Origin of the sequence: Pseudomonas sp. MIS38, assembly GCF_019891575.1 — a bacterium.
GTDB lineage: Bacteria > Pseudomonadota > Gammaproteobacteria > Pseudomonadales > Pseudomonadaceae > Aquipseudomonas > Aquipseudomonas putida_A.
In genome coordinates, this window is the sequence record NZ_JAFLXF010000007.1 from 111,493 (window position 1) to 220,293 (window position 108,801).

At 60.0% G+C, this 108,801-nt stretch carries 117 protein-coding genes and 2 tRNA genes (2 of these 119 cut by a window edge); 67 read left to right on the plus strand and 52 right to left on the minus strand.

Annotation, left to right across the window (positions count from 1 at the left end):
• Both J1G18_RS10635 and J1G18_RS10640 read left to right on the plus strand, forming a co-directional pair.
• Positions 1–319 carry the 3' portion of a hypothetical protein gene (locus tag J1G18_RS10635; RefSeq protein ID WP_098967624.1) on the plus strand. It extends 326 nt beyond the left edge of the window, so only the last 319 of its 645 coding nucleotides appear in the window; the start codon falls outside the window, past its left edge; it ends in the stop codon at positions 317–319.
• Positions 319–840, plus strand: a complete 522-nt coding sequence (locus tag J1G18_RS10640) for a hypothetical protein (RefSeq protein ID WP_098967625.1) — start codon at positions 319–321, stop codon at positions 838–840. Before J1G18_RS10635 ends, J1G18_RS10640 begins: the two co-directional genes overlap by 1 nt.
• A gap of 52 nt (positions 841–892) precedes the next feature.
• Here J1G18_RS10640 and J1G18_RS10645 read toward each other — a convergent pair whose 3' ends face one another.
• Together J1G18_RS10645 and J1G18_RS10650 are read right to left on the minus strand one after the other, a co-directional pair.
• Positions 893–1,777 carry a dihydrodipicolinate synthase family protein gene (locus J1G18_RS10645; RefSeq protein ID WP_223007656.1) on the minus strand — a complete coding sequence of 295 codons (885 nt, stop codon included), beginning with the start codon at positions 1,775–1,777 and terminating at the stop codon, positions 893–895.
• Positions 1,778–1,799: 22 nt separating this feature from the next.
• Positions 1,800–2,582 carry an aldolase gene (locus J1G18_RS10650; RefSeq protein WP_135295124.1) on the minus strand — a complete coding sequence of 261 codons (783 nt, stop codon included), beginning with the start codon at positions 2,580–2,582 and terminating at the stop codon, positions 1,800–1,802.
• 106 nt (positions 2,583–2,688) lie between these two features.
• Between J1G18_RS10650 and J1G18_RS10655 the strand changes: the two genes are divergently transcribed.
• Entirely contained in the window at positions 2,689–3,231 is a 543-nt protein-coding gene (locus J1G18_RS10655; RefSeq protein ID WP_027614428.1) for a helix-turn-helix domain-containing protein, read from the plus strand.
• 99 nt (positions 3,232–3,330) lie between these two features.
• Here the strand turns inward: J1G18_RS10655 and J1G18_RS10660 are convergent, their stop codons facing one another.
• On the minus strand, positions 3,331–4,350 hold the full coding sequence (locus J1G18_RS10660; RefSeq protein WP_223007625.1) for a DUF4917 family protein: 1,020 nt from the start codon (positions 4,348–4,350) through the stop codon (positions 3,331–3,333).
• Positions 4,351–4,503: 153 nt separating this feature from the next.
• Here J1G18_RS10660 and yiaY point away from each other — a divergent pair, with 153 nt between their 5' ends.
• On the plus strand, positions 4,504–5,652 hold the full coding sequence (gene yiaY / locus J1G18_RS10665; RefSeq protein ID WP_098967632.1) for an L-threonine dehydrogenase: 1,149 nt from the start codon (positions 4,504–4,506) through the stop codon (positions 5,650–5,652).
• On the opposite strand, the gene J1G18_RS10670 is transcribed toward yiaY, so the two are convergent.
• From J1G18_RS10670 to J1G18_RS10680, 3 genes are all read right to left on the minus strand, one after another.
• Complete coding sequence (locus J1G18_RS10670) at positions 5,649–6,815, minus strand: MFS transporter (protein ID WP_098967633.1); 1,167 nt, start codon at positions 6,813–6,815, stop codon at positions 5,649–5,651. The two genes, yiaY and J1G18_RS10670, sit on opposite strands and share 4 nt — an antisense overlap.
• Before the next feature lie 14 nt (positions 6,816–6,829).
• On the minus strand, positions 6,830–8,065 hold the full coding sequence (locus tag J1G18_RS10675; protein WP_223007658.1) for an aminotransferase class I/II-fold pyridoxal phosphate-dependent enzyme: 1,236 nt from the start codon (positions 8,063–8,065) through the stop codon (positions 6,830–6,832).
• 171 nt (positions 8,066–8,236) lie between these two features.
• Positions 8,237–8,725 (minus strand): DMT family transporter, encoded by a 489-nt coding sequence (locus tag J1G18_RS10680; RefSeq protein WP_098967636.1) that lies wholly within the window; start codon positions 8,723–8,725, stop codon positions 8,237–8,239.
• Positions 8,726–8,802: 77 nt separating this feature from the next.
• Here J1G18_RS10680 and J1G18_RS10685 point away from each other — a divergent pair, with 77 nt between their 5' ends.
• The 8 genes from J1G18_RS10685 (at position 8,803) to J1G18_RS10720 (ending at position 14,629) form a co-directional block, all read left to right on the plus strand.
• Complete coding sequence (locus J1G18_RS10685) at positions 8,803–9,714, plus strand: LysR family transcriptional regulator (RefSeq protein WP_171061893.1); 912 nt, start codon at positions 8,803–8,805, stop codon at positions 9,712–9,714.
• Positions 9,715–9,736: 22 nt separating this feature from the next.
• The gene (locus J1G18_RS10690; RefSeq protein ID WP_135295128.1) at positions 9,737–10,471 is read left to right on the plus strand and encodes a hypothetical protein; all 735 of its coding nucleotides are present in this window, start codon (positions 9,737–9,739) and stop codon (positions 10,469–10,471) included.
• A 37-nt stretch (positions 10,472–10,508) separates the two neighbouring features.
• Positions 10,509–11,225 carry a hypothetical protein gene (locus J1G18_RS10695; RefSeq protein ID WP_098967641.1) on the plus strand — a complete coding sequence of 239 codons (717 nt, stop codon included), beginning with the start codon at positions 10,509–10,511 and terminating at the stop codon, positions 11,223–11,225.
• 3 nt (positions 11,226–11,228) lie between these two features.
• Positions 11,229–11,645 (plus strand): fosfomycin resistance glutathione transferase, encoded by a 417-nt coding sequence (gene fos / locus J1G18_RS10700; protein WP_223007626.1) that lies wholly within the window; start codon positions 11,229–11,231, stop codon positions 11,643–11,645.
• A gap of 60 nt (positions 11,646–11,705) precedes the next feature.
• Positions 11,706–12,344: a LysE family translocator gene (locus J1G18_RS10705; protein WP_223007627.1), complete on the plus strand. Its 639-nt coding sequence runs from the start codon at positions 11,706–11,708 to the stop codon at positions 12,342–12,344.
• Positions 12,345–12,423: 79 nt separating this feature from the next.
• The gene (locus J1G18_RS10710) at positions 12,424–13,773 is read left to right on the plus strand and encodes a bifunctional diguanylate cyclase/phosphodiesterase (protein WP_223007628.1); all 1,350 of its coding nucleotides are present in this window, start codon (positions 12,424–12,426) and stop codon (positions 13,771–13,773) included.
• Between the two features lie 118 nt (positions 13,774–13,891).
• Entirely contained in the window at positions 13,892–14,050 is a 159-nt protein-coding gene (locus J1G18_RS10715; RefSeq protein ID WP_003222499.1) for a KGG domain-containing protein, read from the plus strand.
• Between the two features lie 75 nt (positions 14,051–14,125).
• Positions 14,126–14,629, plus strand: a complete 504-nt coding sequence (locus tag J1G18_RS10720) for a DUF4142 domain-containing protein (protein ID WP_027614439.1) — start codon at positions 14,126–14,128, stop codon at positions 14,627–14,629.
• Positions 14,630–14,729: 100 nt separating this feature from the next.
• Here J1G18_RS10720 and J1G18_RS10725 read toward each other — a convergent pair whose 3' ends face one another.
• A complete protein-coding gene (locus tag J1G18_RS10725) occupies positions 14,730–15,140 on the minus strand; it encodes a low affinity iron permease family protein (RefSeq protein WP_047598058.1) in 411 nt (136 codons plus the stop codon).
• Positions 15,141–15,327: 187 nt separating this feature from the next.
• Here J1G18_RS10725 and tam point away from each other — a divergent pair, with 187 nt between their 5' ends.
• Positions 15,328–16,098 carry a trans-aconitate 2-methyltransferase gene (gene tam, locus J1G18_RS10730; RefSeq protein ID WP_135295130.1) on the plus strand — a complete coding sequence of 257 codons (771 nt, stop codon included), beginning with the start codon at positions 15,328–15,330 and terminating at the stop codon, positions 16,096–16,098.
• Positions 16,099–16,226: 128 nt separating this feature from the next.
• Here tam and J1G18_RS10735 read toward each other — a convergent pair whose 3' ends face one another.
• From J1G18_RS10735 to J1G18_RS10765, 7 genes are all read right to left on the minus strand, one after another.
• Positions 16,227–16,955 (minus strand): class I SAM-dependent methyltransferase, encoded by a 729-nt coding sequence (locus tag J1G18_RS10735; RefSeq protein WP_135295131.1) that lies wholly within the window; start codon positions 16,953–16,955, stop codon positions 16,227–16,229.
• Positions 16,956–17,198: 243 nt separating this feature from the next.
• Positions 17,199–17,357, minus strand: a complete 159-nt coding sequence (locus J1G18_RS10740) for a hypothetical protein (protein WP_167734096.1) — start codon at positions 17,355–17,357, stop codon at positions 17,199–17,201.
• Positions 17,354–18,079 (minus strand): zeta toxin family protein, encoded by a 726-nt coding sequence (locus J1G18_RS10745; protein WP_098967650.1) that lies wholly within the window; start codon positions 18,077–18,079, stop codon positions 17,354–17,356. Before J1G18_RS10745 ends, J1G18_RS10740 begins: the two co-directional genes overlap by 4 nt.
• Positions 18,080–18,445: 366 nt before the next feature.
• Positions 18,446–18,519: transfer RNA gene (locus J1G18_RS10750), tRNA-Gly, on the minus strand.
• 158 nt (positions 18,520–18,677) lie between these two features.
• Complete coding sequence (locus tag J1G18_RS10755; RefSeq protein ID WP_095138524.1) at positions 18,678–19,562, minus strand: alpha/beta fold hydrolase; 885 nt, start codon at positions 19,560–19,562, stop codon at positions 18,678–18,680.
• Positions 19,563–19,878: 316 nt separating this feature from the next.
• Complete coding sequence (locus tag J1G18_RS10760) at positions 19,879–20,571, minus strand: pseudouridine synthase (protein ID WP_210557906.1); 693 nt, start codon at positions 20,569–20,571, stop codon at positions 19,879–19,881.
• A gap of 33 nt (positions 20,572–20,604) precedes the next feature.
• Positions 20,605–20,835, minus strand: a complete 231-nt coding sequence (locus J1G18_RS10765; RefSeq protein WP_134785617.1) for a cysteine-rich CWC family protein — start codon at positions 20,833–20,835, stop codon at positions 20,605–20,607.
• A gap of 373 nt (positions 20,836–21,208) precedes the next feature.
• Between J1G18_RS10765 and J1G18_RS10770 the strand changes: the two genes are divergently transcribed.
• Both J1G18_RS10770 and J1G18_RS10775 read left to right on the plus strand, forming a co-directional pair.
• Entirely contained in the window at positions 21,209–21,472 is a 264-nt protein-coding gene (locus J1G18_RS10770; RefSeq protein ID WP_134785618.1) for a hypothetical protein, read from the plus strand.
• Positions 21,473–21,651: 179 nt separating this feature from the next.
• Complete coding sequence (locus J1G18_RS10775; protein ID WP_134785619.1) at positions 21,652–22,050, plus strand: hypothetical protein; 399 nt, start codon at positions 21,652–21,654, stop codon at positions 22,048–22,050.
• A gap of 66 nt (positions 22,051–22,116) precedes the next feature.
• On the opposite strand, the gene J1G18_RS10780 is transcribed toward J1G18_RS10775, so the two are convergent.
• A complete protein-coding gene (locus J1G18_RS10780; protein WP_223007629.1) occupies positions 22,117–23,229 on the minus strand; it encodes an enoyl-CoA hydratase/isomerase family protein in 1,113 nt (370 codons plus the stop codon).
• Between the two features lie 132 nt (positions 23,230–23,361).
• Here J1G18_RS10780 and ung point away from each other — a divergent pair, with 132 nt between their 5' ends.
• Entirely contained in the window at positions 23,362–24,054 is a 693-nt protein-coding gene (gene ung, locus J1G18_RS10785) for a uracil-DNA glycosylase (RefSeq protein WP_223007630.1), read from the plus strand.
• Between the two features lie 119 nt (positions 24,055–24,173).
• Here ung and J1G18_RS10790 read toward each other — a convergent pair whose 3' ends face one another.
• The 5 genes from J1G18_RS10790 to J1G18_RS10810 are packed head-to-tail and all read right to left on the minus strand — an operon-like array spanning position 24,174 to position 29,543.
• Complete coding sequence (locus J1G18_RS10790) at positions 24,174–25,208, minus strand: AbrB family transcriptional regulator (protein WP_027614451.1); 1,035 nt, start codon at positions 25,206–25,208, stop codon at positions 24,174–24,176.
• Complete coding sequence (locus tag J1G18_RS10795; RefSeq protein ID WP_183781620.1) at positions 25,201–26,715, minus strand: tripartite tricarboxylate transporter permease; 1,515 nt, start codon at positions 26,713–26,715, stop codon at positions 25,201–25,203. Before J1G18_RS10795 ends, J1G18_RS10790 begins: the two co-directional genes overlap by 8 nt.
• A 1-nt stretch (position 26,716) precedes the next feature.
• A complete protein-coding gene (locus J1G18_RS10800) occupies positions 26,717–27,175 on the minus strand; it encodes a tripartite tricarboxylate transporter TctB family protein (RefSeq protein WP_027614453.1) in 459 nt (152 codons plus the stop codon).
• A gap of 58 nt (positions 27,176–27,233) precedes the next feature.
• Entirely contained in the window at positions 27,234–28,211 is a 978-nt protein-coding gene (locus J1G18_RS10805; RefSeq protein WP_007963261.1) for a Bug family tripartite tricarboxylate transporter substrate binding protein, read from the minus strand.
• A gap of 39 nt (positions 28,212–28,250) precedes the next feature.
• Positions 28,251–29,543: an OprD family porin gene (locus J1G18_RS10810; RefSeq protein ID WP_135295135.1), complete on the minus strand. Its 1,293-nt coding sequence runs from the start codon at positions 29,541–29,543 to the stop codon at positions 28,251–28,253.
• Between the two features lie 235 nt (positions 29,544–29,778).
• Between J1G18_RS10810 and J1G18_RS10815 the strand changes: the two genes are divergently transcribed.
• Together J1G18_RS10815 and J1G18_RS10820 are read left to right on the plus strand one after the other, a co-directional pair.
• On the plus strand, positions 29,779–30,450 hold the full coding sequence (locus tag J1G18_RS10815) for a response regulator (RefSeq protein ID WP_003222545.1): 672 nt from the start codon (positions 29,779–29,781) through the stop codon (positions 30,448–30,450).
• A complete protein-coding gene (locus tag J1G18_RS10820; protein WP_027614456.1) occupies positions 30,443–31,828 on the plus strand; it encodes a sensor histidine kinase in 1,386 nt (461 codons plus the stop codon). Before J1G18_RS10815 ends, J1G18_RS10820 begins: the two co-directional genes overlap by 8 nt.
• 117 nt (positions 31,829–31,945) lie before the next feature.
• Here J1G18_RS10820 and J1G18_RS10825 read toward each other — a convergent pair whose 3' ends face one another.
• The gene (locus tag J1G18_RS10825; RefSeq protein ID WP_027614457.1) at positions 31,946–32,767 is read right to left on the minus strand and encodes an HDOD domain-containing protein; all 822 of its coding nucleotides are present in this window, start codon (positions 32,765–32,767) and stop codon (positions 31,946–31,948) included.
• 35 nt (positions 32,768–32,802) lie between these two features.
• The gene (locus J1G18_RS10830) at positions 32,803–33,744 is read right to left on the minus strand and encodes a YgfZ/GcvT domain-containing protein (protein ID WP_134785623.1); all 942 of its coding nucleotides are present in this window, start codon (positions 33,742–33,744) and stop codon (positions 32,803–32,805) included.
• A gap of 150 nt (positions 33,745–33,894) precedes the next feature.
• Between J1G18_RS10830 and J1G18_RS10835 the strand changes: the two genes are divergently transcribed.
• Both J1G18_RS10835 and J1G18_RS10840 read left to right on the plus strand, forming a co-directional pair.
• Positions 33,895–34,149, plus strand: coding sequence for a succinate dehydrogenase assembly factor 2 (locus J1G18_RS10835; protein WP_003222550.1), 255 nt, complete (start codon positions 33,895–33,897; stop codon positions 34,147–34,149).
• Positions 34,133–34,585, plus strand: coding sequence for a protein YgfX (locus J1G18_RS10840; protein ID WP_097086670.1), 453 nt, complete (start codon positions 34,133–34,135; stop codon positions 34,583–34,585). Before J1G18_RS10835 ends, J1G18_RS10840 begins: the two co-directional genes overlap by 17 nt.
• Here J1G18_RS10840 and nadB read toward each other — a convergent pair.
• On the minus strand, positions 34,554–36,170 hold the full coding sequence (nadB, locus tag J1G18_RS10845) for an L-aspartate oxidase (RefSeq protein ID WP_098967664.1): 1,617 nt from the start codon (positions 36,168–36,170) through the stop codon (positions 34,554–34,556). The genes J1G18_RS10840 and nadB overlap by 32 nt on opposite strands.
• A 558-nt stretch (positions 36,171–36,728) precedes the next feature.
• Between nadB and rpoE the strand changes: the two genes are divergently transcribed.
• The 4 genes from rpoE (at position 36,729) to J1G18_RS10865 (ending at position 40,540) form a co-directional block, all read left to right on the plus strand.
• The gene (rpoE, locus tag J1G18_RS10850; protein ID WP_003172477.1) at positions 36,729–37,310 is read left to right on the plus strand and encodes an RNA polymerase sigma factor RpoE; all 582 of its coding nucleotides are present in this window, start codon (positions 36,729–36,731) and stop codon (positions 37,308–37,310) included.
• Between the two features lie 30 nt (positions 37,311–37,340).
• The gene (locus tag J1G18_RS10855) at positions 37,341–37,928 is read left to right on the plus strand and encodes a sigma-E factor negative regulatory protein (protein WP_135295139.1); all 588 of its coding nucleotides are present in this window, start codon (positions 37,341–37,343) and stop codon (positions 37,926–37,928) included.
• 8 nt (positions 37,929–37,936) lie between these two features.
• Positions 37,937–38,899 carry a MucB/RseB C-terminal domain-containing protein gene (locus J1G18_RS10860; RefSeq protein WP_223007631.1) on the plus strand — a complete coding sequence of 321 codons (963 nt, stop codon included), beginning with the start codon at positions 37,937–37,939 and terminating at the stop codon, positions 38,897–38,899.
• Positions 38,900–39,109: 210 nt separating this feature from the next.
• On the plus strand, positions 39,110–40,540 hold the full coding sequence (locus tag J1G18_RS10865; protein WP_223007632.1) for a DegQ family serine endoprotease: 1,431 nt from the start codon (positions 39,110–39,112) through the stop codon (positions 40,538–40,540).
• Between the two features lie 79 nt (positions 40,541–40,619).
• Here the strand turns inward: J1G18_RS10865 and J1G18_RS10870 are convergent, their stop codons facing one another.
• Positions 40,620–42,053 (minus strand): M48 family metalloprotease, encoded by a 1,434-nt coding sequence (locus J1G18_RS10870; protein WP_007963277.1) that lies wholly within the window; start codon positions 42,051–42,053, stop codon positions 40,620–40,622.
• A 98-nt stretch (positions 42,054–42,151) separates the two neighbouring features.
• Here J1G18_RS10870 and J1G18_RS10875 point away from each other — a divergent pair, with 98 nt between their 5' ends.
• Positions 42,152–42,391 carry a sulfurtransferase TusA family protein gene (locus J1G18_RS10875; RefSeq protein ID WP_098967669.1) on the plus strand — a complete coding sequence of 80 codons (240 nt, stop codon included), beginning with the start codon at positions 42,152–42,154 and terminating at the stop codon, positions 42,389–42,391.
• A 32-nt stretch (positions 42,392–42,423) separates the two neighbouring features.
• Positions 42,424–43,494 carry an AI-2E family transporter gene (locus J1G18_RS10880; RefSeq protein WP_003222568.1) on the plus strand — a complete coding sequence of 357 codons (1,071 nt, stop codon included), beginning with the start codon at positions 42,424–42,426 and terminating at the stop codon, positions 43,492–43,494.
• Positions 43,495–43,619: 125 nt separating this feature from the next.
• On the opposite strand, the gene J1G18_RS10885 is transcribed toward J1G18_RS10880, so the two are convergent.
• Together J1G18_RS10885 and J1G18_RS10890 are read right to left on the minus strand one after the other, a co-directional pair.
• Complete coding sequence (locus tag J1G18_RS10885) at positions 43,620–44,093, minus strand: peroxiredoxin (protein WP_003222570.1); 474 nt, start codon at positions 44,091–44,093, stop codon at positions 43,620–43,622.
• Positions 44,094–44,103: 10 nt separating this feature from the next.
• Complete coding sequence (locus tag J1G18_RS10890; RefSeq protein WP_007963284.1) at positions 44,104–44,664, minus strand: glycine cleavage system protein R; 561 nt, start codon at positions 44,662–44,664, stop codon at positions 44,104–44,106.
• A 325-nt stretch (positions 44,665–44,989) separates the two neighbouring features.
• Between J1G18_RS10890 and dapA the strand changes: the two genes are divergently transcribed.
• From dapA to J1G18_RS10925, 7 genes are all read left to right on the plus strand, one after another.
• Positions 44,990–45,868, plus strand: coding sequence for a 4-hydroxy-tetrahydrodipicolinate synthase (gene dapA, locus J1G18_RS10895; RefSeq protein WP_098967670.1), 879 nt, complete (start codon positions 44,990–44,992; stop codon positions 45,866–45,868).
• 17 nt (positions 45,869–45,885) lie between these two features.
• Positions 45,886–47,001 carry an outer membrane protein assembly factor BamC gene (bamC, locus tag J1G18_RS10900; protein WP_223007633.1) on the plus strand — a complete coding sequence of 372 codons (1,116 nt, stop codon included), beginning with the start codon at positions 45,886–45,888 and terminating at the stop codon, positions 46,999–47,001.
• 4 nt (positions 47,002–47,005) lie between these two features.
• Entirely contained in the window at positions 47,006–47,767 is a 762-nt protein-coding gene (locus J1G18_RS10905) for an MBL fold metallo-hydrolase (protein ID WP_047598088.1), read from the plus strand.
• A 28-nt stretch (positions 47,768–47,795) separates the two neighbouring features.
• The gene (gene purC / locus J1G18_RS10910; RefSeq protein ID WP_007963288.1) at positions 47,796–48,509 is read left to right on the plus strand and encodes a phosphoribosylaminoimidazolesuccinocarboxamide synthase; all 714 of its coding nucleotides are present in this window, start codon (positions 47,796–47,798) and stop codon (positions 48,507–48,509) included.
• 84 nt (positions 48,510–48,593) lie between these two features.
• Positions 48,594–48,683 (plus strand) — tRNA-Ser (locus J1G18_RS10915).
• Between the two features lie 346 nt (positions 48,684–49,029).
• The gene (locus J1G18_RS10920) at positions 49,030–49,284 is read left to right on the plus strand and encodes a type II toxin-antitoxin system HicA family toxin (protein ID WP_081730304.1); all 255 of its coding nucleotides are present in this window, start codon (positions 49,030–49,032) and stop codon (positions 49,282–49,284) included.
• A complete protein-coding gene (locus J1G18_RS10925; protein ID WP_047598089.1) occupies positions 49,281–49,613 on the plus strand; it encodes a type II toxin-antitoxin system HicB family antitoxin in 333 nt (110 codons plus the stop codon). Before J1G18_RS10920 ends, J1G18_RS10925 begins: the two co-directional genes overlap by 4 nt.
• Positions 49,614–49,730: 117 nt before the next feature.
• Here J1G18_RS10925 and J1G18_RS10930 read toward each other — a convergent pair whose 3' ends face one another.
• On the minus strand, positions 49,731–49,937 hold the full coding sequence (locus J1G18_RS10930) for a hypothetical protein (RefSeq protein ID WP_027614505.1): 207 nt from the start codon (positions 49,935–49,937) through the stop codon (positions 49,731–49,733).
• Positions 49,938–50,075: 138 nt separating this feature from the next.
• Positions 50,076–50,267 carry a YegP family protein gene (locus J1G18_RS10935; protein WP_007963291.1) on the minus strand — a complete coding sequence of 64 codons (192 nt, stop codon included), beginning with the start codon at positions 50,265–50,267 and terminating at the stop codon, positions 50,076–50,078.
• A 276-nt stretch (positions 50,268–50,543) separates the two neighbouring features.
• On the opposite strand from J1G18_RS10935, the gene J1G18_RS10940 reads away from it, so the two are divergent.
• The 7 genes from J1G18_RS10940 (at position 50,544) to J1G18_RS10970 (ending at position 57,513) form a co-directional block, all read left to right on the plus strand.
• Complete coding sequence (locus J1G18_RS10940; RefSeq protein WP_027614506.1) at positions 50,544–51,509, plus strand: glycosyltransferase family 2 protein; 966 nt, start codon at positions 50,544–50,546, stop codon at positions 51,507–51,509.
• A gap of 3 nt (positions 51,510–51,512) precedes the next feature.
• Entirely contained in the window at positions 51,513–52,223 is a 711-nt protein-coding gene (locus J1G18_RS10945; RefSeq protein ID WP_027614507.1) for a class I SAM-dependent methyltransferase, read from the plus strand.
• On the plus strand, positions 52,220–52,606 hold the full coding sequence (locus J1G18_RS10950) for a GtrA family protein (RefSeq protein WP_139055261.1): 387 nt from the start codon (positions 52,220–52,222) through the stop codon (positions 52,604–52,606). Before J1G18_RS10945 ends, J1G18_RS10950 begins: the two co-directional genes overlap by 4 nt.
• Complete coding sequence (locus J1G18_RS10955) at positions 52,603–54,708, plus strand: DUF6311 domain-containing protein (RefSeq protein WP_210557895.1); 2,106 nt, start codon at positions 52,603–52,605, stop codon at positions 54,706–54,708. The genes J1G18_RS10950 and J1G18_RS10955 overlap by 4 nt, the downstream gene beginning before the upstream one ends.
• Before the next feature lie 81 nt (positions 54,709–54,789).
• Positions 54,790–55,710, plus strand: coding sequence for a LysR substrate-binding domain-containing protein (locus J1G18_RS10960; RefSeq protein WP_027614510.1), 921 nt, complete (start codon positions 54,790–54,792; stop codon positions 55,708–55,710).
• Between the two features lie 176 nt (positions 55,711–55,886).
• Positions 55,887–57,095, plus strand: coding sequence for a low temperature requirement protein A (locus tag J1G18_RS10965; RefSeq protein ID WP_098967677.1), 1,209 nt, complete (start codon positions 55,887–55,889; stop codon positions 57,093–57,095).
• A 52-nt stretch (positions 57,096–57,147) separates the two neighbouring features.
• Positions 57,148–57,513: a 5-carboxymethyl-2-hydroxymuconate Delta-isomerase gene (locus tag J1G18_RS10970; RefSeq protein ID WP_223007634.1), complete on the plus strand. Its 366-nt coding sequence runs from the start codon at positions 57,148–57,150 to the stop codon at positions 57,511–57,513.
• Positions 57,514–57,516: 3 nt separating this feature from the next.
• On the opposite strand, the gene J1G18_RS10975 is transcribed toward J1G18_RS10970, so the two are convergent.
• Both J1G18_RS10975 and J1G18_RS10980 read right to left on the minus strand, forming a co-directional pair.
• Entirely contained in the window at positions 57,517–58,452 is a 936-nt protein-coding gene (locus J1G18_RS10975; protein WP_027614513.1) for a LysR family transcriptional regulator, read from the minus strand.
• 200 nt (positions 58,453–58,652) lie between these two features.
• On the minus strand, positions 58,653–59,834 hold the full coding sequence (locus J1G18_RS10980) for a cyanate transporter (protein WP_098967680.1): 1,182 nt from the start codon (positions 59,832–59,834) through the stop codon (positions 58,653–58,655).
• A 254-nt stretch (positions 59,835–60,088) separates the two neighbouring features.
• Between J1G18_RS10980 and rnd the strand changes: the two genes are divergently transcribed.
• From rnd to J1G18_RS10995, 3 genes are all read left to right on the plus strand, one after another.
• Complete coding sequence (rnd, locus tag J1G18_RS10985; RefSeq protein WP_098967682.1) at positions 60,089–61,222, plus strand: ribonuclease D; 1,134 nt, start codon at positions 60,089–60,091, stop codon at positions 61,220–61,222.
• Positions 61,219–61,512, plus strand: a complete 294-nt coding sequence (locus J1G18_RS10990; RefSeq protein WP_047598109.1) for a YcgL domain-containing protein — start codon at positions 61,219–61,221, stop codon at positions 61,510–61,512. Before rnd ends, J1G18_RS10990 begins: the two co-directional genes overlap by 4 nt.
• Positions 61,513–61,630: 118 nt before the next feature.
• Positions 61,631–62,563, plus strand: a complete 933-nt coding sequence (locus J1G18_RS10995; RefSeq protein WP_098967683.1) for a D-2-hydroxyacid dehydrogenase — start codon at positions 61,631–61,633, stop codon at positions 62,561–62,563.
• Positions 62,564–62,687: 124 nt separating this feature from the next.
• Here the strand turns inward: J1G18_RS10995 and J1G18_RS11000 are convergent, their stop codons facing one another.
• Positions 62,688–63,281: a nitroreductase family protein gene (locus J1G18_RS11000; RefSeq protein ID WP_098967685.1), complete on the minus strand. Its 594-nt coding sequence runs from the start codon at positions 63,279–63,281 to the stop codon at positions 62,688–62,690.
• Between the two features lie 165 nt (positions 63,282–63,446).
• Between J1G18_RS11000 and J1G18_RS11005 the strand changes: the two genes are divergently transcribed.
• Positions 63,447–63,896, plus strand: a complete 450-nt coding sequence (locus tag J1G18_RS11005) for a YcgN family cysteine cluster protein (RefSeq protein WP_098967686.1) — start codon at positions 63,447–63,449, stop codon at positions 63,894–63,896.
• Between the two features lie 36 nt (positions 63,897–63,932).
• A complete protein-coding gene (locus J1G18_RS11010; protein ID WP_223007635.1) occupies positions 63,933–65,162 on the plus strand; it encodes a hypothetical protein in 1,230 nt (409 codons plus the stop codon).
• A 120-nt stretch (positions 65,163–65,282) separates the two neighbouring features.
• On the opposite strand, the gene J1G18_RS11015 is transcribed toward J1G18_RS11010, so the two are convergent.
• The 4 genes from J1G18_RS11015 to J1G18_RS11030 all read right to left on the minus strand — a co-directional run bounded on the left by J1G18_RS11015 (position 65,283) and on the right by J1G18_RS11030 (position 67,513).
• A complete protein-coding gene (locus tag J1G18_RS11015; RefSeq protein ID WP_096796610.1) occupies positions 65,283–65,660 on the minus strand; it encodes a DUF2892 domain-containing protein in 378 nt (125 codons plus the stop codon).
• Between the two features lie 82 nt (positions 65,661–65,742).
• On the minus strand, positions 65,743–66,213 hold the full coding sequence (locus tag J1G18_RS11020; RefSeq protein ID WP_007911337.1) for an RNA methyltransferase: 471 nt from the start codon (positions 66,211–66,213) through the stop codon (positions 65,743–65,745).
• A 192-nt stretch (positions 66,214–66,405) separates the two neighbouring features.
• Positions 66,406–66,777 (minus strand): YajD family HNH nuclease, encoded by a 372-nt coding sequence (locus tag J1G18_RS11025; RefSeq protein WP_003222612.1) that lies wholly within the window; start codon positions 66,775–66,777, stop codon positions 66,406–66,408.
• A gap of 49 nt (positions 66,778–66,826) precedes the next feature.
• A complete protein-coding gene (locus tag J1G18_RS11030) occupies positions 66,827–67,513 on the minus strand; it encodes a spermidine synthase (RefSeq protein ID WP_003222615.1) in 687 nt (228 codons plus the stop codon).
• 80 nt (positions 67,514–67,593) lie between these two features.
• On the opposite strand from J1G18_RS11030, the gene J1G18_RS11035 reads away from it, so the two are divergent.
• A complete protein-coding gene (locus tag J1G18_RS11035) occupies positions 67,594–67,878 on the plus strand; it encodes a hypothetical protein (RefSeq protein ID WP_134785679.1) in 285 nt (94 codons plus the stop codon).
• On the opposite strand, the gene J1G18_RS11040 is transcribed toward J1G18_RS11035, so the two are convergent.
• Both J1G18_RS11040 and J1G18_RS11045 read right to left on the minus strand, forming a co-directional pair.
• Positions 67,875–68,348, minus strand: a complete 474-nt coding sequence (locus J1G18_RS11040; RefSeq protein WP_041070525.1) for a cyclic nucleotide-binding domain-containing protein — start codon at positions 68,346–68,348, stop codon at positions 67,875–67,877. The genes J1G18_RS11035 and J1G18_RS11040 overlap by 4 nt on opposite strands.
• A gap of 206 nt (positions 68,349–68,554) precedes the next feature.
• On the minus strand, positions 68,555–70,609 hold the full coding sequence (locus tag J1G18_RS11045) for a S9 family peptidase (protein ID WP_223007636.1): 2,055 nt from the start codon (positions 70,607–70,609) through the stop codon (positions 68,555–68,557).
• 236 nt (positions 70,610–70,845) lie between these two features.
• Between J1G18_RS11045 and J1G18_RS11050 the strand changes: the two genes are divergently transcribed.
• Genes J1G18_RS11050 through J1G18_RS11060 form a run of 3 tightly spaced genes read left to right on the plus strand, consistent with a single transcriptional unit; the run spans position 70,846 to position 72,693 of the window.
• Positions 70,846–71,343, plus strand: coding sequence for an MFS transporter (locus tag J1G18_RS11050; RefSeq protein WP_086791999.1), 498 nt, complete (start codon positions 70,846–70,848; stop codon positions 71,341–71,343).
• Between the two features lie 16 nt (positions 71,344–71,359).
• Positions 71,360–72,136: a class II glutamine amidotransferase gene (locus J1G18_RS11055; RefSeq protein WP_025110635.1), complete on the plus strand. Its 777-nt coding sequence runs from the start codon at positions 71,360–71,362 to the stop codon at positions 72,134–72,136.
• Between the two features lie 14 nt (positions 72,137–72,150).
• Positions 72,151–72,693 carry a DUF2937 family protein gene (locus tag J1G18_RS11060; RefSeq protein WP_223007637.1) on the plus strand — a complete coding sequence of 181 codons (543 nt, stop codon included), beginning with the start codon at positions 72,151–72,153 and terminating at the stop codon, positions 72,691–72,693.
• A 144-nt stretch (positions 72,694–72,837) separates the two neighbouring features.
• On the opposite strand, the gene J1G18_RS11065 is transcribed toward J1G18_RS11060, so the two are convergent.
• On the minus strand, positions 72,838–73,752 hold the full coding sequence (locus J1G18_RS11065; RefSeq protein ID WP_098967696.1) for a LysR family transcriptional regulator: 915 nt from the start codon (positions 73,750–73,752) through the stop codon (positions 72,838–72,840).
• Positions 73,753–73,910: 158 nt separating this feature from the next.
• Here J1G18_RS11065 and J1G18_RS11070 point away from each other — a divergent pair, with 158 nt between their 5' ends.
• The 4 genes from J1G18_RS11070 (at position 73,911) to J1G18_RS11085 (ending at position 77,634) form a co-directional block, all read left to right on the plus strand.
• On the plus strand, positions 73,911–75,197 hold the full coding sequence (locus tag J1G18_RS11070) for an MFS transporter (protein WP_096796615.1): 1,287 nt from the start codon (positions 73,911–73,913) through the stop codon (positions 75,195–75,197).
• A 63-nt stretch (positions 75,198–75,260) separates the two neighbouring features.
• Complete coding sequence (locus J1G18_RS11075; protein ID WP_098967699.1) at positions 75,261–76,013, plus strand: 5-oxoprolinase subunit PxpA; 753 nt, start codon at positions 75,261–75,263, stop codon at positions 76,011–76,013.
• Positions 76,010–76,714 carry a 5-oxoprolinase subunit B family protein gene (locus J1G18_RS11080; protein WP_223007638.1) on the plus strand — a complete coding sequence of 235 codons (705 nt, stop codon included), beginning with the start codon at positions 76,010–76,012 and terminating at the stop codon, positions 76,712–76,714. Before J1G18_RS11075 ends, J1G18_RS11080 begins: the two co-directional genes overlap by 4 nt.
• On the plus strand, positions 76,711–77,634 hold the full coding sequence (locus tag J1G18_RS11085) for a biotin-dependent carboxyltransferase family protein (protein WP_223007639.1): 924 nt from the start codon (positions 76,711–76,713) through the stop codon (positions 77,632–77,634). The genes J1G18_RS11080 and J1G18_RS11085 overlap by 4 nt, the downstream gene beginning before the upstream one ends.
• Before the next feature lie 92 nt (positions 77,635–77,726).
• Here J1G18_RS11085 and J1G18_RS11090 read toward each other — a convergent pair whose 3' ends face one another.
• Both J1G18_RS11090 and J1G18_RS11095 read right to left on the minus strand, forming a co-directional pair.
• Complete coding sequence (locus J1G18_RS11090) at positions 77,727–78,905, minus strand: vWA domain-containing protein (protein ID WP_007969609.1); 1,179 nt, start codon at positions 78,903–78,905, stop codon at positions 77,727–77,729.
• Between the two features lie 12 nt (positions 78,906–78,917).
• The gene (locus J1G18_RS11095; protein ID WP_003222636.1) at positions 78,918–79,763 is read right to left on the minus strand and encodes an AAA family ATPase; all 846 of its coding nucleotides are present in this window, start codon (positions 79,761–79,763) and stop codon (positions 78,918–78,920) included.
• A 202-nt stretch (positions 79,764–79,965) separates the two neighbouring features.
• On the opposite strand from J1G18_RS11095, the gene J1G18_RS11100 reads away from it, so the two are divergent.
• Positions 79,966–80,196: a DUF4160 domain-containing protein gene (locus J1G18_RS11100; RefSeq protein ID WP_097086717.1), complete on the plus strand. Its 231-nt coding sequence runs from the start codon at positions 79,966–79,968 to the stop codon at positions 80,194–80,196.
• Complete coding sequence (locus tag J1G18_RS11105) at positions 80,184–80,681, plus strand: helix-turn-helix domain-containing protein (protein WP_223007640.1); 498 nt, start codon at positions 80,184–80,186, stop codon at positions 80,679–80,681. Before J1G18_RS11100 ends, J1G18_RS11105 begins: the two co-directional genes overlap by 13 nt.
• Here the strand turns inward: J1G18_RS11105 and J1G18_RS11110 are convergent.
• Positions 80,678–81,754: a DUF748 domain-containing protein gene (locus tag J1G18_RS11110; RefSeq protein WP_115988004.1), complete on the minus strand. Its 1,077-nt coding sequence runs from the start codon at positions 81,752–81,754 to the stop codon at positions 80,678–80,680. The two genes, J1G18_RS11105 and J1G18_RS11110, sit on opposite strands and share 4 nt — an antisense overlap.
• Before the next feature lie 127 nt (positions 81,755–81,881).
• Here J1G18_RS11110 and cysK point away from each other — a divergent pair, with 127 nt between their 5' ends.
• Both cysK and J1G18_RS11120 read left to right on the plus strand, forming a co-directional pair.
• Positions 81,882–82,856, plus strand: a complete 975-nt coding sequence (gene cysK, locus J1G18_RS11115) for a cysteine synthase A (RefSeq protein ID WP_041070300.1) — start codon at positions 81,882–81,884, stop codon at positions 82,854–82,856.
• 184 nt (positions 82,857–83,040) lie between these two features.
• The gene (locus J1G18_RS11120) at positions 83,041–83,979 is read left to right on the plus strand and encodes an aspartyl/asparaginyl beta-hydroxylase domain-containing protein (protein WP_027614536.1); all 939 of its coding nucleotides are present in this window, start codon (positions 83,041–83,043) and stop codon (positions 83,977–83,979) included.
• Between the two features lie 58 nt (positions 83,980–84,037).
• Here J1G18_RS11120 and J1G18_RS11125 read toward each other — a convergent pair whose 3' ends face one another.
• Both J1G18_RS11125 and J1G18_RS11130 read right to left on the minus strand, forming a co-directional pair.
• Positions 84,038–84,196 carry a hypothetical protein gene (locus J1G18_RS11125; RefSeq protein ID WP_167734099.1) on the minus strand — a complete coding sequence of 53 codons (159 nt, stop codon included), beginning with the start codon at positions 84,194–84,196 and terminating at the stop codon, positions 84,038–84,040.
• 35 nt (positions 84,197–84,231) lie between these two features.
• Positions 84,232–84,759: an N-acetyltransferase gene (locus J1G18_RS11130; protein WP_027614537.1), complete on the minus strand. Its 528-nt coding sequence runs from the start codon at positions 84,757–84,759 to the stop codon at positions 84,232–84,234.
• Positions 84,760–85,209: 450 nt separating this feature from the next.
• On the opposite strand from J1G18_RS11130, the gene J1G18_RS11135 reads away from it, so the two are divergent.
• A complete protein-coding gene (locus tag J1G18_RS11135; protein ID WP_223007641.1) occupies positions 85,210–86,073 on the plus strand; it encodes a DMT family transporter in 864 nt (287 codons plus the stop codon).
• A gap of 136 nt (positions 86,074–86,209) precedes the next feature.
• Here J1G18_RS11135 and J1G18_RS11140 read toward each other — a convergent pair whose 3' ends face one another.
• Both J1G18_RS11140 and J1G18_RS11145 read right to left on the minus strand, forming a co-directional pair.
• The gene (locus J1G18_RS11140; protein ID WP_115988002.1) at positions 86,210–87,118 is read right to left on the minus strand and encodes a DMT family transporter; all 909 of its coding nucleotides are present in this window, start codon (positions 87,116–87,118) and stop codon (positions 86,210–86,212) included.
• A gap of 85 nt (positions 87,119–87,203) precedes the next feature.
• Positions 87,204–88,829: a methyl-accepting chemotaxis protein gene (locus J1G18_RS11145; RefSeq protein WP_223007642.1), complete on the minus strand. Its 1,626-nt coding sequence runs from the start codon at positions 88,827–88,829 to the stop codon at positions 87,204–87,206.
• A 409-nt stretch (positions 88,830–89,238) separates the two neighbouring features.
• On the opposite strand from J1G18_RS11145, the gene aceK reads away from it, so the two are divergent.
• The 5 genes from aceK to J1G18_RS11170 all read left to right on the plus strand — a co-directional run bounded on the left by aceK (position 89,239) and on the right by J1G18_RS11170 (position 97,587).
• Positions 89,239–90,960 (plus strand): bifunctional isocitrate dehydrogenase kinase/phosphatase, encoded by a 1,722-nt coding sequence (gene aceK / locus J1G18_RS11150; protein ID WP_223007643.1) that lies wholly within the window; start codon positions 89,239–89,241, stop codon positions 90,958–90,960.
• Between the two features lie 234 nt (positions 90,961–91,194).
• Positions 91,195–95,106, plus strand: coding sequence for an ATP-dependent RNA helicase HrpA (gene hrpA / locus J1G18_RS11155; protein WP_223007645.1), 3,912 nt, complete (start codon positions 91,195–91,197; stop codon positions 95,104–95,106).
• 326 nt (positions 95,107–95,432) lie between these two features.
• Positions 95,433–96,554 carry a beta-ketoacyl-ACP synthase III gene (locus J1G18_RS11160; protein ID WP_223007646.1) on the plus strand — a complete coding sequence of 374 codons (1,122 nt, stop codon included), beginning with the start codon at positions 95,433–95,435 and terminating at the stop codon, positions 96,552–96,554.
• Positions 96,555–96,745: 191 nt separating this feature from the next.
• Positions 96,746–97,360, plus strand: a complete 615-nt coding sequence (locus tag J1G18_RS11165) for an RNA polymerase sigma factor (RefSeq protein ID WP_003222662.1) — start codon at positions 96,746–96,748, stop codon at positions 97,358–97,360.
• Positions 97,354–97,587 carry an anti-sigma factor family protein gene (locus tag J1G18_RS11170; protein WP_098967716.1) on the plus strand — a complete coding sequence of 78 codons (234 nt, stop codon included), beginning with the start codon at positions 97,354–97,356 and terminating at the stop codon, positions 97,585–97,587. Before J1G18_RS11165 ends, J1G18_RS11170 begins: the two co-directional genes overlap by 7 nt.
• A gap of 182 nt (positions 97,588–97,769) precedes the next feature.
• Here the strand turns inward: J1G18_RS11170 and J1G18_RS11175 are convergent, their stop codons facing one another.
• Positions 97,770–99,101, minus strand: a complete 1,332-nt coding sequence (locus tag J1G18_RS11175; RefSeq protein WP_223007647.1) for a putative porin — start codon at positions 99,099–99,101, stop codon at positions 97,770–97,772.
• A 278-nt stretch (positions 99,102–99,379) separates the two neighbouring features.
• On the opposite strand from J1G18_RS11175, the gene J1G18_RS11180 reads away from it, so the two are divergent.
• Positions 99,380–100,504, plus strand: a complete 1,125-nt coding sequence (locus J1G18_RS11180) for a GNAT family N-acetyltransferase (RefSeq protein WP_223007648.1) — start codon at positions 99,380–99,382, stop codon at positions 100,502–100,504.
• Positions 100,505–100,661: 157 nt separating this feature from the next.
• Here J1G18_RS11180 and aqpZ read toward each other — a convergent pair whose 3' ends face one another.
• The 5 genes from aqpZ to J1G18_RS11205 form a co-directional block, all read right to left on the minus strand.
• On the minus strand, positions 100,662–101,357 hold the full coding sequence (gene aqpZ / locus J1G18_RS11185; protein ID WP_098967720.1) for an aquaporin Z: 696 nt from the start codon (positions 101,355–101,357) through the stop codon (positions 100,662–100,664).
• 291 nt (positions 101,358–101,648) lie between these two features.
• Positions 101,649–103,481 carry an ABC transporter ATP-binding protein gene (locus J1G18_RS11190; RefSeq protein WP_223007649.1) on the minus strand — a complete coding sequence of 611 codons (1,833 nt, stop codon included), beginning with the start codon at positions 103,479–103,481 and terminating at the stop codon, positions 101,649–101,651.
• An 88-nt stretch (positions 103,482–103,569) separates the two neighbouring features.
• The gene (locus J1G18_RS11195) at positions 103,570–104,133 is read right to left on the minus strand and encodes a peptidylprolyl isomerase (protein WP_095138580.1); all 564 of its coding nucleotides are present in this window, start codon (positions 104,131–104,133) and stop codon (positions 103,570–103,572) included.
• A 3-nt stretch (positions 104,134–104,136) separates the two neighbouring features.
• Positions 104,137–104,940 carry an alpha/beta fold hydrolase gene (locus J1G18_RS11200; RefSeq protein WP_096796627.1) on the minus strand — a complete coding sequence of 268 codons (804 nt, stop codon included), beginning with the start codon at positions 104,938–104,940 and terminating at the stop codon, positions 104,137–104,139.
• A gap of 14 nt (positions 104,941–104,954) precedes the next feature.
• Positions 104,955–105,878 carry a LysR family transcriptional regulator gene (locus J1G18_RS11205; RefSeq protein WP_027614550.1) on the minus strand — a complete coding sequence of 308 codons (924 nt, stop codon included), beginning with the start codon at positions 105,876–105,878 and terminating at the stop codon, positions 104,955–104,957.
• A 49-nt stretch (positions 105,879–105,927) separates the two neighbouring features.
• Here J1G18_RS11205 and J1G18_RS11210 point away from each other — a divergent pair, with 49 nt between their 5' ends.
• The 3 genes from J1G18_RS11210 to J1G18_RS11220 all read left to right on the plus strand — a co-directional run bounded on the left by J1G18_RS11210 (position 105,928) and on the right by J1G18_RS11220 (position 108,282).
• Complete coding sequence (locus J1G18_RS11210; RefSeq protein ID WP_098967723.1) at positions 105,928–106,242, plus strand: 3-phosphoglycerate kinase; 315 nt, start codon at positions 105,928–105,930, stop codon at positions 106,240–106,242.
• Positions 106,243–106,472: 230 nt separating this feature from the next.
• Positions 106,473–107,072 carry an FMN-dependent NADH-azoreductase gene (locus J1G18_RS11215; protein WP_096796629.1) on the plus strand — a complete coding sequence of 200 codons (600 nt, stop codon included), beginning with the start codon at positions 106,473–106,475 and terminating at the stop codon, positions 107,070–107,072.
• A gap of 343 nt (positions 107,073–107,415) precedes the next feature.
• Positions 107,416–108,282, plus strand: a complete 867-nt coding sequence (locus J1G18_RS11220; RefSeq protein WP_098967727.1) for a carboxylate/amino acid/amine transporter — start codon at positions 107,416–107,418, stop codon at positions 108,280–108,282.
• 110 nt (positions 108,283–108,392) lie between these two features.
• On the opposite strand, the gene J1G18_RS11225 is transcribed toward J1G18_RS11220, so the two are convergent.
• Positions 108,393–108,801: the final stretch of a mechanosensitive ion channel family protein gene (locus J1G18_RS11225; RefSeq protein WP_098967728.1), read on the minus strand. The gene runs 890 nt beyond the window's last position; only the last 409 of its 1,299 coding nucleotides appear in the window; its start codon lies off the right edge, out of view; the stop codon is at positions 108,393–108,395.

Sequence of the window (108,801 nt, forward strand, 5' to 3'; positions counted from 1 at the left end):
CAACGTGCGTTTCGATCATGGGCAGTCGGTGACGTGGAGCCGTGAAGACTTCACCATCGGCATGCAACTCGAGGCGGGCAAGGCTTATTACATCGGCGATTTTCGCGCCGGGTGCCTGATCGGTCTTCAGCTGTCATGCCTGTTCCTGCACAGCGATCATCTTGAACGTGATGCGGCGCTGGTTCGTGCCAAATACCCGCAAGTACCAGGATTGCAGCGTCTGGACATGCCGAATCTGGACACCGCCACGCCGTTCATTCGCGAAGAAAACGGCCCCAGCGCCTCTGTCTATAAAGCCATGTTGTCAGGAAAACTCTAATGCGCCTCAAGCTTCTGTTTCTGGGATTGCTCATGTTGCTGGGTGGTTGTCAGGCGACCCACAGCCTCAAGGCCCCCGACGTCGACTACAGCCAGCAACTGCCGGCGATCAACGTCAATGTACTCGGTCTGCCGAGCTGGATGTTGCGAGACGAACTGCGTCGGCGCGGCACTTTCGACGAAGTTCGCGCCGGTCGAAGCGAGGATGGCTACAACGTTCTGGTAGTCGCCAACAGCGATGTCGGCGCGCTTCAGCCTCAGTTGTTCCTGAGTGCCTTCACGCTGTTCCTGGTGCCGGTACCGGTGAGCTTCGACAGCACAGTGGTGTTCAGTCTCAGCCATGGCAAGGAGATACTGGGTGTCTATGCCGTGCACAATCACACTGAATCCTGGCGGGGCGCCTTTAACGCCTCGGGCGGGCAGTTCGAACATGTGCGCTTGATCACTGACACGTTCATTGCGCAGGTCCTGAAGGATCAGCCCTTCCACCGCGAAGCGATGAAGCACGCCGCCAGTCTTTGACCGACAGGCAGGAAAAATCCCGCCCGGAGTGTTCCGGGCGGGATTTTTTTCATCAGCGCAAAACGTCGAGCAGCGCTTTGAGGTGATGTCTGCCGGTGTCACTCAACGGGAACACTGGCAAGCGCGGATCACCAACCTCCAGCCCCGTCTCGCGCAGTCCGGCCTTGATCGTCGCTGGCAAACCGCCTTTGAGAATGAAGTCCAGCAGCGGCAACTGGCGGTAGAACAACTCACGTGCCCGAACCAGATCACCGGCCAGCGCAGCCGCATACAGATCCAGATTCAGTTGCGGGATCAGGTTCGGCGCGGCGGTGCACCAACCCTTCGCCCCGGCGGCAAACGCTTCCAGTGCCAGCGGATTGCAGCCGTTGTAGAACGGCACCTGACCTTCACCGAGTAATTGCAGCTTGTGCATGCGCTGAATGTCGCCGGTGCTCTCCTTGACCATGGTCACGTTTTCCACGCCATTGACGATGCGCAGAATCAGCTCGACCGACATGTCGGTGCCGCTGGTGGCCGGGTTGTTGTATAGCATGATCGGCACGCCGATGCTGTCGCCGATGGCGCGGTAGTGCGCGAGGATTTCCGCTTCAGTCAGCTTCCAGTACGACGCTGGCAGCACCATCACCACGTCAGCGCCGTGGGCTTCAGCGAAGCGTGCGCGGCGCACGGCTTTGGCGGTGGTCAGATCGGAGACGCTGACGATGGTCGGCACCCGTTTGCCCACGTGTTTGATGCTGAATTCGGCGACCTGATCCCACTCGGCGTCGCTGAGGTAAGCGCCTTCGCCGGTGCTGCCGAGCGGGGCGATGGCATGGACGCCGCTGTCGATCAGACGATCGATCGATTGGCCGAGGGCCGGCAGATCGAGGCCTTCGCCGTGGGTGCCGAACGGGGTGATGGTGTAGCCGATGATGCCGTGAATGTTGGACATGATGAGTCTCCGGGAAAGGCTGAAATCAGTTCAGGCAATCGGCGTGTTGGCGCAGGTTCTGCCGGGCGTAGTAGTTGAAAGCGGCGGCGTGGCGCTTGGGTTTCGACACCCAGTCATGGGCCTCGCGCCCCAGCGCCGGAATGATCGGTTTGATCGTGCCGGCGGCCATCGCCAGCAGCTGCAGTTTGGCGGCGCGCTCGATCAGTTGGGCGATGACACACGCTTCTTCGATCGTGCTGCCGGTCGACAGTTGGCCGTGGTGCGACAGTAGAATCGCGCGCTTGTCGCCCAGTGCACCGGCAATCAGTTCGCCCTCTTCGTTACCCACCGGCACGCCCGGCCAGCCTTCGAGAAACGCGCAGTCGTCGTACAGCGGGCACAGATCCATGTGGGAAATCTGCAGCGGCACCTCCAGCATCGACAGCGCGGCAATGTGCGTCGGGTGCGTGTGGATGATGCAGTTCACGTCCGGCCGGGCGCGATAGACCCAGCTGTGGAAACGGTTGGCCGGGTTGGCCATGCCGTGGCCTTCGAGCACTTCCAGATCTTCGTTGACCAGCAGCAGATTGCTCGCGGTGATTTCATCGAAACCCAGGCCCAGTTGTTGAGTGTAATAGGTCCCCGGTTGTGGGCCGCGAGCGGTGATTTGTCCGGCCAGACCGGAGTCGTGACCGCTCTCGAACAGGATCCGGCAGGTCAGCGCCAGCTTTTGCCGGTCAGTCCACGTATTATCCGCCAGGGTGTTTTGCATCTGGGTCAGCGCTTGCTTGACCAGTTGCGCTTTGGGTAGTGCTAATGTCTTGGCCATGTCGGTGTCCTTTGGGTGATTGCAAATGACACTAAAGAGCCTATATGACACAAAGTGTCATAGGCAAGCATCAATCGTCGTTTCCTTGATGGAATAACTGCTGCGCATGTCTATCCGTTTGAAATTGTTGAGAAAAAAACTTGGCGTGACACTTGAGGCACTGGCCGAAAAATCCGGCATGACCAAGAGTTATCTGTCGAAGGTCGAGCGCGGGCTGAACACCCCGTCGATTGCGGCCGCGCTGAAACTGGCGAAGGCACTGAACGTGAAGGTCGAGGAATTGTTCTCCGAAGACAACGTCAGCCTCGACAGCTATAGCCTGGTACGCAGCCACGAACGCCAGTCACTGGCGGCCAACGATCAGAGCCCGGGGTATGCGGTGCTGGCGCATCAGGTCAGCGAGCGCAACCTGCTGCCATTCATCATCTACCCGCCGCGCGAATTCACCGACAAGACCTTCAAGGAGCATTTGGGCGAAGAGTTTCTGTTCGTCCACGAAGGGCAGGTGGAAGTGGATTTCATGAATGAACGGGTGCTGCTGGAGCGTGGCGATGCGCTGCACTTCAATGCGCAGAAGCCGCACCGGATCAGATCGGTGGGCGAGGTGCAGGCGCAGTTGCTGGTGGTGGTGCACAGCTCGGAAGAATGAGCCGCCAGAAAAAGCTTCGCGAGCAAGCCCGCTCCCACATTTGGAATGCATTCCAAGGTGGGAGCGGGCTTGCTCGCGAAGGCATCAGTACTGCTTACATCAAATCTCGACGGGAACCGAAAGCTTCGGACTCCCCAACGCATGCGTCTTCGCATCAAAAAACCGCAACGCAATCCCGGTGCCCTCGAACACCTTGGCGTAATGGCGTTTCTGATGCTGAATGAACGCCGCACTGCGCGGATAGATCGAGATGGCCACGCTCGCCGGTTTCGCCAGGCGCAGCGCCCTGACGATGTGAGCATCCTGCTCGCCCAGTGCATGACCGAAGATGCACAGGTTCTGCGCGTGGCCCAATAACTGCTCATAGCAGAACGACAGATAATCCGAGCTGCGAATGGTCTTGAGCTTGTCTGCGCTCGGCCCTTCGTTGACGAACAGCGGCACGTCGTCGAGGGTCTTGATTGTGTTGTTGATCGCGAAACTGCCGAGCAGGGTGCCCTCGGTCGAAGTCAGTTTGCGCGCGGTGCCGTCCTGATTGCGCACCAGGTGCAGACCGCCGTGCAGGTACAGCAGACGCGGTTTGGCGCTGGCGCTTGCGCTCAGATCGAAACTGGCGTCGGGGCCGTTGAACAGATCGTCGAGCGCCTCGCTGCGGTGCTGGATCGCCCAATAGTTGAGCAGGTCGTAATTGGTGGTGAACACCGTGCGATACCGCGCCAGTTCTTCATTGAGCGTGGCCAGCGTCGGGGCCTGCACCAGGCGCCAGGGAATGTGCACGGCGTGTACGGTGTTGATCAGCGCTTCCTTGATCGCGTAGTAGCGATTGCGCGGTGCGGCCGAACTGACGGCCAGGGCCTTGTTGACCCGGCTGGTGGTTTTCAGCGCACCGAGCACCTGCTCGAAGCTGCGCGTCTGCATCGCGTCGAACACGCTCAGTTCCGACGGGCTCAGCGGTTTCTCCTCCACGGTGCGCGCGTTTTCGAACAGCGAGTCGTAGCCGAAATCGTCCCACACCGCGCGACTGGCGCCATTGCCCACCAGCAGACCGTTGAAGTCGGCGGTGGCGCGCAGGGCGCTCCAGTCTTCGAGGGTGGCATCGACGTCCAGAAAATCGGTCATTGCGTGGGCAGTCTCAAAACAAAGGGCGGATGGACGGCGACTTTATCACGAGCGGGCATTGAGCCAGATCAACATCGGTGGTGACCGATCGGTCGATCCTGTGCACATCCGCCGTATCGGAGCAGTCGATTCGGCCCCAGTCAGGAGACGCGCATGAGCAGCACCTTTTTCATTCCGGCCGTAAACATCATGGGCAACGGATGCCTCGACGAGGCCATGGTTGCGATCCGCAACTATGGGTTTCGCAAGGCGCTGATCGTCACCGACGCGGGGCTGGCCAAGGCTGGCGTGGCGACCATGCTTGCCGAAAAACTGGCGATGCAGGACATCGATTCGGTGATCTTCGACGGCGCCAAACCGAATCCGAGCATTGCCAATGTCGAGGCCGGGTTGGCGCTGCTCAAGGACAGTCGCTGCGATTTCGTGGTGTCGCTGGGCGGCGGTTCGCCCCATGACTGCGCCAAGGGCATTGCTCTGTGTGCGACCAACGGCGGGCAGATCCGCGACTACGAAGGCGTTGATCAATCGAGCAAGCCGCAATTGCCGCTGATCGCCATCAACACCACCGCCGGCACCGCCAGCGAGATGACCCGTTTCTGCATCATCACCGACGAATCGCGCCACGTGAAAATGGCCATCGTCGACCGCAACGTCACGCCGCTGCTGTCGGTCAACGACCCGGCGCTGATGGTCGCCATGCCGAAAAGCCTGACGGCCGCCACCGGCATGGACGCGCTGACCCACGCCATCGAGGCCTACGTCTCGACCGCGGCCAACCCGATCACCGACGCCTGTGCGCTGAAGGCCATGACCCTGATCAGCAACAACCTGCGCCTGGCCGTGCGTGACGGCAGCGATCTCGCAGCGCGGGAAAACATGGCTTACGCGCAGTTCCTCGCCGGCATGGCGTTCAACAACGCATCGCTCGGCTACGTGCATGCGATGGCCCACCAGCTGGGCGGTTTCTACGACTTGCCCCATGGCGTGTGCAACGCCGTGCTGCTGCCGCATGTGCAGACCTTCAACGCGTTGATCTGTGCCGAACGCCTGACTGACGTCGCCCACGCCATGGGTGCGGACATCCGTGGTTTCAGCCAGGAAGAGGGCGCTCAGGCGGCGATCAACGCGATCCGTTGTCTGGCCAAGGACGTCGAGATCCCGGGTGGCCTGCGTGAACTAGGCGCCAAGCTCAGCGACATTCCAGTGCTTGCCACCAATGCGTTGAAAGATGCATGCGGCCTGACCAACCCACGGGCGGCGGATCAGCGGCAGATCGAGGAGATTTTCCGTAATGCGTTTTAAGGGCTGACGCGCGTCGGCGTGAATGTCACACAGAGCATCGCGCCGACTGCAAGCAAACTGCATAACAGTGCCAGCGGCCACGCCGAAGGGCTAGCGACAAGACTGGCAATCGCGCCGATCATTGCCGCCATCAGTTGATGAATAAATCCGCTCAACGCCATTGCGTAAGCACCCGCAATCGGTGCGCCATCGTTGGCACGGGACAGGCTGATCGGGTAGTTCAGCGATTGTCCGAACACCGCTACGCAATAGGGCAGCCACAGCATCAGCGCGATGGAACTGGCTGTCAGACTGCCCAGCAGCATTACTCCGCACCCCGCCATCACCAGCACCACGCCCAACGTCATCAACCGGTGTTGACCCGTGCGCAGAACGAAGCGATTGACCACCAGTGCCCCGAGAAAGTATGCCGCACTGATCGGCCAGCCGAGCAGACCGTAATCCACCGTAGACCAATTGAACGGTCCTTGCAGGATCAGTGGCGCAGCCGTGTTGAAGGCGATGATCACCCCGTAGCCGAGGCCTCCGGCCAGTGCCGGCAACAGGAACGCGCGATGGATCAGGATGCGCCGGTAAATCAGCCATGCCGAAGCATTGGTTTGCGCCTCCTCCAATGTCGCAAAATTGACCCGGAATACGATCATGGCCATCAGCAGGCACGTGATGCCGAGCAAGTAGAAGATTGCCTGCCAGCCCAGCGTGACCTGAATGATCGAACCCAGGTACTGGCCGATGCCTAGAGCCACCACGAACGAAATCGAAATCCATGACAATGCTTTGGCCAGCAGGTCGCCGCGAAAACTGTCGCGAATCAGCACCCGTGCCATCACCGAAATCCCGCTGGCGCCGACGCCCTGAATCAGGCGCAGTAACAGGAACGACTCCAGCGTCGAACCCAGCGGCAACGCCAGGTTCGCCGCGCCATACAGCCCCAATGCTGCGAGTAACACAGGTTTGCGCCCGATACGCTGGGCCAGTGATCCCCAAAGCAGCATTGGCAGCGCCATGCCGACCAGATAAATCGATAAACCCCACGCCACTTGCGCAGGCCCTGCATGCAGATGGCCGGCAATCTCCGGCAGCGCTGGCAGGTAAATACTCATGCCCAACTGTGCGAGGAACACAGTGCAGCAGGTGATAAGAAGGGTGGCGCTGGCGTTCATCGATCGTCCCTGGCTCAGATGTCGAAATCGACGCGGTGTGTGCGCAACAATTCGCTGACTACATCGCAGAAACGTCGGATCAGCGACGGCTCCATATCAGCACGCAAGGTTACCCGAATGGCCGCTTTACCTTGGGCAACTACCGGGAAAAATACTGCGCTGGTGAAAAAGCCTTGCTCGGCCAGCTCGCTGGCGATGCGATTGGCCAGATCCGCCTGGCCGCAGTCGATCAAGCGGATTGCCATCGCGCTGTGGCATTGCTCTGTACTGATCAAACTGTCGAAGAGGCGGATATTAGCCTGGAGGCAGGCCTGTAGAGCGGCGAATTCGGCGGTGTAATGTAGACGAATTGACGCTCGTCCGGCGCCGATTGCCGCACAGTTGAGACTTTGTGACCAATTGCTCGGGCCGCCATAACGCTGGATGATTTTTTTCTGGCGCTGGTTGCCAAGCATCACCAGTCCACCACTGGCGCCAAATGACTTGGCCAGCGACGCGACGATCACGCAGTCATCTTCCAGCGTCTGGATTCTCGGGCGTATCAGACCGACGCCGTTATGGCCCACGGCTGACAACGCGTGTGAATCATCCAGATAAAGAAACAGCCCGTAACGATCCTTGAGGTACAGCAGGCCTTCCATGTTGGACACACCGCCCATGCTGTAGGCGCCATCGCCAATATAGGCCACACGACCATATTGCTGGCAGATCTTTTCTAGAAAATTCATATCGTTGTGCGGACAGGTCATCACACGGGTTTCGTCGGCGCATGCAGCTTTCAAGTGATTCATCGAGTAATGCGCCTGACGGTCAAAGACCATCACTGGCGGGCGATTCTCGGTCAATACACCGCTGGCCAGCAGCGGCAAGATCCCCGCACTTGCAGTGCTGCAGGACAGGGTCGTCAGGCACACTGCATCGAACAACTGCGAAAGCTCGGTTTCGTATTTTTCGAGAATCCCCAGCTTGCAGCGATTTTTCGAGTTGGCGACGCGCAGGGTGCCAGTTTCCTGCAGTGCGGCGATTGCACCTTGGAGCAGGGCTGGGTGGTGATCAAGGCCAAGGTAGGACGTGGTACAGAAGTGTTGTAACTCCCGTCCGTATTGATCGAGCAGGTGGTTGGAACCCATGACCTCGACATTGAGCCCGGCGACTTTGCCGAGCTCGGCGTTTTCCCAGTCCTGGTTCGCCAGGGCGATGACTTTTCGATAATTGGAATAAAGGTTTGGTGCTTGCTGTATATGGTTCATCAGGGCATCCCTTAAGCGTGGCAATCCGTGGGTCGTTGCAATTTGTGTGTATTGCCAGACTTTACGGAACACGACTTCGGGCCTGAATCAGACACTTCCTGCAATACTGAGCGGAATTGGATATTTGCTTGTAGGGCGATGTTCTGATGCGGTGTCGGGCGCCTCCGAATCCTACCCGGCAGGTGCCAGATTCCTGCTCGCCGCCCCACCAAACTGAATCAACACCACCCCGCCAATCAGCAACAACGCGCCCAACACCCGCGACATCGACAGCTGTTTTTCCACCAGCCCGAACAACCCGAAGTGATCGAGCAGCATCGACGCAATCACCTGGCCGGCCAACGCCAGCGCAACAAACCCCGACGCGCCGAGCTTCGGCAGCAACATCACCGCCAGCGCCACAAAGCACACGCCGAACGCACCGCCAGCCCACATCCACAACGGCGCCTTGCTGATAAAACCCAGCGACGGCAGCGGCAGGCGCAACGCCAGAATCACCGGCAACAGCACCAAAACACTCACCAGCAATGAGGCCAACGTTGCCCATAGCGGATGGCCGAGGCCCCGCGCCAGGTTGCTGTTGATCGCACTCTGAAACGGCACCACCGCGCCGGCAAACGCGGCCAGCAGCAATAAACCGACCCACTGCAACGTACTCATGATCACTCTCCAACAGGTTTTTCTGGACTCTAGAGTATTCGTCGCGCAGATTTAAATTCCGTTTTATCATCCAGAACATGCACGAGATGAATGATCTACGCCGTATTGATTTGAACCTGCTGGTGGTCCTCGATGCCTTGCTCAGCGAGCAACACGTCACCCGCGCTGCTGAGCGGCTGCACCTGAGTCAACCGGCGGTCAGCCATGCGCTGGCGCGTCTGCGCGACTTGCTCGGCGATCCGCTGCTGGTGCGCGCCGGTTCGACGCTGGTGCCCACGGCGCGGGCGCTGGAACTGGTTGCGCCACTGGCCGAAGCGTTGGCCCAGGTGCAGTCGCTGCTGGCGCCGAACACGTTCGATCCGGCCACTGCGCGGCGAACCTTTCGTGTGGCGATGTCCGACTACGGCGCGGCCATCATCCTGCCCGGGCTGATCCGCACCTTGCGCCGCGAGGCCCCGGGCATCGACCTGCAAATCAGCCATGCCAGCCGCGAGGGCATGCTGGAGGGTGTGCTCAACGGTGACATCGACGTGGCCGCCGGGGTGTTCCCGGAAATGCCCAACGAATTGCGCAGCACTTTGCTGTTTGAAGAACGCTACGTCTGCCTGCTGGATCGCCGCAGCTTGCCGGCCGACGGCGTACTGGATTTGCCGACCTACCTGTCGCGCCCGCATGTTCTGCTGGAAATGCGCGGCAGCGGCACCCCGGAAATCGAGCGGGCGCTGACCTCATTGCGCGAACGCCGCCGCGTCGCCATCAGCCTGCCGCACTGGAACGTCGCGCCGCAGTTGATCAGCGGTACGGATCTGATTCTCACGGTGTCGTCACGCAGCGTGCGCGAGATTGATCAGCAGGAGCTGATTGTGCTGCCGCCACCGTTCGAGATTGCGCCGTTCACGTTTGTGCTGGCGTGGCATAAGCGCCGGGGTGGGGATCAGGCGTTGAACTGGTTGAATCGCCGGATTGAGGAGGGGATAGTGCGCGGCTGAAAACGTTATCAAGGAGTGGGATGTGACAGTGAAGTCTGGATGGATCGGCTGGGTGGCCCTGAGTGGGTGGTTGATGGCAGGTCAGGTATTGGCTGATTGCGTGCCAACACCGATGGCAGGAGATCTGGATCTTTCTGTCTGCAAGGAGTGGCCTGCATATCCAGGATTAACCATCAACGCCACTGCACAGTTTAAGCGCGGATCCCCATCTGATGACCCAGAAGCGCTGAGTACCTACGATTTCGACTTGTCCGTTCTGGACACCGCTCAATCGAAGCCCCTTGCGACTTATTACAAAGCGGCTGCATTTGTATTGGATGGCGTCAGTTTGCGAGAAATAACGCTCGATACGGCTCGCTACGCACTGACTGCCGAACTTCGTGCCTTTGGCGTACGTGCGTTATCCACTAATGGATCCCGGATCAATCCGATGGAAGAAAACCTGCTTTCGCTCTACGTGAAAGAGGGCGAAAAATTGCGCCCGGTATTGGATAAATTAGTGGTTTATCGGTATGGCGGCGAGTGGGATGGTGACTGCGAAGGCGAGCGATATGAGATTTCAAGAACGGTAGAAATCGCTAAAACGAGCTCTCACGGCTATGCAGATCTGATTGTCAAAACCTTGGAGAAAGACACAACAAGTGTGGGGACGGGAGACGCATGTAAAACTAAAACCACTGACAACAAACCCGTTTTGACAACATTGCACTACGACGGAAAATCCTACGTTTTGCCAAACGGTTTCCAAGGCCTGTAACCCGCTAGCCCAACACGACACTTATCAAGGAAGAACCATGCTTAACCCCACCAGACTCCTGATCGCCCTCGGTTTGCTGGCCATCACCCCCCACGCCCACGCCGCCTGCACCACCAAGAGTTTCGACGGCAAATCCATGTCGCGCTGCAATGTCTGGCCGGCGTTTCCGAGTCAGGCGATTTCGGTCAAGTCCACCTATCTGGCCGATTCTGGTGGTGACGATGCCGGGGCGTTCGATCTGGATCTGGCGCTGCTCAATGCGAGCAACGCTAAACCGATCGCCACCTACCGTAAACCGGGCGCTTACAACTCTGATGCCGTGCGCCTGGATGATGTACGCATCGATACGGCGCGCTACCGATTGACGCCGGATATCCGCGCTTTTGGTCTGCGCGCGAAGTTCGTCCACAGTTCCCATGCCATTCCCTACGAGAAAACCGATCTGGCGCTGTATGTTCGCGAGGGCGACGAGTTGCGTCCGGTGCTTGAAGGCCTGGTGGTCTTCAAGGACAACGGTGAGTTCGTGAATGACTGCGAGGGCTACAGCAAAAAAATCCGCCGGACCCTCGAGATCGCTCCAACGAGCCACAATGGTTTCGCCGATCTGATCGTCACCACCACCGGCAGCAAAATGAAAAACACCAAGTCCGGCAATCAGTGCGTTTCGACAAACACCGACCTGAAGAAAAAACAGATCACCCTGACGTACGATGGCCAGCAGTACAACGTCCCTGAAGATCTCAGAGGTTACTGAACCATGCTCACCGGCCTCAACCACCTGACCCTCGCCGTCAGTGATTTGCCCCGCAGCCTGGCGTTCTATCGCGATGTATTGGGTCTGCGCGTCGAAGCCTCGTGGGGCGCCGGTGCCTATCTGTCGCTGCCGGGGCTGTGGTTGTGTCTGTCGCTGGATGCGCAGCGCACCACCGAGCCGTCCGTCGACTACACCCATTACGCGTTCAGCCTCGCCGAGGCAGATTTTCCGTTGTTTGTGCAGACGCTAAAAGCGGCGAATGTGAAGGAATGGCGCGACAACCGCAGTGAAGGTGCGTCGTTCTACTTTCTTGACCCTGATGGTCACAAGCTTGAGGTTCACGTCGGTGATCTGGCTTCGCGACTGGCAGCCTGTCGGTTGAAACCGTACTCGGGCATGCGTTTTTACGACGCGTCGTGATCAGACACATTGGGCTGATATAGACTGGCCATCATTTGTACTGGCGCCAGCAGGTTTTTCATGACTCCATCGCTGCTAATGGCCGTTCTGGCCTCGGGTTTCATTTACGGCATCACGCCCGGGCCGGGCGTTCTGGCAGTGTTCGGCATTGGCGCGGCGCATGGGCGACGGGCCGGGGCCGGGTTTCTCTGTGGGCATTTGCTTGGCGATGTGGTCTGGTGCAGCACCGCGCTGATCGCCATCGTCGGTGCCCGCGAGATCGGCAGCACCGCATTCGATGTGCTGGGTGTGCTCAGCGGCTTGTACCTGTTCTGGCTTGGCTGGCGCGCAGTGCGAGCCCAGCGGCGCAGCGCTGATCAGCCGCAGGGCGCGGCGCGTCAGCCGTTCTGGCACGGCATCCTGTTCGGCCTGACCAATCCCAAGGCGTACCCGGTGGCGGTGGCGACGTTTACCGCGCTGCTGTCGAGCCGCGCCGAACTGCTCAACTGGTCGATGTTGCCGGCGCTGATCGCCCTGAGCTTTCTCGGCGGATTGCTGGCTTACGCTATCTTGATCGGCGTTGTCGGCGCCCGACGGGTGCGCACGCTGTATCAGCGCCACGAGCTGATGATCACGCGTGTGTGTGGCGTGATGTTCATCGGTTTTGCGATCAACGCACTGATGCACGCACTACCGGGATTGCTGCCGAACAAGGCTTGAAGTTGTGTGCAGGGATGCGTGAACAAAGGGTCAGGGATGGTTGAACAGTGCTGCATTGTCCGGACACCCACGCTGAACCATGGAAAGCCGAAATTCCGCGCCGTTGGCGAGTTATATGGACCTGTTGCTCGATGCCGTCTGCGCGGTGGACAGGCAGGGCCGTTTCGTTTTTGTCAGTGCTGCCTGCGAGCGTATTTTTGGTTATACGCCTGACGAGTTGATCGGCCGGTCGATGATCGAACTGGTGCATCCCGCAGACCGCCAGCGCACCTTGGCCGCCGCCCACGACATCATGAGCGGCGAACCCAAGCACAACTTTGAAAACCGTTACGTGCACAAGGATGGCCGCATCGTCAACATCCTCTGGTCGGCGCGCTGGTCGGAGGTCGATCAACTGCGCATCGCCGTGGCCCGCGACATCACCGAGCGCAAGCAGGCGGAATCGCGTCAGGCTGCGCTGTACGCGATTTCCGAGGCGGCGCATGTCGCCGAAGACTTGCTGGCGCTGTTCAAACGCATCCACCTGATCATCGGCGAATGGCTGCCGGCGCTGAATTTCTCCGTGGCGCTGTACGACGAGCACTGTGCGCAGCTGAATTTTCCCTATCACGTCGACGATCACGAATTGCAGCCCGAGCAACCTGGCACCGTTACCGGGCGTTTGTGTGCGGAGGTCATCCGCAGCGGTCAGCCGATTCTGCTGACGCCGGACAGCCCCGACGCCTCGCCCGACTTCGCCGCGCTGGTGGCGGGGCAGGACTCACCGTGCTGGCTCGGTGTGCCGCTGAATTCGAAGAACGGCACCATCGGTGCGCTGATCGTCAAAAGCCTGCCGGGCGGTGAGCGTTATACCGAGCAGGACAAGGAACTGCTGCAATACGTCTGCGCCCAAGTCGCCACCGCTATCGAGCGCCAGCAGCTGCACGCGCGGCTCAAGCGCATGGCGCAATACGATCAACTGACCCAGTTGCCCAATCGCGGGTTGCTCAAAGACCGCCTCAAGGCTGCGCTGGCCGGTGCCCGTGATACCTCGGGAAACATGGCGCTGCTGTACGTCGATCTGGATCGCTTCAAACAGGTCAACGACACCTTTGGCCATGCGGTCGGCGACATGCTGCTGCAAACGGTGGCGAGTCGGCTCAAGGGCTGCGTACGCGACACCGATACCGTGGCGCGCATCGGTGGCGACGAATTCGTGGTGCTGTTGCACAGCGTTCACGCCGCTGAAGACGCCGACATCGTGGCCGGAAAAATCCGCCAGGTGCTGGTGCAGCCGATGCGCCTGGACGGTCACAACCTGCATATCGAACCGAGCATTGGCGTGGCCCGTTATCCCGAACATGGCAGTGAGGAGCAACAATTGTTCCGGCATGCCGACCAAGCGATGTACGCCGCCAAACGCCTCAATCATCGGGCGGTGGATAGCTGAAACAGTGCGCGCCGTTCGTCGCGGCGCGGGCAACTTTTCTAAACCTTTGGCAGTCCGGCAATTCTCAATCTAGGCGGGCATCTGCTCGCCAACGATCAACACCAAGAGGAAGAGAATCATGCCTAATTCAAGAAACTCGAACTCGGGAAACTTCGCCAACGATCGAACCAAGGCCTCTGAAGCCGGTCGCAAAGGTGGGAAAACCACCACCACGACGGTCGACAAAGAGCCTGCGAAAACCGAAATGGGCCGCAAGCCAGCTCAGAAGTCGAAGTAGTCGGTGAGGTAGTTTTGATTGAGAGGCGGGGGCGCAAGCCCCCGCTTGAATTTGCAGAGATAGGAGGGCGCGACCATGAGCCGGATGGCCACCCAGATACGTCGTTTCAGTTTTGCCACGCTGTTGGGTTTGTTCGCGGGCACAGCATTCGCCCAGTCGCCTGCCGACTTCATCAACGATGCGTCCGCCAAAGGCATGGCCGACATTGAAGCCAGCCGGCTGGCGCACCAGAAATCCGAATCCAAAGAGGTCAAGGATTACACCATTGTCGTGATCAATGACCGCACCACGGCCAACCAGCATCTGGCGAAGATCGCGAAGAAACTCGATCTGCCGGTCGCTCCCCGTGAAGAAATTGCCGACAAGGCCAAGACCATGATCCCTCAGGTCAAAGACGGCGAAACCTTCGATCAGGCCTACGCCGCGAGCCAGGTGAAAGCGACCGAAGAGGCCATCCAGCAGATTCAGCAGGAAGCGCAGTCTACCGACGTGCCGGAAATCAAGGCATTTGCCGACGAGACGCTGCCAAAACTGCAAAGCCATCTGGAAATGGCGCGGGCGCTGCAAGCCAGTCGCTGACACCAACTGCCAATCAAAAGATCGCAGCCTGCGGCAGCTCCTACATAGAACGGTGTAGGAACTGCCGCAGGCTGCGATCTTTTGCTTTGTTCAACTTTACTTAGCAGTCATTCAAATCCTGCTTCGGCTTGCTCTTCTCCCCCAGCCCCTCAAGGTTGAACACCTCGCTTTCCCCCAGGCTGCGGTAATGCTTGCGCAGCGCCTCGAGTTGTTTGAGATCCAGCGATTCCAGGCCGAGCATTGCGTTCTGCGCTTCCTTGTTCACCCGCAACAACTCATCGAGTTTCAGATGCAGGATGTCGGTATCACGGTTCTGCGTGTTCTGAATCAGGAACACCATCAGAAAAGTGATGATCGTGGTCGAGGTGTTGATGATCAGTTGCCAGGTGTCATTGAAATCAAAAATCGGCCCACTCAAACCCCACAGAAAAATCAGGATCAATGCGCCCATGAAGGTTTTCGGGCTACCGGCCCAGAGGGCCAGGGTCTGGGAGATTTTCGCGAATTTCATTGCGGTGTTCCTTATTGGGAGAGCTTGAAATTCAGACATCCGGGGCGCGGTGAAAATTCTACTTACAAATGACGTCTGCCAATAATTGTGAGGGTGAAGACATCCCTTGCAATAAGCCTGTCTGGAACTGCGCGCAGCGCTGCCTGTATTGTGACGAACCGCACGAATGTCCCGACAGGAGAACGCAATGAGTTGGTCCGCCAGACAATACGTCGCTTTCGAAGATGAACGCACCCGCCCGGCACGTGATCTGCTGGCGGCGATTCCCACGGTTCAGGCGCGATCGGTGGTCGATATCGGTTGCGGTCCGGGTAACTCCACCGAGCTGCTGGTGCAGCGTTTTGAGCAGGCCCAGGTCAGGGGGCTCGACAGTTCGCCGGACATGGTCAACGCCGCGCGCAAGCGCCTGCCGCAGTTGCAGTTCGAGGTCGCAGAAATCGATAGTTGGGCGGATCAAGGGCCGTTCGATGTGATCTTCGCCAATGCAGTGCTGCAATGGGTGCCGGATCACGGGACATTGCTGCCGGCGTTGGCGGCTAAACTTTCGGACGGTGGCAGTCTGGCGATCCAGATGCCGGATAACCTCAACGAGCCTTCCCACCGACTGATGCGTGAAGTCGCCGCCAATGGCCCATGGGCCGCCAAACTGGCTGGCGCCGCCGGGCAGCGCACCGACATGGCGAGTGCCAGCGAATACTTCTCGATGTTGCGTCCGCACTGCTCGCGGGTCGATGTGTGGCGCACCACCTATCACCATCAGTTGTCAGGTGGAGCGGCGGGGGTGGTGGAGTGGTTCAAGGGCAGTGGCTTGATTCCGTTTTTGAACCCGCTGACTGAAGAGGAACGGGCGCAATATCTCACGCAGTATATGGCGGTGGTTGCCGAGGCTTATCCGGCGTTGCCGGATGGTTCGGTGCTGTTGCCGTTTCCGCGGCTGTTCATCGTCGCGACTCGGTGAAGCCAGCCTTCAGCCACCTGTAGTGAGGGGATTTATCCCCGATGGACTGCGCAGCAGGCCCTTTAAGCGGTTGCTACGCAACCATCGGGGATAAATCCCCTCACCACATATTGTTTGCTCAGCTCAGATTAGCGCTGCACCGCCACCAACAACATCATCGGCCGCTCCCGCTCTTCAGCCAGCGCTGGTTGCGCCGCCACCTCCGCATCGCTCGGCCCCCATTCATTGACATGGCGAATGGCAAAACCCGCCGCGATCAACGAATTCAACAGCGTGCCCATCGTGCGGTGCTGCTTGATCACCCCGTCGGCCAGCCAGTGGGTCACCCGCTCGCCCTCCATCTGATAGCTGTCCAGCGGCCAGCGCTTGTGGCCATCGCTGTCGACCAGCCAGCCTGGATTGCGCGGGGCCATGAAGATCGGGTGTTCGATGGAGAACACAAAATGCGAACCCGGTTTCAACGCCGCGTACAGATGAGCGAACAGTCCGGTCAGATCCTTGATGTAGTGCAGCGCCAGCGAACTGTAGGCCAGATCGAAACTGCAGGCCGGCAAGTCGAGATGTTCAAGGTCGGCACGTTCATAGCGGATGTTCGCCGCCTCAGTGGTTTCGCGCGCGCGCTCCAGCATCTTTTCCGAGACATCCAGCCCCAGCACATTGGCGGCGCCGTGCTCACTGGCCCAGCGGCTGAACCAGCCATAGCCGCAGCCGAGGTCGACCACGTTCAAGTCGTGCATCGATGGCAGCAACGCCTTGAGCTCCGGCCACTCCGGCGCGGCATCGAGGCCACCGATGGAGCGGTTCATCTGGCTGTAACCCTGGAAAAACTCCGGGTCGTCGTAAATATTTTGCGTCATGGGGGAAATACTCTTTTGAGTTCGGTCATCAGCGGCACAGAGGCCGCGCCATGGAGTCCCTCGAAAGTCAAAACGCGTATTCGTCGATGGCCGCGCAGGGGGAGGGTGGTGGGTGATGGGGGAAATGCTAGCGGGTCGTGGGGAAGGTGAGAATCGTCGGTGTGTTGTGGATCTGTAATGTCGGAACAGTGAGAATAAAAAAGCCCGGCAAAGGGCCGGGCTTTTTGAATATCAGTGATGTGATCAGGTCTGCTTTTCACGCGCCGCCAACATCAGATCATTCTGTTTTTTGGTGGCTTCGCTCAGCACTTCGCTGTAAACGCGCTTTTTTTCTTCCGATTTCGCATTGCGAATGAAATCTGCGAATGGACTCGTGGACTCCTTTGTGGATCCGAGTTTCATGCGGTTGCTCCGTAATTGATCCCAAGCATGGCCATCAGTTCGTGTCTCGTATGCTTCTCGGGGATATGGTAGTCAATCTTGTCGACACCAGCCTTGTAGAGGCGTCCAGAATTATCAATATGCTTCACAAGCAGATCGACATGCAGGTCTTTGCCAAACTCTAGCTTAAGCGTGTTTACCACGTCACGCGCTGCAAAGTATTGGTCGACGAAATGCTCCGGTCGAATCCTGCGTCCTTCAACTTCCTCGCGGGCTCTGACAAAGGACCAGGCCAGGCTAGGGTCTTGGTAGACGTAGAGAATTTGCACAAATCTCCCTTTGTGGAGGCACCGCTGCACATTTTTCCTTGCGATTTCGATATTCGAAAGTGTTCCATCCAACAGGAAGGATTGCTTTCGATCCAGAGCCAGATCAATCAGCTTTCCAACCAGAATCGAAACGGCGCCTTGGAAAAGCCAGGCATTGCCACCTTGATAGGCTTCAAATTCATATCTGAGTTCGTCTGGATCAATTCGCAAGATGGGCGTATCGGAGAAAAGGTTCAGCAGAGCTAATGACGCCTCCGTTTTGCCAGCGCCCGGCGACCCCGCCATGAAAACCGAAACAGGTTCTTCTTCGGGTGGATACTTGGTTTGCGCCGTGAGCCGCTTGCCAATCGCCTTCTTGTTTGATCGAGCAAACCTGATCGCATCATTCCAGATAGCCTGCTCTTCCCCCGTCATTCCAGATTTTTTGTTTTCCTGCACTGATGGAAACCCTCTTGAGTGAAAGGTGATTTACCGGCGGTGCTTCGGACTTACCGAACTGCCGCGCCTTCCAATCAGTCAAAGCCCAAGAGCGGCTCTGCTAATACCGATTGGGAAGCCCATGCATGGGGATCATCCCTTTGAGCAGGCAGCGCTTCGTCGTTAGTAACGATCAAAGCGTAAAGAGGGCTGGTGCATCTGCAATAAACGGTGTGTTGCATAATGGTTCGGTGCCGACCAAGTAGCCGACATCAAATCCCGGACACAAAAAAACCGGCCCTGTAGGCCGGTTTTTTCTGTTCCTGCATCCCCCGTCATAACACGACGTGGGACCTGATTGAGTGGAGCGGGTAGAGGGAATCGAACCCTCAACTAAAGCTTGGGAAGCTTTCGTTTTGCCACTAAACTATACCCGCTCAGAGCGGCTGACTTTGTACCAGAGTCGGGCGCAGATTTGAAGTTTTTCTTTTGCTCGCAGCGCGTTACAGCATTGAAAACGGTCATTCGCGGGCAAATCTGCGGGCAATCAATGCTGGTTTTTCAGCCCCACAGACTCGCTCGCGACGACGCTTTTTCAAATGGCCAATGCATGGTGATCCTGGACGAACGCGTAGCGCGTTCGGCTCGACTGCGGTGAGGGTTTCAGGAAACCCAGCAGGGCGTTCTGGCTATCGCGGCACGCAGCCTTGTGTTCCATGTCGAGGAAGTGGCCGGTGGCCTGCAGCGTGGTGAAGGTGCTGTGCGCCACATGGTTGCCGAATATCCGGGCGTCTTCGGCGGCGGTGTATTCATCCCATTCGCCGTTGAGGAACAGCACCGGCACGTTGATCTTTTTCGCCGCATTCAAATAGCACTGGCGATCGCTGTGCAGCACGTCACTGATGTGGAAGTGCATCTGCCCGTATTCGTGTTCGGCCAGGCTGCTGACGTGGCGATAGTTAAAGCGCTTGAACAGTGACGGCAGGTGTTTGCCGATAGTGCTGTTGACCAGGTGCCCGACGCGGTCGCCATCGCGCTGGCCGAGGTAATCGACACCGCGCTCAAGGTAATCAAGCATGTGTGCGTTGATCACCGGCGAGAACGAGCTGATCACGGCTTTCTCGATACGCCGCGGCTGGTGTGACAGGGCAACCAGGGTGGCTGCGCCGCCCCAGGAAAACGACAGCACGTGTTCGGCGCCGAAGTGGTCGATCAGCTCCAGCAGGATCTGCCCTTCGACTTCCTTGGTCAGATGTTTCTCGTGACGGTTGTGGATTTTCGACCTGCCCGCGTAGGGCTGGTCGTAGCAAACCACGTTGAATTGCGGGTGCAGGTTTTTCACAGTCTGTGCAAACGACGCAGTCGTGGCCATCGAGCCGTTGACCAGGATGATGGTCTTTTCTGCGGCGTCTGCGCGATAGAACTCCGTGTAAACCCGATACTGACCCTGTATATCCAGCACAGCGATTTCTGGCCTCATGTCATAAGACTCCTGGCAAGCAAGCGGGTATGCGCGCAAATAGAGATTGCACGAGCTTTGTGACAGGTAGGCATACGCCTGGAATTTGCTTGGCCCATGTCGATCCATGACTGCGGTCGACGGGTGTTGTTATTGGCGGGCAGTCTGCCGGCTGAGGCGCAACCCAAGGGGCTGACGACCGGCAAAAAGTTTCTTGGATGTATGGTGTGACTAATCGGTCACAATTTGGCCGACGTCCTGATTCAAGCAGTGAGAGAGGGATCGCGCAAGTGCCGTTGGTAAATTGTTCGACAACTTCTGCTGAGCGGTCGCCGGCTTAGAACAAATGAATCTCTTCGGTGCGCAAAGCGCGGTACTCGCCCGGTTTTAGCGCGTTATCCAGCGACAGCGGGCCCATGGATTCGCGGTGCAGGCGCAAGACTTTGTTGTTGAAGTGACCAAACATGCGCTTCACCTGATGGTAGCGACCCTCGACGATGCTCAGACGCGCCGCTCTTGGGCCGAGCACTTCGAGTTGCGCCGGTTGCGTGGTCAGGTTTTCGAAGGCGAAGTAGATGCCATCGGCAAACGTCAGCGCGTATTGCGGCCCGATCTCCTGTTCGGTCTCGACGTAATAGACCTTCGGCAGTTTGGTCTGCGGTTGGGTCAGGCGTCGCGACCAGCTGCCATCGTTGGTGATCAGCATCAGCCCGGTGGTGTTGAAGTCGAGGCGACCGGCGATGTGCAGGTCGTCCTTGTCCGGTTCATCGATCAGATCAAGCACGGTCGGGTGCTGCGGATCGCGGGTGGCGCTGACGCACCCCGGCGGTTTGTGCAGCATGAAGTAGCGTGCCTGTTTGCCGAGTTGCAGGATTTCTTCGTCGACTTCGACGCGGCTGAATTCCAGCACCTCGCTGTGCGGGTCGCTGACGACTTTTCCGTCGATCCGCACACGCTTTTCCACCAGCAACAGGCGAACCTGCTGACGGTTGTAGCGGGGCAGGTTGCTGAGGAAACGGTCGACGCGCATGGTCAGGAATCGGCGGATAAAGGGGCGCGTATCTTACGGGATCGGCCGCACCGCTGCTTGCAGTTGCGCTTCGACCTGAGCGCAGCGCGGGCATAGGCAGGATTGATTGCGCAGCGCTGCGGGCAAGGCTTCAAGCACTGCCGGATCGATGCTCACGGCATAGCACCAGCAAGCCTGGTCGGCGGTGCGCGGGTCAGCCAGGCTGCAGTCGTTGCGCGCGCCGCAGGCCGGGCAGAGGTCGGGTTTGATGTCGGAATCAGGCATAGGACGAGTAAGGCATTTCCACGCAATTGCGGTTACGGCCAGTTTGTCTGGCCTGCTACATCGCATGATCGGCCCGAGACAGCAGGGTATGCAAGGTGTCATCAGCATGTACGGTGGTGGCACCGATGTATTCCTGGGCATTACGCAGGTCAACAGTGGGAGCGGGCTTGCTCGCGAAGGCGTCCTGTCAGTCAGTGATTCATCACTGACCCACCGCTTTCGCGAGCAAGCCCGCTCCCACAGAGGATTTTCAGTGTGACTGACACCGCTGATCTGAAGCCTTTGCGCGCCCGGCACTTGCCCCGGACCTGACAGTCAAAACTGTGTCGGCTGCGCTGTCCTGCTGCGGCCGTGGGTCTTTCAGGAGGCCGTCATGGGTATTTCAAAACTGTTACGTCGAGTGCTGCTGGGAGCGGTGCTCGGTTCAGGCCTGTCCGGGTGTTATTACTATGCCGGTCCCTACGATGCTTATCCCGCCACGTCTTATTATCCCGGCTACTACTCGCCTTATTACTACGGCGGATATTACGGACCGCGTTACTACGGCGGTGCTCATTATTACTACGGCGGCTACGGCTATCGCGGCGGTTACGGACGCGGTTATCACGGCGGCGGCTATCACGGTGGGCACCACTGATCAGCGGCTGAATGACAGTGGTTTCCAAATGAACAGGATTTCATCAATCACATGTTTCAACTTGTTACGGAAGCGCACCAGATTCGGAAAACGCTGTCAGATGTTTCGTCAGTCACCGAATAAACGACTGATGCCTGCCAGCGTCGCTGGTGTGGCTACCCGCGGTCCAGGAGGCCGCCATGTATCGACGAATTCTTCTACTTGCTGCGATGATGTTTTCCGTTGCCGGTTGCGCTCCCTACTCCTACGCAGACAGTTATTACAGCTCGGAGGTCTACACCTCACCCGCTCCGGCGTACTACAACAATGGCGGCACCTATTACAGCGGCGGCAGCACCTATTACTCGGCCCCGCGCTACTACCAGGCGGCCCCGCGTTACTACCAACCGGCTCCGCGTTACTACTCGGCGCCGCGTTACTACCAGCCAGCGCCACGCTACTACGAGAGCCGCCGCTGGCACGACAACGATCGCGGGCGCTGGGACGGGCACCGTGGTGGGGGTTGGGATCGTGACCGGGGTGGCCGTGATCATCACGGTAACCGCGGTGATCACGGCGGGCGAGGCGGTCGCTGGTAATCATCCACAAACAAAAAAGCGGCGCATTGAGCGCCGCTTTTTTTGTGCCTGCGATTTACCGGGCGTTCAGTATTGCGTCAGATCCGCCAACGGATGCCGACCTTCCCAGACCTTGTGAAAATGCGCCTCGACCACCGCGTCCGGGACGTTATTGATGTCCGGCCAATGCCAGTGCGGTTTCTGATCCTTGTCGATCAATCGCGCCCGTACCCCTTCGCTGAATTCCGGGTGCCGACAGCAATTGAGGCTCAGTGTGTATTCCATCTGAAACACTTCGGCCAGCGACAGATACCGGGCGCGGAGGATTTGTTCCCAGACCAGATGCGCGGTCAGCGGTGAGCCTTCGCTCAGGGTTTTCGCGGCGCGGGCGATCAGCGGGTCGCTGCTGTCGCGTTGCAGGCTGATGGCTTTCCAGGCACAGGTGACGTCGCTGACGTCGAGCAGTTCATCGATCTGTTGGCGCCGCGGAAGCCATTGCGCCTCGGGCATCTGCCCGACGGCTTCCTGTTGCAGGGCCTTGAACAGACTGTTGAGCTGCATGTCGGTCTGTTCCTGCCAGTTGAGTTGCAGCAGGCCTTCGATCAGCTGCGGTTGCTGCTCTTCAAGCAGGAAACGGTCGGCCAGATCCAGATCGATGGCATCACGACCGTTCATGTGCGCGCCGGTCAGTCCAAGAAACAAGCCGAGCTTGCCCGGCAACCGTGAGAGAAACCAACTGGCGCCGACGTCCGGATACAGACCGATGGTGATCTCGGGCATCGCCAGGCGACTGCTCGGCGTGACGATCCGCGTGCTCGCGCCTTGCAACAGGCCCATGCCGCCGCCGAGCACGTAACCGTGGCCCCAGCAGACCAGCGGTTTGGGGTAGGTGTGCAAGCTGTAGTCCAGGCGATACTCGGCGGCGAAAAACTGCGCCGCCAGTGGCGGGACTTCACCGGGGTGGGCCCGGCAGGCCTCCACCAGGCTGCGCACTTCGCCGCCGGCGCAGAACGCCTTGGCGCCATTGCCGCGCAGCAGCACGCAGACGATTTGTGGGTCCTTGGCCCAGGCGTGCAGTTTGTCGCTCAGGGCGTTGATCATCGGCAAGGACAGTGCGTTGAGCGACTTTTCAGCATCCAGGCTGGCGATCCCGAGGCGGGCGCCGTCGGTGCCGGTGAGTTCTTCGAAGTGCAGATTCATCGTGACCTCGATCGGGAATTTGAACGATCAGTATGATCGCTGCGTGGGAAAGTGCCGGATCTGTGTCAGATCAATTGACAAGCGTGGTCGGCTTTCCTAGGGTTCGCCCCATTGTTTTTGCCGGGTATGACCATGACTGCTGACGACCGTATCAAACTCGAACCAAGCTGGAAGGAGGCACTGCGTGCTGAGTTCGACCAGCCTTACATGGCAGAGTTGCGCACTTTTCTGCAGCAGGAACGGGCGGCCGGCAAGGAAATCTATCCGCCGGGACCGCTGATTTTCAATGCGCTGAATTCGACACCGCTGGATAAAGTCAAAGTGGTGATCCTCGGCCAGGACCCGTACCACGGCCCGGGCCAGGCCCATGGCTTGTGCTTTTCGGTGCAGCCGGGCGTGCCGGCACCGCCGTCGCTGGTCAACATCTACAAAGAGTTGAAGCGCGACCTGAACATCGACATTCCCAACCACGGCTACCTGCAGAGCTGGGCCGATCAGGGCGTGTTGATGCTCAACACCACCATGACTGTCGAGCGCGCCAATGCCAACGCGCACAAGGACAAGGGCTGGCAGTTCTTCACCGACCGGATCATCGAACTGGTCAGCGAACGGCAGCCGCATGTGGTGTACATGCTGTGGGGTGCGCATGCGCAGAGCAAACAGAAGCTGATTGATGCGACCAAGCATTTGGTGCTGACGTCGGTGCATCCGTCGCCGTTGTCGGCTTATCGTGGCTTCCTCGGGTGCGGGCATTTCAGCCGGACCAACAAGTTTCTCGAGCAAAATGGCGAAGCGCCGATCGAGTGGCGGCTGCCGCCGATTTGATCGGCTGACCGGACCGGCCCCTTCGCGAGCAAGCCCGCTCCCACATTGGTTTTGCGGCATGCACATAACCAATGTGGGAGCGGGCTTGCTCGCGAAGAAGGCAACTCGGTCTATCGGTGTTACTCGGGATTACGGTTCCAGTACTTGAACAACGGCTCCGCCAGAAACAGCACAAACAGCAACCGCATTACCTGCATCGCCGTCACCAGCGGCACCGACAGTTGCAGGGTCTCCGCCGTCAGGCTCATCTCGGCAATCCCCCCGGGCATCATGCCCAACGTCAGCGAACGCAGATCCAGATGGGTCAGTGCACTCAAACCTAAAGCCGCCAAGGTCGCGATCAACATGGTCAGCGCCGTGCCGATCAGCGTACGGCCCATGAATGACGGTGCGCGGCGGAAGAACTGTCGATTGAAGTGACAGCCCAGACCGCTGCCGATCAGCCACTGGCCGATCTGACTGCCACCGTCCGGCAGGCCGATGTGCAAATCCCAGGCAATGCTCACCGTGGCACTGACCAGCAGCGGCCCGAACAGCCACGGATTGGGCTGACGCAAACGCTGCCAGAGCCAGGCGAGCAGGGCGCCCGTAGGAAACAGAATCGCCAGCCAGCGCCAATCGACGTTGCCGGCGTGGGAAATCGGCGTGCCGTCGCCCAGCAGATACTTGAACGCGGCCGGCACGCACAGCACCACCACCAGCACCCGCAGACTCTGCCCCGCCGCGACATGACTGAGCAGCGCGCCATTGCGTGCGCCGAGGTTAACCATCTCACCTGAGCCACCGGGCATGCTCGAGAAAAATGCCGTGGCACGATCCTCGCCGGTACGGCGCATCAACCACACGCCGACCACCGCCGACAGGCTGGTGACCAGGGCACCGAAGAAGATCAATCCGAAATGACTCAGCACCTGCTCCATCACCAACGGGGTGAAATGCAGGCCGATGCCGATGCCGACAATCCATTGGCCGCATTTACGCCCTCCGGGGATTTCCGTGAGTTGCCACGGGGTCAGGCAGCGCACGAGGATGATCGCCAGCAACGAGCCGACCATCCACGGCAGTGGCCAGCCGATCTGGCTGGCGATAAAACCGCCAAGCAGACCGACCAGCGGGGTGGCCCACCAGCTTCTGAGGGAGGAGCGATCAGACATCGGCGATGGCGCGTTGCGCCGCCGCACGTTTGCGCCAGATGCGCAGCAGCGGCATCAGCAACATGATCGCGGTCAGGATCCACACGCCGAAAGTGATCGGGCTCGACCAGAGGATTTCCAGCGCACCGTTGGAAATCGACAGCGCACGACGCAGGTTCTGCTCCATCAGCCCGCCGAGAATGAACCCCAGAAGCACCGGCGACAACGGGAAATCCAGTTTGCGCAGGATGTAACCGAAGATGCCGATGCCGACCATCAGGAACAGGTCGAAGGTGGTCGCATGCACCGCATACACACCGATTCCGGTGATGATCGCGATCACCGGCACCAGTGCCCAGTTCGGCACGGCGAGGATGCGGGTGAAGATGCGGATCATCGGGATGTTGAGGATCACCAGCATGATGTTGGCGATGAACAACGACGCGATCAGGCCCCAGACGATGTCCGGTTGCTGTTGGAACAGCAGCGGCCCCGGGGTGATGTTGTACAGCGACAGCGCGCCGATCATCACGGCGGTGGTGCCCGAACCGGGTACGCCGAGGGTCAGCATCGGCACCAGCGCGCCACAGGCCGAAGCGCCGATCGCGGTCTCAGGAGCGGCGAGGCCACGGGCGTCACCCTGACCGAATTTGCCGCCGGCACCGGCGATGCGTTTTTCGGTCATGTAGGCCACGGCACTGGCCAACGTCGCGCCGGCACCCGGCAACACGCCCATGATGAAACCCAGCAGGCCGCAACGGATGTTCACCACGAACACCGACGCCGCTTCCTTGAAGTTGAACATCATGCGTCCGGTGGCCTTCACCGCTTCCTGCCCACGATGGGTTTTTTCCAGCAGCAGGAGGATTTCACTGACCGAGAACAGACCCAGCACCAACACCACAAACTGGATGCCGTCGGTCAGGTGAATGTTGTCGCCGGTGAAGCGGTATACGCCGCTGTTGGCGTCGATGCCAACGGTCGACAGGAACAGCCCGATCAACGCCGCAATAAACGTCTTCAACGGACGATCGCCGGCCATGCCGCCGAGACAGACAATCGCGAACACCATCAACACGAAGTATTCCGCCGGGCCGAAGGCAATCGCCCATTTCGCCAGCAGTGGGGCGAACAGCACCATGCCGCAGGTGGCGATGAACGCACCGATGAACGAACTCCATGCCGACAGCGACAGGGCGACACCGGCCAGACCCTGGCGCGCCATCGGATAACCGTCGAGGGTGGTCATCACGGTGGAGGCTTCGCCCGGAATGTTCAGCAGGATCGAGCTGATCCGCCCGCCGTATTCGCAGCCCAGATACACCGCCGCCAGCAGAATCAGCGCCGACTCCGGTGGCAGGCCGAGGGCGAAGGCGATCGGGATCAGCAGGGCCACGCCATTGATCGGACCCAGGCCCGGCAACAGCCCGACCACGGTGCCGATCAGCGTGCCGGTCAAGGCCGTGACCAGGTTGTACGGGCTCAGCGCGACGCCGAAGCCCTGACCCAAATAACCGAGAGTATCCATATCAGTTCTCCAGAACGTCGAGCAGGCCCAGCGGCAGTGGAACGTCCATCAGACGGTCGAACAGCAGGTACAGACCGATGGCCATCAACGTTGTCACCACAATGCTCGGTAGCCAGCGACCGCCATACAGGCGCGCCATCGGGATGCCGATCAGGATGCTGCTGAGAATGAAGCCCAGTGGTTCGAACAGGCCGGCGAACACCAGCAGCAACAGCACGCAGATGCCGATCTTGGTCAGGGTTTCGCGATCCAGCGGTGGCTCGTCTTCGCTGTGTTTGATCGGTGCCGGGCGGAACACCATGTACAGCAGCGCCACGCCCATCAGGCCGAGCATCAGCAGAGGAAAGGCGCGCGGGCCGACCGGTTCATAAGAAAAAGCCGCTTGATACGGCCACGCCATCAGCGCCAGGCCAACGCAGGCCAGCAACAGCACCGAGGCGAAAATGCGTTGTAAGAGCATGGGAAACTCCTGTGCCGAGGCCTCGATGCGCGAGGCCGCAGCCGCTAGACAGAGACGATCACTGAATCAGGCCGAACTCTTTGGCCAGCACTTTGTAGTCCGCGACCTGCTTCTTCACGTAGGTGTCCAGCTCCGGGCCGGTCATGGCGAACGGGAACAGTTCACGCTGATCGCGCAGCTTGGCGAAATCGTCCGAGGCCAGCAGTTTGTCGAAGGCGTCTTTCCACCAGGCGTAGTCTTCGTCGCTGACCTTTGGCCCGAGGTAGAAACCGCGCACCACCGGCCAGACGATGTCGTAGCCCTGCTCGCGCGCGGTCGGGATGTCTTTCATTTCCGGTTCGTCGATGCGTTTATCGGCGAACACCGCGAGCAGCCGCATGTCACCGCTCTGGATATGCGGCATGGAGTCGGAGATGTCGGTACTACCCACCTGGATGTGACCGCCGAGCAGTGCAGTAGCGATTTCGCCGCCGCCTTCGAGGGCGACGTAACGCAGGTCACGCGGGTTGATCCCGGCAGCCTTGGCGATCAGTGCGGTCTGCATCCAGTCCTGGCTGCCGACGGTGCCGCCGGAACCGATGACCACGGAGCTCGGATCTTTCTTCAAGGCTTTGACCAGATCGTCGAGGGTCTTGTAGGGCGAATCGCTCTTCACCGCGATGGCGCCGTAACTGGTGCCGACGGCGGCCAGCCAGCGCACGTTGGTCTCGTCGAAACGACCGAACTTGCCTTGCGCCAGGTTCAGCAACGAACCGCTGGACCACGCCACCAGCGTGCCGGCATCGGCCGGGCGCTGGGCGACGACCGCGTTGTACGCCACCGCACCGACACCGCCGGGCATGTAGGTCACGCGCATCGGTTTGGTCAGCAGTTTTTCATTGACCAGCGCGCTTTGCGCCAGTTTGCAGGTCAGGTCGAAACCGCCGCCGGGGGAGGCCGGGGCGATGCATTCCGGACGTTTCGGTTCGGCCATCAATTGGCCGGCGAAGAGCATGACGCCAGCGGCCAGAGCAACTTTACGCAGTGATAAGTTCATCTATGTCTCCTTGGGAGTTGTTGTTATGGACGTACTGAATTACCAAAGGGCAACGCTATAGCTCACCAGCAGACGCACTTCATCGGCATCGCGAGCGGAGTAGTTGGAACGGTAGGTGGCATTACGCAGGCGTACGGCAACGTCCTTCAGGGCGCCGCTTTGTACTACATATTTGATCTCGGTGTTGCGCTCCCACTCTTTGCCTTCTTCGCCATTCTTGAGCTTGATGTTGTCACCGCTCAGGTAACGGCTCATGAACGACAAGCCAGGGATGCCGAGGCGGGCGAAGTCGAAATCGTAACGCGCCTGCCAGGAGCGTTCTTCGGCGCCGGCGAAGTCGTTGATCTGCACGAAGTTGACCAGGTACGGGTCGCTGCCATCGACATAGGGGAACGCGCTGTCGCCGGACATGTGCTGATAACCGGCGGTGAACTTGTGGCCGCTCAGGGCGTAGCTGACCAGACCGTTGAGCGAGCGGTTGTCGATCTCGCCACCACGGGCCGCGCCCTGATCGTCACTGACCGCAAAGCGCAGGTCAGTGGCGAAGGTGCCCGGGCCCATCGGCCGCGAGGCGACCAGACCGAAGAAGTGCTGGTTATAGACTTCGTCGAGCTGGGCGAAGTGGTAACTGCCGGTGATCTTGTCGGTGAACTTGTAGTCCACGCCGGCAAAATCGAAATGCTTGCCGGCCACGGTGCCAGCGAAGCGGCTGTTCTTGTTGTTGAGGGCGATGTCCTCGAAATCGGTGCTGTCGCGATCCTTGGCTTTCTCCAGACGCCCGCCGGTGAAGGTCAGGTTCTTGATCTCTTTGGAGGTCAGCAAACCACCTTCGAACGTCTGCGGCAGGATGCGCCCGTCATTCGGTTTGAGGATCGGCAGTTCGGGAATCAGGCTGCCGATTTTCAGTTCGGTGGCGGAGATTTTCACTTTGCCGGTCAGGCCGACTTTCGAGTATTCGTTCGCCGCGCGCCCGTCATCGTGGGTTGGCAACAGGCCGGTGCCGGTACGATCCGGGCTCGAATCAAGTTTGACCCCGAGCATGCCCAGCGCGTCGACACCGAAGCCCACGGTGCCGTCGGTGTAACCCGATTGCAGGTTGAGCATGAAACCCTGCGCCCATTCATCACGCTTGCTTTGCTGGGCACTGGTGCCGTCGCGAAAGTCGCGGTTGAAGTACATGTTGCGGGTTTCGAAGGTGGCGGAACTGTCTTTGATGAAGTCGGCGTAGCTCAACGGTGAGAAACCGGCGAGGGCAGCGGTGCTGGCGAGGGTGGCGTGGCGCAAACGAGAAGGACGAACAGGCGTAGAAGCCTTGGTCTGCAAGGACGGCATGCGGGTGTACTCCGTTATTGTTCTTATTGGTCGAAAACGCTTCGAGGCGTTTTTCGTATCGCTGTGTGGCAGCAGCGACGGCAGTCGAAACTGTCCGTGACCGGACTCTAACGGGCTAACCTTTCACTAACCTTTCAGCTGGATTTCGCGGGTTTCGGGCTTCACAGCGGCGGTTGCGGCTGTAAACTCCGCGGCAAAGAGTGGCGTCGGCCATCCCTGAATGAGGTAGAGATCCATGCGTGTTCTGCTCGTCGAAGACCATTTGCAACTGGCCGAAAGCGTCGCCCAGGCGCTCAAGAGCACCGGTCTGACCGTGGACGTGTTGCACGATGGCGTGGCCGCCGACCTGGCGCTGGGCAGCGAGGAATACGCGATGGCGATCCTCGATGTCGGCCTGCCGCGCATGGACGGTTTCGAGGTGCTGGCACGCCTGCGCGCACGCGGCAAGAACCTGCCGGTGTTGATGCTGACGGCGCGCAGCGATGTGAAGGACCGCGTACACGGCTTGAATCTCGGCGCTGACGATTACCTGGCCAAACCGTTCGAACTGACCGAGCTCGAAGCCCGGGTCAAAGCCCTGTTGCGGCGCAGTGTGCTCGGTGGCGAGCGTCAGCAGCGCTGCGGCGTGCTGGCCTACGATCTCGACACCCGGCGCTTCAGTCTCGGCGAAGAACTGCTGACTCTGACCTCCCGCGAACAAGCCGTGCTCGAAGCGTTGATCGCCCGCCCGGGCCGGGTGATGAGCAAGGAGCAACTCGCCGCACAGGTGTTCGGTCTCGACGAAGAAGCCAGCCCCGATGCCATCGAAATCTACGTGCATCGCCTGCGCAAGAAACTCGACGGCCAACCGGTGGCGATCGTGACCTTCCGTGGCCTCGGTTACCTGCTGGAAAGTCGCGATGCATAAGCCCAGCAGCCTGCGCTGGCGGTTGCTGTGGAACCTCGCATTGTTGCTGGTGGTGTTGATGCTCGCCAGTGGTCTGAGCGCGTACTGGAACGGGCGCGAAGCTGCCGACACGGCTTATGACCGAACCCTGTTGGCCTCGGCGCGAACCATTGCCGCCGGCCTGTCGCAGCGCGACGGCACGCTCAGCGCCGACGTGCCCTACGTGGCGCTGGACACCTTCGCTTACGACAGCGCCGGGCGGATTTACTACCAGGTCAACGACATCCATCAGAAGCTGATTTCCGGCTATGAAAACCTGCCCGGGCCACCACCCGGTACGCCGAGAACCGACGATTATCCAGCGCTCGCGCGCTTCTATAACGCGACCTATCGCGGGCAGAACGTGCGCGTGGTCAGCCTGCTCAAAGCGGTCACCGAACCGAACATGAACGGCATGGCGGAAATCCGCGTCGCCGAAACCGACGAGGCGCGAGTCAGCATGGCCCGCAGTCTGGCGGCCGATACGCTGCTGCGTCTGGGCATGCTCGCGATCGGCGCCCTGTTGCTGGTGTGGTTCGCGGTGAGTGCCGCGCTGCGCCCGCTGGAGCGATTGCGCACGGCGGTGGAGGAGCGTCAGCCCGATGATTTGCGGCCGCTGCCGCTGGTGGAAGTGCAACATGAATTGTGGCCGCTGGTGCGCGCGCTCAATCACTTCACCGAACGCTTGCGCGGGCAGTTCGAGCGGCAGGCGCAGTTCATCGCCGATGCCGCCCACGAACTGCGCACGCCACTGGCGGCGTTGAAGGCGCGGCTGGAACTGGGGCTGCGTTCGACTGAAGCGGAAACCTGGCGCACAACCCTGGAATCCTCTGCGCAAAGCACTGATCGCCTGACCCATCTGGCCAATCAACTGCTGTCGCTGGCGCGGGTGGAAAACGGTGCCCGGGCGATTGCCGAGGGCGGCGCGCAATTACTGGATCTGAGTCAGTTGGCCCGCGAACTGGGCATGGCCATGGCGCCGTTGGCTCATGCGCGCGGAGTCGCGCTGGCTCTGGAGGCGGATGAGCCGGTGTGGCTGCGCGGTGAACCGACGTTGCTCAATGAACTGCTGAGCAATCTGGTGGACAACGCACTGGCGCATACGCCACCGGGCGGCAACGTGATTCTGCGGGTCGCGGCGCCGGCGGTGCTTGAAGTTGAAGATGACGGGCCGGGCATTCCGCTGGAGGAGCGGGATCGGGTGTTTGAACGCTTCTATCGGCGCAATCAGCAGGTTGCGGGCTCAGGGTTGGGGCTGGCGATCGTCGGAGAGATCTGCCGGGCGCATCTGGCGCAGATCACCTTGCACGATGGTGAGCAGGCCGGTTTGAAGGTTCGGGTGAGTTTTATTGCCGGATAAATGTGGTGTTGGTGCGGGCCTCTTCGCGAGCAAGCCCGCTCCCACAGGGGGTCCACGCCGTACACAAATCCCCTGTGGGAGCGGGCTTGCTCGCGAAGGCCGCGCCGCGGTTCCGGATCAGTAAAACATCGTCCGCGATTCTTCCAGATCCGCGCACAACTCCTTGTTCTCCGGATCGATCCCAAGCTTCCTGAACGCCGGCACGCTGAGTGGGTCAATCCGCGCAATCGGATGATCGCTGTCCTTGTGACAATACAGACTCGCCACCTGCACCAGATCGACGTAATCGAGGTGCGCCGAGTCGCGTTTGAAATCCAGATACAGCCCCGGCAACGCCACCAGTTGCTCGGGAAATTCCCAGACCCGCAACAGCTTGTCGCCCAGCAGCGGGTGAATGTGGTCGATCACATGGTTGAGGCTGACCGGGTCTGACAGCAGTTCGTAGTGATCTTCGGCGTAGGTCAGGATCGGCAATACGCCTATCTGATGCACCAGCCCGCCCAACGCCGCCTGATCAGGTTTGAGTTGGGTGTGCCGACGGCACAGGGCGTAGCTGACGCCGGCGATCTCCAGGCTCTTGCGCCAGACTTCGCGCATCTTCTGTTCGACCACCTCGGAGCGGGCGTGGAAGATCTGTTCCATCACCAGGCCGATCGCCAGGTTGCTGCTGTAGTTCACTCCCAGTCGGGTGATCGCGGTGTGCAGGTCGGTGACTTCCTGGGTCGCGCGCAGCAACGGGCTGTTGACCACTTTGATCAGGCGTGCCGACAGCGCCGTGTCGCGGCCAATCACTTTGCTCAGGTCGCTGACACTGATCTCCGGGTCTTCGGCAGCCTTGCGAATTTGCAGGGCCACTTCCGGTAATGTTGGCAGAACCAGGTCATCGTTATCGATGGCCTCAACCAAATCCTGTTGGACCTTATCCGCCAGCTCGCTCATGTAGATTCTCTAGGGTGTTGCAACAAAAGCTGCGATCAGCGCTGGATTTCGCGGTCGCGATCCAGTTCGTAGGGCAGGTCGAGCAAATGCAGGGCTGGCCCTTCGAGGTCGCCCAGGTGCAGATCACCCGCTTCGGCAGCTTCGGCCTGCAACACCGCCAGCAGTTCAATCTTTTCTGCGGCGCGGGCGGCAATCACCACTTCGCCGATGGCGCTGCTGTGGCTTGGGGCGAACAGCGGGGTGCCCGGCTCTGGCAGTTCAGTCGCGTCAAGTTCTACGCGATAGAGGCGACGCTTGAGCTTGCCCAGGTACTGCATGCGCGCGACGATTTCCTGGCCGGTGTAGCAACCTTTCTTGAAACTCACGCCACCGACGGCCTGCAGGTTGAGCATCTGTGGGATGAACAACTCGCGGGTGGTCGGCATGACCTGACCGATACCGGCGCGAATCTGCCCCAGCAGCCATTGGTTCAATTCGCCTTCAGGCAGGGCGGTGGCCAACTTGGCTTTGATGGCGTCGGCTTGATCGGCCGGTACCCAGAGTTCGGCGCGATCCGGCGAGACGCGAATAGCGATCAGGCCTGCGCTGCGCACTACGCTGTCGGTTTCGCTTGGCAGGCTCAGACCCAGGCTGGCCAACGCGGCGTCGCCGTGCTCCAGGCCAAAACGCACCCAGGCGGCGCTTTCGTCGGTCAGTTTGGACTTGGAGAACACCGCGTACTTTTTCAGATCCGCCAGTTGCGGCTCCAGCAGTTCACTGGCCATTGCCAGCAGCACGCCGTCACCTTCGAGCAGAATGCGGAAGCTCGACTGCATCCGGCCTTTTTGCGTGCAGCGCGCGCCCAGGCTGGCCTGGCTGTCGCTGAGGTAATTGATGTTGCAGGTCAATTGGCCTTGCAGGAATTTGCCGGCATCCACGCCGCGAACCGCGAGTACGCCTTCATGAGACAGGGTGCAGAAAAAAGCAGAATCGGCCATGGGTCATCGCAGGGTAAAAAAGTCTGGGGCACATCATAAGGGCGCGTTGTTGAAATGGGTAGTTGATAAAGGATCGGTGGTGCCCGACCAAAGCCGACTGTGCGACCCGCGCCGGGGCTGTATACTGCGCGCCTATTTGAGGAGGGCTCCATGGTCGAACAAGTTGAACTCAATCGCCTCTTCTGGCACAGCCGCCGCGGCATGCTGGAACTTGACGTACTGCTGGTGCCGTTCGTGAAAGAGGTCTATCCGCACCTCAACCAGGTCGATCGCGACTTGTATGTCCGTCTGCTGACCTGTGAGGATCAGGACATGTTCGGCTGGTTCATGGAGCGCAGTGAGTCCGAAGACCCTGAGCTGCAGCGCATGGTCCGGATGATCCTGGACCGTGTTCAGCCCAAGTAATACGTTCGAATGCCGCTGGCATGCCTCTCGGCAGTTGCTGGCGGCGTATCTGTTGACCCAGGCGTTCGCGCTGGGTGTGTTGTTTCTCCTGTCGATTCCACTCTGGGCCTGTCTGCTCGGGGCCTTCGCCTGTCTGCTGCACGCCGTGTGGGTGTTGCCACGGCAGATTCTGCTGACGCATCCGCAGGCTTTTTGCCGATTGCGCCGCGATGCCGATGGCTGGCAATTGTGGAATCAGGCGGGCGGCTGGCAAGCAGTCCAGCTGCGCCCTGACAGCCTGGCGTTGCCGTTGATCGTGGTGCTGCGCTTTCGTTTGCGCGGGGAGCGGCGGGTGCGCTCGATCTGTGTACCGCGAGACTCGCAGGCAGCGGATGTGCACCGACGCCTGCGAGTGCGGCTCAAGTTCAGCCGGCGTAGGTGGGCGGCACCAGAATAGTGTCGAGCGCCTCGGGCAGCAGGTTCGGGTAGTCGAGGGTGTAATGCAGACCGCGACTTTCCTTGCGCTCCATGGCAGAGCAGATCATCAGTTCGGCGACTTGCGCCAGATTACGCAGCTCGATCAGGTCGCGGCTGACTTTATAGTTGCTGTAGAACTCGTCGATCTCGTCCAGCAACAGACGCACGCGGTGCTGCGCTCGTTGCAGGCGCTTATTGGTGCGCACGATCCCCACGTAGTCCCACATGAAGCGGCGCAGCTCGTCCCAGTTGTGGGCGATGATCACGTCCTCGTCGGAATCGGTGACCTGGCTGGCGTCCCACTCGGGCAGGGCGGTTGGCGCGGTGACGTCATCCAGTTGCGCAAGAATATCCGCAGCCGCCGAGCGGGCATAAACGAAGCATTCGAGCAGCGAGTTGCTGGCCATGCGGTTGGCCCCGTGCAGGCCGGTGAAGCTGGTTTCGCCGATGGCGTACAGCCCCGGCACGTCGGTACGACCGTGCTGGTCAACCATCACGCCACCACAGGTGTAGTGCGCTGCCGGTACGACCGGAATCGGCTGCTTGGTGATGTCGATGCCGAAACCCAGGCAACGTTCGTAGACGGTCGGGAAGTGGTTTTTGATGAAGGCTTCAGGCTTGTGGCTGATGTCGAGATAGACGCAGTCGACGCCCAGCCGCTTCATTTCATGGTCGATGGCGCGGGCGACGATGTCGCGTGGCGCCAGTTCGGCACGTTTGTCGAAGCGCGGCATGAACCGTTCGCCGTTGGGCAGCTTCAGGTGCGCGCCTTCGCCACGCAAGGCTTCAGTGATCAGGAAACTCTTGGCCTGCGGGTGATACAGGCACGTAGGGTGGAACTGGTTGAATTCCAGGTTCGCCACTCGGCAGCCCGAGCGCCAGGCCATGGCGATGCCGTCACCGCAAGCGCCGTCGGGGTTACTGGTATAGAGGTAGACCTTGGCGGCGCCGCCGGACGCGAGGATCACGAAGCGTGCGCCGTAGGTGTCGACTTCGCCGGTCGCGCGATTCAGCACATAGGCGCCGAGGCAGCGCTCGCCACTCATGCCCAGACGGCGTTCGGTGATCAGATCAACGGCAACTCGCTGCTCCAGCAGTTCGATGTTGCTGCGTTCTCTGGCTTGGGCGAGGAGGGTGGTGAAAATCGCTGCGCCGGTTGCGTCGGCGGCATGGATGATGCGTCGATGGCTGTGGCCGCCTTCGCGAGTCAGGTGGAATTCGAAACCGCCGTCTTCGGTGCCGGACTGTTCGTCGCGGGTGAACGGCACGCCCTGGTCGATCAGCCACTGGATGGCTTCGCGGCTGTGCTCGACGGTAAAACGCACCGCGTCTTCATGGCACAGACCGCCGCCGGCGTTCAGGGTGTCGTCGACGTGGGATTCGACAGTATCGGTATCGTCCAGCACGGCAGCGACGCCGCCCTGGGCCCAATAAGTCGAGCCGTTGGCCAGATCACCTTTGCTCAATACGGCAATGCGCAAATGACCCGGCAAGGTCAGCGCGAGACTCAAACCGGCAGCGCCGCTGCCAATCACCAGAACATCGTGTTGAAACTGTTGGCTCATTTCAGGATTCCGCTCAAAGCGACCCGGATCGGGGGTGGCGCAGGACAGCTGGATCGGCGAGTCAAGACAGCCACACAGCCCACTAGTATATAGAGGGGTGGAGCGGCACAATAGCCGAGCTCGTATGGCATTGTGAAACTACTGTGACGACAAAAGCTTGACGTTTCGTCGGACGTTTTTTTCTGTCGTTTTGGGAAAAGGCGACTGTATCGAGGATGAAACAGGCTTTTTCAGCACGCGGTTGCTCAATGTCGCTTCAGCACGGCTATAAATAATTGGAACTTTTGCCAGAGGCCCAAGATCAATAGTCAGTTGCCAGAAGCACGGGACAGTGTCGGCTTCAATGCAGAACCTGCGATTGGGTTTTTGCCGGCGAACCGATGACAAGATTATTCGCGCAGCCGGTTTATCCCGCGCTGCGTTTTTCGTGCGTGCCAAATCAGAGCCCGCAGGAAACTTGCCTGGAGGGGGAGAACTTTTGCGAAAAGCCCGAGTCTATGTTTGCAAGTCTGGTCGTTTAGTTATGCAAGCCTCCTCCATGCTTATCGAGGAGTGTTCATGCTAACCCAGGAAGAGGATCAGCAGCTGGTCGAGCGCGTTCAGCGTGGCGACAAGCGAGCTTTCGATCTGCTGGTGCTGAAATATCAGCACAAAATTCTCGGGTTGATCGTGCGTTTCGTGCACGACACCCATGAAGCCCAGGATGTGGCTCAGGAAGCCTTTATCAAGGCCTACCGAGCGCTAGGAAACTTTCGCGGAGACAGCGCGTTCTATACGTGGCTTTACCGCATTGCCATCAACACGGCAAAGAACTATCTGGTTTCACGCGGCCGCCGGCCGCCGGATAGCGATGTAAGTTCTGAAGACGCAGAGTTCTACGACGGCGATCACGGCCTGAAGGATCTCGAATCGCCGGAACGCGCTTTGCTGCGGGATGAGATCGAAGGCACCGTCCATCGAACCATTCAGCAACTGCCAGAGGATTTACGTACGGCTTTAACTTTACGTGAATTCGATGGTCTGAGTTACGAGGACATTGCGAGCGTCATGCAGTGTCCGGTGGGTACCGTGCGCTCCCGGATTTTCCGCGCCCGGGAGGCCATCGATAAAGCCCTGCAGCCGTTGTTGCAGGAAAACTGAGACAGCGGCGACAGCCAAGAGAGGAACGCCATGAGTCGTGAAGCCCTGCAGGAATCGCTGTCCGCAGTGATGGATAACGAAGCGGACGAACTGGAATTGCGTCGAGTGATCAATGCACTGGACGATGTTGAAACCCGTGAGACCTGGGCTCGTTATCAGATCGCTCGGGCAGCCATGCACAAGGATCTGCTGCTTCCGCGTCTGGACATTGCTGCGGCAGTTTCTGCTGCGCTGGAAGACGAAACGGCTCCAGCCAAAGTAGCCCGCGGCCCTTGGCGCAACCTGGGTCGTCTGGCCGTTGCAGCTTCGGTGACCGTTGCGGTACTGGCCGGTGTGCGCCTGTACAACCAGGACGAAATCGCTGGCGTCGAGCTGGCGCAGCAGTCCAATCAGCCTTCGCTGGTTGCGCCGCAGGTCAAAGGCCCGGCCGTCCTAGCTGGCTACAAGGAAAGCTCGGAAACTACGGGGCCGATGGCCAACGGCGTTCTGCAAGGTCAGCCAGGCTGGCACGATCAGCGTCTGCCAGGCTATCTGCGTCAGCATGCCCAGCAAGCTGCGTTGAAAGGTACTGAAAGCGCTCTGCCTTATGCGCGTGCAGCAAGCATGGAAAACCGTTAAGGAGGATCATGCGCGCCATACCTCTACTTTCGCTTCTGCTTAGCGGCTGGTTCATTGTTCCAGCCCATGCCGACGAGGCCCAGGACTGGCTGATTCGCCTGGGTCAGGCCGAGCAGCAGCAAAGCTTCCAAGGTACTTTCGTATACGAGCGTAACGGTAGTTTTTCTACCCACAATATCTGGCATCGTGTCCAGAACGGTCAGGTCCGCGAGCGTTTGCTTCAGCTCGACGGCTCGGCTCAGGAAGTCGTGCGTGTTGATGGGCATACTCAATGCGTCAGCGGCACCCTGATTGCGGGGTTGGGAGACTCTCCCAACTCGACCGCTCGTTCGCTTGATCCCCAAAAGCTGAAAAACTGGTATGAGCTTGCCGTCATCGGCAAGTCGCGCGTGGCCGGGCGTGATGCGGTCATCGTATCGTTGACGCCTCGCGACCAGCATCGTTATGGTTTCGAACTGCATCTGGATAAACAGACCGGATTGCCACTGAAGTCGTTGTTGCTCAACGATAAAGGGCAGCTACTCGAGCGTTTCCAGTTCACCAGCCTCGATACCGCTGATGTCCCGTCGGACAAAGACCTTCAAGCTGGCGCCGAGTGCAAGGCCGTCACTATTGATAGTGACAAGGCGTCTGCCGTGAAAACGGCTCAGGTCTGGCATTCCGACTGGCTGCCTCCGGGTTTCGTGCTGACCAGCAGTACTTCACACAAAGATTCCGAAACCAAAACTCAAGTCAGCAGCCTGATGTATGACGACGGGCTGGCGCGGTTTTCAGTGTTTCTTGAGCCGTTGAACGGTGCAACAGTGACCGATACCCGCACGCAGTTGGGGCCGACTGTCGCAGTTTCCCGCCGCCTCACTACGCCTGAGGGTGAGATGATGGTGACGGTGGTCGGCGAAATTCCAATCGGCACGGCCGAGAGGATTGCCCTTTCGATGCGCAACGATGGCGCTGCAACCAGCAAGCAGTGAGCTGATTTCAGTCATTTCCACTTCTTCTTCGAGACGTAGATGAAATGTTTGCTCAGCATTTTCATTTGCAAATCACCCGAAAGTTTTTTATAGGTCAGAGCCTCACGGCTCTGGCCTTGTCTGTTGTTCCCGGAACAAAAATACCGGCCCGCGGTTCCCGGTGTTCCTTGCTCCATATCGCTTAACCCTGCTCGTCGTAACGGGAGCTGTATGTCGATACTTAGCTTGAAGTCTTATCTCTCCATTTTCGCCACCGTGCTGGTGCTGGGTCAGGCTGTCCCCGCTGCCCAGGCGGCCGACCTGCCGGATTTCACCCAACTGGTTGAACAGGCCTCGCCTGCAGTGGTGAACATCAGTACCACGCAGAAGCTGCCGGACCGCAAGGTGAACCAGCAGATGCCTGACCTGGAAGGCTTGCCGCCGATGTTGCGCGAGTTCTTCGAGCGTGGCATGCCGCCTCAGCAGCGTTCGCCGCGCGGCGATCGTCAGCGTGAAGCGCAATCGCTCGGTTCGGGCTTCATCATTTCCTCCGATGGCTACATCCTGACCAACAACCATGTGATTGCCGATGCCGACGAAATCCTCGTGCGTCTGGCAGATCGCAGTGAAATGAAAGCCAAGCTGATCGGCACCGATCCACGCTCCGACGTGGCCCTGCTGAAAATCGATGGCAAGGATCTGCCGGTGCTCAAGCTCGGCAAGTCCCAGGACCTGAAGGCGGGTCAGTGGGTCGTGGCAATCGGTTCTCCGTTCGGCTTTGACCACACTGTGACCCAAGGCATTGTCAGCGCCGTCGGCCGTAGCCTGCCGAACGAAAACTACGTGCCGTTCATCCAGACCGACGTGCCAATCAACCCGGGTAACTCCGGTGGCCCGCTGTTCAACCTGAACGGTGAAGTGGTCGGGATCAACTCGCAGATTTACACCCGTTCCGGTGGCTTCATGGGTGTGTCGTTCGCCATTCCGATCGACGTGGCGATGGACGTTTCCAATCAGCTGAAAAGCGGTGGCAAAGTCAGCCGCGGCTGGCTGGGCGTGGTCATCCAGGAAGTGAACAAGGATCTGGCCGAGTCGTTCGGTCTTGATAAGCCGGCCGGTGCGCTGGTTGCGCAGATTCAGGATGACGGTCCGGCAGCCAAGGGCGGCCTGCAAGTGGGCGACGTGATCCTGAGCATGAACGGTCAGCCGATCGTCATGTCCGCCGACCTGCCACACTTGGTCGGTGCGCTGAAAGCGGGCGCCAAGGCCAGCCTCGAAGTGATCCGTGACGGCAAACGCAAGAATGTCGAGCTGACTGTCGGTGCGATTCCGGATGAGGACAAAGAGCTGGCTGCACTGCCGAAGTCGGGTGCGGAAAGCAGCAGCAACCGCCTCGGTGTTTCGGTGGCGGAACTGACCGCTGAGCAGAAGAAAACCTACGACCTCAAGGGCGGAGTGGTGATCAAGGAAGTTAAGGACGGTCCTGCGGCTTTGATCGGTCTGCAACCGGGGGACGTGATCACTCACCTGAACAACCAGGCCATTGGCTCCACCAAGGAATTCGCCGAGATCGCCAAGGCGCTGCCGAAGAATCGTTCGGTGTCGATGCGCGTCCTGCGTGAAGGTCGCGCGAGCTTCATCACCTTCAAACTGGCTGAATAACCCGGTTGCGGTGAAATAAAAACCGCCTCGAAAGAGGCGGTTTTTTTATGCCTGAAATTTTTATATCGCTGATGAAAACTCAGCCCATCATGTCCTTGATCATGCGCTCCTGCTCCATCAGCTCGCGCTGGCGTGCATCGATCCGCGAGGACAGCGGGAAGTTGCTGCCCGCCTTGCGCTTGGCAAAATCAAGCTGCTGGATCGCCTGACGATAATCGCCGACCAGCGCGAAGTACTCGGCGCGGGCCTGATGCAGACCAATGATGTTGCCAGAGAGGCCACGGGTTTCGGCGACCTGATACCACACGTCCGGATCGTTCGGACGGGATTTGAGCAAGCTGTCGAGGGCTTTCTCGGCGTCGGCGGTGCGATTCTGTTTCAGCAACAGATCGACCCGAACCTGATTCAGCGGGTAATTGCCCGGATATTGCGTGAGCATGCGGTCAACCCGCGTTTGCGCATCCGGCAGGCGGTTGTTGGTAATGTCCAGGTCGATCTGCGCGAGGTTGTAGATGATCTCGTTGGGTGACTTGGCCAGCAGCTGTTTGAGATTCTCCCTGGCTTCATTGAGCTGGCCGCCCTTGATCTGGGCGATCGCCAGGCCATAGCGCGCCACGTCGTTCTTCGGGTTCTCGTCCAGTTGTGCACGAAAGCGCTTGGCGCCCAGTCCCGGGGTTTCTTCGTAGATCAGCTGTACGCGGGCGCGGATCAACTGATAGCGCATGCTGTCTTCAATGCCGCCCGCTGGCGCTTGTTCTGCGCGGTTACGGGTGTCGGCGATACGCGATTCGGTCACCGGGTGAGTCAGCAGAAATTCTGGCGGCTTGGCGTCGAAGCGGTATTGGCGCATCAGACGTTCGAACATGGTCGGCATCGAGCGCGGGTCGTATCCGGCCTTTTCCAGATTGAGGATGCCGATACGGTCGGCTTCCTGCTCGTTCTGGCGCGAGAAGGTACGCTGCGACTGAATGGCTGCGGCCTGAGTGCCGGCGATGGTCGCGATCCCGGCATCACCGCCACCGGCGGCGGCAATCACGATCCCCGCGAGCAGCGCCGCCATCATCGGTACCTGCATCCGCTGCGAAGCTTCGACGCCGCGCGCGAAGTGGCGTTGCGACAAGTGAGCCAGTTCGTGGGCCAGTACCGAGGCGTATTCGCCTTCAGTCTGCGCGTTGAGGAACAGGCCACCGTTGACCCCGACCACGCCACCCGGCGCCGCGAAAGCGTTGAGTTGCGGGCTGTTGATCAGAATGAATTCCAGGCGACGATCGGTCACCTGGCTGGTTTCCACCAGCTTGTAGACGCTGGATTCGACGTAGTCTTTGAGCTGCGGATCGTTGAGCTGTGCAACCTGACTGCGCAACATGGCCAGCCAGGCGCGGCCCAACTGGTATTCCTGTTGCGGAGAGACAATGGCAGAACTGGCGTCGCCAAGTGACGGCAGATCGTCGGCAAAGCCCGGTGAGGCGAGCAGGCAAGCGAGCGTCAGCAGGGTAGGGCGCAGAAATGTCATGCACAAAGCCTTAGAAGACAAAGACCTTACTGTAGCCGGACACCGGGCTTGCGACCAGATATTCTAGGCGCCTCAACCACCTGAACCGGAGTGACGCAATGACTGACGCTGTAGCCCATGACTGTGAATTGGACGCCAGTGGCCTGAATTGCCCGTTGCCGTTGCTCAAGGCCAAGATGGAACTCAACAAGCTGCCCAGCGGCGCGGTGCTCAAGGTGATCGCCACGGACGCGGGTTCGCAGCGCGACTTCCGCACCTTTGCCCGTCTGGCCGGTCATACGCTGCTGCGCGAAGAAAACGAAGCAGGCGTCTACCGTTACTGGTTGAAAAAAGCCTGAAGCCGACAGCGTAAAAGACCTAAGGATTATTGATGTTCAAAGTGTTACGCGACTGGATTCAGCGCTACTTTTCCGACGAAGAAGCGGTGGTGCTGGCGGTGCTGCTGTTTCTCGCCTTCACCGCGGTGCTCACGCTCGGTGGCATGCTCGCCCCGGTATTGGCCGGGATGGTGTTGGCGTATCTGATGCAGGGGCTGGTGCTCGCTCTTGAACGCATGCGCTTGCCTGGTGCGGCGGCGGTGGGGCTGGTGTTTGCGCTGTTCATGGGCGTGTTGCTGGTGTTCATCGTGGTGGTCTTGCCGTTGCTGTGGCATCAGTTGATCACGCTGTTCAACGAACTTCCGGGCATGCTCGCCAAATGGCAGTCGCTGCTGCTGTTGCTGCCGGAGCGCTATCCGCATCTGGTCTCTGACGAGCAGGTGCTGCAGGCCATCGAAGCGGCGCGTGGCGAAATCGGCAAGTTCGGCCAATGGGCGCTGACCTTCTCGCTGTCGAGCCTGCCGCTGCTGGTCAACATCATGATCTATCTGGTGCTGGTGCCGATTCTGGTGTTTTTCTTCCTCAAGGATCGGGCCATGATCGGCGAGTGGGTGCGCGGCTATCTGCCCCGTGAGCGAGCGCTGATCACCCGCGTGGCGCAGGAAATGAACCGGCAGATCGCCAACTACATTCGTGGCAAGGTCATCGAGATCGTGATCTGTGGCGGCGTGACCTACATCGCGTTCGTCGCGCTCGGCCTCAACTATGCGGCGCTGCTGGCGTTGCTGGTCGGGGTGTCGGTGGTGGTGCCGTACGTCGGCGCGGTGGTGGTGACCGTGCCGGTGTTGCTGATTGCGTTGTTCCAGTGGGGCTGGAGCGATCAGTTCATCTATCTGATGGCGGTCTACGGGATCATTCAGACCCTGGATGGCAACGTGCTGGTGCCGTTGCTGTTTTCCGAGGCGGTTAACCTGCACCCGGTGGCAATCATTTGTGCGGTGCTGTTGTTTGGCGGGTTGTGGGGGTTCTGGGGCGTGTTCTTCGCAATTCCGCTGGCGACGCTGTTCAAGGCCGTGCTGGATGCGTGGCCGCGCAAGGAGCCGGTTGTGGCTCCATTGCTTTAGAGCCGAGCTATTCGCTGAGGCTTATTGCCCCTTCGCGAGCAAGCTCGCTCCCACATTTTGAAATGCATTCCAAATGTGGGAGCGAGCTTGCTCGCGAAGGCGTCAGTGAAAACGACGCAGAAATATCAGGCCTTGTTCAGCGCCTGAGCCGCAGCCAGCACCGCATCCACATGCCCCGGCACTTTCACGCCGCGCCATTCCTGGCGCAGCACGCCATTCTTGTCGATCAGGAATGTGCTGCGATCAACGCCCAGATATTCCTTGCCATACAGTTTCTTCAGCTTGATCACGTCGAACAGCTGGCAGACCGCTTCGTCCTTGTCGCTGATCAGCTCGAACGGAAATTCCTGCTTGCACTTGAAGTTCTCGTGAGACTTCAGGCTGTCGCGGGAGATACCGAAAATCTCGGTATTAGCGGCCTGGAACGCCGCGTACTGGTCACGAAAACCCTGGCCTTCGGTGGTGCAGCCGGGGGTGCTGTCCTTCGGATAGAAGTAGATCACCACTTGCTTGCCCTTCAGGGCGGACAAGCTGACGGTCTGCCCGCTGGTGGCAGGTGCTTCGAAATCCGCAACCGGTTGGTCGATGACAACGGCCATGAAAGCTTCCTTACATTGGGTTTTGTGGGCGCCAAGGTTCGATCAGCGCATCCAGGTTCATCGCGTCGGCGAAGTCCAGGAACTGGTCGCGCAGCCAACTGATCTGGGTGCCGGCCGGCAGCGTTACGGTGAACGTGGCGTTGAGCATGGTGCCGCCAGTCTGCGGGGCCTGATAGGTATCGCAGGTCAGGTTTTCCAGCTCGACGTTGTGATCCATGAAGAACTGGCACAGCTCATTGATGATGTCCGGGCGATACGCCGAGCTGACATAAGCCACGTACGGCAGGGCCTGTGGACGATTTTCCAGGGCCGCACTGCGCACCACGTTGACGGTAAATGCGTGGCGCTTGGCCAGGGTCGGCAGGCTGCCTTCGAGGCGGGCCAGCGCGTCCCAGCTGCCGGAGATTTCCAGCACCAGGGCGCTGCATTCGCCATGGCGAGTCAGGCGGGAGGTGACGACGGCGCAGCGATTTTCATGGCTGGCGCGGCACAGGACGTTAGTCAGCTCCATGGGGTTGGCGCCAAGGGCACTGATGACAAGGAATTGTTCGCGAACTGTGGGGGTGGACATGCAGCATTCCTAAAGCGATGAGCGGTCGGTAGGTCGATGGGCGTTGGCCGTCGGGAGGCGTCTGCGCGTGCCCGTTCAGAAAGCCCCGGGCCGTGGCTCGCAATTCGCTCCAATAAAGGCGGAGCGTGCAGCAGCGACACTGGAACGGGGCCTGGGAGGCCGAAAGGGGAGGCTGGAACCCGGCGTACAAGCTGATCTGTACCGATCAAAGTCTGAAGGGTAGCGAAAACCGACGCCAAGGGGAATGGCGGCGCAGTACTTCGCTTGTGCAAGCATCTTGGCGCCAGTACCATTACCGCTCTCTTTTTCCGGCAGGAGCGGTTTCATGATTGCGGGCAGTATGGTGGCACTGGTCACTCCCATGGATGCACAAGGGCGTCTTGACTGGGACAGCCTCAGCAAACTCGTGGACTTCCATCTCAAGAACGGCACCCATGCCATTGTCGCGGTCGGTACTACCGGCGAGTCGGCGACCCTTGATGTAGAAGAACACATCGCCGTCATCAAAGCCGTGGTCAAACAGGTAGCCGGGCGCATTCCGGTGATCGCCGGTACCGGCGCCAACTCGACCCGCGAAGCCGTCGAGCTGACCCGCAACGCCAAGGAAGCCGGCGCCGACGCCTGCCTGCTGGTAGTTCCGTACTACAACAAGCCGACCCAGGAAGGCCTGTACCAGCACTTCAAGCACATTGCCGAAGCCGTCGACATTCCACAGATTCTCTACAACGTTCCCGGCCGCACCTCCTGCGACATGCAGGCCGAGACCGTAATTCGCCTGTCCAGCGTGCCGAACATCATCGGCATCAAGGAAGCCACCGGCGACCTGAAACGCGCCAAAGCCATCATCGACGGCGTGAGCAAGGACTTCATCGTGCTGTCCGGCGATGATCCGACCGCGGTCGAGCTGATCCTGCTGGGCGGCAAAGGCAACATCTCCGTAACGGCCAACGTCGCCCCGCGCGAAATGGCTGACCTGTGCGAGGCCGCGCTGAACGGCGACGCCGAGACCGCACGGGCGATCAACGAAAAATTGATGCCGCTGCACAAGGACCTGTTCATCGAAGCCAACCCGATTCCGGTGAAGTGGGCTTTGGTTGAAATGGGCCTGATGCACGAAGGCATCCGCCTGCCGTTGACCTGGCTGAGCGCTCCTTGTCATGAAACGCTTCGCACGGCCCTGCGCCAGTGCAGCGTCCTGGTTTAATTGAGGAAGTACAACGCATGAAGCGAATGGCCGGACTTTCCGCACTTGCCTTGATTATCTCCAGCACCAGTGGCTGCGGATGGGTCTGGGGCCCGGAAGGTTATTTCCGTGACCGTGGTAGCGATTACCTGGAAGCGCAACAGACTGCACCGATGCAACTGCCACCGAATGTCAGCACCTCCAAGCGTCTGGATCCGCTGTTGCCGATCCCGCGCAACGTGGCCGATGACACGGCGAAGGGCGAATACGTGGTACCGCGCCCGCAACCGCTGACGGCGGTTGCCGAGGCGACCGACTACTCGCTGCAGAAGAGCGGTGACTCGCGTTGGGTCGTGGCCCAGCACCCGCCGGCCGAAGTCTGGCCAGTGGCGGTACAGTTCTTCCAGGACAATGGTTTCCGACTGGATGAACAGCGTCCGCAAACCGGCGAATTCACCACCACCTGGCAGCATTCCGACGAACTGTCCGCCGCCATGGCCAAGCGCCTGAGCGCCGCCGGTGTCGGTGCCGACAGCGAAACCCGCGTGCGGGTGCGTATCGAGCCAGGCGTGCAGCGCAACACCAGTGAAATCTACGTGGTCAGCGCCGAGCGTCCTGCCGGCAGCACCGTCGACGTCGATTTCACCAACCGTTCGGTCAATACTGGCCTGGACGCCGCGCTGGTCGACGACATGCTCGCGAGCATGAGCCGGATCTCCGAGAAGGGTGGTTCGGTGTCGATGCTGGCTTCGCGCGATTTCGATACCCCGAGCCGTGTCAGCCTCAGCGAAGACGGCAGTGGCAACCCGGTACTGAACGTCGGTCCGGACCTGGATCGTGCCTGGTCGAGCGTCGGTCGTGCGCTGGAGCAAGGTCAGTGGCGCGTTGAAGACATCAACCGCAGCCTGGGCCTGTACTACATCAACCTGGCCGAGAAAGCCGAGAAGAAAGACGACAAGCCTGGTTTCTTCAGCAGCCTGTTCGGCAGTGCGCCGACCAAGGAAGAAGTTGAAGCCCGCGCCGAGCGTTATCAGGTTCGCCTGAGCAAGGTCGGTGAGAACGTTCAGGTGACCGTAGAGAAGAACATCAATACCGTTGCGCCGGCCGATGTGGCGCGCAAAGTGTTGAGCGTGATTCAGGACAACCTGGGCTGATCACATGCGCTTTGCCGTTCTCGGCAGCGGTAGCCAAGGGAACGGCACGCTGATCGCCAGCGCTGATACCTATGTGCTGGTGGATTGTGGTTTTTCCCTGCGGGAAACCGAAAAACGCCTGTTGCGTCTGGGGGTTCACCCGGCGCAACTGAGCGCGATACTCGTAACCCACGAACATGCCGACCACGTGCATGGCGTGGGTTTGCTGTCTCGGCGCTACAATCTGCCGGTCTACCTCAGTCGCGGCACACTGCGCGGGATGCGCAAACCGATCGAACCCGCAGGCTTTCTGGCCGGCGGCGAGCAGCTGCAGATCGGCGCACTGAACATCGGGGTCATTGCCGTGGCCCATGATGCGCAGGAGCCGACCCAGTACGTATTCAGTGATAACGAGCAGCGGCGCTTCGGCCTGCTGACCGACCTGGGTTCCTATTGCGAGCGGGTGCTGGACGGCTATCGGGATCTCGATGCGTTGATGATCGAGTCCAACCACTGCCGCGACATGCTGGCCCGTGGTCACTATCCGTACTTTCTCAAGCAACGGGTGGGCGGCGAGCTGGGACATTTGAACAACCATCAGGCGGCATTCCTGGTGGCCGAGTTGGGGTGGCAGGGCTTGCAGCATCTGGTTCTCGCCCACCTGAGCAGCAAGAACAACCTGCCGCAGCTGGCCCGGCAATGTTTCGTCGACACCCTCGGGTGCGACCCGGACTGGCTGCAACTGGCCGATCAAGATTCAGGGCTCGACTGGCGCCATATCGCCTAGCCCATCTACTTAGCAAGCGGAGCCCATCATGGAAAAACGTGAAGAACTCTACCGCGGCAAAGCCAAATCGGTTTACAAGACCGACGACGCTGACCGTTTGATCCTGCTGTTTCGCAACGACACCTCGGCGTTCGACGGCAAGCGCATCGAGCAGCTCGACCGCAAAGGCATGGTGAACAACAAGTTCAACGCTTTCATCATGCAGAAACTCGAAGCGGCCGGCATTCCGACCCAATTCGACAAACTGCTGGGCGACAACGAGTGCCTGGTGAAGAAGCTGGACATGATCCCGGTCGAGTGCGTCGTGCGTAACTACGCTGCCGGCAGCCTGGTAAAACGTCTGGGCGTCGAAGAGGGCATGAAGCTCAACCCGTACACCTTCGAACTGTTCCTCAAGGACGACGCCAAGGGCGATCCGTTCATCAATGAATCCCACGTCGTGGCATTCGGCTGGGGCACCGCCGAGCAACTGGCACGCATGAAAGAACTGTCGCTCAAGGTCAACGAAGTCCTGAGCAAACTGTTCGACGACGCAGGCCTGCTGCTGGTGGACTTCAAGCTTGAGTTCGGCGTGTTCAGCGACGGCTCGATCGTCCTCGGCGACGAGTTCAGCCCGGACGGCTGCCGCCTGTGGGACAAGGACACCAAGAAGAAGATGGACAAAGACCGCTTCCGCCAGGGCCTCGGTGACGTCATCGAAGCCTACGAAGAAGTCGCCAATCGTCTGGGTGTACCGCTTTAATCGACGCAAGCATCTGATAGCACGAAGAAAATTTTCGAAAGAGGGTTTGCTTTCGGCAGAAGTGTTGTTATGATGCGCGCCGTTGGAGAGATGCCAGAGTGGCCGAATGGGACGGATTCGAAATCCGTTGTACCTTCACCGGTACCTAGGGTTCGAATCCCTATCTCTCCGCCATATATAGAAAAAGCCCCGTAGCTGAGAAGCTACGGGGCTTTTTTGTTTCTGCTCGCTTGAGTAATCAGCAAATCCTGTCGCCGGAACCCGAGGTTGAAAACTCGATAATCGGATGTGACTCGATTGATGCCGGTTCGTACGTAACTCTCGGAGTCTACCTACAGCTCTATTTCCAATCACTCCTTATCCTGACCTATGTGCCCAATATTGACCGGATTCGGATAAAAAGACGCCGTTTTCAAGCTTGGAGGGTGGCGTTGTCCGCTTGTTCAAGGGGGCGCTTCATGGATCAGCGATATGAATCGCGATTGTCAATTTTTCCTGCGCGGTATCATGGTGTAATACTATGAACAACAAACAACTCGGTACGCTCGCAGCTATATTTTCACGACCCACACCCGCCACGTTGGAATGGGCGCGCATCGAGTCTCTGTTCAATGCGGTCGGGGCCAGAACCGTGGAAGGCAATGGTTCGCGAGTTCGGTTTGAATTAAGAGGTGTGGTTGCTACGTTCCACCGACCTCACCCGGATAAAGAAGCAAAGCCCTATCAGGTTCGTGATGCTCGGGCTTTTCTTGAACAAGCAGGAGTCACTCCATGAACGTGATGAATTACAACGGGTATGCAGCCCGAATTGAATACAGTGATGAAGACGGTCTTTTTGTTGGTCATATCGCTGGGATCAAGGACGTTGTAGGTTTTCATGGCGAATCTGTAAAAGAGCTTCGGTCAGCGTTCGAAGAGGCTGTTACTGACTATCTGGAGACTTGCGCAAAACTGGGCCGTGCTCCTCAAAAGCCTTATTCGGGCAATCTCAGTCTGCGTTTGGCGCCAGCTCTTCATGCGACTGTTGCCGTAAAAGCGCAATTGGCTCAAAAAAGCATTAATCAGTGGGTTGCGGATGTTCTTGACCGAGAGGCCCATGCCTAGCTTGATTCTGGTCTGGAGGTTGTACGTCGTTCCCGAACAGAGCAAATAGCCCCGTAGCTGAGAAGCTACAGGGCTTTTTTGTATCTGCGAGCTTTACCAAACACCCGCCTCAGCCACTCACGGCTGCGGATGCCCGAGCTTCTGTTTGATCAGGTCATACACTTCCTTGTGCGTCGAGTTGCGCAGGGTGTTGTCCTTGCAAGCCGAGGCCAGGAAGGTTTTCACTTCGTCCTTGGCGTGCGGATAGAGGCTGGCGACGTAGTCGGCTTCGTGTGTTTGGGTGCAGTTGAAGTGCTTGTCGTCTTTCGCTTTGTCTCTAGCCATGGTGCGGCTCCTTTTTAGTTTGAACGTCATTTGGCGAAACAGGGCTGTATGGCCCCGTACGCTGAACAGCGTAGGGGCGCAAAAGTGCTTTGCCAGTGCTTCAGACGAAAAAGGAAGAGGCTGTAGGACGCGGCGCCATCAGATTTCCTTCACCGGCGTCTCCCCCTGCACACCCTTGATCAACTCGATCACGTGTAAACAATCGGCCTTGTTCACATACGACTCGCCACTGGCAATCGTCTCGTGGTTCCCCGCCCGCAGTCTCCAGCGCCATTGGCCTTTGCCGGTGCTCGGGGTGCCTCGGGATTGCCTGTAGATCTCGAAATACATTCAGTTCGCTCCTTGCGATGGTGTTTGCGACAACCTGTGTGGCGCATCGTCGCAAGCCTAGCGGAGCGAGTTTTTTTCGCTATCGGGTATTTGTTTCCAATCGTTGGCAGATGTTTCTGAAGAGTGCGGGCTAGAGCGCACGCATCGGCGTCTGGATTGGCCAGAATGTCGCCCTTTGCACCTTGCAAGGCTATCGGCGCTACTGCTTAATACGGGACGGCTCATGGCGTTGAAAATGCTTCGACGACCGACAAACACTATAAAAAGAGCACTCCATTGACTGAGCATGGAACGGCACAGGCCACACGGGTCACGTTATCGCTGGTTGTCCCGGTTTTTAACGAGGAGGACAGTCTCGACGCGTTCATTCTGCGCATCGATGAAGTCTTCCAGCACCAAGCCTCAATTGCTTTGGAGCTGGTGTTCATCAATGACGGCAGCACTGATGCCACACTTGAGCGGCTGCTGGATCGTCAGCGGCACGACTCGCGGCTGCGCATCGTCGATCTGAGCCGTAACTTCGGCAAAGAGGCGGCGTTGTCTGCGGGATTGCAAATCGCCAACGGGCAGATTGTGGTGCCTATCGATGCCGATCTGCAGGACCCACCCGAAGTCATTCTGCAAATGATCGAGCGATGGCGCGAGGGCTATGAAGTGGTGCTCGGTCATCGCGTCAGCCGCCGCAGCGACACCTGGGCCAAGCAGACGTCGGCGCATTGGTTTTACCGCCTGCACAACAAGATCGCCGAGCAACCGCTGCCGGAAAACGTCGGCGATTTCCGCCTGATGGACCGTTGTGTAGTCGATGCCTTGCTGACTTTGCCCGAGTCCCGGCGCTTCATGAAGGGCCTGTTCGCCTGGGTCGGTTTTCGGACTACCCACGTTGATTACGAGCGGCCCGAGCGCGTGGCGGGGCAGAGCAAATTCAACGGCTGGCGGCTGTGGAATTTTGCCCTGGAAGGCATCACCAGTTTCAGTACCGAACCGTTGCGGATCTGGACTTACATCGGCGCCGCGGTGTCGCTGGTGTCCTTTGCCTTTGCCATTTTTATCGTGTTGCGCACGCTGATCCACGGCGTCGACATGCCCGGTTATGCCTCGCTGATGGTGGCCGTGACGTTCCTCGGTGGCCTGCAATTGATTGGCATCGGCGTACTCGGCGAGTACCTCGGCCGCACTTATATCGAATCCAAACGCCGGCCGGTTTTTCTGGTGCGTCGCGTCTACGACCCCAAGGACTGAAACATGGATCTCAAGGAAACCGATATCCTCGGCGACAGCATCGGTGAGCATTGGTATTACTGCTCCAAAGCGGCGGCGACTCGTCGTCTGCTCGGTGATGTACCGATCACGCGGATTCTCGACGTGGGCGCCGGCTCGGGTTTCTTCTCCCATCACCTGCTGACTCAAACCGATGCGCGCGAAGCGTGGTGCGTCGACATCAGTTACCCCGCCGATTCCGATGCGACCACCGCCGGCAAACCGGTGCATTACCGCCGCGATATCGACGCCATCGACGCCGATCTGGTGCTGCTCATGGATGTGCTGGAGCATGTCGACGATGACCTTGGTCTGCTCAAGGCTTACGTTGACAAGGTGCCGTCCGGCAGCCGTTTCCTGATGACCGTGCCGGCGTTCCAGTTCCTGTGGAGCGGTCACGACGACTTCCTCGAACACAAGCGCCGCTACACCCTGCCGCAGTTTGAAACCCTGGCCCGTGATGCCGGTTTGAGCGTGCAGCGCGGTGCCTACTATTTCGGCGCGGTGTTTCCGATCGCTGCGGCGTTGCGTTTGCTGCCCAAAGGGCCGCAGGCCGCAGCGCCGCAGTCTCAGCTCAAACGCCATCATCCCTTGGTCAACGGCGTGCTCAAGACGTTGTGCAGCCTCGAACTGCCGCTGATGAGCCACAACCGTCTGGCCGGGCTGAGCGTGTTCGTGCTGGCGCAAAAACCGTGACTTCAGTTGAAAGGAAAACGCTGATCCAGCGCGGTCTGCGCTTTGCCATGACCGGTCTGTTCGTCACCGCGCTGCATGCGCTGGTGGCTGTGCTGTTCATCAATTTCGTTGCGCCGCAACCGCCGCTGGCCAACGGAGTGGCGTTTGCCGTGGCAACGGTGGTGTCCTACTTGATCAATACCACTTGGAGTTTCTCGGCTCGGTTGCACGGCAGAACGTTGCTGCGATTTTTATCGGTATCGGCGTGCGGTTTTCTGTTGGCGATGTTTGTCGCCTGGGCCGCGCAGGTGGCCGGGTTGAATTATCTGTTGGGCATTGTCGCGGTGGCGCTGACGATTCCGGCATTCACGTTTGTCTTGCACAACTTCTGGACGTATCGATGAAGCTCTCCGCAACACATCGGGCGACTGCGCTGCTGCCCGTGCTCTTGGGAATTCTGGCGTTTTTCATTGTGGTCGGCCCACGTGCCTTGAACCCGATGAACATTGCATGGCTGGGCGACGGCGACCCCGCCACGCACTATCAGGGTTGGGTTTTTTTTCGTCATTCGCCCTGGACGTTTCCACTGGGGCTGAACCCGAGCTATGGGCTGGAGTTGGGTAACGGGATAATTTTCTCGGATTCCAATCCGTTGTTCGCCTTTATCTTCAAACCGTTCTCAGCCCTGTTGCCTGAACCTTTCCAGTATTTCGGCCTGTGGCTACTGACGTGTTTCGTTTTGCAGAGCTGGTTTGCCTGGAAGCTGATTGGCCTGTTCAGTCGCGACGTGGCGTTGCGTTTGCTTGGTGCAGGAATGTTTTTGTTCATTCCGGCGATGATCGTCCGCATGAGCGTACATCTGTCCCTGGCTGGGCATTTTCTGTTGCTGGCAGGGTTATATCTGGCATTGCGCCCCTTTACGCCGAAACGCCGCCTCGCCTGGGGCGCGCTGCTGGCGGCGGCTGCGCTGGTGCACGCTTATTTGCTGGCGATGGTTGCGTTGATCTGGCTTGCCGACCTTGCCGCGAAAACCCTTCAGCGGCGCCAGACGCCGGGTAAGGCCTTGATCGAGTTGATCGGTCTGTTTCTGCTGGTCAGTGTCTGCTGCTGGCAGGCGGGTTATTTCAGCATAGGCGACAGCGGTCTGGCGTTGATGGGGTATGGCCTGTTCCGGGCGAATGTGCTGACCTTTTTCGATGCGGGTGTCTGGTCCTATACCTTGCAGGACATGCCGGGTGTACTGGGCGACGGCGACGGGTTCGCATTTCTGGGCCTGGGCGTGATCTGCCTGGGGATCTTTGCCTTGGTGCCGGTGCTGCAAGGGACGACTGACCTGGGAGCCAAGGCTCGCCGTTACCCGTTGGTTTTGCTCGCGCTGGCAGGGCTGGCGATATTCGCCGTTTCCAACAATATCGGCATAGGGCCATTCGAATTCAGGATTCCGCTGCCGGATGCGGTGGTTGCCGTGGCCACGATTTTTCGTGGCTCGGGGCGAATGATCTGGCCGCTCATGTACATGGCCATTTTTGCGATCCTTTATGTAGTGATTCGCGGGCACTCCTCGCGCGTGGCGCTGATGCTGCTGAGTGTGGCGCTGGTGGTTCAGGTGGCAGACACGCGCGCCGGCTGGGCGGTGTCGCGCGGTTTCTTCATGGCCACGCCGTCGCCCACATGGAAGACGCCATTGGTCGACCCGTTCTGGGAGCAGGCGGCGAAGCGTTATCAGGCAGTGCGCTGGCTGCGACCGGAGAATTATCCGGAACAGTGGATGACCTTGGCCGACTACTCGGGTCGCCATCACTTGCCGACCAACGCGGTCTACCTTGGGCGCGTCAGTACGGTTGCCACTGAAGCCGCTCAAGCGGTGTCGGATCGAATGGTCAGTTCTGGAAACTATGCAGCCGATACCCTGTACGTGCTCAGTAACCGTACTGTGCTGGAAGCAGCTCTGACCTTGAATCGCGACACCGATGTGCTCGCCAGAATTGACGGGTTGAACGTGTTGGCGCCGGGCTGGAAGCGTTGCGCCGACTGCCTGCCGATATCGGCCCCGGACCCATTGACGCTGATCCCGCCACTCAAGTCGGGCGAGAGAGTCGTGTTCAATCCCAGCAGTCTGGCGACGTTTTTCCTCGGTAAAGGGTGGGCGAACAATGAACCGTGGGGCACCTGGTCCGAGGGGAATGAGTCGCAAATTGCCCTGCGGCCGACTGCTCGGGTGCACTCGTTCTTGCTGGAAACCACTGCGCTGCTGGCCCCTTCACACACCGAGCAAGCAGTGGAAATTTTCGTCAACGATGTACGCGTGCTGTCCACCCGGCTGGTCAAGCCTGAAGCGAATCGCCTGAATGTCGAGTTGCCGGTCGAAGTGCAGCAGCGTGTCGAGCAACAAGGTGTGCTGAATATTCGTTTCAAATACGCCAACGCTATCAGTCCGGGGGAGTTGGGCATGGGCAAGGACATGCGCAAGCTGGCGATCGGGATACAGGCGTTGACGGTGAATTGAGCCGGTGTTGTTCCTTTCGCCCATAGACGCTGTCCATGGGCCTTTCTAAACTGCCCGCAGACCGGGGAGTAGGGGCAATGGATGAATCGAAATGAATTACGCAAGGCCGACATCAATCTGATGGTGGTGTTCGAGACCTTGATGCTCGAACGCAACGTGACCCGGGCGGCGGAGAAGCTGTTTCTCGGCCAGCCGACCATCAGTTCGGCGCTCAATCGCTTGCGCGCGATGTTCAACGATCCGCTGTTCATTCGCGTCGGCCATCGCATGGAGCCGACTGCCCGGGCCGAAGAGCTGTTCAAGTACCTGTCGCCGGCCCTTGACTCGCTGTCGGTGGCGCTGAGCCTGACTCACGATTTCGACCCGGCCGTGAGCAACATGACGTTCCGGATCGGCCTGTCCGATGACGTCGAATTCGGCCTGCTGCCACCGTTGCTGCGGGCGCTGCGTCAGGAAGCACCCAGCGTAGTGTTCGTGGTGCAACACGTCGACTACTGGCGCATCCCCGACCTGCTGGCCGCCGGCGACATCACCGTCGGCATCAGTCAGACCCGGGGCCTGCCGGCCAATGCCAAGCGCAAACTGCTGCGGCATATCCAGCCAAGCATCCTGCGCGCCGACGCCTCGGATTCGCCGCTGACCCTCGATGAATACTGTTCGCGCCCACACGTACTGGTGTCGCACACCGCCAACATCAGCGGCTATGCCGATGAGTGGCTGGCGGAAATCGGCCGCACCCGGCATGTGGTGTTGTCGGTGCCGCAATACAGTGCGCTGCCGGCATTGCTGGCCGGCACCGACCTGATCGCCAGCCTGCCGGACTACACCGCCGAAGCCATGGCTGCCTCCGGGCTGTTGTTCAAGGAACCGTTTCCGTTCAAGACGCCGATGCTGGATCTGTCGATGGTCTGGCTCAGCCACGTCGACAGCGACCCGGCCGAGCGCTGGCTGCGTTCGCGGCTTGAGGCGTTCATGAGCGAACGGCCACTGACCGCCCCCTGAATCCCACCACAAATCTCCCCTGTAGGAGTGAGCCTGCTCGCGATGAGGGTGTGTCAGTCGACATTGATGTTGTCTGACACGACTCCATCGCGAGCAGGCTCACTCCTACAGGGTTTGCGTTCGTCTGGTCGGGCTGCTTTGCTCAATGGCAATGACCCCGGCTGGAGACTTGTCCGATGAGCATTTCCCGATCGTTGCTGCGTGGGCGCGGCAGTCTCGACAGTGGCAAGGTCGGCATGGTCGAGTTGTTTTTCGATCTGGTGTTCGTGTTTGCCGTGACTCAGCTCTCGCATTCGTTGCTCGCGCATTTGTCGATCCTGGGCGCGGTGCAGGTGGCGCTGTTGATGGTCGCGGTGTGGTGGGTGTGGATTTTCACTTCGTGGATCACCAACTGGCTCGACCCGGAAAAATTGCCGATCCGTCTCGGCCTGTTCGGGCTGATGATCGCCGGTCTGTTGCTGTCGTCCTCGATCCCCAAGGCTTTCACCGAGCGCGGGCTGATGTTTGCCTCGGCGTTCGTGTTCATGCAGGTCGGGCGCACGTTGTTTGCGATCTGGGCGGTGCGTGGCGAATCGCTGAGCATGACCCGCAACTTCCAGCGGATTCTGGCGTGGTTGATGTGCTCCGGCGTGTTCTGGATCGTCGGAGCCTTTCTTGACGGGCAACAACGTCTGCTGTGTTGGGCGCTGGCGCTGCTGATCGAGCTGATCTCGCCTTCGCTGTATTTCTGGGTGCCGGGGCTGGGGCGTTCGTCGTTGAGCGACTGGAACGTCGAAGGCAATCACATGGCCGAGCGCTGCGCGCTGTTCGTGATCATCGCCCTGGGCGAATCGTTGCTGGTCACCGGCGCGACGTTCGCTGAACTGACGCTGAGCGCAACCGGGATCATGGCGTTTCTGGTGGCGGTGCTGGGCAGCATCGGCATGTGGTGGGTGTACTTCGACAGCGGCGCCGAGCGCGCGCATCACCGCATCGCGCATTCGAGCGATCCCGGGCGCCAGGCGCGCATCGCCTACACCTACCTGCACGTGCTGATTGTTGCCGGGGTGATTGTCAGTGCGGTGGCCGACGAACTGGTGCTGGTGCACCCGGATCACGCCAGTGACGCCGGGATCCTGGTGATCGTGGGCGGGCCATGGCTGTTTCTGTTGGGCAATGCGCTGTTCAAGTGGGTCATGTCCGACCGACCGCTGCCGCCGTTGTCGCATCTGGCGGGGCTGGTGTTGCTCATGCTGGCGCTGCCATTGGCGTTGAATCACTGGTTTTCGGCGCTGGTACTCGGGGCGCTGACCACGGCGATCGTGGTGCTGGTGGCGCTGTGGGAAAGCCTGGCATTGCGTCAGGCGTCGGCCTCGATAACCTCGGAAAAAGCCGCAGGAGAGTAGGGCAGCGCTGTGGTATATGTACGACCTTTCTGCCGACTGACTGGAGCACCCCATGCCACACCTGCACATGGAATACACCGCCAACCTGCCGCAGTTGAACGCTGATGTGGCGTTGATCCGGCTCAACAACGCCCTGGTGGGTTCCGGTCAGTTCGCTGCGGAGTTTGATATCAAAAGCCGGGCGGTGAAGGTCGAGACCTTCAAGGTCGGTACCGGCATGGGTGAGCGCGCTTTCGTCCATGTGAAACTGGCGCTGCTCAGTGGTCGCTCGCCGCAGATCAAGAAGCAGCTCTCGGATAGCCTGCTGGCGGTGTTGCAGGATCTGTGCGAGTGGCCGGCCGGAGTTGAAGTGCAGTTGTGTGTGGAGTTGCTCGATATCGACCGCGATTCCTACACCAAGACCGCCATCGGCATGTAGGACTCAGGCCGCTTCCAGCTCACTGCACACCTTGATCACCTGCTCGCGCAGCCAGACGTTGGCGCTGTCCTGATCGGCGTTCTGGCTCCATTGCATGTCGAGGGTGAACCCCGGCAGGCCGTTCGGCGCCTCGCAGTGATTGAACACCGCGTCGTTGGTCAGCAGGCGCTGGATGCGCCGGGGCAGGGTGAGGATGAAGTCGGTGCCGGTGATCATCTTCAATGCCGCGCTGTAGCTGTTGGAGCGCGCGACGATCTGCCGCTTTTGCGCCTGACGCGCCAGCCAGCCGTCGACCATGTTGGTGGTGGAGGTCCACGGTGTCGGGAACACGTGCCGCCGTTCGGTGAAGGCCTGCAGGCTCAGGCGCGGTTCCAGCGGCGTGGCGCGTTTGTCGAAGACACAGACCAGATCGTCCTCCAGCAGCATCCGCGATTTAAGGTCGGTGTGGCTGCGGTGGAAGTTGGGGCCGAAACAGATCACCAGGTCGAGGCTGCCGTCGCGCAGTTCGTCGGCGGGTACATCGGTCTCGAACTTGTGCATGTTGACCACCACCGGCAAATCGTCGAAGTCGAAACGCTTCAACAGCCGTGGCAGCACCAATTGCTCGAAGTATTCCGGGGCGCAGATATTGAAGGTCACCGCTTGCCGGGTCGGATCGAAGGCCGGGGCGCCGGCGTGGCACAGGTTGATGCTTTCGAGGATCTTCTGCACATGGCCGTACATGGTGCCGGCCTTGTAGGTGGGACGCATGCCCGTGCGGGTGTTGATGAACAACTCGTCTTCGAAACTGGTGCGCAATTTTTTCAGGCAATAGCTGACAGTGGACTGGCTGACGCACAGCGTCTCCGAGACATCCGTGACGCTGCTTTGCTCATACACGGCGATAAACACCATGAGGTCCTGCATGTCGAGCTTTCGAAGCAAGTTACTGTTCAGCATCCGTTCCGTCCCGCTGTGCTCCTTGCGCTGAATCCGCGCAAACGTGTGCGCATGATCGTAGCGGAACGATGGTGCCAGGACAAAGCCCTGTAGGACGTTTCGATGTCGCTAGTGGGACAGAAAGTTTTAGTAACACGACGTCGACAAATAAACCGCAAAAAGATGGCAACAGGCCTCTAGCCCAGCGGCGGCATTCGGCTTCAACGGATGTGTCGGGCGTACAGCCGAGGGTCGAAGCGCAGCACTATCAGCAGCATCACCACCATCACTGCGGTCAGCGACCACCAGGCCCATTCAAAGCTGCCGAGCCGGTCGCGGATGATTCCGGCCAGCAGCGGCGAAAGCCCGGCGATCAAGTAGCCGATGCCTTGCACGAACGCGGTCAGGCTGCCGGCGCGCTGCGGGTTGTCGAGGTGATCGAGGGAGACAATAAGGCTCATCGGAAACAAGCCGCCAATCCCCAGCCCCAACAGGCACGGCCACAGCAGGCTGAGGTGTTGCGGGCTGAGGATCAATCCGCAGAAACCGGCAATGATCAGCAACAGCAACGTAGCCAGAATCAGGCGACGATCACGGCTGCGGTTGGCGATGGCCGGCGTCAGCAACCCGGAAATCACCTCCATGGCCGTCAGAAAACCCAACAGCAGGCCGGCGTGCTGTTCGCTCCAGCCTTGTTCCACGTAGTACGGCGCCAGCCAGGCGAGTACGCAGGTGTAGGACGCCGTGCCGAGGCCGAAGAAGAAGGCCAGCAGCCAAGCGCGGGAGCTACGCGTGAAGGACTCTTTTCCTACAGGCGTGATCTGGAGGGATGACGGGATCGACTGTGTCCACCAGACCAACAACGCGAGCAAGGAAAGTGCCGCCCAGATCGCCAAGCCGATGCGCCAGCTGCCGGTCTGCCCCAGCACCAGCGGCGAAAATGAGGCGGCCAGCGCGGCGCCGCCCATGATCGATGTGACATACAGGCCCATGCACAGCGCCACATGGTCGGGGAAGCGTGACTTGATCAGCACCGGCATCAGCGCCTGAATCAGGGCGATACCCATCCCGGCCAGCACCGCGCTGCCAATCAACTGCGGTGCCGAATCGAGCACCAGCCGCGACAGTGTCGCCAGACCGATAATCCATAGCGACAGGATCACCGTGCGTTGCTCGCCTAGCCGGCGGCTGATGCCGATGCCGAAAAACATCGCCAGCCCCATCGCCATCACTGGCAGCATGGTCAGCAGCGAAGCCACGCTGAAACTCAGCGGGATATCGCCACGAATTGCCGACAGCAACGGCCCGACGGCGGCCATGGATGGGCGCAGATTGAGTGCGACGAGAATGATCCCGAACATCAGCCAGGCAGCGGGGCGGGTGTTGGCGCGGACGTTTTCCATCGGCAGACTCTGGATTGCGGAGGCTGTCGATTAGGCGGCGCGCAGCACTTATCGGCAAATCAGATTTCCCGAGCATTATTTAAAAATTAAATATGGCTCTCCTACATGGGGAGGTTCGGATTCCTCTTGCTGATCACGCTGTAAGACTATTCTTTCTTTCTGGCAGGACATTTCGTTACAGCTCTGGCCCAGCGCAGGCGCGTAAAACGCCGGCGGCGATATATACTGCGCGCCATTCTTCAAGGGAGAGCCGTGTGGCCATCGATATTCACTGGATTCGCGACAACGAAAGCCTCGCGCAGTTTTGCGCCGAGTGGCAGCAACTGCCGTTCGTTGCCCTCGACACCGAATTCATGCGGGTCGACACCTTCTACCCGATTGCCGGTTTACTGCAGGTCGGCGACGGCAAACGCGCCTACCTGATCGATCCGCTGACCATCGACGCCTGGCAACCGCTGGCGGCGTTGCTGGAAAACCCGGCGGTGCTCAAAGTCCTGCACGCCTGCAGCGAAGACCTCGAAGTGCTGCTGCGTCTGACCGGCAGCCTGCCGGCGCCGTTGTTCGACACGCAACTGGCGGCGGCCTACCTGAACCTCGGGTTCTCGATGGGCTATTCGCGGCTGGTGCAGGAAGTGCTGGGCATTGAGTTGCCGAAGGGCGAAACCCGTTCCGACTGGTTGCAGCGTCCACTTTCCGACACTCAAGTCAGCTACGCCGCTGAAGATGCGGTGCATCTGGCGGAAGTTTTCGTACAGCTGCGGCCGAAGCTGTCCGACGACAAATTCGCCTGGGTGCTGGAGGACGGCGCCGAACTGGTCGCCAACCTGCGCCGCGAGACCGACCCGTACGAGGTCTACCGCGAAGCCAAACTGGCGTGGAAACTGTCCCGTGCGCAACTGGCGGTGCTGCGTGAGTTGTGCGCCTGGCGTGAAAAAGAAGCCCGCGCCCGTGATCTGCCGCGCAACCGCATCGTCCGTGAGCACTCGCTGTGGCCGCTGGCCCGCACGCAGCCGGACAACCTCGCCGCGCTGGGCAAGATCGAAGACATGCACCCGCGTACCGTGCGTCAGGACGGCCAATTTCTGCTTGATCTGATCAAGCGCTCTGGCAGTGTGGGGCCTGATCAATGGCCGCCGGCGGTGCCGGAACCATTGCCGGTCGAAGCGGCTGCGCTGATCAAGCAACTGCGCGCCCTCGGCCAGGTCGAAGCCGAACGCCTGGGCATCGCCCCGGAACTGATGCTGCGCAAGAAAACCCTCGAAGCGCTGGTTAAAAGTGGCTTCCCCGAGGGGCCTTATCAATTGCCTGAGTCGCTGCGTGGCTGGCGCCGCGAACTCATGGGCCAGAAGCTGCTCGACAGCCTGGCCACCGCCGGAGAACAGCCTTGAAACGTATTTGCTCCATTTATCAAAGCTCCAAGCGAAGCGGGATGTACCTTTATGTGCTCAAGAGCGATGCTCTGGAGCGTGTGCCGGAACCCCTGATGCTGGCGTTCGGCAAGCCGAAACATTCCTTCGATCTGGTGCTGTCGCCTGAGCGCAAGCTGGCCAGCGAGGACATCGTCGTGGTCCTGGAAAACCTCGACAAGCAGGGTTATCACTTGCAGATGCCGCCGGCCGAGGACGAGTACATCGAACACCTGCCCGAAGAATTGCTGCGACGCAACGACCCGGTCTGATCTGCGAGGCCCTGTTCTGGGCCTCTTGCCACCCTGGAACTGATTTTACGGCGACGACCGCCACGAAGGAGCGCGACTCCTTCGGCGGTTGCCTGCACGGTTTGCGAAAGGTTTGAAGATGCGCGTTCTGATTGCTGAACACGACCACGCGGTGTACGCCCGGCTGCTGCGTCAGGCGGCCCCCGAACTTGAAGTACTGACCAGTGGCGACTCTGCCGAACTGGCCCGGCAGGCGGCCGATTGCCCGGTGTGGCTGGGGCAGCCGGATCTGCTGGCGACCCTGCTGCGTCAGGGCCATCAGCCGCAATGGCTGCAATCGACCTGGGCCGGCATCACGCCGTTGCTCGCTGACGGCTTGCGCCGCGATTACCGCCTGACCCGCGCAGTGGGGATCTTCGGTCAGGTGATGGCCGAATACGTGCTGACCTACATGCTTGGCCACGAGCGTGAAGTGCTGGCGCGCCTGGTCAGCCAGGTCGAGCGCAAGTGGGACAACCGCACCGGCCAGAGTCTGGTCGGGCGCAAGGTGTTGATCGTTGGCACCGGCGATATCGGCCAGAGCGTGGCGCAGTTTCTGCTGCCGTTTGGCGTCGAGCTGTACGGCATCGCCAGCAGCGCGCGCGAGCAGGCGCCGTTCGTCGAAGTCGGCTCGATGGCGGATCTGCCACGGCTGGTGGGCGCGGTCGATTACGTGGTCAATCTGCTGCCGAATACCGAGCACACCCACGACATTTACGACGCGGCGCTGTTCAAGCAATTCAAGCCGACCGGGCTGTTCATCAACGTCGGGCGCGGCGTGGCAGTGGTTGATGCGGATCTGGTGGAAGCCCTGAAGGAAGGGTATCTGGCCGGTGCGGTGATCGACGTCTGCCGTCAGGAGCCGTTGCCGCAACGCCATCCGTTCTGGACCGCCTGGGGCCTGCTGCTGACCGGGCACAGCTCGGCACCGACGTCGCCGGCGTTGATGGTGCAGTTGTTTGTCGAGAACCTGAAGGCGTATCAGGCGGGAGAAGCGTTGCGCGGGGAAGTGGATTTCAACCGCGGATATTAAATCCACCGCGATACCTGTAGGAGTGAGCCTGCTCGCGATGGCGTAGTGTCAGTCGACATTGATGTTGTCTGACACTACGCCATCGCGAGCAGGCTCACTCCTACAGTGGTTTTTGCATGGTGGCTTAGAGGGTGAAGTTGCCTTCCGCTACCAGCTCGCTCAGCGGGCGACGCGGGCTCGGCACTTCACGAGCCTGCAGGTATTCGGCCAGGGTCGCCTTGTCACCCAGCTTGCCGATCGCGACCGCCGCATGCAGCGCATAACCTTGCGGAATGTTCAGCTCCTTGCGGGCCAGCTCCTGATCGAAACCGGCCATGCCGTGGGTGTGCCAGCCGCTGATGCTCGCTTGCAGCGCCAGGTGGCCCCAGGCCGAGCCGGTGTCGAAGGTGTGCCACAGCGCCGGGGACTCTTCGCTGGCGCCGGGGGCGGTGAAGGTGGTTTTCGAAATCACGATCACCAGCGCCGAAGCGTGTTGCGCCCAGCTGCGGTTGAATTCATTCAGCAGGCCCAGGAAGCGCTCCCAGTTCGGCGTGTCACGGCGCGCATACAGAAAGCGCCATGGCTGCGAGTTGTAGGCCGACGGCGCCCAGCGTGCGGCTTCGAAAAAGCTCAGCAGGGTTTCTTCCGGGATCGCTTCGCCGGTGAAGGCGCGGGGCGACCAGCGCTCGGTGAACTGCGGGTGAATGGCGTAATCGGCGACGCGAGGGTTGGCACTCATCGAAAGATTCCTTGCTGTGTTTGAGTCATGAATTCGTGGCAAAACCCTACTGGGCGGCGATTCGGCTGACAAGCGCGATTTACCGACAGTCGCCAGCGCTTGGCCCGCAAGGCCTTGGGCACTAGACTGGCGGCCTTTTCACCACCTGATGTTGATGCTTGAACCATGGCCGCCATAGTCGAACCGTTCTGGAAACGCAAAACCCTCGAGCAACTGGATCACGAGGAATGGGAATCGCTGTGCGACGGCTGCGGTCTGTGCTGCCTGCAGAAACTCGAAGATGAAGAAGACAACAGCGTCTATTACACGCGCATCGCCTGCAAACTGCTGGACCTGAAAACCTGCCAGTGCAGCGACTACCCGAATCGCATCAAGTTTGTCCCGGACTGTATCCAGCTCACTCCTGGCCAGGCCGAAGAATTCAAATGGCTACCGCCGACCTGCGGTTATCGTCTGGTCAGTGAAGGCAAGGATCTGCCGCTGTGGCACCACCTGGTGTGCGGCGATCGTGACGCCGTGCACCACGAACGGATTTCCCAGTCCGGGCGCATGCTCGCCGAAGGCAGCGTGCCGGAGGACGACTGGGAAGATCACCTGATTTTCCGGGCTGGTTAAGCACCAAGGGTTTCCAGGATTCAACAAGGAGTGTGTATGGCTGGGGGATTGCTGCGGGCATCGCTGATCGGCCTGCTGGCGCTAAGCGCGCCGGTGTGGGCGGCAAAGAAGGTCGATCTGGATTACCACGTGCGCCTGTTGCCGCAAAGCGATCAGGCCGAAGTACGCCTGACCCTGGCCAAAGGCGAAGCGGTGCGCAGTCTCGACTTTGACCTCGGTGACGGCAGCCATTACAGCGACTTCAAGGCCGACGGCCAGTGGCAACTGACCCCGGGCAAACAGACCCGGGGCCTCTGGCGCCCGATCGGCGACAAGCCCAGCCTGACTTATCGCGTCAGTATCAGCCACGGCCGCAAGAGCGGCAGCTTCGACACGCGCATGACCCCGAGCTGGGCGCTGCTGCGTGGTGATGATCTGGTGCCGCCGGCCAGGCTCGATCAGCAGGATGGCATCGAGCTGGTGTCGCGTCTGCAATTCGAACTGCCCAATGGCTGGCAAAGCGTTGAAACCGCCTGGCCGCGCATCGGCAAGAACAAATTCCGCATCGACAACCCGTCACGCCTGTTCGACCGCCCGACCGGCTGGATGCTCGCCGGTCACCTCGGCAGCCGCCGCACCCGCCTGGGCGAAACCGAAGTCACCGTGGCCTCACCGCAAGGGCAGGGCATGCGCCGCATGGATGTGCTGACCTTGCTGACGTTCGTCTGGCCGCAGGTGCAAGCGGTCTATCCCCGGCATCCGAAGAAACTGCTGATTGTCGGCGCCAACGACCCGATGTGGCGCGGCAGCCTCGGTGCGCATGAGTCCATTTACCTGAACACGCGTTTGCCGCTGGTCAGCGAGAGCGGCAGCAGTGCGCTGGTGCGCGAGCTGGCGCAGGTGTTCGGGCGCATTAATGACGAACAGCGCAGCGACTGGATCAGCGAAGGCTTTGCCGAGTACTACGCGATCGAACTGGTGCGGCGTGCCGGGGGAATGAGCGATGAGCGCTATCAGGCGTTGCAGGCGAAGTTGACCAAGGACAGTCAGAAAGTCACGTCCCTGCGCGGCGAGCAGATCAGCCCGGCGCAAGTTGCCAAAGCGGTGGTTGTGCTGCAGGAACTCGATCGCGAGATTCGCTTGAAGACGCGCAACAAACGTTCGCTGGATGATGTGTTGCGCGGGGCGATGCATCTGGGGACGGTGAGTACCAAGGAGTTAGTGCAACTGGCCGAGAGTGTTCTGGGCGAGTCTTCCAAAGTCCTCGATAGCGCATTACTTCAGTAATACCGCCTTCGCGAGCAAGCCCGCTCCCACATTTGATCGCATTCCAACTGACGGAACCCGGTTCAATGTGGGAGCGGGCTTGCTCGCGAAGAGGCCAGAAGCCTCACCGAAAATTCAGGCTCAAACCCCAGCCTTCGGCGATTTCACCGAATCATTGCCGGTCACTGTCGCGGTGCTGGTCGCCGCTTCGGCATTGGCCTTGAGCTGGCTCAGTTCTTCCCCGGCCCGTTCGATCTTCGCCCGCACGTTATTCATGTCCTCACGGCTTTTCTCCAGCAGGCTTTTCACCGAGCTGTGCCCGGTGATGCCACGGGCCATCGCCACGCCGCCAATCGCCACCTGAATCAGACCGAACACGCCGCCACGGCGCAGGCCTTTGCCGACCATGATGACGCCACCGGCCAGCGAGCCGATGCGCTCCCAGCCCTGGACGTTCTGCTCGGTCGGGCTCTGGAACGGGGTGGAATCGATACGTTGGACGCGTTTGAGTTCGGTCATGATCTGTCTCCCAGGCAATGTGCAATAGATAGATAAGCTGACTGCCGCAGCGGCCGGCTCGTTCCATCGGATGTGCGACGTTTCAGCGGAATTTCGGCCCGGAGCGGGTATTCAGGCCCTTGGCCATGCGGTCGTAGAGCACGACGTTGACCGTGGCTGCCAGATTCATGCAGCCGGTGGTCGGGATGTACACGACGTCTTCGCACCAGTCGCGGATCTCTTTATCCAGCGAGCCGTCTTCCGGGCCGAAGATGTACAGCGCACGATCCGGGTGGGTGTATTCGGGCAACGGGCGGGCGCCCTCGACCAGTTCCACGGCGACCGGGACGCAGTTGAGCGGGAGGATCTTTTTCAGGTCGTCGATGCCGATCAGCGGGATGTCGTAGTGCACGCGCTTGGTGTCGGTGACGAAATCGGCGGCGCGTTCATAACGCTTGCCGGTGTAGAACACCGACGCCACGCCGTAACAGCCTGCGGCGCGCATCACCGAACCGACGTTCTCCGGTGATTTGGGGTTGTACAAACCAATGCAGCTGTAACGTTTGTCTGCCACGAGCGGGGTGCCTTCGGGAAAAAGAGGGCGATTATACGGGGATTGGGCGGTTGTGGTCAGACCTGGGATTATCGGTGCCCGAACGGCCGCCTTCGCGAGCAAGCTCGCTCCCACAGTGGTTTTGTGTATGACACCGATCCAGTGTGGGAGCGAGCTTGCTCGCGAAGGGGCCAGTCGGGCCAATGAAGAACTTTAATCTTCTTTTTTCATCAACCCGGCGAGGGCAGCAAACGGGTTATGCGTGGCCTTGGCGATTTTTGGTGTGCTCAGCGAGCCGTCGCCGAAATATTGCTGGTCGGTGTAGCGCGAGTGTTCGTTGTCGTGGCAGTACAGGCACAACAGCTCCCAGTTCGAGCCGTCCTGCGGGTTGTTGTCGTGGTTGTGGTCGCGGTGGTGCACGGTCAATTCGCTCAGACGCTTGCCGGAAAACTCACGGGCGCAGCGGCCGCAGACGTGCGGGTACATCTTCAGGGCCTTGTCGCGGTAGCCCATTTCCTTGTCGCGCTGGTTGTCGGCAAGGATGCGATCGAGCTTCGACGTGTTGGTCGGGGTGGACGAACTCATGGGTTCACCTTTGTAAAAAGACTAATGACGGTTATGTGCAGAGTTTAGCTCAGCCCTTGAGCTTCTCGGCAATCCAGATCGTGTGGCGGGTGCCCTTGTTGCCGTGGGCGAAGACCTGGACTTCTTCGGCCTTGAACCCGGCCTTCTTCAATTTGTCGGAAAACTGCCGGTCAGCGCTGGCCGACCACACCGCCAGCACACCTTTGGGCCGCAGGGCCTTGGCGCAGGCGTTGAGGCCAGCGGCGGAGTACAGCCAGCTGTTGGCCTTTTGGGTCAGGCCTTCGGGGCCGTTGTCGACGTCGAGCATGATCGCGTCGAAGCCGTTCGGCTCGCTTTGCAGGACCTTGGCCACGTCGTCCTGACGGATCACTGTGCGCGGGTCGAGCAATGGTCGTCCGGACTTTTCACCGAGCGGCCCGCGATTCCACTCGACCACGCCGGGCACCAGTTCGGCGACCACCACCTCGGCACCCTTGCCCAGATGTTTGAGCGCCGAGGCAAGGGTGAAACCCATGCCCAAACCGCCGATCAGCACCCGTGAATTCGGCCGGCCGGCGACCTTGCGGCAAGGGATTTCGGCCAGCGCATCTTCCGAACCGTGCATGCGCGTGTTCATCAATTGCCCGCCGTCGCCACCCTGGATCTTGATGACGAAATCCTCGCCATACTCGAACAGGCACAGGGCGCCACCGTTGTCAGGGATCGGCGTGGTGTCGAGCAGAACGAAACGTTTCATGGAAATCTCTACAAGGGGGAAGGCAAGCAGGCCCGTTGGGAGTAGCCTGAGCGCAGACTAAAGGCCAAACGGAGCCCTTGATGAAGCGCACCATTCTAACGGTCATTGCCCTGGCCGCGCTCTCGATTACTGCAGTGCAGGCGCAGCAGACCATTCCGGTCAGCCCGACGCCGCAACCCGGCTCGCCGGGAACCGCCACGCCGACCCCGTATCCGCAAATTACCCCGATCAGCGCACCGAAGGTCGGTGCCGGCAGTGGTAGCCCGCCGCTGGTGCCGATCGAAATGCCCAGCCCGCCGAGCAAGGATCAACCGGTGCCGGGCATCGAGCCGAGCGGCACCAAGGTCAAATCCCCCGGCGGTTAAACCTGTTGCGCCGCCAGTTGGCCGTCGGCCATGCGCAAACGTTTGGAGAGTGACACGGCAAGGGCGCGGATGATTTTCGCGGCGATCTTCGGCGCGTCGTTGAGCATTTTTTCCAGCGAGTCCTTGCCCAGGTTGAGCAACTGACAGTTGCTCGCCGCGACGCAGGTCGCCGAACGGCGCTCACCATCGAGCACCGCCATTTCCCCGAACGCCCGCCCGCTGCGCAGGGTGGCCATGGTGATGACCTGGCCGTCGGGGCCAGTCTTTTGCACCGCGACCTGGCCGGTGTGGAGGATGCACATGAAACTGCCGGCATCGCCCTCACGGAAGATCGCTTCGCCCTCGGCTACAGTGCTGATGCTGAAGTAGCCTGATGCCGCGGCAAAGTCCGCCAGTTGCAATTGATCGAACAGGCCACAGTCCATCAGCCAGTCGCGAATTTCGTTGTTCAGCAGGGTGGGTTCTGACATGTCATTGCGGTCTTTATTGTTTTCACGGTTTTCAGGCACTACACGAACCCCTGTGGGAGCGGGCTTGCTCGCGAATGCGGTGGTTCAGTCAATATCAGTGTCGACTGACCCACCGCATTCGCGAGCAAGCCCGCTCCCACAATGGGATTTGTGGTGTATCGACCACCGGGGTCTGGAATTAAGACCCAAGTGACCGACGGAGTTCCTCAGGCCAGGCCCAAAACCTTGAACACAAATGCATATTCGAGCGCTACGTCACGTAATCCCTGATAACGCCCGCTCATCCCACCATGCCCGGCACCGAGTTCGGTCTTGAGCAGCAGCAGGTTGTCGTCGGTCTTGGTCGCGCGCAGTTTCGCCACCCATTTGGCCGCTTCCCAGTACTGCACGCGACTGTCGTTGTAGCCGGCGATGACCAGGGTTGCCGGATAATCCTGCGCGGTGACATTTTCGTACGGTGCGTAGGCCTTGATCCGCTCGTAGACGTCCGGCTCTTCGGGGTTGCCCCACTCGTCGTACTCAGTGACGGTCAGCGGCAAGTCCGGGTCGAGCATGGTGTTGAGCACGTCGACGAACGGCACTTCGGCAATCGCCACGCCGAACAGATCCGGGCGCTGATTGAGCACCGCGCCAATCAACAAGCCGCCAGCGCTGCCGCCGCTGATCGCCAGTTTCTCGGCGGTGGTGATGCCGTTGAGGATCAGGAATTCGGCGCAGGCAATGAAGTCGCTGAAGGTGTTGTGCTTGTGTTCCTGTTTGCCGGCGCGGTACCACGCTTCGCCCAACTCGCCGCCGCCACGTACGTGGGCGATGGCGAAGGCCATGCCGCGATCCAGCAGGCTCAGGCGTGCGTGGGAGAACCACGGGTCGAGGCTGGAACCGTAAGCGCCATAACCGTACAGGTACAGCGGCACTGGTTTGCCGACCATCTCGCGTTTCATCACTAGACTGATCGGCACCTGCGTGCCGTCCGGCGCGGTAGCCCACAGGCGTTGGCTGACGTAGGCGTCGGCGTCGAACGGGCCGAGCACCGGGGTTTCTTTCAGGACGGTTTGCTCGCCGCTGGCCAGCAGCAATTGGCGCACCTGCGCCGGACGATTCAGCGCCTCGTAACGCAGACGGATGCGGTCGCTCTCGAACTCCAGACTGTTCTGCACATAGAGGCTGTAGGCCGCGTCCGGCAGTTGCACGCGATACGGCGTCTGGCCTTGCGGGTGAACTTCGATGATCGGCAAACCGCCTTCGCGCAGGCTCAGGGTCATGGCCGCGGTGTTCAGCGTCACGCCGTCGAGCATCACCGTGTCGCTGTGTGGGATCAGGTTCTGCCAGTCGGCTTCGCTCGGTACCGCACCGGTGTCCGGCGCCTGATACAGGGCGAAGTTGATGCCATCGCGGTTGGTGCGGATGAACCAGGTCCACACGCCATCCAGCGCACCGTGGTCGACGTCGTATTCATGATCCTCGACCCGTGGTGCCAGGCAGGTGAAGGGCAGATGCGGCTGATGCGCATCCAGTGCCCAGACTTCGCTGGTGGTCTTGCTGCCCAGGGTCAGCAGCAATTGCTGCTCGGAACTGGAGCGGTAGCAATGCAGGAAGAAGCGCCCGTCCGGCTCATGGAACACCTCTTCGGCGGCTGTGCCGTCGAGGCGATAGCGATACAGTTTGTGCGGGCGGTGAGTGTCGTCGAGCACGCCAAAGAACAGCGTCAGGCTGTCGTTGGCCCAGGTCATGCTGCCGTCGCAGTCTTCGAATTCCAGCTCGCTGACCTTATCGTTGGCCAGTTCCTTGACGAACAGCGTGTAGATCTCGTCGCCCGAGGCATCGACGCTGTAGGCCAGGCGCTGGTGGTCGGGGCTGATGCTGAACGCGCCGAGCGAGAAGAAACCGCCGTTGGCCAAAACGTTCGGGTCGAGCAGCAGTTGCTCGCGGCTTTCGTCGAGGGTCAGGCTGTCATCGGCCGGACGCGGGCAACGGTAATGGCGGGCGTACTCGTCACCCGCCGTGGTGCGCGTGTAATACAGATACGGGCCCCAAGGCGAGGGCAGGGACAGGTCGGTTTCGAGGATCCGGCCCTTGATCTCCTCGAACAGGCTCTCGCGCAGGCCGACCTGATCGGCGGTCTGTGCTTCCTGATAGGCATTTTCGGCCTTGAGGTAGTCGAGCACCGCGTCGGTGTCGCGTTCCTGCAGCCAGGCATACGGGTCGGAACCGGCTGCCTTGCGGGCGATCGGGGCGCGGATGACGTGGGCGGATTCGGGCATGGAAGGCTCTCGGACAATGTTCGGAATAAAGGTTTTCGCGGATCGTGAAACCGCCGCAGCACCTGTGGGAGCGGGCTTGCTCGCGAAGGCGTCCTGTCAGTAAAGACTTATTTGGCTGACACACTGCTTTCGCGAGCAAGCCCGCTCCCACAATGATTGCGGCGGGCCGTCTGGCATTGGGACAAGCCTGACGGGCGAAAAGTCGTTACTATAAGCGCCTCTTTGCCTGCCTTGCCATGGACACCATGACCGAGAACGACTATCTGATCGCCTGGGGCCTCTACGCCTTTGCCGCTGTGGGCTGCCTGTTGGTATGGATGCGCCTGACCCGCTGGATGTGGCGCTGGCTGCGCGAGCCGCTGCGGGTGCTGATGGCCGTGTTGCTGTTCAGCCCGACCATCATTGACCCGGTGAAAGCCAAGGTTGCACCGTCGATCGCCATCACCGCGCTGGACCTGGCCTTCAAGGTCGGCAACAACGCCTGGCGGGCGATTTCCGATCTGTTCATGTACGGCATGATTGCTTTCGGCATCTACCTGATTTTCGTGCTGATCCGCTTCCCGATCGAACGCGCCTCGCGCGCCCGCCGCGAGCAGGCCGAGGCGGCCAAAGCGGCGGCGCGTGCCGATGATCGCGACGACGATCAGCCGTTCGGCGCTGCCGGTGATGACCGTTACGGTCGCCCGCCATTGCCGAACAATCCGCAGCGCATGCGCGTCGAGCCGCGCCTGTAATCACGAGAGTCAGCACATGTGTGAACTACTGGGCATGAGTGCCAACGTGCCGACCGATATCGTGTTCAGCTTCACCGGCCTGATGCAGCGCGGCGGGCGTACCGGCCCGCACCGCGACGGCTGGGGTATCGCCTTCTATGAAGGCCGCGGCTTGCGTCTGTTTCAGGATCCGGCCGCGAGCAGTGAGTCGGAAGTCGCCAACCTGGTGCAGCGCTATCCGATCAAGAGCGAAGTGGTCATCGGCCACATTCGTCAGGCCAACGTCGGCAAGGTCTGCCTGTCCAACACTCACCCGTTTGTGCGCGAACTGTGGGGGCGCAACTGGTGTTTTGCGCACAACGGCCAGCTCGCCGATTTCACCCCGATCAAGAGTTTCTACCGCCCGGTGGGCGATACCGACAGCGAAGCGGCGTTCTGCGATTTGCTCAACCGCGTGCGTGCAGCATTCCCGGAACCGGTCGATATAGAAGTGCTGCTGCCGGATCTGGTCGCTGCATGTGCCGAATACCGCAGCAAAGGCGTGTTCAACTGCCTGCTCAGCGACGGCGACTGGCTGTTCTGCTATTGCTCGACCAAACTGGCACAGATCACCCGGCGCGCACCGTTCGGCCCGGCGCGGCTCAAGGATGTCGATGTGATCGTCGATTTCCAGGCGGAAACCACGCCCAACGACGTGGTCACGGTGATCGCCACCGAGCCTTTGACCGAAAACGAAACCTGGACCCGTTACGAACCGGGCCAATGGAGCCTGTGGCGACGCGGCGAATGCGTCAGCCAGGGCACGACCGAATAAAGGATCTCTCCCCGATGTTGCTCAGTTATCTACGGCTGGTGTTGTTTGCGGCGGGCCTGTTGATCGGTGTCCAGGTGCCGGGTTTCATCCACGATTACGCCAAACGCGTCGAAGCTCATCTGATCGAAGCGCAGACCGGTCTGCGCGGTTTTCAGGGCACCGCCGAGCAGTTCTTCAAGGGCGACTTGCAGGCGCTGGTCGCGCATTACCGCGCCAGTGATGACCCGGTATTTCGCAGCGATGCCGACAGCCTGAGCACCTTGCTCAACCGCCAGACAGCGCTGGATAAACAGTTCCAGGCGATGCAGGGCCCGTGGTACATCCGCTTCCTGCAAGTGGTGCTGGCCGCCGACCCGGACATTCGCAAGGAAACCTGGAACGGCTACAGCTACCAGATCCTGCTGACTCCGGAAGCGATGATCTGGGGCATGAGCGGCGCGTTGTTGCTGTCGTTCGGCATCGAGTGCCTGATTCGTCTGATTGACTGGGTGGTGCTCGGCGGCCGGCGTTTGCGCCAGAGCCGGCCGATTGAAGACCGCGACGTGCGCGGCTTGTAAGGCTGGCCAAATTCCGTGGCGAGGGGATTTATCCTCGATGGGGCGCGAAGCGGCCCTCAATGGTGTGTCAGATCAACCTGATTGCTCAGGTTTCAGGACTGCTGCGCAGCCCATCGGGGATAAATCCCCTCACCACAGGTGTGATTACTGAGTGAGGGTGATGTAGTTTTCACCGACCTTGCGCGCATACCCCGCCAGCACCTGCTGACACAACGTCACCATCTCCTCGACCCACTCCACGCCAACTCGCCACGACACCACCACCTGCAGATTCGGCGGTCGCAGGTCGATGTCGAGCAAAGTCAGTTCACCCCGCGCCAGTTCCTCGGCCACCAGCACCGGCGGCAGCACGCCAATCCCAAAACCATCGCGCAACAGCCGGGTGATCGCCGACACCGAATTCACGCAGTTCAGGCGCGGCGCCAACACACCGTTGGCCTGCATCAATGCCAGCAGATCCTGATGCGGTCGGGAGTTCTTCGAGTAGGTGATGATCCGCTCCTGCGCGAGTTCGCCGAGGTCAGCGTACTCGCGGTTGTAGATCGAATTGCTCGCAACGATCCAGCCCAGCGGATGGCTGGCCAGCTCAAGGCTGCGCACACTTTCGTGGCGCACCAGATCGGTTTGCAGAATGATGTCGAGAAAGCCTTTTTGCAGCTGATCGCAGAGGTTCAGCGAGGTATCCGCCACCAGCTCGATTTCCACCCGCGGATACAGATCGGTCATCTGCGCCACCAACGGGCTGAGCCAGGTGTGGATCACCGTGTCCATTACGCCGATGCGCACCCGCCCGACCTTGCTCGAACGGGTTTCGATCGATTGCTTGAGCGCCGACATGGTGTCGAGCATCTGCTCGGCATAATCCAGCACTTTCAGGCCTTCGGGCGTCAGGCTGACGCCGCGTGAATCGCGCAGAAACAGCTTCACCCCCAGCTCGCCTTCGAGCACCGCGATGCGGCTGGAAATCGACGCCTGGGTAGTGAACAGCTTGTCGGCGGTCAGGCGAAAACTCTTCAGCCGGGCGACCCAGACAAAGGTCTCGAGAAACTTCAGGTTCATGGCAACGGCTCGGGTGACAAATTTTTCTTATGCCTAAGGCGGGTTTTTATTCGTTGGACGCAGCAGGGCCGGGCGACGAAAAATCGGCGCATCCGGTTCCCACGATAGGCGTCGTCGGAACTTCGAACAAGACCAATAAAAGCCTGCGGAGACTTGCCATGCGTGCGCCCGACACCCTCGACCTCCCCAAGAACACGGCCCGCCCCGGACCGTTCGACTGGTATCGCAACATCAATCAGCAAGAGCGTCGCACCTTCTGGAGCTGCAAGATCGGCTATGGCCTGGACGGCATGGACACGCAGATGCTCAGCTTCGTGGTGCCGACCCTGATCGCCATGTGGGGCATCACCACCGGACAGGCCGGGCTGATTCACACCAGCACCCTGATCGCTTCGGCCATTGGTGGCTGGGTGGCGGGGATTCTCTCCGACCGCATCGGCCGCGTGCGCACCCTGCAACTGACGGTGCTGTGGTTCGCTTTCTTCACGTTCCTCTGCGGTTTCGCGCAGAACTACGAACAGCTGCTGATCGCCCGCACCCTGATGGGCTTCGGTTTTGGCGGCGAATGGACGGCCGGCGCGGTGCTGATCGGTGAAGTGATCCGCGCCAAGGATCGCGGCAAAGCGGTGGGCATGGTGCAGAGCGGTTGGGCCTTGGGCTGGGGATTGACGGCGATTCTCTATGCGCTGCTGTTCTCGGTGTTGCCGCCGGAAGATGCCTGGCGTGCGCTGTTCATTCTCGGCATCGTCCCGGCAATTTTCGTGATCTTCGTGCGGCGGCTCGTGAAAGACCCGGAAATCTATCGCGAAGCCAAGGCGGCGCAAACTCCGCAGAATCCGGCGAAGTTCTACGAGATCTTTGCCCCCGGCATGCTGTTCACCACGTTCCGTGCTTCCTTGCTGACCACCGGTGCGCTCGGCGGTTACTACGCAATCACCTCGTGGCTGCCGACCTTCCTCAAGAATGAACGCGGCTTGAGTGTGCTCGGCACTGGCGGGTATCTGGCGATGGTGATTGTCGGCTCCTACGTCGGCTATGTGATCAGCGCTTATCTGACCGATCTGCTGGGACGTAAAAAGAACTTCATCCTGTTTGCGGTCGGTTCGTTCACCATCGTCTTGCTGTACACGCAGATGCCGGTCAGCAACGGCGTGATGCTGTGGCTGGGCTTTCCGCTGGGCTTCTTTGCCTCGGGGATTTTCAGCGGCATGGGCGCGTTTCTCACCGAGCTGTTTCCAACGCGGATTCGTGGCTCGGGGCAGGGCTTCTGCTACAACATCGGTCGGGCGCTGGCGGCATTGTTTCCGCTGTTGATTGGTTTGCTGAGTCAGAAAGTCCCGTTGAGCGTGGGCATCGGTGCGTTTGCTGCGGTGTCCTACGGCGTGGTGATTCTCGCCGCATTGAGCCTGCCGGAGACCCGTGGCAAGCAACTGGATGCGCAGTAACTGATAACCTGCCGGGCAAGCGTCCTACAGATAAAAAGACCAGAAGCTACAGGAGTGTTCACCGTGAGCCGCCTGCTATTGAATTGTGATATCGGCGAGAGTTTCGGCAGCTGGACCATGGGTCTGGACGCCGAGGTCATGCCCTTCATCGACTGCGCCAACGTGGCCTGCGGTTTCCATGCCGGTGACCCGAGCATCATGCGCAAGACCGTCAGCCTGGCCCTGAGTCACGGCGTGCAGATCGGCGCGCACCCGGCCTATCAGGATCTGGTCGGTTTCGGCCGGCGTTCCATGGCCTATTCCGCGCAAGAGCTGCAAGACATCCTGCATTACCAGATCGGCGCGCTCGACGGCATCTGCAAGGCGCAGGGCGGGCGAGTCAGTTACGTCAAACCCCACGGCGCGATGTACAACGACATGATGGCCAACCCGGTGCAATTGCGGGCGGTGATTCAGGCCGTTGCCGCCTACGATCGCAGCTTGCCGTTGATGCTGATGGCCACCCGCGACAATTCAGCGGCGCAGCAACTCGGTGACGAATACGGCGTGACCCTGTGGTTCGAAGCCTTCGCCGACCGCGCCTACGACAGTGCAGGTCGACTGGTTTCGCGGCAACTGCCGGGCGCACTGCATCACGATCCAGAAAAAATTATCGAACAGGCCCTGACCATCGCCCGTGGCGGTGACCTCGTCGCCAGCGACGGCAGCGCATTGCAGTTGCAGGCCAACACCTTGTGCGTGCATGGCGACAACGCCAGTTCGGTGGCCGCCGTGCAGCGCATTCGCGAGGCCCTGAATCAGCAGAGCGCGCCATGAACCCAAGGATTGAAGTGGTGGCCCTCGACTGCCTGATGCTACGCCTGTTCGATGAAATTGCCGAATCCAACATGCCGTGGATGCTCGCCGCCAGTGAGCGCTTGCGCGCGGTGTTTGCCGCGCAGTTGATCGACTTGGTGCCGTCCTACACCACGTTGATGGTGCATTACGATCTGACCGCGCTGAGCCCGAGTCAGGCGCGTGAATTGATCGCAGAAGCGTTGATCGACCTGTCGCCAAATGCGCGCACCGGCGGCCAGTGCCATGTGTTGCCGGTCTGGTACGACCTGAGTGTCGGCCCCGAATTGAGCCTGCTGGCGCAGCGCAGCGGGTTGGCGGTGGAGGAGGTGATTCGTCGGCACAGCGCTCGCGAATATCAGGTGTTCGCCCTTGGCTTTGCACCGGGATTCGCCTTCATGGGACTGGTGGAAGAGGTGCTGGCGGCGCCACGTCTGGACACCCCGCGCAAAAAAGTTGCGGCCGGCAGCGTCGGTATCGCCGAGCGGCAGACAGCGGCTTATCCGGTGGTGTCCCCCGGCGGTTGGAACCTGATCGGCCGCACCCCGGCGAAACTGTTCGACCGTCATCGCGACGGCTACAGCCTGATGCAACCCGGCGACACCGTGCGTTTCGAAGCGGTGAGCCACGCCGAGTTCGTCAACCTGGGCGGCGATGACACGCCACTGGAGGCGCTGGCATGAGCCGACTGACGATTGAAGCCAGTACACCGCTGTGCCTGTTGCAAGACGCCGGGCGTTTTGGCGTGCGCCATTTGGGCGTGACCCAGGGCGGTGCCGCGGATTGGAGTTCGATGTGTTGGGGCAATTGGTTGCTCGGCAATGCGCTGGATCTGCCGGTGATCGAAATCACCCTCGGCGGGTTTGCCGTGGTGGCGCAGGAAGATTGCCTGCTGGCGCTGGCCGGCGCTGATCTTGGTGCGCAGATCGATGGGCAGGCGCTGGCGCCGTGGCGCAGTTTCAAACTGGGCAAAGGGCAAACATTGAAGTTTACCCAACCGCTGCTCGGCGCCCGGGCTTATCTGGCGGCGCCCGGTGGTTTCGATGCGCCGCAGGTGCTGGGCAGCAGTGCCACGGTGGTACGCGAAGAACTCGGTGGTCTTGATGGTATGGGGTTACCGCTGACCAAGGGCGCGACGTTGAGTTATCGCGGTGCGGTTCTGCAGGTGCGTGAAGTGCCGCTGGCGCATCGACCTGATCTGCGCCTCAACGCGCCGCTGGATCTGGTGCTTGGCGCACAGATCGGCCAGTTCAGCGGACAGAGTCTGTTCGATGTGTTCAACAGTCCGTGGACGCTGGACAGTCGCGCTGATCGCATGGGCATTCGGTTGCTGGGCAAGGCGTTGCAGTATCAGGGCCGGCCGATGATTTCCGAAGGCATTCCGCTGGGTGCGGTGCAGGTGCCGCCGGATGGACAGCCGATTGTGCTGCTCAATGATCGGCAGACGATTGGTGGCTATCCACGTTTGGGGGCGTTGACGCCGTTGGCGCTGGCGCGACTGGCGCAGTGTCTGCCGGGGGCGCAGGTGCGGTTGAGGCCGGTGTTGCAGGACGTGGCGCACCGGGAGCATTTCGAGTATTTGCAGCGCTTTCGAAATAGCTGAGAGCTTCGCGAGCAAGCCCGCTCCCATAGGGGAATGCATTCCAAATGTGGGAGCGGGCTTGCTCGCGAAGGGGCCATCACGGCTAACGAAGATTATTTCGACAGAAACCGCATCCCTTCCTCAAGCCCACGCAACGTCAGCGGATACATCTGATCCTCGATCAAATCGCGCACGATATTGGTCGACGAGGTGTAGCCCCAGGTGTCCTTCGGATAAGGATTGATCCAGATAAGCTTCTTGTACTTCTCCATGAAGCGCTGCATCCACAGGTAGCCCGGCTCTTCGTTCCAGTGCTCGACGCTGCCGCCGGCCTGGGTAATTTCGTAGGGCGCCATGGCGGCGTCACCGATGAAGATCACTTTGTAGTCGGCGCCATACTTGTGCAGCAGATCCTGCGTCGAGAAACGCTCGGACGTGCGGCGCAGGTTGTTCTTCCACACCGACTCATAAATGAAGTTGTGGAAGTAGAAGTACTCCAGATGCTTGAACTCGGTCTTGCAGGCCGAGAACAGCTCCTCGCAGATCTTCACGTGCGCGTCCATCGAGCCGCCGATGTCGAATAGCAACAACAGCTTCACCGTGTTGCGCCGTTCCGGACGCATCTGGATATTCAGCAGGCCGGCGTCCTTGGCGGTGTGGTCGATGGTGCCGTCGATGTCCAGCTCTTCAGCCGCACCCTGACGGGCGAATTTGCGCAGGCGACGCAGGGCGACCTTGATGTTGCGCGTGCCCAGTTCCACCGAATCGTCGAGGTTCTTGTACTCGCGCTGATCCCAGACCTTGACCGCTTTGCCCTGACGCTTGCCGGCGTCGCCGACCCGAATGCCTTCCGGGTTGAAGCCGCCGGAACCGAACGGGCTGGTGCCGCCGGTGCCGATCCATTTGTTGCCGCCGGCGTGACGTTCCTTCTGTTCTTCCAAACGCTTCTTGAACTCTTCAATCAGCTTGTCGAGACCACCCAGGGACTGGATCTGCGCGCGTTCCTCGTCGGTCAGCGAACGCTCGAATTCCTTGCGCAACCAGTCTTCGGGAATCAGCGCCTGCAAGTGATCGTCGAGCTTTTCCAGGCCATTGAAGTAGGCGCCGAACGCACGGTCGAACTTGTCGAAATGCCGTTCGTCCTTGACCAGAATCGCCCGCGACAAGTAGTAGAACTCGTCCATGTCGGCGAAGGTCACGCGCTGTTTCAGCGCGTTGATCAGGTCGAGCAGCTCGCGCACCGACACCGGCACCTTGGCGGCACGCATTTCATTGAACAGGTTGAGCAACATGGCATCAGCCTCTTAGCGAGAACCGCGACGGCTCATGAACGCCAGGCGCTCAAGCAACTGCACGTCCTGTTCGTTCTTCACCAGCGCACCGGCCAATGGCGGAATGGCCTTGGTCGGATCGCGCTCGCGCAGCACCGCTTCGCCGATGTTGTCGGCCATCAACAGCTTCAGCCAGTCGACCAGTTCCGAGGTCGACGGCTTCTTCTTCAGGCCCGGCACCTTGCGCACGTCGAAGAACACGTCCAGCGCTTCGCTGACCAGATCCTTCTTGATGTCCGGGTAGTGCACGTCGACGATTTTCTGCAGGGTGCTGCGGTCGGGGAAGGCGATGTAGTGGAAGAAGCAGCGGCGCAGGAAGGCGTCCGGCAGCTCTTTCTCGTTGTTCGAGGTAATGATGATAATCGGGCGCTTCTTGGCCTTGATGGTCTCGTCGATCTCGTAAACGTAGAACTCCATCTTGTCGAGTTCTTGCAGCAAGTCGTTGGGGAACTCGATGTCGGCCTTGTCGATTTCGTCGATCAGCAGAATCACCCGTTCTTCGGACTCGAAAGCCTCCCAGAGCTTGCCCTTCTTCAGGTAGTTGCGCACGTCGTGGACTTTTTCGTTGCCCAGTTGCGAGTCGCGCAGACGGCTAACCGCATCGTACTCGTACAGGCCCTGATGGGCCTTGGTGGTGGACTTGATGTGCCAGGTGATCAGCTTGGCGCCGAACGATTCGGCCAACTGCTCAGCGAGCATGGTCTTGCCGGTGCCGGGTTCGCCCTTGACCAGCAGTGGCCGCTCCAGGGTGATGGCGGCATTGACCGCCAGCTTCAGGTCATCGGTGGCGACGTAGGCCTGGGTGCCTTCGAACTTCATCTGCTAATCCTCGAACGGTAACGCCGACCTGCACGGGCAGGGCGGGGGCGAAAAAATCGGATGCCCCGACTATAACGCGCACCCCGGTCGACTGTGAACGCAGACGGCTTATTCAGTCTCTGAATGGGGCGTCACATGTTGACTCGGTTTCGGCCAGAGGCCAGTATTCAGGTATCGCCGATTTGGCGATAGCCTGTCGGGCATGACGACTAAATACCGATTTCGCGACAAATACCGCATTCAGTTACGTGAGAAGGATCACCCGCCACCCCATGTCCACTTGATCGGTGGCGGAGTGGACGTGATGCTGAGCCTTGAAACCGTCGAAGTCATGACGGGCAAGGCACCGCCGCTGATTATCAAGGAAGCGCTGGCTTGGGTTGCGGCTCATCAAGTGCAACTGCTGGAGGACTGGAAACGATGTTACCCATGAAAAGGCCTCGTCTGACGGCTGTGCAGGCACTGTCAGGTTTTCGATTGAAACTGACCTTTATTGATGGTCAGGATCTGACCCTTGACCTGAGCCGAGACATCCACGCTTATCCAGGTCTGCAACCATTGCTTGATCCCGAAGTGTTTGCGGCTGCGGCCCTTGACGACAATGGCTGGACGGTCGAATGGCTTGAGCCCGATATACAGATTGGCGCAGACACGCTTTATATGGATGCGCTGGCCCAAAACACTGTCGATGAAAACACTCGGATTTTCATCGATTGGCGTGCACGTACCGGACTCTCACTGAATCAGGCAGCCGAGGCGCTGGGTGTCAGTGCCCGCAGCATCAGCCGATACAGTAATGGGCGGGAGGCGGTGCCAAGGTCATTAGCCTTGGCTTGTCTTGGTTGGGACTCATTGCAGCAAAAGTCCACGCTGGCGGCTGAAGAATCTGGTCGATATGTCGTTAATCGTAAGAATTAGCCCGCATCCGGCTTCGGCCGCTCATACCGCGCATTGAAAGCCTGAATGAAGCCATTACGCAAAATCTGCAAAAACGCTTCGAACGCACTGATGTTTTGCTGATGCACGTTGCCACTGAGTTCGACCTTGGTGGCGAACTGATTCTTGGCCTGGTTCTTCAGCACGGTTTCCGTGCCGCCGACGATGGCCTCCCAGACTGAGCGGAAGATGCTCTTGTCCTTGTTCTCCACGTCCTGCTGCCAGTTGAACACTTCGACGTCGCGCAGCAGCGGTTTGATGTAGCCAGTGACCTGGGCTTTTTTCGCCTGGGCTTCGATGACCACGTCGCCGTGGCCGGCGTTGAAGTCGAACTTGCCGTAGGCCGAGGCGAAGTCGTTCATGCTCTTGAGTTCGATGTCGCGGGCGCGCAGGCGGAACTGGAAGTCCTCGAAATTGCTCAGCGGATCGAAAGTGGCCGTGGTTTCCAGTGGTGCGTGGCCGAGCAGCTTGGCCTTGCCTTCGAAGCGGGCATCGCGCTTGCCCTGTTTATCGACCACGTTGGTCAGGTTGTAGATGCTCGCCTCGACGTTGCTGGCGTTCATGTTGACCGGCGGTTTGGAGTTGAAATTGCGGAAAGTGATCTTGCCGTCGTGGATCTGCACCTCGTCGAGAGTGATCGGCAGCAACTTGCCCAGTTGCGCCCGCCAGTCGGTGCCTTTACCAGTCTGCGAGTTCTGCTTGTTGGGGCCGCCATCGACGAAGTTGATCTCGGGATTGAAGAATTGCACCTGCGCCACCACGGCATGGTCGTACCACAGCGAATGCCAGCTGACCGCCAGATCGATCACGGGCGCGTTGACGAACGGCACCGGCACCTTGCCGTCGACCTTGACGATCTTCAGGCCGTTGATCCGGTAGGCGCCGCGCCACAGGGCCAGATCGACGTCGGTGACCTGGCCGCGGTAGTCACCCATGTCGGCCAGTTTGCCGTTCAGGTAATCGCGCACCACGTAGGGCAGGGCGATGTGCAGGGCGATCAGCAGCACAACCACGACGGCAAAAATCCCTATTGGCCAGCTATAACGACGCTTCATGGCAACAATTCCCGAACGATGTAAGCGATTGACTGTGGCGCGGCGCAGACGTTCGACCCGACTGGACTGCGCCCGGCAACAGGCATACCTTGAAAGGCTGAATTCAACGCTGCATAAGGACCCAGCCATGAGCCGTATTTTCGCTGACAACGCCCATTCCATCGGCAACACGCCGCTGGTGCAGATCAACCGCATCGCGCCGCGCGGCGTGACCATTCTGGCCAAGATCGAGGGGCGCAACCCCGGTTATTCGGTCAAGTGCCGGATCGGCGCGAACATGATCTGGGACGCCGAAAGCAGCGGCAAACTCAAGCCGGGCATGACCATCGTCGAACCGACGTCGGGCAATACCGGCATCGGTCTGGCCTTCGTTGCCGCCGCCCGTGGTTACAAATTGATGCTGACCATGCCGGCATCAATGAGCATCGAGCGGCGCAAGGTGCTCAAGGCCCTCGGCGCAGAGCTGGTCCTGACCGAACCGGCCAAGGGCATGAAAGGCGCGATCGAGAAGGCTGCCGAAATTGTTGCCAGCGACACTGGCAAATACTTCATGCCGTCGCAGTTCGATAACCCGGCCAACCCGGCGATCCACGAAAAAACCACCGGCCCGGAAATCTGGAACGACACCGATGGCGCCGTCGATGTGCTGGTGGCTGGCGTCGGGACCGGCGGAACCATCACCGGCGTTTCGCGGTATATCAAGAATACCCAGGGCAAACCGATTCTGTCGGTGGCAGTGGAGCCGGTGTCTTCTCCGGTCATCAGCCAGGCGCTGGCGGGTGAAGAGATCAAGCCGAGCCCACACAAGATTCAGGGGATTGGCGCGGGTTTCGTGCCGAAGAACCTCGATCTGTCGATGGTCGACCGGGTGGAGCAGGTCACTGACGACGAGTCCAAGGCCATGGCGCTGCGCCTGATGCAGGAAGAAGGGATTTTGTGCGGTATCTCCTGCGGCGCGGCCATGGCCGTGGCAGTGCGTTTAGCCGAGAAGCCTGAAATGCAGGGCAAGACCATCGTGGTGATTTTGCCGGACTCCGGTGAGCGCTATCTGTCGAGCATGCTGTTCAGCGATCTGTTCACCGAGCAGGAGAATCAGCAGTAGTCGAATTGACTCAGATCAGCCAGGGTTCAGGATCGTTATGCTAATAAATGCTTTGTTGCGCAATTCTTAACACTGAATCTTGGGTTCAGCGGGTTTTTCCCGAGGCCGGTAGTGTTTATCATGGCCGGCTGCCATGCCGGGTAATGGGCATTACGCAGCGTTGTCTTTATTCAAGGAGTCGTTGATGACCTTTTCGTTAGCCGCCAAGGTGTTGGTGTTGCTGCTGTTTGTGGGCAGCATCCTCTATGTGCATTTGCGCGGCAAGGCGCGTCTGCCGGTACTGCGTCAGTTCGTCAACCACTCGGCGCTGTTCGCCCCGTACAACGCGCTGATGTACCTGTTCTCCGGCGTTCCCTCCAAACCGTATCTGGATCGCAGCAAGTTTCCGGAGCTGGATGTGTTGCGCGATAACTGGGAAACCATTCGCGACGAAGCCATGCACCTGTTCGACGAGGGCTACATCCGCGCCGCCGAGAAGAACAATGACGCCGGTTTCGGCTCGTTCTTCAAAAAAGGCTGGAAACGTTTCTACCTCAAGTGGTACGACAAACCGCTGCCGTCGGCCGAAACCCTGTGCCCGAAGACCGTGGCGCTGGTCAGTGCGATCCCTAACGTCAAAGGCGCGATGTTCGCGCTGTTGCCGGGTGGCAGCCATCTGAACCCGCACCGTGACCCGTTTGCCGGCTCGCTGCGTTATCACTTGGGCCTGTCGACACCGAACTCCGACGATTGCCGGATCTTCGTTGATGGTCAGGTCTACGCCTGGCGTGACGGTGAAGACGTGATGTTCGATGAGACCTACGTGCACTGGGTCAAGAACGAGACCGAACAGACCCGCGTCATCCTGTTCTGCGATGTCGAACGCCCGCTGAGCAACCGCCTGATGACCCGCATCAATCGCGCCATCAGCGCCTGGCTGGGCCGCGCCACCGCGCCGCAGAACCTTGATGATGAACGTGTCGGCGGCATCAACCAGGCCTACGCCTGGAGCAAGAACTTCAGCGACCGGTTCAGCGGCGTGGTCAAACAGTGGAAACGCCGCAATCCCAAGGCCTACCGCATCCTGCGTCCGGTATTGGCAGTGGTAGTGTTGACGTTGCTGGGGTATTGGCTGTTTGGTTGAAGCCGGATGTTGAAATGAAAAAACCGCTCCTTGTGAGCGGTTTTTTATTGTCTGTGAGTCAGCGGCGCCCGGCGAGAACGTTGGGTTCGTCTTCAATGCCTGTAATCAGTAACTGCAGAAAGCGCTGCTGATTGGCTGATAGCCCGGATGACACAATCTTTTCTTCTGTTTTGATTGATCTTTTCTTAGCGGGGGATTTCTTGACTGATTTGCGCATGCTCCCTCCCTCATTGATCATTACTTGAACTGTTTTCACGATACTTTACTCTCCACTGCTAGGACAAGACGACCTTCCAAATCAAATTTGAAGCCGAGCTTTGTATAAACAGGAATTGCGCCCTGCATTGGCTCCTGGACTTCAATGAACTTGCTGCCGACTATTTGGGCGAACTCATCGATGACCATCATCGCCAAGGTCCCGATACGATTTTTCAGCGGGTGAGAATCTCCGGGTCGCCCTTCCAATCGTACGATTCGAATACGTTGGCGGCTTTTGTTCGGATTGACGAAGCACAGTCCGCAGAGCTGTTCTTCGAACCAGATCGCGATATCCAGGGACAGGGGTTCTCGTGATTTCCATGCGGCAACCTCTCGCCAGCAAAAAAGTGGATTCTCCCAGAGCTCGAACGCGCTCAGTGCTATGGCGTCGATGGGTTCGAAGCGTACTTTCGACAAGTCTTGCCGCGCTGGTAGCTGCAATAGAGCTTTGGCGATGCTTGCCTGTTTCCTGGCCTGCGACTTGTACAACTGATACCGCAAATTCGTCCGTTCCCTTGGCATGTGATCCCGAGCATTCCCTGTCTCCCCATCAATGGGCCTATCCGTTGCTCTTCAGCCTAATCACCTCGCGGCCAACTGTCCCTGCTGGCCCTTTGTCCAAATCATTGCAATCCATGTCCCACGCTGGTTATAGTCGGCGCTCGTGAATCATCTGATTCACTCTCCAAACCCTTCAAAAAAGATCAGCCCCAATGCCTGCATCCCTCATCAACGCGGTAGTCGATTCAGCGGTCAACGCTGGCGTCGTGCCGTGCGGGAATCAGCAGCCTGGGCAGATCAGTCATTACCCTCCACCTGTCAGTAGCACGCCGGTGTGCGCCGTCGTATCACCGCCGGGCGTTGGCGTTTCGGGCTGATCGGCATTCTCTGCTGACCCCTGCGCTCGCCAGAAAACCTACTGAATTTCAGCCTCGGCTGAGTTGGCTGTTTGCCTGACTACAGGTGGTATTCATGTTTGTCCTTTCGAAAAAATCCGCGCTCGCGGCGACGTCCACGAGCCTGTTCGTTCTACTGTGGAGCAGCGGGGCGATCTTCTCCAAATGGGGCCTGGCCCATGCGTCACCTTTTGCCTTTCTGCTGATGCGCTTTGTGATCGCGCTGTGCGGGCTGTTGCTGTTGACGCCGCTGCTCAAGTTGAAGGTGCCCAAGGGCGGTCGGCCGATGCTGTTTGCGATTGCAACGGGCGTGGTGTTGTTGGGGGCGTATCAGATTTTCTATCTGTTGGCCCTGAACACCAGAGTCACGCCGGGGGTGATGGCGACCATCATGGGCGTACAGCCGATCCTCACTGTCGTGTTGATAGAGCGGCAGCGCTCGGCGAGCCGGATGTTCGGTCTGGCGCTGGGGCTGGCCGGGCTGATCATGGTGGTTTATCAGGGGATCGGACTGGCGGGGATGTCCTGGGCAGGGATGCTGTTCGGTCTGTTGGCGCTGGCGAGCATGACGGTGGGCTCGATCATGCAGAAACGCATCACCGACAATCCCCTCGGCACATTGCCGGTGCAGTATCTGGCCGGGCTGTTGTTGTGCGGGATATTTGTGCCATTTCAGCCGTTCCACTTTGAACAGAGCACGGGTTTCATCGTGCCGGTGTTGTGGATGGGACTGGTGGTGTCGGTGTTGGCGACACTGTTGCTCTATCGCCTGATCGCCCGGGGCAATCTGGTGAATGTCACCAGTCTGTTCTATCTGGTACCGGCGGTGACGGCGGTGATGGATTACCTGATTTTCGGCAATCGTCTGGCGGCGTTGAGTGTGCTGGGGATGCTGTTGATCATCGTCGGGCTGGCGTTTGTGTTCCGTAAAACTGCTTGAAAACCTTCAGGCCGACCCGGGCATTTTCAGTGTCTGGGCCGGCCTCTTCGCGAGCAAGCCCGCTCCCACAATTGGAATGCATTCCTCCTGTGGGAGCGGGCTTGCTCGCGAAGGCTGACTTGTTAACGCCGCAAAATCAGCGGACTGTTGCGGCAGCGGGCTTCACCACCGCCGGCTTCAACACCAGCCACAACGCCAGCGCAATCAACACCCCGCCATACAGGTGCGCCATCGACAACGGCTCATCCAGCAGCAACGCGCCCCACAACACGCCGAACGCCGGAATCATGAAGGTCACGGTCATCGATTTCACCGGGCCGATGGAGCTGAGCAGGCGGAAATAGATGATGTAGGCGAACGCCGTGCAGCCCAGACCCAGGCCCAGCAGCGACAGCCAGACATTCCACCCACCCCAGCTTGCCGGAGGGGCGGTGATCACGCTGTAGCCGAACAGTGGCAACAGAAACAGCGAGGCGCCGAGCATGCTGCCCACGGCCGAGAGACGACTGTCGAGCCCGCCGCTGTGATCCAGCCAGCGCCGCGTGAGGAACCCGGCGAAGCCGTAGCAAGTGGTAGCGAGCAGGCAGGCGAGGGCGCCCATCAGCAATTGCAGATCGAACGCGACCGGACCTGCGCGCGTCAGCACGCCGACACCGAACAAGCCGAGAAACACCCCGGTCAGTTTCGCGACAGTGAGTTTTTCGCTGAAAAACAGCCCGCCAATCAACACGCCCATCAACGGCGTGGTGGCGTTGAAGATTGCCGAGTAACCGGCCGGCAACACCTGCGCTGCCACTGAATACAACGTCGCCGGAATCCCCGAGTTGATAACGCCCAGCAACATCACCGTTTTCAGTTTGCCCTTGAAATCCCAGCTGATGCGCATCAGCCCGAGAATCACCAGCAGACCGACGGCAGCAATCGACACCCGAAAGAACGCGGTCGGAATAGTGCCGATCACCGGCGCAATAATGCGCATGAACAGGAAGCTCGCGCCCCAGATGGCTGCCAGCGACAGCATGCGGAAAATATCGACAGCGCTCACGATGGCACTCCTTCCTTGATCGGGACGAGAGTGTTGCCGAGCGCCCTGTCGATGGCAACCGTCAATCGGGCATTTAATTTTTCATTCAGAGCACGAAGCGCGTCACCAGGCCGTTGAGGTCGATCGCCAGGCGCGACAGTTCCTGACTGGCAGCGGAGGTCTGGGTAGCGCCGGCGGCGGTCTGGGTCGAGAGATCGCGGATGGTCACCAGATTCTGATCAACCTCGCGCGCCACCAGCGCTTGCTGCTCGGCCGCGCTGGCGATCACCAGGTTGCGCTGGTTGATCTGCGAGATCGACGCGGTGATTTTCTCCAGTGCCTGACCGGCACTGTTGGCCCGGCGGAGTGTGTGGCTGGCCTGCTCGGCACTGCTTTGCAAGGCGCCGACGGTGGCGCCAGTGCCTTGCTGGATGCTGCTGATCATCAGCTCGATTTCTTCGGTGGAGTTCTGCGTGCGTTGCGCCAGCGAACGCACTTCATCGGCGACCACCGCAAAACCGCGTCCGGCCTCACCCGCGCGCGCCGCTTCGATGGCGGCGTTGAGCGCCAGCAGGTTGGTTTGCCCGGCGATGCCGCGAATCACCTCGAGCACCTTGCTGATGTCCTGAGCCTGAGTGGCGAGGCCTTCGGCCTGCTCCGACGCACCGAGCACCGCGCTGACCAGTTCCTGAATCGAGCTGATGGTCTCGCTGACCTGCACATGCCCGTGTTTGCTGTCCTCGTTCGAGGCTTCGGAGGCCTCGGCGCTGGACACCGCGTTGGCCGCAACTTCATCCACCGCCGTGCTCATCTCGGTGACGGCGGTGGCGGCCTGTTCGATCTGATCGTTCTGCTGTTGCAGGCCACGGGTGCTTTGCTCCATCACCGAGCTCATTTCTTCGGCGGCGGAGGCCAGTTGCTGCGCCGATTCGCTGATGCCCCGGATGGTCGAGCGCAGGTTGTTCTGCATCTCGGCGAGGGCGCTGAGCAACTGCGCCGCCTCATCGCTACCGTGATCGGCAATCTGGCCGCTGAGGTCGCCGGCGGCAATTTTTTGCGCGACGGACAGGGCTTGATTGATCGGTGCGGTGATGCTGCGGGTCAGCAGCCAGGCCAGCAGCAGGGTGGCGATCAGGGCGACAACGATGATGGTCGCGACAATCCACAGCGCCTGCTGATAAACCCCGGCAGCAGCCTCGGCGGCGCTGTCGGCGCCTTGCTGGTTGACGCTGATCATCTGCTCCAGCGCCTTGTCGAGGATCCGGCCCTGTGGCGCCAGTTCATTGTTCAGACGGGCATAGGCCTGTTCACTTTGCCCGGCGTCGATCTGAGCGATGATCTGGTCCAGGATGCTCATGTACTTGGCGACGTCGCCATTCAAACCGTCGAGCATCGCCCGTTCCGCATCGCTGGCCAGTAGAGCGGTGTGGTCCTTCAGGCGCTTCGACAATTCTTCGCGTTGCACCTTGATGAGGCCTTTGCTTGTGTCGCGTACCGCCGGCTGGGTGCTGGTGATCAGGCGCAGGGATTCGAGGCGGATGTTGGCGATGTTCGCCGCCGCATCGTGAATGCTCTCGATGCTGGGCATCCACGATTCCTCGATCACCGTTGCGCTCTCACGCAGATTTTTCATCTGGCCCAGGCCGAACAGGCCGACCACCACCAGCAGGGCGGCCAATACGGCAAAACTCAAACTGGCGCGCAAACCGATGCGCAGATTGCGGATAGACATCAATGTGCTCCTTGATCTATGAGGAAGAGGTCGTCCTCGTGGGCCGAGGATCTTGTTGTGAGGCGGGTACTGGCGGGCTGTATATCAAAGTGCCACTATTTTGGTAAGACCAATCTGTGAGCAGTTCTTCTCTTTCATCGACAGGCGGGAACGCAGCGGTAAAACCGCGAGCCAGAGCGGTGGGGCAGGGATTGGATCCGAATCCCAGGGAATTCGCGGGCTGGCGCGGGGCGGCAGGCGAGACTGAGAGGGCGGTTAATTGACCGAACGGTCGACTCAAAAAACTTTGATAAAAACTGTGTCTCTGTACAACCCTGCCGCGCTTTTGGCAGAAATTGCACTTCTCCTGCGCATGCATCCGTGGCTAAGCTCAGGCACAGATTTCCACTTGCACGCCGAGGTCTCATCTATGCCGCAGCAATGGCCAGCCACCGACATCGCCCGCATGATCCTCGATGGCTTTGACGATTACCGCGAGCACTTCCGGCGGATTACCGATGGTGCGCGCGAGCGCTTCGAGCAGGCGCGCTGGCAGGAGACGCAGACCGCGTCGGCGGCGCGGATCAATCTCTACGAAGAAAAGGTCGGCGAAACCATCGCCCGCCTGCGCGAGCATTTCGACGACGAGACGCTGATGAATGTCGGCAGTTGGCCGTTGGTGAAAAGTGCTTACATCAGTGTCATCGACCTGCGCTTCGACGATGAACTGTCCGAGACCTGGTACAACTCGATTTTCTGCGGGCTGTTCAGTCACGACCTGATCAGCGACGGCTGCATGTTCATCCACACCACCCGGCCGAGCCTGCGCCGCGCCCGGGCCGCACAAACCCGCACCTACAAGCCGCAGGGCCAATTGTCATCAATGCTCGCCAGCATCTTTGCCGACTACCGCTTCAGCGAGGATTACGCCGATTTGCCCGGCGACCTGCAGCGCCTCGAGTCGCAACTGCGCGAGAATTTGCCGGACTGGGTGTGCAAGGATCCGGAGCTGAGCGTCGAGTTGTTTTCCTCGGTGTTGTACCGCAACAAGGGCGCGTATCTGGTCGGGCGCATCTACACCCGCGACGAGCAGTGGCCGCTGGTGATTCCATTGCTGCACCGCGAGGGCCGCGGGATTCAGATCGATGCGCTGATCACCGACGAAGCCGATGTGTCGATCATCTTCTCCTTCACCCGTTCGTATTTCATGGTCGATGTGCCGGTGCCGGCGGAGTTCATCGGCTTCCTGCGGCGCATCCTGCCGGGTAAGCACATCGCCGAGCTGTACACCTCGATCGGCTTCTACAAGCACGGCAAATCCGAGTTCTACCGGGCGCTGATCAATCACCTGGCCAACACCGACGACCAGTTCATCATGGCCCCCGGCGTGCGCGGCATGGTCATGAGCGTGTTTACCCTGCCGGGCTTCAACACCGTGTTCAAGATCATCAAGGACCGTTTCTCGCCGTCGAAAAACGTCGACCGGGCGACGGTGATCGAAAAGTACCGACTGGTGAAAAGTGTCGACCGGGTCGGGCGCATGGCCGATACCCAGGAGTTCGCCGACTTCCGCTTTCCGCTGAGCAAGTTCGATCCGGCGTGCCTGGAAGAACTGCTCGAGGTCGCGCCGTCGACGGTCTCGGTCGAGGGCGACACGGTGCTGATCCGCCACTGCTGGACCGAGCGCCGGATGACCCCGCTCAACCTTTACCTGGAAAACGCCAACGACGCGCAGGTGCGCGAGGCACTGGAGGATTACGGCCTGGCGATCAAACAACTGGCCGCGGCCAACATCTTTCCCGGCGACATGCTGTTGAAGAACTTCGGCGTCACTCGTCACGGCCGAGTGGTGTTCTACGACTACGACGAGATCTGTTTCCTGACCGAAGCGAACTTCCGCCACATCCCCGCGCCGCGCACCCCCGAGGACGAAATGGCCTCCGAACCGTGGTACTCGATCGGGCCGCTGGATGTGTTCCCGGAAGAGTTTCCGCCTTTCCTGTTCGCCGATGCCGGGCAGCGCAAACTGTTCGATCAACTGCATGGCGAGTTGTATAACGCCGATTACTGGAAGGGTTTGCAAGAGGCGATTCGCGCCGGCAAAGTCATCGACGTCTTCCCTTACCGCCGCAAAGGTCTGGATAACGAATGACTCCCAGGTAAACACATTGTGGCGAGGGGATTTATCCCCGATGGGGTGCGAAGCACCCCCCAAAACCATTCAACTCAGACGCTTCAGAGCGACTTTCATATCCAGTCGGCGACTGCTGCGCAGCCGATCGGGGATAAATCCCCTCGCCACAAAAGCACCTCGCAGTCGTGTTCAGTGACGCAAATCTGCGACAATCGCCCCCCTGCATAAACAGACGACCGAATTGCGTACCCGATGACCGACGAATCGCCCTCCATCGACAAACTGCTGAAAAACCTCGATCACGCCATGCTCGCCGACCGTCACCGGCTGCGGCGGCAGTTGCTCGAGCTGCGCAAGAAACCCGACGAGGCCAAACTGGCCCAGTGGGTGGCGCGCATGCAGGCGTCCTGTGATCAGGTGCTGGCGCGCCGTGCCAGCCTGCCAGTGATTCGTTACGACGACAGCCTGCCGATCGCCGCCAAGCGCGACGAAATCAAGGCCGCGCTGGAGAAGCATCAGGTGCTGATCATTGCCGGCGAAACCGGCTCGGGTAAAACCACCCAGTTGCCGAAAATCTGCCTGGAAATCGGTCGCGGCCAGCATGGCTTGATCGGCCACACCCAGCCGCGCCGAATCGCTGCGCGCAGTGTCGCCAGCCGTGTGGCCGAAGAGCTCGGTACGCCGCTCGGTTCGCTGGTCGGCTATCAGGTGCGCTTCGAGGATCAAAGCGATTCCAACACCCTGATCAAACTGATGACTGACGGCATCCTGCTGGCGGAAACCCAGAACGACCGCTACCTCGAGCGCTACGACACGATCATCGTCGACGAAGCCCACGAACGCAGCCTGAACATCGACTTCCTGCTCGGTTACCTGAAAACCCTGCTGCCGCGTCGCCCGGATCTGAAGGTCATCATCACTTCGGCGACCATCGATCTGGAGCGCTTCTCCAAGCATTTCGACGATGCGCCGATCGTCGAGGTGTCCGGGCGGACTTTCCCGGTGGACACCTGGTATCGCCCGCTGACCCTGGAGCAGGACGAAGAGGGCAACCGCGTCGAGGACGACCTGACCGTGGACCAGGCGATCCTCGCCACCCTCGATGAAATCGCCGCCTATGAGCGCAGCGAACGCCGCAGTCCCGGCGATGTGCTGGTGTTCCTGCCCGGCGAACGCGAGATTCGCGACGCCGCCGACATGCTGCGCAAGGCTCAGCTCAAACACACGGAAATCCTGCCGCTGTACGCGCGCCTGTCGCCGGCCGAACAGCAGCGGATTTTCCAGTCGCATCCGGGGCGCCGCGTAGTGCTGGCGACCAACGTCGCCGAGACCTCGCTGACCGTGCCGGGCATCCGTTACGTGATCGACAGCGGCACAGCGCGCATCAGTCGCTACAGCTATCGCGCCAAGGTCCAGCGCCTGCCGATCGAAGCGATTTCCCAGGCCAGCGCCAATCAGCGTAAAGGTCGCTGCGGCCGGGTCGAACCGGGGATCTGCGTGCGCCTGTACAGCGAGGAAGATTTCCTCGGTCGCCCGGAGTTCACCGATCCGGAAATTCTGCGTACCAACCTTGCCGCCGTGATCTTGCAGATGCTGCACCTGCGCCTCGGCGAAATCACTGCGTTCCCGTTCATCGAGCCGCCGGACGGCAAGGCGATCAGCGACGGTTTCAACCTGCTGCAAGAGCTCTCGGCGGTGGATCGCAACAGCCAGCTGACCCCGCTCGGGCGCCAACTGGCGCGTCTGCCGGTGGACCCGCGCATGGGCCGCATGCTGCTGGAAGCGGCAAAACTCGGCAGCTTGCAGGAAGTGCTGATCGTCGCCAGTGCGATGTCGATTCAGGACCCGCGCGAGCGTCCACCGGAGCGTCAGCAAGCAGCCGATCAGGCCCACGCACAATGGAAAGACAGCGATTCGGACTTCGCCGGACTGGTCAATCTGTGGCGCGGTTTTGAAGAGCAGCGTCAGGCGCTGACCGCCAGCCCGCTGCGCAACTGGTGCCGGAAGAATTTCCTCAATTATCTGCGTCTGCGCGAGTGGCGTGATTCCCATCGCCAGTTGAGTCTGATCTGCCGCGACATGCAGTTGAGCCTCAATAAAGAGCCGGCGGATTACCCGAAACTGCACAAAGCAGTATTGGTCGGCCTACTCAGCCAGATCGGTCAGAAAACCGAGGACGGCGATTACCTCGGCGCCCGGCAGCGGCGCTTCTGGATTCACCCGTCGTCGGGCATCGGCAAGAAACGTCCGCAGTGGCTGATGACCGCCGAACTCGTGGAAACCACCAAGCTTTACGCGCGGATGGTCGCCAAGATCGATGCCGACTGGATCGAGCCGCTGGCCGGGCACCTGATCAAGAAAAACCATTTCGAACCGCACTGGGAGAAGAAGCGCGGCCAGGTCGTGGCTTACGAGCAGATCACCCTGTTCGGGCTGATCGTGGTCGGTCGCCGCCCGGTGCATTACGGCCCGGTGGATCCGCTGGTCTCGCGTGAGCTGTTTATCCGTGAAGGTCTGGTGCGTGGCGAGATTCAGTCGAAAGCCAAGTGCCTGACCGCCAACAAGCAGTTGCTCGAACAGCTCGACGAACTGGAAGCCAAGGCTCGGCGCCGCGACATTCTCGCTGACGAAGAAACCCTGTACGCGTTCTACGATGCGCGCTTGCCGGCGGAGATTCATCAGACCGCGACGTTCGACAGCTGGTATCGGGTCAACAGCCAGAAAGACCCGCAATTGCTGATCATGCGCGAAGAAGACGTGCTGGCCCGCGAGGCCAGTGAGGTCACCGCGCGCGACTACCCGGACACGCTGCACATCGGTGATCTGGAACTGGCGCTCAGTTATCACTTCGAACCCAATCACCCGCGCGACGGCGTGACCCTGCGCGTGCCGGCACCGCTGCTGCCGATGCTGCCACCGGAACGTCTGGAATGGCTGGTGCCGGGACTGATCGAGGCCAAGTGCATTGCGCTGGTGCGCAATCTGCCGAAAGCCTTGCGCAAGAACTTCGTGCCGGTACCTGATTTCATCAAGGCGGCGTTGCAGCGCATGACCTTCGCTGAAGGCTCATTGCCGCAAGCGCTCGGTCGCGAGTTGCTGCGCATGACCGGTGCGCGCGTCAGCGATGAAGCATGGGCGGAAGCCGCGCAGCAGGTCGAAAGCCATCTGCGGATGAACCTGGAAATCGTCGACGGCCAGGGCAAGTTCCTCGGCGAGGGCCGCGACCTGGCCGAGCTGACCGCGCGTTTTGCCGAAGCCAGCCAGGCGGCTTTGGCCGTGCCGCAGAGTGCGAAAAGTCAGCAACCGGTGGAGGCCAAGGTCTTCGCCCCGGTGGCGGAAAAGACCCAGCAGAAGATTGCCGGATTGTCGATGACGGTCTATCCGGCGCTGGTGGAAGAGGGCGGCACGGTCAAGGAAGGGCGGTTCTCGACCCCGGCCGAAGCTGAGTTCCAGCATCGCCGCGCCTTGCAGCGGCTGCTGCTGCAGCAGCTGGCGGAGCCGGCGAAGTTCCTGCGCAGCAAACTGCCGGGTATCACCGAGTTGGGCCTGCTGTATCGCGAGCTGGGCCGAGTGGATGCGCTGGTCGAAGACATTCTGCTGGCCAGCCTCGACAGCTGCATTCTGGAAGGCGAAGACCCGTTGCCCCGTGACGGCGCCGGGCTCGCCGCATTGGCCGAACGCAAACGCGGCAGCTGGACCGAACACGCCGAGCGCGTGGCAAGGCTGACGCTGGAGATCCTCAAGCTGTGGCACGGCCTGCAAAAACGCTTCAAGGGCAAGATCGATCTGGCGCAGGCTGTGGCGCTGAATGACATCAAGCAGCAAATCAGCAATCTGGTGTATCCGGGTTTCGTCCGGGAAACACCGATGCAATGGCTCAAAGAGTTGCCGCGTTATCTGAAGGCGGTCGAGCAGCGTTTCGAGAAACTCGGTGCGCAAGTGCAGAAGGATCGCGTCTGGAGCGGTGAACTGGCCGGCCTCTGGGCGCAATACCAGACCCGCGCGGCTAAACATGCCCAGGAAGGCAAACGCGATCCGCAGCTTGAACTGTACCGTTGGTGGCTGGAGGAATACCGCGTGTCGCTGTTCGCCCAGCAGTTGGGGACGAAAGCGCCGATCTCGGACAAACGGCTGAGCAAGCAATGGAGTCAGGTCGAGGCCTGACAGTGAGCCTTACACAATCCCTTGTAGGAGTGAGCCTGCTCGCGATTGCGGTGTGTCAGTCACCGTAATACTGACTGACACACCGCAATCGCGAGCAGGCTCACTCCTACAGGGAAATGGGGTGGTGCTTGAGAAAGGCGCCAAAACCTTGGGTTTATGGCAAACTTCGCGACCATAAACGCCGGTTTCGTGACCCAGAGCCTTCGGCCGGGTCACGTGGCGGAATAAAGCGATGCCAGGTCAGCGTCCCCGGACGGGAACAGACCCTTTGTGTGTTGGTACGTCGGTGCCAGCGCTTTCTGCCTGAACAGATTAGAGAAACGACCATGCATAACGTCGTCATCAGCGGCACCGGCCTGTACACCCCGGCCAACAGCATCTCCAACGAAGAGCTGGTGCAGTCTTTCAATACCTACGTCGCGCAGTTCAACGCCGACAACGCCGACGCCATCGCCAGCGGTGAAGTCCAGGCGCTGACCGAATCCAGTGCTGCATTCATCGAAAAAGCCTCGGGCATCAAGAGCCGCTTTGTCATGGACAAGGACGGCATCCTTGATCCTGCGCGCATGGCCCCGCGCCTGCCGGAGCGTTCCAACGACGAATGGTCTGTGCTGTGCCAGATGGCCATCGGCGCCGCTGAACAGGCGCTGCAACGTGCCGGCAAGACCGCCGCCGACATCGACGGCGTGATCGTCGCCTGCTCCAATCTGCAGCGCGCCTACCCGGCCATCGCCATCGAAGTCCAGGAAGCACTGGGCATTCAGGGTTTCGGTTTCGACATGAACGTCGCCTGCTCCTCGGCGACCTTCGGCATTCAGGCCGCGGCCAACAGCGTGCAACTGGGCCAGGCCCGGGCGATCCTGATGGTCAACCCGGAAGTCTGCACCGGTCACCTGAACTTCCGTGACCGCGACAGCCACTTCATCTTCGGTGACGCCGCGACGGCGGTAATCATCGAGCGTGCCGACCTGGCGACGTCCAAACACCAGTTCGACGTGGTCAGCACCAAACTGCTGACCAAGTTCTCCAACAACATCCGCAACAACTTCGGCTTCCTCAACCGCGCCGCGGAAGAGGGCATCGGCGCCCGCGACAAGCTGTTCGTGCAGGAAGGCCGCAAGGTGTTCAAGGATGTCTGCCCGATGGTCGCCGAGCTGATCGGTGAGCACCTGGAGGAGAACCAACTCAACGTCGGCGACGTCAAGCGCTTCTGGCTGCACCAGGCCAACCTGAGCATGAACCACCTGATCGTGCGCAAGCTGCTGGGCCGTGAAGCCACTGAAGAAGAAGCGCCGGTGATTCTCGACACCTACGCCAACACCAGCTCTGCCGGCTCGGTGATTGCCTTCCACAAATATCAGGACGATCTGGCCGCCGGTTCGCTGGCCGTGCTGAGCTCGTTCGGCGCCGGTTACTCGATCGGCAGCGTGATTCTGCGCAAGCGCTGAGTCACCCGCCCTTGTGGCGAGGGAGCTTGCTCCCGCTCGAGTGCGTAGCGCTCCCGACACCGGCGATTGCGGTCTTGCTGAAGAACCGCAATCGCCGGTTTTGCGACTGCTGCGCAGCCGAGCGCGAGCAAGCTCGCTCGCCACAGGGTCGAGTGCGTTAACGTTAATCGGTATTTGCAAACGAGGCGTGCATGGCCGCAACCGACGACACCCAGCTGCTCGAACGCCTGCTCGCCGGTGAGCAAAAGGCGTTCAAGGAGCTGGTCAGCACCTACCAGAGCGCCATGCGCGCCGTGGCTTACGCGATTGTCGGCCAGCGCCATGTCGAAGAAGTGGTGCAGGACGCCTGGCTCTCGGTGGTGCGCCATATCGGCAGCTTCGAGGGTCGTTCCAGTCTCAAGACCTGGCTGCTGACCATCACCGCCAACTCGGCCAAGAGCCGCTACAAACAAAACCGCCGCGAAGTGTTGATGGATGACCTGCCGTCTCCCCACGGCACCATCGATGACGACCGTTTTTCGCCCGGTGACGGCCATTGGCTGGTGGCGCCATTCGCCTGGCATCAGGACACCCCGGAAGCCTTGCTCACCGAAAGCGAACTGCGTGATTGCCTTGAGCACACCTTGCTCAGCCTGTCGGAACTGCAAAGCAGCGTGTTGCTGCTGCGCGAACGTCAGGGTCTGGAGCTGGAAGAGATCTGTAATCTTCTGGAGATCTCGCTCTCCAATGTCCGTGTGCTGCTGCATCGTGCGCGGCTGAAAGTCTTCGCCACGGTGGAGCATTTTGAGGAGACCGGCGAATGCTGACCTGCAAGGAACAAGTGGCACGCTCCAGCGATTATCTCGATGGCCAGTTGAGCTTTCGCGAGAAGCTGCTGGTGCGCCATCACCTGATGTTCTGCCCCAACTGTCGGCGGTTCATTCGTCAGATGCGTTTGATGCAGGCCACGTTGAAGGCGATGCCGGAGAAGCCGCAAGAGGGTGTGGATGCGCTGGCTGAGCGTCTGGCCGAGCAACGCCGTAAGGAAAAATAGAATCTCACTTGTAGGAGCTGCCGAAGGCTGCGATCTTTTGATCCTCAAAAACAAGATCAAAAGATCGCAGCCTCCGGCAGCTCCTACAGTGTTTTTGCATCCTGCAGAAATAGCCGGCGCGGGACGAAACGAACGGATGATGGGGATCGTCCCGCCCGCGTCAGGCTAGAGGGTGATGCGTTTTAGAACTTGGCTTCGGCATCCAGTTGCAGCGTATTGATGTCGGAGTCGGTCTTCTTCAGGCTGGCGTTGGTGTAGTCCGAGTTGGCCATGAAGTAGGTGGCACCCAGGGTGAAGTTCTTGTCCAGCTCGTAGCTGACTTTCAGCTTGCTGCCGCGCGAACCGGTGTAGCCGTTGGCGAAGTCGGAGTCGGTGAAGGCACCGACCACCGCGTTACGCTGTACGTCGCGGTAGTTGTAGTCGATCCCGAAGCCATAAACCTTGGTTTTCACGCCGGCCAGCCAGCCAGTGTCCTGGTCGTTGCTGGCGTCTTTGTTGTTGACGTACTGACCGTAGATCGACAGCGGTACTGGCAGGTTGGCGATGTCCAGTTGACCAAAACCTTCATACAGTTTGAAGGTTTCGTTCGGGCTGTTGCCGTTGACGGCCAAGGCACATGGCGCAGTGACGGTGCCGGTGGTCGGGCAGGTGCTGTCCTTGTCATTGTCGTAGGAATAGAGGCTGCCACCCAGGGTCAGTTTCAGGCTGTCGGTCAGTGCGAAGCGACCGCCCAACTGGCCAGCGTACAGACGCAGGTCGTGCTTGAACTGCACGCCTTCGCCGTCGACGTTGTCCTTGAGGGTGTAGTGGCCGGCGCTACCGAACAGCTCGGTGCTGCCGTTCAACGGATACTTGTAGGTGACGGCCAGACCTTCCGGGTTGATGTCGCTGTCCCAGATGATGTCGCCCATGCTCACCCACGGCTGGTTCATTTTACCGGCGATCAGGTGCAGGTTCTTGATTGCGTCAGGGTGGTAGTCGACGTAACCCTGGTCGAGCCAGATCTGCTTCTTGTCGAAGTAGTTGTTCAGGTCCTGGTTGGTGGAGCGGGCGTCGTCGCTGCTGCCGGTGGCAATACGGATACCGGTGTCCACCTGCGGGTTGATTTCGGTGTAGGCACCCAGACGGGCACGAATGCGCTGACGGTCCTGGTCCTTGCTGTTCGGCACGCCATCGTTCTTGACGGTCTCCTGACGGAAACGCACGTCGCCCTTGAACTGGGTCTTGGCGGCCCAGGCGAGTTTCTGGTCGAAGGAGCTCAGCTCGTTGGTTTTCTTCGCGGTCGCCGCGATCTGCTCGTTGGTCTCTTGCTGCGCCTGCTGCGCGATTTGCTGAGCCTTCTGATCCTTGGCCAGTTCAGTTTGCAGTTCGATGTACTGCGCCTGGGAAATGGAACCGTTGGCCTTGAGCATGTCGAGCAGTTTGGCGTCGACTGCAGCACTGGCCGGAACGCTCATGGCCAGCAACAGGCCACCGCACAAGGCCGCCGCAGTTTTCGTGGAAGCAAGACGCATAGCAATCTCCGAAGATGAGAGGGATGGCAGAACCATCCGGGGCACACCGACGCGCACGTCGGAAAACAGTGTCCGGGTAGACCCCGGCGCTCTAAAAACAGGAGCGAGTATCGCGATGGTTTATGACAGAGCAGTGGCTAAGTGATGTCATGTCGATGACGATACAAAGTTGTCCTGAACTATTGATCTAGAGCGCTGTCGTCCGATTGCTCGTGTGCAAAGGGCAGCGATAAGCGATACTCGCGGGGCTTTGAAGCCCGGAAGTGGAGAGTCAGTTGATGCCGTTGCAACGCCTGCAAAGCCTGTCAGAAATCGCCCCTGCGACCTGGGATGCACTGGTGCCCGAGAACCAGCCGTTTTTGCGGCACGCCTTTCTCTCGGCCCTTGAAGACAGCGGCAGCGTTGGCCCGCATACGGGGTGGCAAGCCGAGCATCTGCTGCACGTCGAAGACGATCGGCTGATCGCGGCGCTGCCCAGTTATCGCAAGTGGCATTCCTACGGCGAGTACGTGTTCGATCACGGCTGGGCCGATGCCTGCGCCCGGGCCGGCATCGATTACTACCCCAAACTGCTGACGGCGGTGCCGTTCAGTCCGGTCAGCGGGCCACGCTTGCTGGCCGCCCGGGTCGAGGACGGTTTCGAACTGCTCAAGAGCCTGCCGGGTTATCTGGAAATCGAGGAGCTTTCCAGCGCGCACATCAATTTCACCGACCCGTTCACCGATGCCGCCATGGCCGAGCAGCCGGGCTGGCTGCAACGTATCGGCTGTCAGTATCACTGGCAGAATCGCGGTTACCGGGACTTCCAGGATTTTCTCGACGCGCTCAGTTCGCGCAAGCGCAAGCAAATGCGTAAAGAGCGCGAGCAAGTGGCGGGGCAGGGCTTCGAGTTCGAATGGCTGGAAGGGCGTGAGCTGGACGAGGCGCAATGGGATTTTGTCTACGCCTGCTATGCCAACACCTACGCCGTGCGCCGCCAGGCGCCGTACCTGACGCGCGAGTTTTTCAGTCTGCTGGCTGCGCGGATGCCGGAGGCGCTTCGGGTGGTCTTCGCCAGACAGGGTTCACGGCCGGTGGCGATGGCCTTCAGTCTGGTCGGGGGCGACAGCTTCTATGGACGTTATTGGGGCTGTCTGGCCGAGTTTGACCGGCTGCATTTCGAGACGTGTTTCTATCAGGGCATGGACTATGCGATTGCCCAGGGGTATCAGCGCTTTGATGCCGGCGCTCAGGGCGAGCACAAGCTGATTCGCGGCTTTGAACCGGTGATCACCCACTCGTGGCACTACCTGCGTCATCCCGGTCTGAAAGTCGCAGTTAAAGACTTCCTGCAACAGGAACGTGCTGGCGTCCTTGCGTACGCCGAGGAAGCCAGAACAGCCTTGCCATACCGCCAGGCCTGAGCTTGCCTTTAAACAGGGCCGACATCGATTCTCGGGCGTGGTTGATTTATTACTGTGGGAGGGGGCTTGCTCCCGAATGCGGTGTGTCAGTAGGGTAAATATGACTGACACGACGCCTTCGGGAGCAAGCCCCCTCCCACAGGGATTTCCAGTAGTTTCAGATATCCTCTTTACCTAACCAACGATAAATCGCCCCGCCTGCCACAGCGCCAATCAGCGGCGCGACCCAGAACATCCACAACTGCGCGATCGCCCAGCCGCCGACCATCAGCGCCGGCCCGGTGCTACGAGCCGGGTTGACCGAGGTGTTGGTGACCGGAATCGAGATCAGGTGAATCAGCGTCAGCCCCAGGCCGATGGCAATCGGTGCGAGGCCCGCCGGGGCGCGTTTGTCGGTGGCGCCGAGGATGATGATCACGAACATCCCGGTCATCACCAGCTCGGTGACAAAGCCTGCCGCCATCGAGTATTTGCCGGGCGAGTGCTCGCCGTACCCATTGGACGCCAGACCTGCTGCGATGTCGAAACCCTCCTTGCCGCTGGCGATGTAGTAGAGCAGCGCGGCGGCGAGTATCCCGCCGAGCACCTGGGCGATGATGTAGGCGGGTAGCTCTTTTGCTGGAAACCGTCCGCCGACCACCAACCCGACCGATACCGCCGGATTGAGATGACATCCGCTGATGTGGCCGATGGCGAACGCCATGGTCAGCACCGTCAGACCAAACGCCAGGGCTACCCCCAGCACCCCGATGCCCAGAGGCGAAGACGCGGCGAGCACCGCACTGCCACAACCACCCAGAACCAGCCAGAACGTACCCAACAACTCAGTAACTGAACGTTTGAACAGAGACATGAGAAAGTCCTTGATAGCCCATGCTATCGAGACTGTATTGCGTTGTGCTTCCCTGCAAATTTACGACAGGTTCCGTGCTGGAACCTTGGCTGAGTACAGCACGCTTTGGATGGATTTCCAGCAGCCATGAAAAAACCGCCAGAGCCCGTGGTTAGAGGGCTGTGGCGGTTCTCAATATATTGTGGGAGGGGGCTTGCTCCCGAATGCGGTGTGTCAGACAAATGTTCGGTACTGACACCCCGCTTTCGGGAGCAAGCCCCCTCCCACATTGGAGTTGTATTGATTCAATGATCAATCGATCCCGACAAATCCCCCGGTCTGGTGCGCCCACAACCGCGCATACAATCCGCGATGCGCCAGCAGTTCGGCGTGGGTACCGCTCTCGGCGATCTTGCCGTTTTCCAGCACTACCAGCCGATCCATGCGAGCGATGGTCGAGAGACGGTGAGCAATGGCGATCACGGTTTTGCCTTGCATCAGGGTTTCCAGGCTTTCCTGGATCGCCGCTTCGACTTCCGAGTCGAGTGCCGAGGTTGCTTCGTCCATGATCAGGATCGGCGCGTCCTTGAGCAGCACCCGGGCAATCGCAATGCGCTGGCGCTGACCGCCGGACAGTTTCACCCCGCGTTCGCCGACGTGCGCGTCGAAACCGGTACGGCCCTCAGCGTCCGACAGCAGCGGAATGAACTCGTCGGCGCGGGCCTTGTGCACCGCGTCCCAGAGTTCGGCGTCGGTGGCGTCAGGCTTGCCATACAGCAAGTTGTCGCGGATCGAGCGGTGCAGCAGGGAGGTGTCCTGCGTGATCATGCCGATGCGTGCGCGCAGGCTTTCCTGGCCGACTTCAGCGATGTTCTGCCCATCGATCAGGATCCGTCCGCCCTCTACGTCATACAGGCGCAGCAGCAGGTTGACCAAGGTCGATTTGCCGGCGCCGGATGGCCCGATCAGGCCGATTTTCTCGCCGGGTTTAATGGTCAGGTTGAGGTCGCCGATGATGCCTTTCTTCTTGCCGTAGTGAAAATCCACGTGCTCGAAACGCACTTCGCCACGAGCCACGGCCAGCGGTTTGGCCTGCTCGCGATCAGTGACGCTGACCGGTTGCGAGATGGTCTGCAGACCGTCCTGGACCATGCCGATGTTTTCGAAGATGCCGGTGACTACCCACATGATCCAGCCGGACATATTGACGATACGAATCACCAGACCGGTGGCCAGGGCGATCGCACCGACGGTGATCAGCGACTGCGTCCACAGCCACAGCGCCAGCGCGGTGGTGCCGACGATCAGCAGGCCGTTCATGGTGGTGATCGCCACGTCCATGCTGGTCACCACGCGGCCGGCCATCTGCGCCTTGACCGTCTGTTCTTCGATGGCTTCCTTGGCGTAGTGCTGTTCGAAATTGGTGTGGGCGAACAGCTTCAGGGTGGCGATGTTGGTGTAGCCGTCGACGATCCGCCCCATCAGTTTCGAGCGCGCGTCGGAAGCTTCCACCGAACGCTCTTTCACCCGCGGCACGAAGTAGTACAGCGCGCCGATGTAGGCAGCGATCCACGTCAGCAGCGGGATCATCAGGCGCCAGTCGGCTTCGGCGAACAGCACCAGCGAACTGATCGCGTAGATCACCACATGCCACAGCGCATCCACCGCTTGCACCGCCGAATCGCGCAGCGAGTTGCCGGTCTGCATGATGCGTTGGGCGATGCGCCCGGCGAAGTCGTTCTGGAAGAAATTCAGGCTCTGCTTGAGCACGTAACTGTGGTTCTGCCAGCGGATCATGCTGGTCATGCCGGGGCTGAGGGTCTGATGCACCAGCAGGTCGTGCAGGCCGAAAAAGATCGGCCGCAGTACCAGGGCGACTACCACCATCCACGTCAGTTCGAGGGCGTGGTCGCTGAAGAAATTCGGGTTGGGCGTGCCTTGGGCCAGGTCGATGATGCGGCTCAGGTAGCTGAACAGCGCGACTTCGATCAACGCGGCAAACAGGCCGACGACGAGCAGGGCGGCGAAACTCGGCCAGACCTGCTTGAGGTAATAGGTATAGAAGGGCCAGACACGATCCGGAGGGGAGGCCGTGGGGGCGTCGCGGAATATGTCGATCAGTTGTTCGAAACGGCGATAGAGCATCAGATAACCGCCCGGATGCCGGGCTCTCCTTTTATCGGTGTGAGCGGCGTGGCTTCAGGCCAGCGCCGCTCGAAACGCCCTGTACAGCTTAGTCGATGACTTTGGCCGACTTGATGATCACAGGGTCGACAGGCACGTTTTGCATGCCCTGTTTGGTGGTGGTCTGCGAGTTGACGATGATGTCGACCACGTCCATGCCTTTGACCACTTTGGCGAATACCGCGTAACCGGCATCACGGCCCGGATCGAGGAAGGCGTTGTCGGCGACGTTGATGAAGAACTGGCTGGTGGCCGAATCAGGGTTGGAGGTACGGGCCATCGACAAAGTGCCGCGAACGTTATGCAGACCGTTGCTGGCTTCGTTCTTGATCGGCGCCTTGGTTTCTTTCTGCTGCATCTGTGGCGTGAAACCGCCGCCCTGAGCCATGAAGCCCGGGATCACGCGGTGGAAAATGGTGTTGGTGTAAAAACCGCTGTTGACGTAATCCAGAAAGTTTTTGGTACTGATTGGCGCCTTGACCGGGTCCAGTTCGATTTCGATCTGGCCGTTGGTAGTGTCCAGCAGCACGTGCGGTGCTTTGGCCGGGGTGGCAGCCATCAGGTTGGCAGCAAACAGCACGGTGCCGGCGGCGAGGGCGAGTTTTTTCAGCATGGGTCAGTGATCCTGAGATTGAATGTCGGCTGCGGCGAGAAACTCCAGCAGCGTTTGGTTGAAGTGTTCGGGTTGATCGAGCGGGGTGGCGTGGCGCGAGTCGGCGATGACCACCAGCCGCGCATCGGGCAGCAGTTTTACATAGGTTTCTTTCAGTGCTACCGGCGTGTAGTCACGGTCGGCAGTCACGATGAGGGTTGGACAGGTCACCCGGGAAAGTCGTTCCTGGACGCCCCAGCCAACAATCGCATCGAAGCTGGCGAGATAAGCACGTTTGTCGTTTTTTGCCCAGCGTTCGGCCATTTTCTGCCGCAGATCAGCCTGCTCGGGTTTCGGGAACAGTTTGCCGCCTAATGCCTTGCCAATGGTCGCGAGGCTGAGCACGCGCATCAGGCTCCAGCGCTTGAACCACTGCCAGTAATCGTCGCGGCTGCGCAGTTTGACCTCGGGGGCGCTGTTGACGATGGTCAGGCTTTTCAGCATTTGCGGCTGATCGACGCCGAACTGAAAGCCGATCATCCCGCCCATCGACAGCCCGACGTAATGCACCGGGCCGAGTTTCAGGTGTTCGATCAACGCCAGCAGATCGGCGCTGAACCCGGCGATGCTGTAGCGCTCGCGAGGTTTGTCCGAGCGACCGTGACCACGTATATCCGGAACGATCACCCGGTAGTGCGCCGACAGCGCCGGGATCTGCATTTCCCAGTCCAGGGTGCTCGAACCCAGTCCGTGAACCAGTAGCAACGGGGTGCCGTGGCCATATTCCTCGTAGTGCAGGTTGCAACCTTCATGTTCGAAATAGGCCATCGGTGAACTCCGTGTCAGGCTTGCTCGGGGGCGGCGAACGGTGCGTCAAGCGGCAAAGTGTCGAAGGTACGCAACAGTTCGATGAGGATTTGTGTGGCCGGGCCCAGCGGTTTGTCCTTGTTCGAATACAGATAGAAGCTCGGGTTGCGGCTGCCACCCTGATCCAACGGTAGCAGCTTGAGCGTGCCTTCCTTCAATTCCCGTTCGATCATGTGCCGTGGCAGCCAGGCAAAGCCCAGGCCGCTGCTGACGAACGTGGCAGCCGTGGCGAGGCTGCCGACGGTCCAGCGCTGTTCGGCGCCGAGCCAGCCGACGTCGCGTGGTTGCTGGCGGCCGGAGTCGCGGATCACCACCTGCATCTGGGTTTCCAGGTCCTGGAAGCTCAGCTCGCGGTTGAGCCGATGCAGGGCGTGATCCGGGTGGGCGACGGCGACGAACTCGACGTCGCTCAATTCCGCACCGAGGTAGCCGGGAATGCTCAGGCCGGTGATCGCCAGATCGGCGACGCCTTCGAGCAAGACTTCCTCGACCCCCGACAGCACTTCTTCGCGCAGACGCACGCGGCAGCCGCGACTCTGCGGCATGAACGCGGTCAGCGCCCGGACGATACGGGCGCTCGGGTAGGCCGCATCGACCACCAGCCGCACCTCTGCCTCCCAGCCTTGCTCCATGTGATGGGCGAGGTCTTCCAGTTGGCTGGCCTGTTTCACCAGTTGTCGCGAGCGGCGCAGCAGCACACCGCCGGCTTCGGTGAGCACCGCTTTACGACCGTCAATGCGCAGCAACGGCACGCCGAGCTGGTCCTGCATGCGGGCGACGGTGTAACTCACCGAAGATTGCGAACGGTGCAAAACCTCGGCGGCCTGGGCGAAACCACCGTGGTCGACCACGGCCTGCAATGTTCGCCATTGATCAAGGGTCACGCGGGGCGCTTTCATCAATAGCTCCTCTTGTCCTAAGCTGGCCGTCCCTCATGGAGACTGGCGAATGAAAAAATTCTGTTGTGTGGTGCTCGCGTTGCTGCCGCTGACTGCGTTTGCTTACCCGATCGATGTGCAGAAGAACCTCAATGGCTTGAAGATCGACTACGAGACCTTCGACACCGACAAAGACATCGGCTCCATCCGGGTCGCCAACTACGGTGATGTCGACGCGACCTGCAAAGTCGTTTTCAACAATGGTCCGGAAGCACCGCGTACGCGCAACATCGAAGTCCCGGCCCGCAAGCATACGAATGCCACGGCCAAGTTCTCCCGCGAGATCATCAGGCTGCGCATCGACCTGAGCTGCAGCCCGAAATAACGGTCGATCCCTTGTAGGAGTGAGCCTGCTCGCGATAGCGGTGTGTCAGTAACCCTAATGTGTCTGACACACCGCTATCGCGAGCAGGCTCACTCCTACAAGGGTACGTGTCAGCATCTAAACGAATTATTCGATGCTTTGCAGCAATTATTTGCGCTTTTTCATCGATACGACCCTGTTTAACCTTCACTCCATCGACCTACAACATTCTCGGATGGAGACTACACACCATGTCCCGCGTTCTGATCATCGAAAGCAGCGCCCGCCAGCAAGATTCGGTTTCCCGTCAACTGACCCAGACCTTCATTGGTCAGTGGAAAGCGGCGCATCCCAACGATCAGATCACCGTGCGTGACCTCGCCGTGAATCCCGTTCCACACCTGGACGCCAACCTGCTGGGCGGCTGGATGAAGCCTGCCGAGCAGCGCAACGCCAGCGAACAATCGTCGCTGGAGCGCTCCAACGAATTGACCGACGAGCTGCTCGCTGCCGACGTACTGGTGATGGCTGCGCCGATGTACAACTTCGCGATCCCGAGCACCCTCAAGGCCTGGCTCGACCACGTGCTGCGTGCCGGCGTGACCTTCAAGTACACCGAAACCGGCCCGCAAGGCCTGCTCAGCGGCAAACGTGCCTACGTGCTGACTGCTCGCGGCGGGATCTACGCCGGCGGCCCTGCCGACCATCAGGAACCGTACCTGCGTCAGGTCATGGGTTTCATCGGCATCCACGATGTGACCTTCATTCACGCCGAAGGCATGAACCTGGGCGGCGACTTCCAGGAGAAGGGCCTGAATCAGGCCAACGCCAAACTGTCCCAGGTCGCTTGATATGTTAATCGCCAGATAATCGCCGCTTGTTTAAGTGACCTGGCGCAACCCCTTCAAGGCTCTACGCGCATCGAACCTCCCTTTGCACTTGTTGCTCCTGAGTGCTGTAGCCCGATTGAACGCTTTAGCGAGATCGGGCTTTTTTTTGCCTGGGATTATCTGAGCCACGTGTAACCCTTGTGGGAGCTGGCTTGCTCGCGAAGGCGGTGTGTCAGTCAAATATTCGTCGACTGACACGATGCTTTCGCGAGCAAGCCCGCTCCCACAGGGTTCAGTGTTGCCTGAGGTTCGCGGTCTGGCGCAAAAACCGCTATCGTCGCCGCCATTCGAAACAGAGGCGACCATGGGCTATCTACTTTTTGTCACGCTGATCCAGGCGTTTTCCTTCAGTCTGATCGGCGAATACCTCGCCGGGCATGTCGACAGCTACTTTGCAGTGCTGGTGCGCGTGGTGCTGGCCGGGCTGGTGTTCATTCCGTTGACCCGCTGGCGCTCGGTGGAGCCTTCGTTCATGCGCGGCATGCTGCTGATCGGCGCGTTGCAGTTCGGCATCACCTACGTTTGCCTGTACCTGAGCTTCCGTGTGCTGACGGTGCCGGAGGTGTTGCTGTTCACGATCCTCACGCCGCTGCACGTGACGCTGATCGAAGATGCGCTGAACCGCCGCTTCAATCCGTGGGCGCTGGTGGCCGCGTTGGTAGCGGTGGGCGGTGCGGCGGTGATTCGTTTTGACCGGATCAACCCGGATTTCTTCATGGGCTTTTTGCTGCTGCAACTGGCCAACTTCACCTACGCCGCAGGGCAGGTGCTGTACAAGCATCTGGTGGCAAAACACCCGAGTGATCTGCCGCACTACCGACGTTTCGGCTTCTTCTATCTCGGCGCGTTGGCGGTGGTGTTGCCGGCGTTTCTGCTGTTCGGCAAGTCCAACTTCCTGCCCGAAGCGCCGTTGCAATGGGGCGTGTTGCTGTTCCTCGGTCTGGTCTCGACGGCGCTGGGGATGTACTGGTGGAACAAGGGCGCGTGCATGGTTAACGGCGGCACGCTGGCGGTGATGAACAACCTGCATGTGCCGGTGGGCTTGCTGCTGAACCTGCTGATCTGGAATCAGCATGAGGAACTGGGACGGTTGTTGCTGGGCGGGAGTGTGATTCTGGCGGCGGTGTGGATCAGCCGGTTGGGCATCCGCAAAACTCAAGCCACCGCATAACCCCTGTGGGAGCGGGCTTGCTCGCGAAAGCGGTGTGTCATTCAACGATTATGTTGACTGACCTGACGCCTTCGCGAGCAAGCCCGCTCCCACAGTTTTGATCTGTGGGGTTATAGGAGGTGTTTTTGTGGTTCTGGTATGTGCGCTGAGCCGAGTACAGCCGGCAACAACCCCGAACGCAAATCCCCGCCACTCGGCTGCTGATACAGGCTCAAACCGAACTCCGGCAGCACCGCCAGCAGATAATCGAAAATATCCCCCTGAATCCGCTCGTAATCGGCCCACACCGTGGTGGTCGTGAAGCAGTAGATTTCCAGCGGAATTCCCTGCGCCGTGGTCTGCATCTGCCGCACCATGCAGGTCATGTTCGGCTGCACCTCCGGGTGACTCTTCAAATACGCCAGCGCATAAGCGCGGAAGGTGCCGATGTTGGTCATGCGCCGGCGGTTGGCCGACATCGCGGCGACGTTGCCCTGCGCCTCGTTCCAAGCCTTGAGCTCGGCTTTCTTGCGGCCCATG

What these genes read in the sequence shown, in the direction of transcription:
- J1G18_RS10640 (WP_098967625.1), top strand. Translation starts at nt 319, where the DNA reads ATGCGCCTCAAGCTTCTGTTTCTGGGATTGCTCATGTTGCTGGGTGGT.
- J1G18_RS10650 (WP_135295124.1), bottom strand. Translation starts at nt 2,582, where the DNA reads ATGGCCAAGACATTAGCACTACCCAAAGCGCAACTGGTCAAGCAAGCG.
- J1G18_RS10655 (WP_027614428.1), top strand. Translation starts at nt 2,689, where the DNA reads ATGTCTATCCGTTTGAAATTGTTGAGAAAAAAACTTGGCGTGACACTT.
- J1G18_RS10660 (WP_223007625.1), bottom strand. Translation starts at nt 4,350, where the DNA reads ATGACCGATTTTCTGGACGTCGATGCCACCCTCGAAGACTGGAGCGCC.
- yiaY (WP_098967632.1), top strand. Translation starts at nt 4,504, where the DNA reads ATGAGCAGCACCTTTTTCATTCCGGCCGTAAACATCATGGGCAACGGA.
- J1G18_RS10670 (WP_098967633.1), bottom strand. Translation starts at nt 6,815, where the DNA reads ATGAACGCCAGCGCCACCCTTCTTATCACCTGCTGCACTGTGTTCCTC.
- J1G18_RS10675 (WP_223007658.1), bottom strand. Translation starts at nt 8,065, where the DNA reads ATGAACCATATACAGCAAGCACCAAACCTTTATTCCAATTATCGAAAA.
- J1G18_RS10680 (WP_098967636.1), bottom strand. Translation starts at nt 8,725, where the DNA reads ATGAGTACGTTGCAGTGGGTCGGTTTATTGCTGCTGGCCGCGTTTGCC.
- J1G18_RS10685 (WP_171061893.1), top strand. Translation starts at nt 8,803, where the DNA reads ATGCACGAGATGAATGATCTACGCCGTATTGATTTGAACCTGCTGGTG.
- J1G18_RS10695 (WP_098967641.1), top strand. Translation starts at nt 10,509, where the DNA reads ATGCTTAACCCCACCAGACTCCTGATCGCCCTCGGTTTGCTGGCCATC.
- fos (WP_223007626.1), top strand. Translation starts at nt 11,229, where the DNA reads ATGCTCACCGGCCTCAACCACCTGACCCTCGCCGTCAGTGATTTGCCC.
- J1G18_RS10705 (WP_223007627.1), top strand. Translation starts at nt 11,706, where the DNA reads ATGACTCCATCGCTGCTAATGGCCGTTCTGGCCTCGGGTTTCATTTAC.
- J1G18_RS10710 (WP_223007628.1), top strand. Translation starts at nt 12,424, where the DNA reads ATGGAAAGCCGAAATTCCGCGCCGTTGGCGAGTTATATGGACCTGTTG.
- J1G18_RS10715 (WP_003222499.1), top strand. Translation starts at nt 13,892, where the DNA reads ATGCCTAATTCAAGAAACTCGAACTCGGGAAACTTCGCCAACGATCGA.
- J1G18_RS10720 (WP_027614439.1), top strand. Translation starts at nt 14,126, where the DNA reads ATGAGCCGGATGGCCACCCAGATACGTCGTTTCAGTTTTGCCACGCTG.
- J1G18_RS10725 (WP_047598058.1), bottom strand. Translation starts at nt 15,140, where the DNA reads ATGAAATTCGCGAAAATCTCCCAGACCCTGGCCCTCTGGGCCGGTAGC.
- tam (WP_135295130.1), top strand. Translation starts at nt 15,328, where the DNA reads ATGAGTTGGTCCGCCAGACAATACGTCGCTTTCGAAGATGAACGCACC.
- J1G18_RS10735 (WP_135295131.1), bottom strand. Translation starts at nt 16,955, where the DNA reads ATGACGCAAAATATTTACGACGACCCGGAGTTTTTCCAGGGTTACAGC.
- J1G18_RS10740 (WP_167734096.1), bottom strand. Translation starts at nt 17,357, where the DNA reads ATGAAACTCGGATCCACAAAGGAGTCCACGAGTCCATTCGCAGATTTC.
- J1G18_RS10745 (WP_098967650.1), bottom strand. Translation starts at nt 18,079, where the DNA reads ATGACGGGGGAAGAGCAGGCTATCTGGAATGATGCGATCAGGTTTGCT.
- J1G18_RS10755 (WP_095138524.1), bottom strand. Translation starts at nt 19,562, where the DNA reads ATGAGGCCAGAAATCGCTGTGCTGGATATACAGGGTCAGTATCGGGTT.
- J1G18_RS10760 (WP_210557906.1), bottom strand. Translation starts at nt 20,571, where the DNA reads ATGCGCGTCGACCGTTTCCTCAGCAACCTGCCCCGCTACAACCGTCAG.
- J1G18_RS10765 (WP_134785617.1), bottom strand. Translation starts at nt 20,835, where the DNA reads ATGCCTGATTCCGACATCAAACCCGACCTCTGCCCGGCCTGCGGCGCG.
- J1G18_RS10770 (WP_134785618.1), top strand. Translation starts at nt 21,209, where the DNA reads ATGGGTATTTCAAAACTGTTACGTCGAGTGCTGCTGGGAGCGGTGCTC.
- J1G18_RS10775 (WP_134785619.1), top strand. Translation starts at nt 21,652, where the DNA reads ATGTATCGACGAATTCTTCTACTTGCTGCGATGATGTTTTCCGTTGCC.
- J1G18_RS10780 (WP_223007629.1), bottom strand. Translation starts at nt 23,229, where the DNA reads ATGAATCTGCACTTCGAAGAACTCACCGGCACCGACGGCGCCCGCCTC.
- ung (WP_223007630.1), top strand. Translation starts at nt 23,362, where the DNA reads ATGACTGCTGACGACCGTATCAAACTCGAACCAAGCTGGAAGGAGGCA.
- J1G18_RS10790 (WP_027614451.1), bottom strand. Translation starts at nt 25,208, where the DNA reads ATGTCTGATCGCTCCTCCCTCAGAAGCTGGTGGGCCACCCCGCTGGTC.
- J1G18_RS10795 (WP_183781620.1), bottom strand. Translation starts at nt 26,715, where the DNA reads ATGGATACTCTCGGTTATTTGGGTCAGGGCTTCGGCGTCGCGCTGAGC.
- J1G18_RS10800 (WP_027614453.1), bottom strand. Translation starts at nt 27,175, where the DNA reads ATGCTCTTACAACGCATTTTCGCCTCGGTGCTGTTGCTGGCCTGCGTT.
- J1G18_RS10805 (WP_007963261.1), bottom strand. Translation starts at nt 28,211, where the DNA reads ATGAACTTATCACTGCGTAAAGTTGCTCTGGCCGCTGGCGTCATGCTC.
- J1G18_RS10810 (WP_135295135.1), bottom strand. Translation starts at nt 29,543, where the DNA reads ATGCCGTCCTTGCAGACCAAGGCTTCTACGCCTGTTCGTCCTTCTCGT.
- J1G18_RS10815 (WP_003222545.1), top strand. Translation starts at nt 29,779, where the DNA reads ATGCGTGTTCTGCTCGTCGAAGACCATTTGCAACTGGCCGAAAGCGTC.
- J1G18_RS10820 (WP_027614456.1), top strand. Translation starts at nt 30,443, where the DNA reads ATGCATAAGCCCAGCAGCCTGCGCTGGCGGTTGCTGTGGAACCTCGCA.
- J1G18_RS10825 (WP_027614457.1), bottom strand. Translation starts at nt 32,767, where the DNA reads ATGAGCGAGCTGGCGGATAAGGTCCAACAGGATTTGGTTGAGGCCATC.
- J1G18_RS10830 (WP_134785623.1), bottom strand. Translation starts at nt 33,744, where the DNA reads ATGGCCGATTCTGCTTTTTTCTGCACCCTGTCTCATGAAGGCGTACTC.
- J1G18_RS10835 (WP_003222550.1), top strand. Translation starts at nt 33,895, where the DNA reads ATGGTCGAACAAGTTGAACTCAATCGCCTCTTCTGGCACAGCCGCCGC.
- nadB (WP_098967664.1), bottom strand. Translation starts at nt 36,170, where the DNA reads ATGAGCCAACAGTTTCAACACGATGTTCTGGTGATTGGCAGCGGCGCT.
- rpoE (WP_003172477.1), top strand. Translation starts at nt 36,729, where the DNA reads ATGCTAACCCAGGAAGAGGATCAGCAGCTGGTCGAGCGCGTTCAGCGT.
- J1G18_RS10855 (WP_135295139.1), top strand. Translation starts at nt 37,341, where the DNA reads ATGAGTCGTGAAGCCCTGCAGGAATCGCTGTCCGCAGTGATGGATAAC.
- J1G18_RS10860 (WP_223007631.1), top strand. Translation starts at nt 37,937, where the DNA reads ATGCGCGCCATACCTCTACTTTCGCTTCTGCTTAGCGGCTGGTTCATT.
- J1G18_RS10865 (WP_223007632.1), top strand. Translation starts at nt 39,110, where the DNA reads ATGTCGATACTTAGCTTGAAGTCTTATCTCTCCATTTTCGCCACCGTG.
- J1G18_RS10870 (WP_007963277.1), bottom strand. Translation starts at nt 42,053, where the DNA reads ATGACATTTCTGCGCCCTACCCTGCTGACGCTCGCTTGCCTGCTCGCC.
- J1G18_RS10875 (WP_098967669.1), top strand. Translation starts at nt 42,152, where the DNA reads ATGACTGACGCTGTAGCCCATGACTGTGAATTGGACGCCAGTGGCCTG.
- J1G18_RS10880 (WP_003222568.1), top strand. Translation starts at nt 42,424, where the DNA reads ATGTTCAAAGTGTTACGCGACTGGATTCAGCGCTACTTTTCCGACGAA.
- J1G18_RS10885 (WP_003222570.1), bottom strand. Translation starts at nt 44,093, where the DNA reads ATGGCCGTTGTCATCGACCAACCGGTTGCGGATTTCGAAGCACCTGCC.
- J1G18_RS10890 (WP_007963284.1), bottom strand. Translation starts at nt 44,664, where the DNA reads ATGTCCACCCCCACAGTTCGCGAACAATTCCTTGTCATCAGTGCCCTT.
- dapA (WP_098967670.1), top strand. Translation starts at nt 44,990, where the DNA reads ATGATTGCGGGCAGTATGGTGGCACTGGTCACTCCCATGGATGCACAA.
- bamC (WP_223007633.1), top strand. Translation starts at nt 45,886, where the DNA reads ATGAAGCGAATGGCCGGACTTTCCGCACTTGCCTTGATTATCTCCAGC.
- J1G18_RS10905 (WP_047598088.1), top strand. Translation starts at nt 47,006, where the DNA reads ATGCGCTTTGCCGTTCTCGGCAGCGGTAGCCAAGGGAACGGCACGCTG.
- purC (WP_007963288.1), top strand. Translation starts at nt 47,796, where the DNA reads ATGGAAAAACGTGAAGAACTCTACCGCGGCAAAGCCAAATCGGTTTAC.
- J1G18_RS10920 (WP_081730304.1), top strand. Translation starts at nt 49,030, where the DNA reads ATGAACAACAAACAACTCGGTACGCTCGCAGCTATATTTTCACGACCC.
- J1G18_RS10925 (WP_047598089.1), top strand. Translation starts at nt 49,281, where the DNA reads ATGAACGTGATGAATTACAACGGGTATGCAGCCCGAATTGAATACAGT.
- J1G18_RS10930 (WP_027614505.1), bottom strand. Translation starts at nt 49,937, where the DNA reads ATGGCTAGAGACAAAGCGAAAGACGACAAGCACTTCAACTGCACCCAA.
- J1G18_RS10935 (WP_007963291.1), bottom strand. Translation starts at nt 50,267, where the DNA reads ATGTATTTCGAGATCTACAGGCAATCCCGAGGCACCCCGAGCACCGGC.
- J1G18_RS10945 (WP_027614507.1), top strand. Translation starts at nt 51,513, where the DNA reads ATGGATCTCAAGGAAACCGATATCCTCGGCGACAGCATCGGTGAGCAT.
- J1G18_RS10955 (WP_210557895.1), top strand. Translation starts at nt 52,603, where the DNA reads ATGAAGCTCTCCGCAACACATCGGGCGACTGCGCTGCTGCCCGTGCTC.
- J1G18_RS10960 (WP_027614510.1), top strand. Translation starts at nt 54,790, where the DNA reads ATGAATCGAAATGAATTACGCAAGGCCGACATCAATCTGATGGTGGTG.
- J1G18_RS10965 (WP_098967677.1), top strand. Translation starts at nt 55,887, where the DNA reads ATGAGCATTTCCCGATCGTTGCTGCGTGGGCGCGGCAGTCTCGACAGT.
- J1G18_RS10970 (WP_223007634.1), top strand. Translation starts at nt 57,148, where the DNA reads ATGCCACACCTGCACATGGAATACACCGCCAACCTGCCGCAGTTGAAC.
- J1G18_RS10975 (WP_027614513.1), bottom strand. Translation starts at nt 58,452, where the DNA reads ATGCTGAACAGTAACTTGCTTCGAAAGCTCGACATGCAGGACCTCATG.
- J1G18_RS10980 (WP_098967680.1), bottom strand. Translation starts at nt 59,834, where the DNA reads ATGGAAAACGTCCGCGCCAACACCCGCCCCGCTGCCTGGCTGATGTTC.
- J1G18_RS10995 (WP_098967683.1), top strand. Translation starts at nt 61,631, where the DNA reads ATGCGCGTTCTGATTGCTGAACACGACCACGCGGTGTACGCCCGGCTG.
- J1G18_RS11000 (WP_098967685.1), bottom strand. Translation starts at nt 63,281, where the DNA reads ATGAGTGCCAACCCTCGCGTCGCCGATTACGCCATTCACCCGCAGTTC.
- J1G18_RS11005 (WP_098967686.1), top strand. Translation starts at nt 63,447, where the DNA reads ATGGCCGCCATAGTCGAACCGTTCTGGAAACGCAAAACCCTCGAGCAA.
- J1G18_RS11010 (WP_223007635.1), top strand. Translation starts at nt 63,933, where the DNA reads ATGGCTGGGGGATTGCTGCGGGCATCGCTGATCGGCCTGCTGGCGCTA.
- J1G18_RS11015 (WP_096796610.1), bottom strand. Translation starts at nt 65,660, where the DNA reads ATGACCGAACTCAAACGCGTCCAACGTATCGATTCCACCCCGTTCCAG.
- J1G18_RS11025 (WP_003222612.1), bottom strand. Translation starts at nt 66,777, where the DNA reads ATGAGTTCGTCCACCCCGACCAACACGTCGAAGCTCGATCGCATCCTT.
- J1G18_RS11030 (WP_003222615.1), bottom strand. Translation starts at nt 67,513, where the DNA reads ATGAAACGTTTCGTTCTGCTCGACACCACGCCGATCCCTGACAACGGT.
- J1G18_RS11035 (WP_134785679.1), top strand. Translation starts at nt 67,594, where the DNA reads ATGAAGCGCACCATTCTAACGGTCATTGCCCTGGCCGCGCTCTCGATT.
- J1G18_RS11040 (WP_041070525.1), bottom strand. Translation starts at nt 68,348, where the DNA reads ATGTCAGAACCCACCCTGCTGAACAACGAAATTCGCGACTGGCTGATG.
- J1G18_RS11045 (WP_223007636.1), bottom strand. Translation starts at nt 70,609, where the DNA reads ATGCCCGAATCCGCCCACGTCATCCGCGCCCCGATCGCCCGCAAGGCA.
- J1G18_RS11050 (WP_086791999.1), top strand. Translation starts at nt 70,846, where the DNA reads ATGGACACCATGACCGAGAACGACTATCTGATCGCCTGGGGCCTCTAC.
- J1G18_RS11055 (WP_025110635.1), top strand. Translation starts at nt 71,360, where the DNA reads ATGTGTGAACTACTGGGCATGAGTGCCAACGTGCCGACCGATATCGTG.
- J1G18_RS11060 (WP_223007637.1), top strand. Translation starts at nt 72,151, where the DNA reads ATGTTGCTCAGTTATCTACGGCTGGTGTTGTTTGCGGCGGGCCTGTTG.
- J1G18_RS11065 (WP_098967696.1), bottom strand. Translation starts at nt 73,752, where the DNA reads ATGAACCTGAAGTTTCTCGAGACCTTTGTCTGGGTCGCCCGGCTGAAG.
- J1G18_RS11070 (WP_096796615.1), top strand. Translation starts at nt 73,911, where the DNA reads ATGCGTGCGCCCGACACCCTCGACCTCCCCAAGAACACGGCCCGCCCC.
- J1G18_RS11080 (WP_223007638.1), top strand. Translation starts at nt 76,010, where the DNA reads ATGAACCCAAGGATTGAAGTGGTGGCCCTCGACTGCCTGATGCTACGC.
- J1G18_RS11085 (WP_223007639.1), top strand. Translation starts at nt 76,711, where the DNA reads ATGAGCCGACTGACGATTGAAGCCAGTACACCGCTGTGCCTGTTGCAA.
- J1G18_RS11090 (WP_007969609.1), bottom strand. Translation starts at nt 78,905, where the DNA reads ATGTTGCTCAACCTGTTCAATGAAATGCGTGCCGCCAAGGTGCCGGTG.
- J1G18_RS11095 (WP_003222636.1), bottom strand. Translation starts at nt 79,763, where the DNA reads ATGAAGTTCGAAGGCACCCAGGCCTACGTCGCCACCGATGACCTGAAG.
- J1G18_RS11100 (WP_097086717.1), top strand. Translation starts at nt 79,966, where the DNA reads ATGACGACTAAATACCGATTTCGCGACAAATACCGCATTCAGTTACGT.
- J1G18_RS11105 (WP_223007640.1), top strand. Translation starts at nt 80,184, where the DNA reads ATGTTACCCATGAAAAGGCCTCGTCTGACGGCTGTGCAGGCACTGTCA.
- J1G18_RS11110 (WP_115988004.1), bottom strand. Translation starts at nt 81,754, where the DNA reads ATGAAGCGTCGTTATAGCTGGCCAATAGGGATTTTTGCCGTCGTGGTT.
- cysK (WP_041070300.1), top strand. Translation starts at nt 81,882, where the DNA reads ATGAGCCGTATTTTCGCTGACAACGCCCATTCCATCGGCAACACGCCG.
- J1G18_RS11120 (WP_027614536.1), top strand. Translation starts at nt 83,041, where the DNA reads ATGACCTTTTCGTTAGCCGCCAAGGTGTTGGTGTTGCTGCTGTTTGTG.
- J1G18_RS11125 (WP_167734099.1), bottom strand. Translation starts at nt 84,196, where the DNA reads ATGCGCAAATCAGTCAAGAAATCCCCCGCTAAGAAAAGATCAATCAAA.
- J1G18_RS11130 (WP_027614537.1), bottom strand. Translation starts at nt 84,759, where the DNA reads ATGCCAAGGGAACGGACGAATTTGCGGTATCAGTTGTACAAGTCGCAG.
- J1G18_RS11135 (WP_223007641.1), top strand. Translation starts at nt 85,210, where the DNA reads ATGTTTGTCCTTTCGAAAAAATCCGCGCTCGCGGCGACGTCCACGAGC.
- J1G18_RS11145 (WP_223007642.1), bottom strand. Translation starts at nt 88,829, where the DNA reads ATGTCTATCCGCAATCTGCGCATCGGTTTGCGCGCCAGTTTGAGTTTT.
- aceK (WP_223007643.1), top strand. Translation starts at nt 89,239, where the DNA reads ATGCCGCAGCAATGGCCAGCCACCGACATCGCCCGCATGATCCTCGAT.
- hrpA (WP_223007645.1), top strand. Translation starts at nt 91,195, where the DNA reads ATGACCGACGAATCGCCCTCCATCGACAAACTGCTGAAAAACCTCGAT.
- J1G18_RS11160 (WP_223007646.1), top strand. Translation starts at nt 95,433, where the DNA reads ATGCATAACGTCGTCATCAGCGGCACCGGCCTGTACACCCCGGCCAAC.
- J1G18_RS11165 (WP_003222662.1), top strand. Translation starts at nt 96,746, where the DNA reads ATGGCCGCAACCGACGACACCCAGCTGCTCGAACGCCTGCTCGCCGGT.
- J1G18_RS11170 (WP_098967716.1), top strand. Translation starts at nt 97,354, where the DNA reads ATGCTGACCTGCAAGGAACAAGTGGCACGCTCCAGCGATTATCTCGAT.
- J1G18_RS11175 (WP_223007647.1), bottom strand. Translation starts at nt 99,101, where the DNA reads ATGCGTCTTGCTTCCACGAAAACTGCGGCGGCCTTGTGCGGTGGCCTG.
- J1G18_RS11180 (WP_223007648.1), top strand. Translation starts at nt 99,380, where the DNA reads ATGCCGTTGCAACGCCTGCAAAGCCTGTCAGAAATCGCCCCTGCGACC.
- aqpZ (WP_098967720.1), bottom strand. Translation starts at nt 101,357, where the DNA reads ATGTCTCTGTTCAAACGTTCAGTTACTGAGTTGTTGGGTACGTTCTGG.
- J1G18_RS11190 (WP_223007649.1), bottom strand. Translation starts at nt 103,481, where the DNA reads ATGCTCTATCGCCGTTTCGAACAACTGATCGACATATTCCGCGACGCC.
- J1G18_RS11195 (WP_095138580.1), bottom strand. Translation starts at nt 104,133, where the DNA reads ATGCTGAAAAAACTCGCCCTCGCCGCCGGCACCGTGCTGTTTGCTGCC.
- J1G18_RS11200 (WP_096796627.1), bottom strand. Translation starts at nt 104,940, where the DNA reads ATGGCCTATTTCGAACATGAAGGTTGCAACCTGCACTACGAGGAATAT.
- J1G18_RS11205 (WP_027614550.1), bottom strand. Translation starts at nt 105,878, where the DNA reads ATGAAAGCGCCCCGCGTGACCCTTGATCAATGGCGAACATTGCAGGCC.
- J1G18_RS11210 (WP_098967723.1), top strand. Translation starts at nt 105,928, where the DNA reads ATGAAAAAATTCTGTTGTGTGGTGCTCGCGTTGCTGCCGCTGACTGCG.
- J1G18_RS11215 (WP_096796629.1), top strand. Translation starts at nt 106,473, where the DNA reads ATGTCCCGCGTTCTGATCATCGAAAGCAGCGCCCGCCAGCAAGATTCG.
- J1G18_RS11220 (WP_098967727.1), top strand. Translation starts at nt 107,416, where the DNA reads ATGGGCTATCTACTTTTTGTCACGCTGATCCAGGCGTTTTCCTTCAGT.